This window comes from Nocardia sp. NPDC051030 (assembly GCF_040683015.1).
Lineage (GTDB): Bacteria > Actinomycetota > Actinomycetes > Mycobacteriales > Mycobacteriaceae > Nocardia.
The window spans coordinates 170883-285414 of record NZ_JBFBCD010000009.1 but is presented as its reverse complement, the minus strand read 5'-3'; the positions used below and the strand labels follow the sequence as shown (position 1 = coordinate 285414).

Sequence of the window (114532 nt, the reverse complement as noted above, 5' to 3'; positions counted from 1 at the left end):
CTCCAGTTGTCTGAGGCTGGCCGTGGACGGCGCGAGGGTGCGGTCCACCTGGAGGTGAATCCGCCGGGTGAGCGCGGCCATGGTGCGGACGCCGCCGGGCAGGTCGTAGCGCTCGGCGAAACCCACCAGATCGGTCTGATAGATGGCGACGGTCGGAATATCGAGTTCCCGGGCCACCTTCGCCGCTTGATAGCCGAGGGTGGCCGGGGATGCGATGTGCACGACATCCGGCTGGAACTCCCGGATGACCTTGCGCAGACGGCGTCGCGTCTCCAGGCCGATCCGGAAGTCCCGATAGAACGGCAATCGCGCACCACGCACCACATGCACGCGGAAACCGGCATACTTCGCCGGTCCGGTCGGTGCGACCAACACCGCCTCATGCCCCTTGGCGGCAAGGTGATCCAGCACCCGCCGCACCGAGTTGGTGACGCCATTGACCTGGGGAAGAAAGGACTCGGCGACCACCAGAACCCGTAGTCGGCCGCCGGGAATACCGGGATTCCGAGCCGCGGAACCCCTTGCCTGCTCGCGGATTCGCATCGTTCCCCTCCGGTTCGGTGCTGCTCCTCACGCCACGGTAAGAAGCGGGCCGCAACGCCAGACCCCCTCCGCGTTGACGGCACGTGAACCGTCGCTGTCGATCAAGTCGGCGCGTTCACCGGTGCGTCGCCGACTGGTCGCGAGGGCTTCCGAAGGGGCGGGTTTACCTGCTGGTGGCGGGTTCTGGCACCTGCAATTCGCTCAGGCGGCTGACGGTCCGGTACAGGTCGGGAACCCGCTTCACCTCGGCTCCCAACTCCGCCAAGGGGATGTCGGCGTGGATCGTGACATCCAGGTCGGCGTCATAGAGGACGTCGATCAGGTTCACGAAACGCATCACCCAGTCCGCTTCGACGGTGCCCATGGCGGGGACCGCGCAGATCGTCCAATGCCGGTACCGCTCCGCCAGTTCCAGGAAGTCGGCCGCCGACACCGGGATTCCGCAGATCTCCGCGAAATCGACGACGAGGGTGGCATTCTCCGCGGCGCGGGCGTGCATGCGGCGGTGCGCGATCGGCACCTCGGCGCTGCCGGTGACCTCGCACGGGCCGACCAGGTAGTGCCCGGCCGCGAAACCGGTATCGCGGCCGCTGAGACGGCGGTAGTCCTGCGGGCCGTTTACCGACAGCACGTCCAAGTGCTCCAGGATGCGGTCGATGGTGGGGACGAACATGGCATGCCACAGCGGGTTCGGCATCAAATCCTGCGGGGCGTAGTTCGAGGTCACCACCAGGGTGATGTGGCGGGCGAACAGGGTGTCGAGCAGGCGCGCGACCAGTCGGGCGTCACCGGAGTCGTGGGCGTGGAATTCGTCGAAGCAGAGCAGGTCGACATTGCCGAGCAGGGCGTCGACCGAGGCGTCGATATTGCCGTACTCATGGATACCGGCGTTCAACTGGGCGAAGAAGGCGTGGAAGTGGTAGCGGCGCTTGCGATCCGAGGGCACCGCGGCGAAGAAGCGATTCATCAGCATGGTCTTGCCGCGGCCCGGGCCACCGTGCAGGTAGAGGCCGCGCGGGCGACGCCAGCGCTTGCCGACCCGGGCGGCAATAGCGGTCAGCCGGTCGGCGGCGATCTGCTGGTCACGGTCCAGAACGATGTCTCGGGTTTCCACAACGCCCTCCTTCGTGCTCTACATCCGTAGAGCGTCCTCTATAGTTGTAGAGGATCACGGAGCCACAGAGGAGCGAAAGTGACCACCACCACGCCGGACCGCCGCCTACTCATCGTGGACAGCGCCATCGATCTGATTGCCGCCCAAGGATTCCGGGCACTGACGCATCGCGCGCTCGATACCGCGCTGGAACTCCCCGCCGGTTCGACGTCCTACTACTTCCGCACCAAGCGCGCCCTGGTCGAAGCCATCGTGGATCGCATCGCCACCCGCTCACGCACCGATTTCGCGACGGGAAACTCCAGCGGGGAACTACCGAAGGCGGGCCCCGCATCAGCGGACGCCATCGCACACGGCATCGCCACCTGGCTGGATCGCCTACTGGCGCAACGCCGTAACCACCTGATCGTCCGGCACGCACTCATCGTCGAACTACTGGGCGACACCGAACTCCACGAGAAGCTGATCGGCTGCCTGTTCTCCCAGCAGCACGCCACCGGCCTGTTCAGCGCCCTGGGCGCGACCTCCCCCGAAGCAACGGCGGCCGACTTCATCGCCGTCATCGAGGGCCTGATCTTCGACCGATTCGCCGGAGCCAGAACCGAACTCGCCCCCGGCACCCCCGAGAGCGTCGCCCAGCTCGCCCGCGTCCTGTCGACTCAGCTCAAAGCTGCTGCGTAATCTTCAAATCCGGCCACGGCGGCCGCCGCAATACCGCGAGCGTCGCGAAGGTCGCCGCCAATAGCCCGGTCAGCACGCCGAGGGTCGCGATACGAGTGGCATCCACGGCCGGCTCGAACTTGACCTTGCCACCATGAATGACGAACACCCCGAGCGGCCGCGGCCCGAACCATCCGCCCGCACTGGTGGCCGTAATAATCGTGGACCCATCCGCCGTCTCGTGCGGCGTGCCGTACACAACTCCGCCGATCTCCGGAATCTCCCCGAGCCGTTCCCGCAATGTCATTGCGAACCCCTTCCCTCCTGGGACTGCCCCCAATCTACGCCGCCCCTCCGACATCTCACCCGCTTCGGAATAACCGGACAGCACGTCCAGTTATCCCAAATATGCTCTCCCTGAACGAAATCGGCATAGTCTTCGGCAGCCTCGCCCCACCCGAGAACCTCCCCCACGGCGCGGCTCTCGCCGAACGCCTCGGCTTCGGCAGCCTCTGGTTCTCCGAAGACTGCTTCTACACCGGCGGCCTCTCCGGCCTCACCCAACTCCTGGCAGCCACCCGCGAAATCCCCGCGGGCCTCGGCCTGGCCAGCATCATGACCCGCCACCCCGCCATCCTCGCCATGGAACTGGCGGGCCTGTCCCGCACCTACCCCGGCCGAGTCCGCGCAGGCATAGGCCTCGGCAACACCGGCTGGCTCGACCAAATGGGCCTCCTCCCGGACCGTCCCCTGACCGCCCTCACCGAAACCGCGACAGTCCTGCGAGACCTCTTCTCGGGCGCGACGATCACCCGCACCACCCCCACCCACACCCTCACCGACATCACCCTCGCCTTCCCGCCCGACATCCCCCCACCCCTCTGGATAGGCGCGGTGAACGAACGAGCCCTCCGCATGACAGCCGAAAAAGCCGACGGCATCCTCCTTTCCGTCCTCTCCGGCCCCTCCTACCTGACCTGGGTCCAAGATCTCCTCCCCCACCCGGCACCCCCCATCACCGCCTTCGTCCTGGCCGCCATCGACGAAGACGAACGCAAGGCCCGCAACGCAGTCCGGGACGCAGTGGCCTTCTTCCTGAAAGCCGAATCCCACACCGCCCTGGTAGGAAAGTCCAAGCACGCCACCGAAATCCGAGAACGCCTCGCCGCCCTCCCCTCCAACCAACCCCTCCCGGTAGAAGACGAGTGGCTGGACGAGTTCGCCATAGCCGGAACCCCCACCCAGGTCCGAACCAAACTCCAGACCCTCCTCGAAGCAGGCGCAGACTCCCTAGCCCTCTGGCTCTTCCCACCCGACCACCTGACCGACCAACTCCATCAACTCGCCGCCGCCCTCACCGACTAGCACCCCACCCGTCCACCGAAGCAGGCGCTCCGAATACCTCACAGTATTGCCGAAGAGATATACGGAGACATATCGTGGGACATATGAAAACCATGATCGACCTGAATGACGACGCGCTGGCCTTGGCCGCCAAGGAACTCGGGACGACCACCAAGAAGGACACGGTGAACGCTGCGCTGGAATTCGTCGCCCAGCGCAGACGCCGGATCGAGCAAGTGCTCAACGACCCGTATGGAATCGGTGTCGGGCCCGACATCGGCGATCCGGAGGTCATGAGCCGGGCCCGCCGTTGAGCGAACCCACTCCTCTGCGGTTGCATCTGATCGATACCTCGGCGGCAGCCCGAATCCGATATGAGGCTGTCGCCAATGTGATCACCGGGCTCATCGCCGATCGGGCCGCAGCGACATGTGTCACCGTCGATCTCGAAGCCGGGTATTCGGGTCGCAACCTTGCCGATGTCCAGAACATCACCCAGCGCCGCCGGGCCCTCTACGTGAACCTGCCGATCAACGAATCCATCGCCGAACGCGCTCGCGAGGTGCAGCTACTGATGGCCCGGCAGGGTCTGCACCGAGCCGCCGGCATCGTCGACCTGATGACGGCTGCTGTCGCGGAGTTTCACGGCGCGGTGATCGTGCACTACGACGCCGATTTCGAACACATCGCCTCCATCACCCGTCAGCCACACGTCTGGGTCGCCCCCCACGGCAGCATCGACTGATCACTGACAGTCGATGAAAGCCGGTGGGCCGCCGAAACTTCGACGGCCCACCGGCTTTCATATAACCGAGACGGTAGTCAGTTGGTGGTGAGGACCAGGCCTGACGTGGGGACGCCGGTGCCTGCGGTGACGACTATGTTTTCGAGGGCTTCGACCTGGTTTACCGAGGTGCCGCGGATTTGGCGGACGCCTTCGGCTATGCCGTTCATGCCGTGGATGTAGGCCTCGCCGAGTTGGCCGCCGTGGGTGTTGAGGGGGAGGCGGCCGCCCAGTTCGATGGCACCGTCCTTGATGAAGTCCTTGGCTTCGCCTCGGCCACAGAAGCCGAGTTCCTCGAGCTGCATCAGCACGAAGGGGGTGAAGTGGTCGTAGAGGATCGCCGCTTGCATGTCCTCCGGACGCAATCCGGACTGGGCCCACAGCTGGTCGCCCACGAGACCCATTTCGGGCAGGCCCGTCATGGCGTCGCGGTAGTAGCTGGTCATGACGTACTGGTCCGCACCGGAACCCTGTGCCGCACCGGCGATTACGGCCGGTTTATTGGGAAGGTCCTTGGCACGTTCGGCGCTGGTGACGACGATGGCCACGCCGCCGTCGGTTTCCTGGCAGCAGTCGAGCAGGTGCAGGGGTTCCGCGATGAAGCGGGACGCCTGGTGATCCTCGAGGGTGATCGGCTTGCCGTAAAAGTGGGCGGCCGGATTGACCGCGGCATGCTTGCGGTCAGCCACCGCGATGCGGCCGAAATCCTCACTGCGCGCACCGTATACGTGCATATAGCGGCGGGCGACCATCGCCACCTGAGCGGCGGGAGTGCCCAGACCGTGGGTGTAGGAGAAGGCATTGTCGACGCCCGAGGAGCTCGGATTGCCGGTGGCCAGATGAGTAGCGAACTGGCCGAAGCGGTTTCCGGAACGCTCATTGAAGGCTCGGTAGGCCACAACGACATCCGCTACGCCGGTGGCCACCGCCATGGCGGCCTGCTGGACCGTGGCGGCGGCTGCGCCACCGCCGAAGGGGATATTGCTGAAGAACTTCAGGCTGGGGATGCCCGCCGCCCGGGCCACGGCGGCCTGGGTATTGGTGTCCATGGTGAAGGTCGTCAGGCCGTCCACGTCGGCGGGGGTCAGGCCCGCGTCGGCCAGGGCGGCGGTGACCGCCTCTGCGGCCAAACGCAATTCGCTGCGGCCGGAGTCCTTGGAGAAGTCGGTGGCGCCGATGCCCACAATGGCGGCGCGACGGCTCAAGCCGGTCACGAGTGAGCCTCCTGGAGGGAGATGACGGCCTTGGCCGAGATGTGGTCGCCGAGACTGTCCTTGCCCGTCACCTGGATGGTGATGTCGGTTCCGTCGATGGCGGTGACGGTGCCGGAGAGGGTCAGGGTGTCGCCCGCGTAGAGGGGGACGCCCAGGCGCAGGGCCAGTGACTTGACGATGGCGCGCGGCCCCGCCCAGTCGGTGACGAAGCGTTGCACCAAACCGGTGTCGGTGAGGATATTGACGAAGATGTCCTTGGAGCCGCGCTCGACCGCCTTGTCGCGATCGTGGTGCACGTCCTGGAAGTCGCGGGTGGCGATCGCCGTGGAGATCACGAAGGTCGGATCGGCGTGAATCACCAACTCCGGCAACGTGGTTCCGACCTGAATGGCGGCAGCGGAGGTCATCGGACGGCCTTCCAATAGGGCACGGTGTTGTCGTCGTCGAGCGCCTCGAAGCCCACCTCGACGGCCTGGCCGACCTCGACCTCGGCCGGACCGATGCCGCGCAGCTCACCGAGCATGCGGACACCCTCCTCCAGTTCGACGAGCGCGATCACATACGGCAGTTGCCGTCCCGGCACCTTCGGCGCGTGATGCACGACGAAGCTGAAGACGGTGCCGCGCCCGGAGGCCACGACATAGTCGGTCTGCTCCGACTTGTCCTTCCACAGCGCGGGAACCGGCGGATGCTGCAAACTGCCGTCGGGCCGTTGCTGAATGCGCAGCTCGCCGAGCTTGGTTCCAGCCCAGAAGAATTCGGTATCGAGTGAGACGCTCGGCCGAACCCGCTTGGCGAGATCCTCGGCCGACGGTGTGTCACCGCTGGCCTGTGGAGCCGCCTGCGCACCGGTCCCGGGCGCGAATTTCAGCATGCGGAACAGCATTTCGGTGACGAGCTCATCCCCCACGTACCAATTGGTCCGATAGGTGGTGAACCAGCCCTCGCCGAGCCCGGTCCGCTTGGGCCCGACCAGCTCGTCCACGCTGGACCGCACCGTGACCTGTTCGCCGACCCGCAAGTAGCGGTGGTAGACCTGCTCGCAGTTGGTGGCGACCACCGAGGTGAATCCGGCCGCGTCGAACAGCTCATTGGTGAGCGTCATGGGGTCATCGGCCGCGCGAATCCCGCCCAGCCCCAGCATGGTCCACACCTGCGCCATGGCGGGCGGTGCGACGATCCCGGGATGCCCGGCCGCCTTGGCGGCGTCCTCGTCCACATAGATCGGATTGGCGTCGCCGAGCGCCTCGACCCAGTTATTGATCATGGGCTGATTGACCGGATCCCGGCCCGCGCGCGGCGCGGACTCCCCCGCCGCCTTGATCTTCTCAACGGCCTCACGAATCTCGTCGGCCGTGAAATTCTGTGTCACGGTGAGTGACTCCTATCTCGGAACGCGCGGGAGCCGCAGTCCCATTTGGGCGATCAGCTCGCGCATGACCTCATTGACGCCGCCGCCGAAGGTGACCACCAGGTTCTGCTTGGTGCGCTTGTCCAGCCACACCAGCAGTTCCGCGGTCTTCGGATCGGCCGGATCGCCGAAGCGGCCCACGATCTCCTCGGCGAGGCGGCCCGCCTCCTGGAGCGCCTCGGTGGAGAACACCTTGGTGGCGGAGGCATCGGCGATCACATCGGCCGGGGCCGCGTCGGGGCGTTCCATATTGGAGGCGACCTGCCAGTTCAGCAGCTCATTGAGTCGCACCATGGCGTGCAGGCGGCCCAGCGAGCGCCGCACATCGGTCTCGCCCAGCACGCCTTGGCGCTGCGCCCAATCGCGCGTCCGGTGGTACAGCTGGTCGATCTTGCCGGACGGCCCGAGGCTCACCCGCTCGTGATTGAGCTGGGTGGTGATGAGCTTCCAGCCGCCGTTCTCCTCGCCGACGATCATGTTCGCGGGCACGCGCACATTGTCGAAGTAGGTGGCATTGGTGTGGTGCGCGCCGTCCGCGGTGATGATCGGCGTCCACGAGTAGCCGGGATCCTTGGTGTCCACGATCAGAATGGTGATGCCGCGATGCCGCGATTCCACCGAACCGGTGCGCACGGCCATCCAGATGAAGTCGGCCTCGTGCGCGCCCGTAGTGAAGATCTTCTGCCCGTTGACGATCCAGTCGCCATTGGCGTCCTTCACGGCGCTGGTGCGCAGTGCGGCAAGGTCGGTGCCCGCCTCCGGCTCGGAGTAGCCGATCGCGAAATGCACGTCGCCGGTGAGGATTCCGGGCAGGAACTTCTGCTTCTGTTCGTCGGTGCCGTACGACTGCAGAGCCGGGCCGACGGTCAGCAGCGTCACCAGGGGTACGGGCACATCGGCCCGCACCGCCTCGTTGTAGAAGATCTGCTGTTCAACCGGCCCGAAGCCCTGGCCGCCGTACTCCTTCGGCCAGCCCACGCCGAGCCAGCCGTCCCGGCCCATGCGACGCACCACCGCGCGGTAGGCGTCGCCGTGCCGGTTCACCAGCATCTCGGCCTCCTCCTCGGGAGTGACGAGACCGGTGAAGTACGAACGCAATTCGTCGCGCAGCGTCCGCTGTTCCGGGGTTAGGTCGATGAACATCTGGCTCCCAAACGATCCAGCCGGAACGATTCGCCGCCCAGCCAGCGCGCGATGTCCTTGGCCTGTGAGTAGTAGCGGTGCAGCGGATGGGTCACGTCGACGCCGATGCCGCCGTGCAGGTGATGGCACTTCTGCAGGGCCGCAGGCAATTCCGAGGCGACCGTGTAGGCCAGCACGTCGAGGTCGTCGTCGGTGCGCTCGCGGTGCTCGGCCGAGACCTCGCCCTGAGCCAGCGCCCAGTTCGCCGAGAGGGCCGCCGCGTGCAGCGTGCGCGAGACCACGTAGACGTCGGCGATCTGCTGTGCGACCGCCTGGAATTCGGCCAGCGGGCGGCCGAACTGCTCGCGGGTGCGGACGTGTTCGGCGGTCAGTGCGATCACGCCCTTGAGCAGACCGTCCGCCACCGAACCGATCGAGGCCAGTGCCAGCCGGTGCAGCTCGGCGATCCCACCGGGCAGCAATTGCTCGGCCGGAATCCGCACCTGGTCGAAGGTCAGCGAAAACTCCGGCACCCCATCGGATGTCGGGCTGGCGGTCTTGGTGATGCCCGGCGCGTCGCCGTCCACCACGGCGATGCCGCCGTCGGTGGGCACCAGAATCCAGCGCGCGGTGTCGGCGTAGGGCACCGCCACCTTGCTGCCGGAGATCGTGACGCTCGCGCCGTCGACGACGGCCGCCGTCTCCGGCTTGGTGGTGAACGGCGCGCCGACCTCGTGCAGCGCGGCGGTGAGCACCGCGCCCTCGGCCACGGCCGGGAACACCTTCTCCGCCACGGCATCCGGCACGCCGATGGCCAGCAGCGGCAGCACGCCGAAGCCGAGCGTGCTCAGCGCGGGGATCTGCACGGCGTCGGTGGCCAGCTCGGTGAGCATGGCCGAGACCTCGAGCAGTCCCATATCGTCGCCACCGAAGCGTTCCGGTAGCGGCACGGCCAGCAGCCCGCTCTGCGCGAGAACCGGCCAGAGCGCGATATCACGTGCACTCTCGTGTTCCAGCAAACTTACGACAACCTCGGCGACAGCGTCCTGGCTCTCGTCCCTGGTGAAGTCCAATTTCGTGCTCCCGGTTGAGGTATGGGGCTAGTGGGCTAGCCGTGCGACTCGCGGGGAAGCCCGAGGATCCGTTCACCGGCGACGGTCAACAGAATCTGCTCGGTACCGCCCGCAATCGACAAACAGCGTGTGAGCAGGAATTCTTTCACCACATCGGTATCGAGAGCACCCGCCGCACCGGACAATTCGACCGCAAATTCGGCGACCGCCTGACGGTGGCGCACACCGACAAGTTTGCGAACGCTACTTTGCGCGGCGGGGTCTCCGCCGGACAGTAGTTTCTGCGCGGCGCGAGCTTCCAGCAATGTTCCAGCGACCGATTCGGCAATGAGCCCGCCCAATCGATCCGCCACCACTTCGGCACCCGGTCCCGAGGTCGGCGCGGCGGCGATCAAGGCCTCCAGCTCCGACCCGATCCCCTTGCCGCCCATGGCGACCCGCTCGGCGGTCAGGGTGGAACGGGCGATCTTCCACCCATTGCCCAATTCGCCGACCAAGCATTCGTCCGGCACGAAGACATCGTCGAGGAAGACCTCGTTGAACCGCGCCTCACCGGTGATCTCCACCAGTGGGCGAATGTCCAGGCCCGCACTCTTCATATCCACCAAGAAGTAGCTGATGCCCTTGTGCTTCGGGGCGTCACCATCGGTGCGCGCCAGGCAGATTCCCCACGTCGCCTTGTCGGCGAGGGAGGTCCAGACCTTCTGCCCGTTCAGCTTCCAGCCGCCCTCGACCCGCGTGGCGCTGGTGCGCAACGCGGCCAGATCCGAACCCGCACCGGGCTCGGAGAACAGCTGGCACCAGATCACCTCCCCGGTCAGGGTCGGCAGCGCGTAGCGCTCGATCTGCTCCGGTGTACCCCACTGCAGCAGAGTCGGAATGGCCCAGTTGGCAATGGCCAGTTCGGGGAGATCGATCCCGGCCTGCCGGACCTGATCGTCGAGCCAGGAACGCTGGATCGGATTGGCGGCCCGCCCGTACGGCACCGGCCAATGCGAGGCCAGCAGTCCGGCCTCGGCGAGCGCATTGCGCTGCTCGGCCTCGGGCAGCGCCGCGATCTTGGCGAGATCGGCGGCCAGCACCGCCGCCTCGGCGGCATCCAGACCGACCACATCCCAGAGCGCATCGTCCTCGGCGGCAAGGGATTCCGTGGCATCGGCGGCCAGGCCGACCGCGCTCAGATCCAGTCCGACGGTGCGACGATGCCCCGCCCGGGTCAGTTCGGTGACCCGGGCGCGCCAGTGCGCGCTACCGCCCAGCAGCTGCCGCGTGGCGACGGCCCGGCGTAAATACAGATGCGCGTCGTGTTCCCAGGTGAAACCGATTCCACCCAGGACCTGAATGCAGTCCTTCGCGGTCTCGACCGCGGCATCCAGTGCGACCGTCAGCGAGATGGCCGCGGCCAACTGCAGTTCCGCACTACCAGTGTCGACGGCGGCGGCCGCATCGGCGGCCACCGAGCGAATCTGTTCGGCCCGGCACAGCATCCACGCGCAAATGTGTTTGATCGCTTGGAATTCACCGATCTTGCGGCCGAATTGTTCACGCACCTTGGCGTATTCGGTCGCGGTCTCCAGGCACCAGCCGGCAATGCCCGCGGCCTCGGCGGCGAACAGCACGGCGGCCAGATCGTGCACGTTCTGGGCGGGTTCGAAGATCCGATCCGGCGCCACAGCAACTTCCGTGCACACCACCTTGGCCAGCGGTGTGCTGAGGTCCAGCGGGGTCAGCGGATCGACCCGCAGACCGGTCGTGTCGGCATCGATCAGGCACCACAGCGACCGGTCGCCCTCGCGCACCGGCACCAGCACGGCCGCTCCGGGCGCTGCCCCGAGTACCGAGTCCCACTCACCGGACAAAGTACTTCCGGATTCGGTGATCGATATTGCGATTTCACCCCCGAGCGCGATGCCGCACGGCGTATCCTCGTCGAGCATCTCACCGGCAACGAGTCCCGCCAGCGCCGTCGAGAGCACCGGCCCGCCGACCAGATCGTGCGCTGCCTGCTCGATGAGCACAGCGAGATCACCGACGGAGCCACCAGCTCCACCGGCATCTTCCGAGACCGCGACCCGGAAAATTCCGAGATCGGCCAGGCGCGACCAGTATTCGCGCCAATAATCGTGTGCACCCGTTCGCATTGTTGCAATTGGGCGCACCGCTGTGGCCCATCCGCGCATCGACTCCTGGACGGCTTTATGCTCGTCAGTGGTGGCTATGGTCACAACCCATACCGCCTTTCCGGCGTGACTTCCATCCCTAGAACATGTTCTAATGTTCGAGCCGGGCGGAAGTCAAGCGCCGTCCGGTCGCGGTACGAACTCGTAGCCAGCCGAAGCTGGGTGTGATGACCCCGAACGATTCGTGCAGGAAAGGACTTTCAACCGATGGCCAGTCCCTCCCGATCGCAGGCCGCCGATGGGGTAGCCGCCGCGCGCAATGCGCCAGTGACGACCCTGAGCGAAGAGGACCTGAGCTCGGCGGCGCAGCGCGACCGGCGCAAACGCATCCTCGATGCGACCCTCGCGCTGGCCTCCAAGGGCGGCTACGACGCGGTCCAGATGCGGGCGGTCGCCGAACGCGCCGATGTCGCGGTCGGCACCCTCTACCGGTACTTCCCCTCCAAGGTGCACCTGCTGGTGTCCGCGCTCGCCCGCGAATTCGAGCAGCTGGAAGGTCGCCGCAAGCCCCTGGCGGGCAATGATCCGCGCGAGCGCATGCACCTCATGCTGACCCAGATCACCCGGGCCATGCAGCGCGACCCACTGCTCACCGAGGCCATGACGCGCGCCTTCATGTTCGCCGACGCCTCCGCGGCCGCCGAGGTCGATCGCGTCGGCAAGGTGATGGATCGCTTCTTCGCCCGCGCCCTCGCCGATGACAACCCCACCGAGCGGCAGCTCGCCATCGCCCGCGTCATCAGCGATGTGTGGCTGTCCAATCTCGTTGCCTGGCTGACCCGCCGGGCCTCGGCCACCGATGTGACCGAGCGCCTGGAACTCACCGTCGATCTGCTGATCGGTGACAAGTAGAGAACGCCTCCCGTGCATTCGCATGGATGACAGCACAAGAGGGCCGCCCGCGAACCGCGAGCGGCCCTCTTTCGTATTTCCGGATACACACTGGTCAGAAGCCCGGAAGCCGCTCTCCGCGAGCGGAAATCGGACATAACGTGAACGCCAGGCAAGTGTCTTGTAAACGCTATGTATCACCACCGCAGCAAGTGGGCAATCAACACCCAGTAGCATCACTCGCGCCCTGAAATTCTCCATCTCCTCCGATCATTAGGTTGGATGCGTGAGCGCACAGGATTTGTCACTCGAACTTCGCCGCGCCCTGTCGGCCATCGCCCGCGTGCCTCGGCTGCTGGTCGCTTCGGACTACGACGGAACGATCGCACCGATCGTCTCGGACCCGGCGAAGGCCTATCCCCATCGGGAATCGGTGAATGCGCTGCGCGCGCTCGCCGGACTCACCGGCACCACCGCGGCAGTGATCTCGGGGCGCGCCCTGCGAGATCTCGCGGCGCTGTCCCGGCTCCCGGTCGAGGTGCAGTTGATCGGTAGTCACGGTTCGGAATTCGATGTCGGCTTCGTACACGCCATCGACAACGACGCCAAACAGCTGCTGCAAGAGGTCACCACCACCCTCACGCAGATCGCCCAGGACAATCCGGGCGCATCGGTGGAGATCAAACCGGCCAGCGTGGCCCTGCACGTCCGCAATGCCAGCCCCGAAATCGGCCGCCGCGCACTCGTTGCGGTGCGCCAGGGCCCGGCCAGCTGGGTCGGCGTGCAGACGACCGAGGGCAAAGAGGTGATCGAGCTCGCCGTCGTGGAAACCGACAAGGGCGCGGCCCTCGATATCGTCCGGCATCAGCAGGGCGCCTCGGCGGCACTGTTCATCGGCGACGACGTCACCGATGAGAAGGCCTTCACCCGGCTGTCGGGACCCGATGTCGGCATCAAGGTCGGCGACGGCGAAAGCCTGGCCGAATACCGGGTCGCCAGCACCGAAGAGGTCTCCAAGGCACTCGCCTTCCTACTGGAAGAACGCCGCACCTGGCTTGCGGGCGCCAGCGCCCCCCGAATCGAACGACTGAGCATGCTGGCCAGCCCGCGCTCCAAGTCGCTGGTCACCCCCGACGGGACGATCACCTGGCTGTGCCACCCCGAACCCGATTCGGCCGCGGTCTTCGCGCACCTGCTGGGCGGAGCCGGTGCCGGGCACTTCACCATTCAGCCGGAACGCGCCGGCCTGCCGCTCTCGCAGCGCTACCTCGACGGCACCATGACCGTCGAAACCCGCTGGGCGAGCCTGAAGGTCGTGGACTACCTGCCGCACGACGTGGTGGCCGAGCGCACCGACCTGACCCGCATCATCACCGGCGACACCAAGGCCGTCGTCACCTTCGCACCGCGACCGGAATTCGGTCAGGTACCCGTACGCATCGTGCACGCCACCGGCGGGCTGCGCGTGCAGGGCACCAACGATCCCATCGTGCTGCGCTCCCCCGGCGTCGACTGGGAGATCATCGACGAGGGCAACCACCACACCGCGCGTGCCGTCGTCGACCCCTCCAAGGGCCCGATCGTGCTGGAAATGCGCTGCGGCACCTCCGATCTCGCCCCCTGCATGACCCCCGAGAACGACCGCCGCCGCGAAGCCGAACGGTACTGGGGCGACTGGGCCACCACCCTCGAGCTGCCCCCGCTCAAGCCCGACCTCATGAAACGCTCCGCGCTCACCCTGCGCGGATTGGTGCACGCCCCTTCGGGTTCCATCATGGCCGCCGCCACCACCTCACTGCCCGAGGACATCGGCGGCGTCCGCAACTGGGACTACCGCTACTGCTGGCTGCGCGACGCCTCGCTCACCGCCTCCGCGCTGGTGTCACTCGGCTCCATCGGCGAGGCCGAGGACCTCCTCGCCTGGGTGCACCGGGTGCTGGAAACCCTGCCCGGACCCGAACGCCTGCACCCGCTCTACACCCTCTACGGCGAAACCCTGCCGCCCGAGGCCGTCATCGACCAGCTGCCCGGCTACGCCGGATCGCGACCGGTCCGCGTCGGCAATGCCGCGAACATGCAGGTGCAGCTCGACGTGTTCGGTCCCATCGTGGATCTCATCTCGCAGCTCGCCCACGCCCGCGAACGCAAGGGCATCAACGATCCGAAAAAGGCGCTGCCGGACGCGGATTGGGAGCTCGTGCACGCCATGGTGTCCGCCGTGCAGCGGCGCTGGCGCGAACCCGACCACGGCATCTGGGAGATTCGCGGCAACCCGCGCCACCACGTGTACTCGAAGGTCATGGGCTGGCTCACCATCGACCGGGCGCTCACCCTGGCCAAACAGTTCGACAGGTCCGCCGACGCCGACTGGGAGAAGCTGCGCGACACCATCTCCGACGAGGTCAAGACCGAAGGCTGGAATGAGGAGGTGCAGTCCTACACCGCCGCCTACGAGGGCACCGACCTCGACGCGGCGACCCTGCACATCGGACTCAGCGGCCTGATCGACCCGTCCGACCCGCGCTTCGCGGCCACGGTCGTGGCGACCGAGGCGGAACTGCGCAGCGGTTCCACCGTCTACCGCTACCACCACGACGACGGCCTCCCCGGCGGCGAAGGCGGCTTCCATCTCTGCGCCGCATGGCTCGTCGAGGCGTACCTGCTCATCGGCAAGCGCGAGGACGCCGAGGCCCTGTTCGCCCAACTCGTGGATGTGGCCGGACCCACCGGCCTCCTCTCCGAGGAGTACGACCCGGTCGCCGAACGCTCCCTCGGCAACCACCCGCAGGCCTACAGCCACCTTGGCCTGCTGCGCTGCGCTCAACTGCTGAGCCAGCCGGTGCCTGCGATGACGTAGCCCTACCGGACAAGAACGAATCGGCCCCCGCGAACAAAAGTTCGCGGGGGCCGATTTGTTGGTGGGGGTCGCGGGGTCCGGCCCCACGAATCCGGTTCACGCGGGCCGGTTTTGTCCGCTTCTCGCGTGGTGCGTCTCACACCGACCGGTCGCGATTCGGAACCTCCGGACAGTTGCGCTACATTTTAATGGCAATCGTTTTCGTTTTTGTTAAGCGTGTTTCAGGAGTTCCCAGCGTGACCAGAAGCTTTGCCCGAGGATTCGCCGTAGTCGCCGCGGGGCTCGCCACCGTGGCCGCCCTGACCGCCTGCGGAAACTCGAAGAACGATTCCAGCGGACCCACCGTGGTCGCCTCCACCAATGTCTGGGGCGATATCACCAAGGCCATCGCCGGACCCGATATGAAGGTCGAGTCGATCATCAGCGATCCGGCCGCCGACCCGCACTCGTTCGAGGTCAGCCCCGTCCAGGCCGCCAAGATCAATGATGCGAGCCTGATCGTCTACAACGGCGGCGGCTATGACGCGTTCATCGACAAGGCCATCGAAGGCAAGTCCAAGCGCTCGGTGAACGCGTACCAGCTCGTCACCGGCGAGACCGGCGGCGACGATCACGGCCACGAGGCCGCCAATGAGCATGTCTGGTACAACGTGCCGGGCGTGGACAAGGTCGCCGGGCAGATCGCCACCAGCCTCGGCGAGCTCGACCCCGAGCACAAGCAGGCCTACACCGACCGCGCCGCCGCCTTCCGCGCCCAGCTGGCCGCCATCAATGCCATAACCGCGAAGATCGCCGCCGAGCATCCGAATCAGCCTGTCCTGCAGACCGAGCCGCTCGCCTACTACCTGCTGACCGCCGCCAAGGCCGAGGACCGCACTCCGCATTCCTTCCAGGAGTCCGTCGAGCAGGGCACCGACCCGTCCCCCTCGGACGTCGCCGCCGTGCGAGATCTACTGACCGGCAAGCAAGTTCGTGCCCTCGTCTACAACATCCAGACCGAGGACAAGGTCACCAAGGACCTGTACAACACCGCCAAATCCGCGGGTCTCCCCATCGTCGAGGTGACCGAAACCCTCCCCAAGGGCCTGACTTACATTGACTGGATGACCCGCAACGCCACGGCACTCGCCACGGCCCTCGCCTAGGTCCGCCACCAATGTCAGGGACAGCCACCGCCGCCGAAATCGGGAGCGCCGTCATGAATCCCAAAATCGATCTCGCGACCCCGCTCGCCGCCCCGAAGCAAACCCCGGCGGAGCAAACCACGGCCGCGGCGCACACCCCGGCACGCACCACGCCCCCGGCTGTCCGACTGGCCGGGGCGCGGCTGTCGTTCGGCGACCGGACCCTGTGGCAGGACCTCGATCTCGAGATCCAGCCGGGCGAGTTCGTGGCGGTGCTGGGCCCCAACGGTTCCGGCAAGACCTCACTGCTGCGCATGCTGCTCGGGCAGCTGTCGCTGTCGGCGGGCACGGCCGAGATCTCGGGCACGCCGACCCGGGCCGGTAATCCGGATATCGGCTATGTGCCGCAACAGAAGACGATCGATGGCGGCGCACAACTGCGCGGCGTCGACCTGGTCGGCCTCGGCGTCGACGGCCACCGGTGGGGACTCGGGTTCCGCAACCGCAAGGAGCGCAAACGCAAAGTCGCCCAAGCCATTGCGGATGTCGGGGCGGAGAAGTACGCCCACGCGCCCCTCGACGTGCTCTCCGGCGGCGAACAGCAGCGACTACGAGTCGCGCAAGCCCTCGTGGGCGACCCCAAGGTGCTGCTCTGCGACGAACCGCTACTCTCCCTCGACCTGGCCAATCAGCGACTGGTGTCCGAGCTCATCGACAAGCGGCGGCACACCCACGACACCGCCGTGCTGTTCGTGACCCACGAGATCAATCCGATTCTGCCCCTGGTGGATCGGGTGCTGTACCTGGTCGACGGCAAGTTCCGGATCGGCACGCCCGACGAGGTCATGACCTCCGAGGTGCTCTCCGAGCTGTACCGCACCCAGGTCGACGTGCTGCGGGTGCGCGGACGCCTCGTGGTCGTCGGCACCGGCGACGCCATGGACGCGCTCGGCGCGGACGGCGCGCAACACTGCCACGGCGAGAACGCCCAGCACTGCCACAGCGACGCGGACGAGGTGCGGTCATGATCGACAAACTGTCCCAGGTCTTCTCGCAGATGTTCGACTTCTCCACCACCTCCTACCTGCTCGGCCAGGACTTCGTACAGCAGGCCGTGCTGGCCGCGGCGCTGCTGGGCCTGCTCGCCGGGGCCATCGGCCCGCTCATCATCAGCCGCCAGATGTCGTTCGCGGTGCACGGCACCAGCGAGCTCTCGCTGACCGGTGCGGCCGCCGCGCTGCTGGCGGGCGTCGGTGTGGGATTCGGCGCAATCGCCGGTTCGGTGGTTGCGGCGGTGCTGTTCGGGGTACTGGGATCTCGTGCGCGCGAACGGGATTCGGTCATCGCGGTGGTACTGGCCTTCGGGCTCGGCCTGTCCGTGCTGTTCCTGTGGCTCAGCCCCGAACGGGCGGGCTCCAAATTCTCGCTGCTCACCGGCCAGGTGGTGAGCGTGGGCAATAACGGCCTCGGCCTGCTGGCCACCTGCACCGCGGCGGTCCTGATCGTGCTGGCGGCCATCTACCGGCCGCTGCTGTTCGCCAGCACCGACCCGGAAGTGGCTGTGGCACGCGGGGTTCCGGTGCGCGCACTGGCCATCGTGTTCGCGGTGCTGCTCGGCATCACCGCCGCGTTCGGTGTACAGATCGTGGGTGCCCTGCTGGTGCTGTCGCTGCTCATCACGCCCGCGGCGGCGGCCAGTCAGCTCACCGCCAATCCGGTGCGGGCCACCATCCTGTCGATCGTGTTCGCCGAAATCGCCGCGGTCGGAGGGATTCTGCTGTCGCTGGCCCCCGGCGTGCCGATCTCGACCTTCGTCACCACCATTTCGTTCGCGACCTACCTGATCTGCCGCGTCATCGGATCCCGCACCCGCAATCGCCGCCGCGCACTGGTTCCCGCCTGAGCCGGTCATTGCCCGAAATCCGTTCAACTACCGGCTATTTCGCGCTCACTCGCGCGACCGGTTCGCGATCTACCGTGTGAGGGGCGGCAGGTCGCGCCGCCGCACCGCTCCCGGGGTTACCCCTCGTCCTGCTCCGGGAGTGGTGTGGGCGGCTAACCCTCGCCCGCCAAGGCGAACAGGCCGTCGGAAGTCTGCTCGATGAGACCGTCGATGAGCAGCGAATCGAGCGCCCGGTCGCGCTGGCCCGGATCGCGAGTCCAGGCCAGATCCAGGCGGATTCGTTCCACCGGACCCGTGGCACCGCGCAGCACGTCGAGCAGTCGGCCGCGCGCCTGCCGGTCGGTGCCCTCGTACTTCTGCACCCGGCGGACCACCTCGGAGGCGGGCCGCCCGGCCGAGACCCAGGCGCAGCTGGGCAGCGGGCACTTGCCGCAATCGGGATTGCGCGCCGTGCAGACCGTCGCACCGAGCTCCATCAGGGCGGCGGAAAAGACCGCGGCCCGTTCCACATTCGCGGGCAGCAGTGCTTCGGTCTCACCGAGATCGCGGGCTGCGGGATTGCCCGCCTCCGCCCGCCCCTGCACCGCACGCGCCACCACCCGCCGAACATTGGTGTCCACCACCGGAACCCGCTGCCCGTAGGCGAAGCAGGCCACCGCGCGAGCCGTGTACGCACCGATCCCCGGCAGACCCAGCAGCACCTCCACATCGGCGGGCACCACATCGCCGTGCTCACGCGCCAGCACCTGTGCGCACTCGTGCAGCCGCAGCGCGCGCCGCGGATAGCCGAGCTTGCCCCAGGCGCGCAGCACCTCACCCTGCGGGGCGGCGGCCATGGCCGAGGGCACCGGCCAGCGCGCCACCCACTCCCGCCAGATGGGTTCCACCCGCACCACGGGCGTCTGCTGGAGCATGATCTCGCTCATCAGGATCTGCCAGGCGCTCACCCCCGGCCGCCGCCACGGCAGGTCCCGGGCGGTCTCCCGGTACCATTCGATCAGCACGTCGCTGTCCACCTCGACCTCTTCCCTCACTGTCCGCGCCGGACCGCCGCCAGAGCGTCTTTGCCGGACCGTAACTTTATGGACTCGCCAGTAACCGAAGGGCTATGGAAAATGGGATCTATGCCGCATTCCAACCCGATCAGTGCCTGGAAAGCCCTGCGTGAGGGCAACGAGCGCTTCGTCAATGGCACGTTGCAGCATCCTAGCCAGGGTGCCGCCGACCGGGCGAAGCTCGTCGGTGGGCAGCAGCCCCACGCAATCCTGTTCGGCTGCGGCGACTCCCGCGTGGCCGCCGAAATCATCTTCGACCAGGGCCTCGGCGAGATGTTCGTGGTCCGCACCGCAGGCCATGTCGTCGACAGCTCGGTGCTCGGTTCCATCGAGTACGGCGTACACGTCCTGGATGTCCCGCTCATCGTGGTGCTCGGCCACGACTCCTGCGGTGCGGTCGGGGCCACCATCGACGCCCTCGACAATGGCAATGTGCCCGGCGGCTTCATCCGCAGTGTCGTCGAACGCGTCACCCCGTCCATTCTGCTCGGCCGCCGCGAGGGCCTCAGCTCGGTCGACGAACTCGAAGCCCGGCACGTGGAGGAGACCGCGCGCCTGCTCATGCAGCGTTCCATGATGATTTCCCAGCGCGTGGCGACGGGCGAATGCGCCATCGCCTGCGTCACCTACAACCTGGCCGAAGGCCAGATCAAGCTGCACCGCGTGATCGGAAATATCGGCGAAGTCGCCTGATATACCTGTCCCATATGCCGTTTCACCTCCGACACGCCGAGACCCTACGGGCGATGCGTGAGACGGTGCCCTTACCGTTGGTGCCGTGCTGGAACCGAATGGACCGCTGCCGCCGGAAATCTACTGGCGCCGTCGCCTGGTCGCGATCGGCGCAACCGCCCTCGCCCTCGCGATAGTCGTCTGGGTGGGCTTCGCGCTGCTCCGAGGCAGTGGCGACGGGGACCAGAAGACCGACGCCAAGGCCACCACCTCGGCCGCCGGCTCGACCAATAAGCCCGCCGGAAGCTCCACCGGCGCACCGGAGTCGAGCCAGGCCAAACCGTCCGGCAGCGTCACCGGCACCGCCGCGCCGGTCGGGCAGGGCCAATGCCCGGACCAATCCCTGGCCGTGAAGGTGAATGTCGGGCAGCCCACCTACAAGAACGGTGAGCAGCCGGTGTTCGGCATCGTCATCACCAATATCTCCAGCGCCACCTGCGAACGCGATATGGGTTCGGGGCTACAGCTGGTCTCGGTGCAGTCCCTGGACGGGCAGCGCAAGCTGTGGTCCAGCACCGACTGCTACCCGGACGGCACCCCGGACGTGCGCTCGCTGAATCCCGGTCAGCAGGCGGCCTTCACGGTGACCTGGTCCGGCGCCACCTCGCAGCCCGCCTGCGCGGGTGACCGGGTGCCGGTCTCCCCGGGGCCGTACACCGTTGTCGCCCAGATCGGTTCGGTGCGCAGCTCCCCGGAGCCGTTCAATATCGCCTGATCACGCGTACCCGTGCTCGCCCAGCCGCGCCAAGCCCTCGCGAATGCGCCGCGCCAGTTGGGCGTTCACGCCGTCCACCGCCTCCAGATCGGCCTGGGTGGCCCCCAGCAGCGCCCGTAGCGTGCCGAAAACATCCACCAGGGGTTCGACCCTGCGGAACGGCACGCGCGGGATCTGCGCCAGCAAGCGGTAGCCGCGCGGGCCGACCGCGGTGTCCAAGGCTTCCAGGGTGGCCGGACAGCCCAGTGCGGGAGCCAGATTCGCCAGCTCCAGCAGATCATTGTCGGTCAGCCCGTCCAATCGGGTGAGCGCGCGATCCACCTGCGCCTCCCCCACCGCCTCGCCGACCACGTAGTCGCGCACCAGCAGGCGGCGCAGATTCTCGGTGTCCACCACCAGTTCGGTCAGCTGCAGCGCGAGCTGGCGGCCGTCCACGCCGAGTTCCAGTACGTCCTGCTCGATCTCGCCCGCGGTGCGGCGCATGAGCTCCAGGCAGTGCACCACGGTCAGCACGTCGCGCAGGGTCGCGAAGTCCTCGATCTCCAGCGCGGACAGGCGGCGGGTCAGCTCGTCGAGCCGGACCCGGTAGCGCTGCAAGGTCGCCATGGCCTGATTGGCGCGGGACAGGATGGTCGCGGAGTCCTGCACGAGATGCCTTGCGCCATGGACATAAATCGTCACCAGTCCGGTGGACGCGCTCACCGACACCACCGGATAACCGGTTTGCGCGGCGGTGCGTTCGGCCGCCTTGTGCCGGGTGCCGGATTCCACCGTCGGCAATGCCGGATCGGGCACCAGATGCACATTGGCGCGCACGATTCGGGAACCATCGGTGGAAAGGACCACGGCCCCATCCATTTTCGATAATTCCCGCAACCGGGTCGGCGCGAATTCGGCGGTCAATTCGAATCCGCCGTCGCAGAGTCGTTCCACTCGTTCGTCATATCCGAGCACCACGAGTCCGCCACTGCCCGCACGCAATATGCGATCGATTCCATCCCGCAATTGCGTTCCGGGCACCAATCGCGCGATCACATCACGCACCGCATCGCTCGAATTATCCGCCGCCCCGCCGATTTCGGAATCGCGCATCGGCGCGAGACCCGAACGGCCCAGCAGGCCCCTCCACGTTTTGATCGGTGCCGCCATCAATCGTCGCCTTCCCCCCGCTCACGCGATCGCCGCTGCCGCAGCCCGCTCATCGCCAGTGCCGCACGCAGATCCGTCACCTCGTGCAGCTTCATGGTGCGACCGGCGCGCTCCACACCCTGCGGGACCAGCGCCTCGGTGAATCCGAGCCGCTCCGCTTCGGCGAGGCGCCTGGTCAGCCCCGTCACCTGCCGCACCTCCCCGGCCAGGCCGACCTCGCCGAGCACGATCATGCCGCTGGGCAGCGCCCGATCCTGACTCGCGCTCGCGATGGCAAGGGCCACAGCCAGATCCGCGGCCGGTTCGGTGAGCCGCATACCGCCGACCGTGGCCGCGTACACGTCCTGCTTGCCCACATAGACCCCGCCGCGGCTCTGCAGGACCGCCAGGACCATGGAAACGCGGTTGTAGTCCAGACCGCTCACCGCGCGGCGCGGCGCGGGCGCCTGGGTGTCCACCGTCAGCCCCTGCACCTCGCCCAGCATGGGCCGCTTACCGTCCATGGCCACCGTGACCGCGGTGCCGGGCACCGCGTCGTCCCGATGATGCAGGAACAGCCCGGACGGATCGTCCACGCAGACGATGCCCGCCTCGCGCATCTCGAAGCAGCCCACCTCGTCGGTGCTGCCGAAACGGTTCTTGACGCCGCGCACCATGCGCAGCGCGGAATGCTTATCGCCCTCGAACTGCAGGACCACGTCCACCAGATGTTCCAGGGTGCGCGGACCGGCCACCGCGCCGTCCTTGGTGACGTGCCCGACCAGCAGCACCGCGATCCCGCTGGCCTTGGCCAGCGAGGTGAGCGCGGCCGTCACCGACCGCACCTGAGTGACGCCGCCGATCACGCCGTCCACATCACCGGCCAGCATGGTCTGCACCGAGTCGACCACCAGCAACGTCGGGCGCACCTGCTCGACATGCCCGAGAATCGTGGCCAGATCGGATTCGGCCGCCAGATAGACCTTCTCGTGCACCGCGCCGGTCCGATCGGCGCGCAACCGCACCTGACCCGCCGATTCCTCCGCGGTCACGTACAGCGCGATCTCACCGCGCGAGCGCGCCCAGCGATGCGCCACCTCGAGCAACAGCGTGGACTTGCCGACCCCGGGCTCCCCGGACAGCAGCACCACCGAACCGGGAATGATGCCCCCGCCCAGCACCCGATCGAGCTCGGAGACGCCGGTCGACCGGGACTGCGTCGCGTTCGCGTCGATCTGCGAGATCGGCGTCGCGGCCGTACTCGGCAACATCGCCCGCCGCCCGCTCGACACCGTGACCGAGGCCGACGCCGAGGCCATGGCGGTCTCCGCGATCGTCCCCCAGCCCCCGCACGAGGGGCAGCGGCCCACCCACTTGGCGACCTCATGCGCACAGTCGGCGCAGCGGTACAGCGATTTCACCTTGGCCACGCGGGCAGCCTAGTCAGCGATGCCGACAGGATCGGGCAGCGCCACCACACCCCCGCAGACGACCGCACCCGCTTCGGAATTCCGAAGCGGGTGCGGTCGAAGGAAATTCGAGGGGCCGGGCTCAGTGCTCCGACTTCTTCTCATCGGCCTTGGCCGGTTCCTGCCGCGGGTTGCCCGGCCCGGCGTCGACCGGCACATTGACCACGACGGTGCCCGCGTCCTTGAAGTTGAAGGTGACGGGGTAGGTCAGACCGGGGGTGACATCCTTGCTCAGCCCGTCGATCTCGATCAGCAGCGGGTTGGCGTCCGGATCGGCGGCCTTCTCGGTGGCCGGTTCGGCGGACGCGCCGTGCTGGTCATGTCCGGCGGCGGCCTCGGGCTTGGCCTCGCCCTTCTTGGCGTACCCGGCGACCAGGGTGGTCTGCGGCTTGATCTCGGCCTTGCCGTCGATCTTCACCGAGCCCAGGTCACTGGTGATGCTGACCAGTTCGTCGCTCTTGGCCTCGCCGAGGTTGATGGCGCTGAAGGCGAGCACGGCCTTGCCGCCCTTGGCGTTGTTGTACTCCTCGGACTGCGGCAGCAGGAAGCGCACGTCGCGCAGTGCGACCTTGCCGACGTTCGCGCTATTGCCATTGACGGCCGCGACCTGGGTCGCGGTCTGCGAGATCTGACCGGCGCCGCAACCCGACAGCGCCAGCATCGCACCCGCGGCGAGAGCAGCAACTGTCACGGCACGCCGCCGCGCCTTGGACGCTGTGGTGGCTTTCAGGGCAGTCACGGGGTCCTCCATGTCGACCGGTTCACTCCACTATGGAGAGTAGTAGTCAAAGAGAGTAATGCGTGCCGCGCCGCGCCCCACACGCGGGCACGGTCGTACGGGCGAGTGTCGGCGACACAGAACCGCCGAGTTGTTCTCATTGCCGCATTGCCGTTAATGCGAGGGTGCGCAGTCGCGTATGCGACTTGCGAGTCGGCATATGCGTTCGGACAGTACTGCGCGGTATCCCGTTATGCCACAACAAGATGCACACGATTCGAGTTCTGTCAACCCCCGCCGCCGCCTCGTTGTGGCCCTGACCTGCGCCGTTGATCGCGCCGTTACCGAGTCGCATGTTAAACTGTGAACATCGAAAGGGGCACGGGACACATGATTTTTAAGGTCGGAGACACCGTCGTTTACCCCCACCACGGAGCGGCGCTGATCGAAGCTATCGAAACCCGCACCATCAAGGGTGTGCAAAAGGAGTATCTGGTCCTCAAGGTCGCACAAGGCGACCTGACCGTTCGGGTTCCCGCAGAGAATGCAGAGTATGTCGGCGTCCGCGACGTCGTCGGCCAGGAGGGCTTGGACAAAGTCTTCCAGGTGCTGCGCGCTCCTCATACCGAAGAACCGACCAACTGGTCACGTCGCTACAAGGCCAACCTCGAGAAGCTCGCCTCCGGCGATGTGAACAAGGTTGCCGAGGTCGTCCGCGACCTGTGGCGTCGGGAGCAGGACCGCGGCCTGTCCGCCGGTGAGAAGCGGATGCTGGCCAAGGCGCGCCAGATCCTCGTCGGTGAGCTCGCGCTCGCCGAGGGCACCGACGATGTCCGGGCAGACACCCTGCTCGACGAGGTCCTCGCCGCGGCTTCCTGACCGTGAACGAACTGCACGGCGAGAGCCGTGTCGTAGCGCTGGTGCCTGCCGCCGGCCAGGGCGTACGCCTAGGTGAATCGAAACCCAAGGCGTTCGTCCCGGTCGGCGGCAGTCCCATGCTCGCACTGGCAGTAGATGGGCTGATCGCTTCCGGGTCCGTCGACGAGGTTGTGGTGATGGTGCCCGCCGACCTCATCGACGAGACGCGCGCTCTGCTGCCCGAATCAGCCATACCCGTCCATGTGGTGCCCGGCGGAGCCGAGCGCACCGATTCGGTCCGCGCCGGTCTGGACGCCGCCCCGGACGCCACTTTCGTCCTCGTGCACGACGCGGCCCGGGCCCTCACACCGCCGTCGCTGATCTCCCGCGTCGTGGCCGAGCTGCGCGCCGGCGCGCCCGCCGTGGTGCCCGCATTGCCGGTGACCGACACCATCAAATCCGTGGATGCCGCGGGTGCGGTGACCGGGACGCCGGATCGATCCGGGCTGCGCGCCATTCAGACTCCGCAGGGCTTCGATGCGCGATTACTGCGCGCGGCCTATGCGACCGATACCCAGGCCACCGATGACGCCGGGTTGGTCGAATTACTCGGCACCACCGTGTTGACGGTGCTCGGCGATCCGCTGGCTTTCAAGATCACTACGCCACTCGACCTAGTGCTTGCCAATACACTGGTGGCACAGCGCAATACCCCTATCGCGGCACGGGAGGCGGTGACTACGCCGTGATCGATCCGACGAGCATGCGCGTGGGCATCGGCAGCGATGTGCACCCGATCGAACCCGGCCGTCCCTGCTGGATGGCGGGCCTGCTCTTCGACGGTGACAGCGGCTGCGAAGGCCACTCCGACGGCGATGTCGCAGCCCACGCCCTGTGCGATGCCCTGCTGTCCGCCGCCGGTCTCGGCGATGTCGGCGCGATCTTCGGCACCGGGCGACCGGAATGGGAAGGCGTGTCCGGGGCGGCCATGCTGAAGGAAGTTCGCCGGCTTTTGGACGAGGCCGACTTCACGATTGTCAATGCGGCTGTACAAGTAATTGGCAATCGTCCCAAGATCGGCCCGCGTCGCGCCGAAGCCCAGCAGGTGCTCGGCGAAATTCTCGGCGCGCCGATTTCGGTATCGGGAACCACCACCGACGGACTGGGTCTCACCGGCCGCGGCGAAGGTATTGCGGCGATGGCCACGGCCCTGCTGTGTTGTCGATCCTGACCTGACGATCGATTACCTTTCACGCGGCCGGACGCAAGGCCGCATCCGCCCGTAATCCGCCACATACCAACAGCTAGGATGGCTGGTCGTGACTCTGCGCCTTTTCGACACCGAGACGCGGACCCTGCGTGACTTCACTCCGCTGGTCCCCGGCCACGCGTCGGTGTACCTGTGCGGCGCCACGGTGCAGGGCGAACCGCACATCGGACACGTGCGCAGTGGCGTCGCCTTCGACGTGCTGCGACGCTGGCTCGGCGCCAATGATTTCGATGTCGCCTTCATTCGCAATGTCACCGATATCGACGACAAGATTCTGAACAAGGCCGCCGAACACGGGCGGCCGTGGTGGGAATGGGCCGCCACCCACGAGCGGTCCTTCGACCGCGCCTACGACACCCTCGGCGTGCTGCCGCCCTCGGCCGAACCGCGGGCCACCGGGCACATCACCCAGATGGTGCAGATGATGCAGCGGCTCATCGACCGCGGGCACGCCTACGCGTCCGAGGGCAATGTCTACTTCGACGTGCTGAGCTTCCCCGGCTACGGCAAGCTGTCCGGGCATCGGCTCGACGATGTGCACCAGGGCGAGAGCGCCGGCACGGGCAAGAAGGACCAGCGCGACTTCACCATGTGGAAGGCCGCCAAACCGGGCGAGCCGAGCTGGCCGTCGCCGTGGGGTCCGGGCCGGCCGGGCTGGCATCTGGAATGCTCCGCCATGGCCGAGTTCTATCTCGGCGGCGAATTCGATATTCACTGCGGTGGAATGGATTTGGTTTTCCCGCACCACGAAAACGAGATCGCGCAATCCAATGCGGCCGGGGACGCGTTCGCGCGCTACTGGCTGCACAATGGCTGGGTCACCATGGCCGGCGAGAAGATGTCCAAATCGCTCGGCAATGTGCTGTCCATTTCCAATGTGCTGGAACGGGTCGGGGTGCGCGCCGTCGAGCTGCGCTACTACCTGGGCAGCGCGCACTACCGCTCGATGCTGGAGTACTCCGATCAGGCGCTCACCGAATCCGCCGCGTCCTACCAGCGGATCGAAGGATTCGTGCAGCGCGTGGTGGAGCGGGCCGGGGATGTTCCGGTCGGCACCTGGACCGAGGGCTTCGCGGCCGCACTGAACGATGACCTCGCGGTGCCCAAGGCCCTCGCGGAGATTCACCGGCTCGTGCACGAGGGCAATAAGGCCGTCGAATCCGGGAAACTGGACGACGCGCGGGTCATGGCCGGACAGGTGCGGGCCATGCTGGGGATTCTCGGCGTGGATCCCCTCGATGCGCACTGGGCCGCGCCCGCTGATTCCTCCTCCGCGCTGGAAGCACTCGATGTGCTCATCAATGCGGAACTGCAACGCCGCCAAGAGGCCCGGGCCGCCAAGGACTGGGCCGGGGCCGATGCGGTGCGCGACCGGCTCAAGGCGGCCGGCGTGGAAGTGACCGATACTCCGAATGGACCGGAATGGTCGCTCACCAAGGAAAAACGGTGAGCGACCCTACAAGAGCTAGGGGCAATGCAGGCGCAGCCATCAGCTGCGCCGACCGGATGCGGGTATTCCGCATGATCGACCGGTCGCGGGACAACCGCGCGGCCGGCCGGGTGCTGGGTTCCCACATGACACGGAAGGCGAAGTGATGGCAGGCAATTCACAGCGACGCGGCGCGACGCGCAAGACGGGCAGCAAGAAGGGGCAGACCGTCGGGTCCGGTGGCGTGCGCCGCCGCGGGCTCGAGGCCCGCGGCGCGACGCCGAAGGCCGAGGAGCGCACCTATCATCCGGCCGCCAAGCGCGCGAAGGCCAAGGCCAAGGCGGAGAACGCCACCGCCAATGCCCGCAGCCGCAATGCCGGACGGCCGATCGCGGGCCGCAAGGACAATGAGGGCCCGGAGCTGGTGCTCGGCCGCAACCCGGTGGTGGAGTGCCTGCGCGCCGGGGTTCCGGCCACCGCGCTGTACGTCGCCGTGGGCACCGAGAACGACGACCGGCTCACCGAATCGGTGAAGATCGCCGCCGATCTCGGCATCTCGATCCTGGAACTGCCGCGCACCGACCTGGACAAGATGAGCAGCAATGGCATGCACCAGGGCTTGGCCCTGCAGGTGCCGCCGTACCGCTACGCGCATCCGGACGATCTGGTCGAGAAGGTCCGCAGCTCCGCCGAACCCGCGCTGCTGGTCGCGCTGGACAACATCACCGATCCGCGCAACCTGGGTGCGGTCATTCGCTCGGTGTCCGCGTTCGGCGGGCACGGCGTGGTGATTCCGCAGCGCCGCAGCGCCAGCGTGACCGCCGTCGCATGGCGCACCAGCGCCGGTGCCGCGGCGCGGCTTCCCGTCGCGCGGGCCACCAATCTCACTCGTACGCTGAAGGATTGGGCCAATAAGGGCTTCCAGATCGTCGGACTGGACGCGGGCGGCGACACCACCCTCGACCAATTCGACGGCAGCGCACCGACGGTCATCGTGGTCGGCTCCGAGGGCAAGGGGCTATCGCGCCTGGTCCGGGAGAACTGCGATGCCATCCTGAGCATTCCGATGGCCGGTCCGGTCGAATCGCTGAACGCCTCCGTCGCCGCCGGTGTGGTGCTCGCCGAGGTCGCTCGCCAGCGTCGCGGCTGAGTTCGCTCGAGGTCCCGTTCGCCGCAATCCGGTACTGGCGCAGGCAAAGTCCGCGCGTCAGCCTGCCGGGTGGCGGCATCCGACCGTAAACTCGGGCGGTGGTCATCCCTGAGCAGCCCATCGGCTCCCCCGTCGAGCACGAGCATGCGACGGCGGTACTGCTACTCGGGGCGCTGAGCGTGTTCTGCTGTGGCGCGCTGGGGCCGGTGGCTTGGGTGCTCGGGCGGCGCGCGCTCAATGAGATCGACGCGTCCGGCGGGGCCTTCGGCGGCCGGGTCCAGGCGATGGTCGGCTACATCCTCGGGATCGTCGGCACCATCCTCATGATCTGCATGGCGATCCTCTTCGTCCTGATCGCGATCGGCGGGCGAGCCTGACTCGCAGAGCTCTCAGGGAGAAAACCGCTGACGCGGAGTCTCGGGGGCTTCGCCCCGGAACCCCCAAGGACTAGTCGAGTCCTGCTCGGCGCTCACCCTCGGTGACGGCGTCCCAGGCGGGCCATTCGCCGCTGACGCTGCCGGTCCACTTGGGTGGGCGGCGGTCCTTGAGGGCGGCTACGCCCTCGCCACCGTCGGCGCTCTTGGCTACGAAGTCATTGAGTTCGGTTTCCAAGCGGCCCACGGTTTCCGGGGTCATGGTGGGGGCTTCCCAGAGGAGGCGCTTCGACAGGGCCACCGGGAGGGGGGCCGCGCCGTGGGCTATGTCGTGGGCTATTTCGAGGGCGGTGGGGAGGACTTCGCCCGCGTGCAGGCAGGCATTGGCTACGCCGAGGGCGCGGGCCTCGTCGCCGTCGAAGGTGCGGCCGGTGAGGAGGAGGTCGGCGGCATTGGCGCTGCCGATCAGGCGGGGCAGGGTCCAGTGGGCGTAGCCGCCCGCGATTGCGCCGCGGCGGACCTGATTCAGGCCATACACGGCATCGCGGGCGAAATAGCGCAGATCGCATTGGAGGGCGAGTTCCAGGCCTACGCCGACGGCGTGCCCGTTCACCGCGGCGATGACCGGTTTGCGGATCTTGAACGGCGGCGGGTCGATACAGCCGTTCACCTCACCGATTTTTAGCGACAGGTCCGCGCCCGCACAGAAGGCGGGCGGCGTACCGGTCAGCACGATCGCCCCGATGGCGTCATCGGTATCGCAGCGGCGTAGTGCCGCACCGAGTTCCGAAGCCATCGCGGGGGTGAGCGCATTCTGCTGCGCGGGCCGGTTAAGCGTGAGCACGGCGACTCCGCCTGAGACATCGACGTGCAATTCCGAACTCATGGCCCCGAATCCTAGCTACCCCGGCGGCTCGATGCCCCACTGTCTGCGGCTTCGCTCCCGAACCGCCGGGAAATAGAGGGTTATCCGCGAAGGATCTTGCGGCCGATAGCGTACTTGTGGACCTCGGTGGGGCCGTCGTAGAGGCGGAAGGCGCGCATGTCGCGGAAGATCATTTCGACGACGGTTTCGTCGCTGATGCCGATTCCGCCGAGGACCTGGACGCAGCGGTCGGCGACCTTGAACAGTTCCTCGGAGACGTAGGACTTGGCGATGGAGCTCTCGTGGCGGGCCTTCTCGCCCTGATCCATGAGCCAGCAGGCGTGCCAGATGGTGAGGCGGCACTGATGCAGGGCGATTTCATTGTCCGCCAACATGAATGAGACGCCCTGGTGCTCGCCGATCGGCTTGCCGAAGGCGGTGCGGGTCTTGGCGTAATCGATCGCGATGGACTGGGCGCGCTCGGCCGCGCCGAGCCAGCGCATGCAGTGGGTGAGGCGGGCCGGGGCCAGCCGGAGCTGGGCGTAGCGCAGGGCCTGGCCGGTCTCGCCGAGCACGGAGTCCTTGGGCAGCACCAGATTGTCAAAGTTCACCACCGCGTGGCCGCCGACGTAATTGCGGTCCATCGTGTTCATGATGCGTTCGATGACAATGCCGGGCTGGTCCCCGTCGCAGAGGAACAGCGTCGGGCCCGCGGGCAGGTGCGGGTTGTCGGCCAGCTTGGCCATGATGATCCACACCTTCGCGCCGTCCGCGCCGGTGATGAGCCATTTGCGGCCATTGATGGTGAAGTTCTCGCCGTCGAAGGTGGCCTCGGTGGCCAGCTGGTTCGGGTCGGAGCCCGCACCGCCCGGCTCAGTCATGGCGAAGACCGAACGGTGGTGGCCGTCGATGACCGGTTGCAGGAAGCGCTCGGTCTGCTCCGGATTCGCGACCTTGGAGAGCAGGAACATATTGCCCTCATCGGGGGCGGCGCAGTTCATGGCGACCGGGCCGAGGGTGGACCATCCCGCGGCCTCGTACAGCACGGCCTGCTCGACGTGGGTCAGGCCGCGTCCACCCAGTTCCACGGGGGCCTGGATGGTCAGCAGCTTCTCCGCGCGCGCCAATTCGACCAGTTCCTGGCGCAATTCGTCGTTCGGGCCGTGCGCGGTCAGCCGCGGATCACGCTCGTAGGGGACGATCTTGTCGGCGACGAAGGCGCGAACCCGATCGCGCTCGGCGGCGAGTTCGGCAGGAATCGTGAAGTCGATCATCGTTGGTCACCATTCATTCCGGAGTGCGTGCGAGCCGAGCATACGACGCCACACAGAAGGGACTGAAGGCACCCGCCATCAAACGAGGACGCGGTGCAGGAACGCCTCGACTTCGGCCCGGTAGGCGGCCGGTTGATCGTCGTGTACGAGGTGACCCGCCTCGGGGATGACCACATGCCGCGCGTCGGGATGCACCCGCGCCATCTCCCGCATCTGCCCGGCCGGGGTGATGGTGTGCTCGCCCTCGAGCAGCAGCGCCGGAACGGTGAGGGACTTCCACTGCGTCCAGAAATCCCGGGTCCCCCACTCCTCGGAAATATCCCGGAAGGTCGGAACCTCGCCGTGCAGGCGGTACCCGTCCGGTCCGCGCAGGAACGAGTCGAGAAAGTAGCGACCGGCGACCGGCCCGAAGAACTCCAGCACCGCCGCCTCGTCCGGAAACGGTTGCGGCCAAGCCCCGATCACGGCCGCCCAATTCTCGGCCGTACGCCCCTGGAAGTCCGGAGCCATATCCTCGACCACGAGCGCCCGCACCCGCTCCGGATGCGCGGCGGTGAACATCCACCCGTGCAGCCCGCCCATCGAATGCCCGATCACCACCATCGGTTCGGTGATTCCCGACGTGGCCGCGGCGAGATCGGCGACAAAGGCTTCGGTGGTCAGCTCCTGCGGCGCGGGACGTCCGTGCCCCGCCGCGTCGAAGGTGTGGACATGTCCGAATTCGCGCAGCCAGTCCAGTTGCGCCCGCCAGGTGCGGGCGCTGCCCATCAGTCCGTGCAGCAGCAGAATCGGCGTGCCGCTGCCGCCTTCGTCGTACAACACGCCCCCAATCTAGCGAGGTAGCCTCGACACCATGGCAGTCGTCAAGATCAACGCAATCGAGGTTCCCGAGGGCTCCGGCCCCGAGCTGGAGAAGCGCTTCGCGGCGCGTGCGCACGCGGTCGAGAACTCCCCCGGTTTTCTCGGCTTCCAGCTGCTCCGCCCGGTGTCCGGCGACACTCGGTATTTCGTTGTCACCCAGTGGGATTCCGAGGGGTCCTTCGAGGCCTGGCGCGACGGCCCGGCCCGCGAAGCGCACTCCGGCGAGGCCCGCAAGCCCGTGTCCACGGGCGCGTCACTGCTGGAGTTCGAGGTCGTCCTGGACGTTCAGGGTAAGAACGCCTGATCAGGCCATGTGTTGACGCAGGGCCAATGGACCTGTCACAGTTCGAGTTGCAAGTAGCGACGGTGACGCGGTAACCCGGTGAAAGTCCGGGGCGGTCGCGCCACTGTTTCCAAGCACTGACCTCATGGGTGGGTGCCGGGAGAGCCAGACACCGGCACCGTCGCAACCGTTTCGACGGGGACGCGAAATCCCTGAAGGAGGCTCGAATGGCCATCGTCCACAATCCCAGCCGGAGTGATGACGCGCTGAAGGCGCTGCTGATTTCCGCCGGAGTCGTTCTTCTCGCACTGCTCACGCTGTACCTGGTCGGCTTCGATCAGGGCGCGATCTCGCGCAGCGGCATGTACATGCACGAGCTCATGCACGACGGACGTCACCTGCTGGGTGTTCCGTGCCACTGAACGAATCCCCAGGTTTGACGGGTTCGCTCAAGACGCTGCTGCTGCGCGGCCTGCTGGCCGGCCTCATCGCCGGTCTGCTGGCCGCGACAGTGGGTTTCACCATCGGTGAATCCAAGATCAATGCGGCGATCGCCATCGAGGAATCCCAGTCCCAGGCTCACGAGCACGCCGAATCCGCTGCGGCGGGCGGACATTCGCACGGCGATGAGGAAGAACCCCTGGTCAGCCGGACCGGTCAGAAGGCCGGTCAATTCCTGGCGCTCGGCCTGTTCGGTCTCGCCATCGGCGCCGTGCTCGGCATGGTCGCCCATTGGGCGCGCCGCTACACCACGCTCTCCGGTCCCAAGCTCGCTCTCGGGCTGGCCGCCGGTGGCTGGCTGGCGATCGTCGCGGTGCCGTTCTTCAAGTACCCGGCCAACCCGCCCGCGGTGGGCGATCCGGACACCATCAATCAGCGCACCTGGCTGTGGCTCGCGGTGGTGCTGCTCGGCTTCGCGGCCGTCGGCACCGGCGTCTACGTCTTCAAGCTGTTGCGCACCCAACTGAGCACCGTGCGCCTGATCGGCGCGGTGGCGGCCTTCCTCCTCGTGACCGCCGCCGGATACATCCTGCTGCCGGGCATCAATGAGGTGAAGTCCGACTTCCCGGCCACCCTGCTGTGGCAGTTCCGGGCGGCGTCGCTGGCCGAAACCGCCACGCTATGGCTGGTTCTCGGCCTCGCCTATGCCGCGCTGACGGAATTCGCTAGCCGCGATCGGGTACCAGCCGTCGCGTAATGCCGCCGGTGACCCTGTGCAGCAGCCACTCCGCCGGACCGCGGCGGAATACGCTGCGCCACAGGGTCGCCAGGGTCAGCGAGCCGAAGACCAGGAGCGCCAGTAGCCACCAGGAAGGCCCGTGTATCCCGCCGGGCAATGAGGTCGCGTCCGGATCCGGCATCGGCACCAGCACGCCGAGCGCCACCACCTGCCCGATGTAGAGGGTCAGTGCGCAGGAACCGGCGGAGATCAAGGATCGCAAGGGGATCACCGCGCGCGGGGTGATGGCCAGCAGGACGCCGATCACCAGGAATGCCACCCCCGTCGAGCCGATCACTTCGAACGGGGTGCCGCTGTGCGGAGAGTCGACGGTCAGCCACCACCAGTTGCCGGTAGGCACCGCACCGAAACCGACCGAGTCGACGATCTCCCCCAGATTGACTTGGCGCAGAACGTCATCGGGGTCACCCGATTCGGTCAAAGTCTGTCGCAATTGTGCGATCAATTGCGCTCGTCCACCGAACGGATTCTGCATCAGCCATGATCCGCCGTAGCCGAGAACGGTGAGGAGAGCGCCCGCACCGGCCACCTGAACCCACCAGAGTGAGCGGATGTCGAGCCGCCCCAAGGCCATTCCGGCGAGCACGAACGGCATCCACGTCAGCACCGGATAGGTGCCGGTGATCACCAGCATCTCGGCCAGCTCCCCCAGGCCCGACAGCGAGGTGAACATGCCGAAGTTCGGATTCCCGCCGAAACTGTTCTGCTCCATATGACTTCGGATCACGAAGGACAGGATCGGCCCGGCGACGGCCCACACCGCAGCGAGCAGGGCAAGGGATCGGGCGCTCAGCCGCAGCAATGGCAGCGCGAGCAGGAAGTACAGACCGTAGAAGGTCAGAATGATCAGGATTCCGATTCCTGAATGGACCTGTGCCAGGCCCAGACCCACCAGCGCGATGAGCACCGCGCGCACCGCGATCCGGACCAGGTCGCGCCTGCCGTCGAGACCGCGATCCGGTGTCGCGCCACCGGACATCAATGCCAGCGAGACACCCGCCAGCACCGCGAACAGTGCCGAGGAACGACCTTCGAAGGGTCGCAGCAACTCCGCGCCCTGCATGCCCCGCTGCGGTCCGGCGTGCACCGCGAACATGCCCAGGACGGCGATGCCGCGAGCGGCGTCGAGTGCCAGCACCCGGGGGAGGGAATTCCCGCCGTGCCCTCGCGACACATCCTCGGGAGTGACTGGGGATTCCATGCCACCGAGGCTAGCTAATTTCTAGCATCTAGGAGATTTCGGGCATGCCACGTGGCTCCGGAAGCCCGGAACCACGTGCACCCGAAGGATCAGGACTCGAAGGTGGCGTCCAGTTCGATGTCCTGGACGCCCGCGAGCGCCTTGGAGATCGGGCAGCCCGCCTTGGCGGCGGCAGCGGCCTCGGCGAAACCGGCGGCGTCGATGCCGGTGGCGCGGCCTACGACGGTCAGCTTGATCTTGGAGAGGTGAAAGCCGCCGGCCGGGTCCGGGCCCAGGGTCACGTCGGCGGTCACGTCCAGGCTCTGCGGGGTGCCGCCGGCGCGGGCGATCTCACCGGACAGGGCCATGGAGTAGCAGGAGGAGTGCGCGGCGGCGATCAGCTCTTCGGGGCTGGTGGTGCCGTCGGCGGTGTCGGCGGTGCGCTTCGGGAACGAGACGTCGTACTTGCCGACGCCGGAGCTTACGAGCTCGACCTGGCCGGAGCCGTCCTGCAGACCACCGGTCCAGGCGGTACGCGCGGAGCGTGTAGGCATCATCAGTCCTTTCGAGGGATTCGAAGTCTTTTCGCCAACGAACCTACCCCGCGCTACACGGACGTGGAGGCACGCTGGTCGAGTTGCTCGAGGACCGTGGGCCAAGACTTTTCGTGGCGGTCGCGGGCGGCGGCATTCGGGAATCCGGCATGGGTCAACAGCAGCGCGGTGCCCGCGCCATGTTGCGTGAGTTCCACGGTGAGAACGGTTTCCGCCCCCTCGGTGCCACCCGCACCGGTGACCCAGGCGAGCTCCACCAACTGGTCGGGAATCAGGCGCAGGAACCGCCCGTAATGCGGATGCCCGCCGCCCGCCGTGAAGAAGAACGGCTCATTCACCGCGGGCCGGGAGAGCACCGAACCCGGGTCGGCGAACCAGAGGCTGAGTTGTGTCGTGCACATGCGGTAGAGCTCGGCGGGCGAGGCCGCCATGATTCGCTCCACCGCGAGGAAGAACGGCCGGGTCGAAAGGTCGGGAGGCCGGATCGGCGCAACGTCCATGCGCGAGCACGATACCGGCCGACCCCGCGATCACTCCGGATTGGTGACCCGTGCCAGCACGATGCCACCCACGATGAGTGCGAGTGACAGCGCCCGGCCCGCGCTGAGCGGATCCTTCTGAATCACGATGCCCATACCGATCGCCCCGACCGCACCGATGCCCGTGAACACCGCATAGGCGGTGCCGACCGGCAGGGTCTGCATGGCGAAGGACAAGAGATACACCGCGACCGCCGCCAGCACGAAGCAGATCAGAGTGGCCAGCGGCTTGGTGAAATTCTCGGTCGGCTTGATGGACTGCGACCACGCGATCTCCACCACACCCGCCAAACCCAGTATCAGCCAGTTCATTTCAGTACTCCTTTCCGAGTCGGCGAGCGGCCGCGAGGGCGGCGGCGTAGGACGCGTCGTGCTTGTCTCGCAGATGGGCGAGGGCCGGGTCCTGACGGGAGTTCGCCAGTTCCGCATTGACGAAAACCGAGTCCTGCACGGCGAAGTGGCCCGCGAAGAAGTCGCGCAGGTAGCGCTCCTGATAGTCGTAGATCGCCTTGGGTGCGCCCGGGGAGTAGGCCCCGCCGCGAGCAGTGGTGACCAAGAATCGCCTGGGGGCCAGGGACATTCGCGGGAAGGTGATCTGATCCAGCCAGGCCTTGAGGCTGGCGGGGATCGAGTAGTTGTACATCGGGGTGCCGATCAGGATCACGTCGGCGGCGCGAACCTCGGCCAGGAGCGGTTCGACGATCGCCCAGGCCTGTTCCTGCGCGGGTGAGTTCACCAGGTCGGCCAGGTGGTCGAGATCGGTGGTGCCGTGAGCCAATACGCGATCGCACAGGTCGGTCCAGCCCTCGCCGATGAACGGGATGGGATCGGCCGCGAGGTCGCGGTACACATAGCCGCCGCCGGGGTGTTCGGAGCGCCAGGCGTCGGCGAAGGCGGCGCTCAGTTCGCGGCTGAGGGAGGTGCGGCGGGCACTGGCGTCGAGGTGAAGCAGGACGGTCATGAGTGAATCTCCCATCAAGTGGACATTTCGTCCGGTTGCATCGAACACTAATTCATAACCGGACATATTGTCCACTTATTCCTGGACGGCTACAGTGAGCTGCATGGATCCCGTCGGCTTGCCACTTCTCAATGACTCGGCCATGCCCGCCGCACCGGTCGAACGAGCGGATGCGGCGCGCAATAGGGCCAAAGTCCTTGCGGCGGCGGCGGAATTGTTCGCCACCCGCGACCCCCGGGCCATCACCATGGATGACGTCGCCAAGGCGGCCGGAGTCGGACGCGGGACGCTGTATCGCCGGTACCCGGATGTCGTCTCCATCGCGGTCGCCCTGCTCGACGAGCACGAACGGCTGTTGCAGGAAAAACTGCTGCGCGGCGAGCCACCGCTCGGCCCGGGTGCGCCTCCCGCGCAACGACTGGCCGCCTTCTACGCGGCCATGATCGAACTCCTCGACACACACGCCAATCTCGTACTGGGCGCCGAGACGGGGGGCGCGCGCTTTCGCACCGGGGCATACCAGTTCTGGGTCGTGCACGTCCGGGCACTGCTGACGGAGGCCGGTGTGCCGGAACCGAACTCACTGGCGGACGCACTCCTCGCACCACTGGCCGCCGAGGTCTACCAGCATCAGCGGGAGCGGGGACTGACCTCGGAGCAGATCATCGCCGGGCTCACCCAGTTGGCACACCGCGTCCTCGGCTGACCCGGGACACGGAAAGGCCACCGTCGACGGTTCGTCGACGGCGGCCTTCGTATTCGATTGCGGCTCAGACCATGTCGCGGCGACGGATCAGCCACACCGTGCCCGCCGCGAAGAGTGCGACGTAACCGGCGAGGACGATCAGTGACTCACCGCGGGTGAGGATATCCAGCACACCCGGGGTGGCCGGACCACTCACCGTGCGCATGGAACCCGCGAGGGATCCGGCGGCCGTGCCCGGGAGGTGATCGGTGATCGCCTTGATCGGCGAGAAGATTCCGGCCACCCCGCGCAGCAGGTTCTCCACCACCAGCACCCACACCAGGCCGAGACCGACGGCGAGCGCCGGACCGCGAGCGATCGCGCCGAGCAGCCCGCCCAGCAGCGTCCACATGCCCAGAATCACTGTGCCCGAGACGATTCCGATCAATGATCGGCTCACCGAGGGCAGCGCCAGCGACTGCCCCTGGGTCGAGGCGATCAGCGCCGCCACTCCGGTGTCGACCACAAAGGCGACCAGCACCAGCGAGACCACGGTCAGCGCCAGGCTCAGCACCACCGCGCCGATCGCCGAGACCCGCGAAGGGCCCTGTGTCAGAACGGTTTTCCAGCTGCCCCAGCCGTACCCGCTGCCCACCGCGAGCGCACCGAGCACCAGCATGAGCGCCCCACCGAACATGGCCATGCCCTGGGTGAAGACCTCGGGGACCGCGGAGGGCAGCATCTGCTGCATGAGCGCGTCACGCGGCAGGCCATTGGACATTCGGGAGCTGCTGCCGGTCGAATAGGCCAGGTAGTTGAACAGGTAGGCGAACGTGAGATTCAACAGGATCCACGTCCCGAGCACGATCCAGAACGCGGGCCATTTGCGCAGGCGCAGCAGTTCGGCCCGGGTGCTGTACAGCAGGTCTGTCATTTCGCTTGCTCCGTCATCTCGAAAAAGACTTCTTCCAGGGACTTTTCATCGCTGCGCAGTTCCAGCAGGTCGGCTCCGGATTCGATCACCGCGCGCGCCACCGCAGGCGCCTTTGCCACACCGGCATCGACTCTGATGCCCGTGGCGGTCAGCAGCGCGGACCGATCACCGACCGCCCGGCGCACCGCCGGGAAGGCCAGTTCGAGGGGTTCGGCGCGCACCAGAAGCGATGCCGCGCCGCGCAATTCACGCACCGTGGACTCGGTGAGGAGCGTCCCGCCCGAAATCACGCCGACGCGATCACAGATCTCCTGCACTTCACTGAGCAGGTGACTGGACAGCACGACGGTGTGCCCGTCGGCGGCGAGTCCGGTGATGAGCTCCCGCATCTCGGCCATTCCGGCCGGATCGAGACCATTGGTGGGTTCATCGAGAATCAGCAGGTCGGGGTGACCGAGCAGGGCCGCGGCGACACCGAGGCGCTGCTTCATGCCGAGGGAGTAGGTGCGGAACTTGTCATTGCCGCGGGCGGTCAGGACCACTCGGTCGAGGACCTGCTCGACCTCGTCATTGCCGACGCCGCGGTAGCGGGCCAGGACCCGCAGATTGTCGCGGCCGGAGAGGTAGGGGTAGAAACCCGGGCCCTCGATGAGAACACCGATGCGGCGCAAGGCCTTCGGATCACCGGGGTGCATCCCGAGCACGGTCGCGGTGCCGTCGGAGGGGCGGATGAGACCGACCAGCATGCGGAGGGTCGTGGTCTTCCCGGCCCCATTCGGGCCGAGGAAGCCGTAGATCTCGCCGCGGTGGACGCTCATGCTCACGGCGTCCACTGCGGTGTGGGAGCCGTAGCGTTTCGTCAACCGGTCGGTGGTGACGACCGCGGCGGTCGCGTCAAGCCCGGAGGCGGCAGCCTGCGTAACCACGGAGGGCTCGCGATCGTCGCCATCAAATGCTGCTTCGTTCATGTATTCAAGAATCCGCTTCAACCTGCGGGGAAACATCCGCCGCACAGCGCGATCCGACATACGTATCTGGACGTATTTAGGGGCGACACGGTGCCGCTCGACCGCGTACGGCGCTACCGTGCAGCTATGGAGACGAGTCCGGCACGGCGGTGGGATGTGCTGCTCGCAGTGGTGGTGGCCGCGATCCAGCTCGGCATGGGGACCCTGGCCAACCAGCACCAGACCACGGTGCGCGGCCTCGACCTGCTCGGATACCTGCTACTCGCGGCGGGGCCGGTGGCCTTGCTGGTCCGGCGGCGGTACCCGCACGCGGTGTTCTACGTGACGCTGGCCGCCGCGGCCGCCTACCTGCTCATCGGATACGGCTACGGGCCGATCTTCGTCTCGCTCATCTTCGGTTTCATCGGTTCGGCGATCCACGGATCCCGTTGGTACAGCTATCCTTTCGTGGCCGCGGGCTATCTGCTCATGGTTTGGCCGGTACCGGGCTGGCGCGGCTACGACCACAGCGCCTGGCAGGAATTCGGGCTGCTGGCCTGGCTCATCGTGCTGTGCGCCGGAGCCGAGGGCATCCGGCAGCGGCGCGCGGCCATTCTGGCGCGGCGGCAGAAGGAGGAGGCGGCCCGGCGCAATGCGGAGACCGAACGGGAACGGGAGGAGGCCGAACGGGCCCGTGAACTCGCCGAACGGGAGCAGCGGGCCAGCGAGGAGCGGCTCGCCATCGCCCGCGAGCTGCACGATGTGCTCGCACACAGCCTGTCGCTGATCAATGTGCAGTCCTCGGTGGCCCTGGAACTCATCGACCGCAAGCCCGAACAGGCGGCGACCGCACTGGCGGCCATCAAATCCGCCAGCAAGGACGCCCTCGGCGAGGTGCACGCACTGCTGCGGTCCATTCGCGCCGGGTCGTCGACCGTGGCCGCACCCACCGCGCCGACCATCGGCATCAGCGATCTCGAGGGCCTCACCGCACCCGCCCGCGCGGCCGGGCTGGTCGTGCACACCACGGTGACCGGCGCGCGGCAGCGACTGCCCGCGGTCGTGGACGTGGCGGCGGCCCGCATCGTGCAGGAATCGCTCACCAATGTGGTGCGGCACGCGCCCGGCGCGAGTGTGCTTGTCACCCTGCATTATTCGGCGGACCGGCTGCAGCTCACCATCGACAACACCCGGCCCGTGCGCACCCCCGCGGCCTCGTCGACCGGCGGCCACGGCATTACCGGTATGACCGAGCGAGCCAATGCCCTCGGCGGGCATCTGTCCGCGGAACCCAAGCCCGACGGCGGATTCCGCGTCGCCGCCCGGCTACCCACCCACCTGGCGCGGCCGGAACCGGCTGCGTAGGTTCGAGATTCGACGACCGGAACCATCGAGAATACGGAGGAGGTCTCGTGACCATTCGGGTAGTGATCGCCGACGATCAGGCGCTGGTGCGGGCGGGGTTCGTGGCCTTGCTGGACGCGCAGGACGATATCGACGTGGTCGGCGAGGCTGACAATGGCGAGGAAGCCGTACGCAAGGCCCGCGAGCTCACCCCCGACGTGGTGCTCATGGATATCCGCATGCCCGTCCTCGACGGTCTCGCCGCCACCCGTGCGATCGCCGCCGATGCGGCCCTGTCCGCCGTGAAGGTGGTCGTGCTGACCACCTTCGAACTCGACGAATACGTCTTCGAGGCAATGCGTTCCGGCGCCACCGGCTTCCTCGTCAAACACACCGAACCCGCCGACCTGGTCAAGGCGGTCCGGGTGGTGGCGGGCGGTGACGCCCTGCTCTCCCCCAGCGTCACCAAGCGCCTGGTGGCCGAATTCGCCACCCACGCCAAACCCGCCGCCCCCGACGCCACGTTCACCGAGCTCACCGACCGCGAACGCGAGGTGATGACCCTCGTCGCCGAGGGCCTCACCAATGCCGAAATCGCCGAACGCCTCTTCATGAGCCCGGCCACCGCGCGCACCCACGTCAGCCGGATCCTGCTCAAGCTCGACGCCCGGGACCGCACCCAACTCGTGGTCATGGCCTACGAATCCGGTCTGGTCCGGCCCGGCTGGCAGTAAGGGATCAGCTCCCCGGGTTGGACTTGCGGCGCTCCTCGTCGGTGAAACCGTCCACGAAGACCGAACCGGGGGCGGGCGGCGGAGCTTGCAGGCGACGCGAATACGCGGAGGCCGCCTCGAAAGCGCCCGAGACACCTGCGGAATCGGTGGAGTAGGTCATGGATTGGCGTGGGGAGAAACCCATTTCGGTGCCGATGGCCACCGCATCCATGTTCGCGCCCAGGAACAGGAAGTTCCATTTATAGGCGTCCTGCTGCTGGGTGATCAGTGACTTCACCGCGTCGTGCGACCACTCCCGGCTGGAGTTCTCATGACCGTCGGTGAGCACCACGACGATCACGGTGCCGGGGCGCGCATGCTCGGGGCGGCCCGCCAGTTCGGTGCCGACATCGGTGATCAGGCGACCGACCGCGTCGTACAGGGCGGTCATGCCGCGCGGGTGCAGGACCAGCGGCGGCACCGAATCCAGCGGACGGTTCGCGTACAGCAGCTCGTATTCGGTATCGAACTGCGCCAGCGTCACCTCGATCCGCTTGGGCACGTCCCGCTGCTGGTCGAGATAGGCGGCCAGACCGCCCTCGGTATCGGACTTGATCGACTGCATGGAACCCGATCGGTCCAGCAGTATCGCTATGAGTGTGAGATCTGGATTCGTCATGGAAACCCCCGCATCGATTCTTTCGAACCTCATTAACCGTACCCCCGTAAATAGTCATTTTCCTGCGTTCGAGCCCGCCACCAGACCTTCCCGAATCGCGAGCTCGACAGGTGAGTACGCACCGTCCGCGCGCTCCAGCGCGAAGGGCTCGCGCGGTAGGAGCGGGGGCTGGGCGAGGAAGCGGGGGGTGCGGCCGTGATGGGGCTGGGCGGCGTGCACCAGGAAGGGATGGCAGAGGTAGACGTCCCCGGCCCGGCCGGTGGCCAGGGCCTGCGGAAGATCCTCGGTGGATCCGAAGAAGCCGATCAGCTCGGCCAGTTCGGCACCCGAATCCCCCAGGGGCTCCAGCACTTTCGGCAGGCGCAGATGCGAGCCCACCCGAATTCGGGTCGGGGCGTCCTCGGGCCCGATATCCGAGAAGAGGAACAGCATCAGCAGGGCGCGGCCCTTGGAGGACACATTCACCCGCCAGCGGAAGTAGTCGTCGGGGTACTCGCCCTCGAAACTCGCGTCGATATGCCAGCCGTCGTCGCCCGGAGAGGCAGGGCTGGGGAAACGAATCGGGAAGGTTCCCAAACTGTTCCGGGGCAACCAGCGACCGGGACCGACCAGCTGGTCGTAAGCCTCCAGGAGGGCGGGAGCGTTCACCGCCCGATCGAAAGGTTCCGCTGCACTACCGGGGTATCGGATCACCGGCTGCGTCCACGTCGACGGATCGTCCGGATCGCAGTCGATCTCGCGCCACAGGATTTCGCGACCGGCCTCGGCCACCTCGCGCGGGAACGCCCCCTCGACCCTCACGAATCCATCGGTGATGAACGAGTCGATCTGCGCATCGGTGAGCATGCGGTCCTTCCGTCGTCGGCGTCACCGAGAATGGTCGAAACCCACCCCCGCGCGCCACCGATTTTCCGGGCAGGCTGGGCGCGGGCAATCGGGCTACGCTGCGCGAATGTCTCTGAATCCGGTCATGCTCGGGGTGCGATTCCTGCTCGAGCTCACCGCAATCGCCTCCTTCGGAATCCTCGGCTGGCGCGCGGTCGACGCGCCGTGGCGATTCCTCTTGGTCCTCATCCTGCCCATAGCCGTTGCCGCACTGTGGGGGACGTTCGCGGTACCGAATGATCCGAGTCGGAATGGGGAGGCGACCGTGGCGGTCGCGGGCGCGGTGCGATTGCTGCTGGAGATCGGGGTGCTCGGTGGCGGTGTGGCGGCCCTGTATTTCGCCGGATGGCATCGGGCAGCACTCATTTCGGGCATCGTCCTGGTGGTGTATCAGGCCCTGGCCTACGACCGGATCGGCTGGCTGCTGAAGCGCTGAGCCGGAATGCGCTGAGCCGGAATGCCGAAAGCCCCTCTCACGCAATGGTGAGAGGGGCTTTCGTTGTCCTGCTGAGCTTTTACTCGCCCGAGGCCGCGGCAGGCGCGTCACCCGCGAGGGCGACGACCGGCTTCTCCTCTTCGGAGTCCTTCTTGGTCAGCTTGGTCCTGGACGTGAAGGTGAACTTCGCCTTGTCGCCCTGGCCTTCGCCGTCCCAGCCCTCGACGTCCACCGTGACGGTCTGACCGGCACCGAGCTCGCCGAAGAGGATCTTCTCCGACAGCTGGTCCTCGATCTCGCGCTGGATGGTGCGACGCAGTGGGCGGGCACCGAGCACCGGATCGAAGCCGCGCTTGGCGAGAAGGCTCTTGGCCTGCTCGGACATTTCGATTTCCATGTCCTTGTTCTTCAGCTGCTTGGCGACGCGGTTGATCATCAGGTCCACCATCTGGATGATCTGGTCCTGAGTCAGCTGGTGGAAGACGATGACGTCGTCGATGCGGTTGAGGAACTCGGGGCGGAAGTGCTTCTTCAGCTCGTCGTTGACCTTGAGCTTCATCCGCTCGTAGTTCGAGCCCTCGGCATTGCTCTGGGCGAAGCCGAGGCCGACCGCCTTGGAGATGTCCGAGGTGCCGAGGTTCGAGGTGAAGATCAGCACGGTGTTCTTGAAGTCGACCGTGCGACCCTGACCGTCGGTGAGACGGCCATCCTCGAGGACCTGCAACAGGGTGTTGTAGATCTCCTGGTGGGCCTTCTCGATCTCGTCGAACAGCACCACCGAGAACGGCTTGCGGCGCACCTTCTCGGTGAGCTGGCCGCCCTCTTCGTAGCCGACGTAGCCCGGAGGGGCACCGAAGAGCCGCGAGGCGGTGAAGCGGTCGTGGAACTCGCCCATATCGATCTGGATGAGCGCGTCGTCGTCGCCGAACAGGAAGTTCGCCAGCGCCTTCGAGAGCTCGGTCTTACCGACACCGGACGGACCGGCGAAGATGAACGAGCCCGACGGACGCTTCGGATCCTTCAGGCCGGCACGGGTACGGCGGATCGCCTTGGAGACGGCCTTGACGGCATCCTCCTGGCCGATGATCCGCTTGTGGATCTCGTCCTCCATACGGAGCAGACGGGTGGTCTCCTCCTCGGTGAGCTTGAAGACGGGGATGCCGGTCCAGTTGGCCAGCACCTCCGCGATCTGCTCATCGTCGACCTCGGCCACGACATCCAGATCGCCCGAACGCCACTGCTTTTCACGCTCGCCGCGCTTGGCGACCAGCTGCTTCTCCTTGTCCCGGAGACGCGCGGCCTTCTCGAAGTCCTGCGCGTCGATCGCGCTTTCCTTCTCGCGACGGGCATCGGCGATCTTGTCGTCGAATTCGCGCAGGTCCGGCGGTGCGGTCATCCGGCGGATGCGCATGCGCGCACCGGCCTCGTCGATGAGGTCGATCGCCTTGTCCGGCAGGAACCGGTCATTGATGTAGCGGTCGGCCAGCGTCGCCGCGGCCACCAGCGCCGAATCGGTGATCGAGACGCGGTGATGCGCCTCGTACCGGTCGCGCAGGCCCTTGAGGATATTGATGGTGTGCTCGACGGTCGGCTCGCCGACCTGCACCGGCTGGAAGCGGCGTTCCAGAGCGGCATCCTTCTCGATGTACTTGCGGTACTCGTCGAGGGTGGTCGCACCGATGGTCTGGAGTTCACCGCGGGCCAGCTTGGGCTTGAGGATGGAGGCCGCGTCGATAGCGCCCTCGGCCGCGCCCGCACCCACCAGGGTGTGCAGCTCGTCGATGAACAGGATGATGTCGCCGCGGGTATTGATCTCCTTGAGCACCTTCTTCAGGCGCTCTTCGAAATCACCGCGGTAACGGCTGCCCGCGACCAGGGAACCCAGGTCGAGGGTGTAGAGCTGCTTGTCCTTCAGCGTCTCCGGCACTTCGCCATTGACGATGGCCTGGGCGAGACCCTCCACGACGGCGGTCTTACCGACGCCGGGCTCACCGATCAGGACCGGGTTGTTCTTGGTGCGGCGAGACAGCACCTGCATGACCCGCTCGATTTCCTTCGAGCGGCCGATGACCGGGTCCAGCTTGCCCTCGAGGGCGGCCTGGGTCAGGTTGCGGCCGAACTGGTCCAGCACCAGCGAAGTGGACGGAGTACCCGCCTCACCGCGGGTGCCGGATTCGACCGGCTCCTTGCCCTGGTAACCCGACAGCAGCTGGATGACCTGCTGACGCACGCGGTTGAGGTCGGCGCCGAGCTTGACCAGCACCTGGGCCGCGACGCCCTCACCCTCACGAATCAGACCGAGCAGAATGTGCTCGGTGCCGATGTAGTTGTGGCCGAGCTGCAGCGCCTCGCGCAGCGACAGCTCCAAGACCTTCTTCGCACGCGGGGTGAAGGGAATGTGACCGGACGGAGCCTGCTGGCCCTGCCCGATGATCTCCTCGACCTGCGAACGCACACCCTCCAGCGAAATCCCCAGGGACTCAAGCGACTTCGCCGCGACGCCCTCGCCCTCATGGATCAGACCCAGCAGGATGTGCTCGGTTCCGATGTAGTTGTGGTTGAGCATCCTGGCCTCTTCTTGGGCCAGGACAACGACCCGCCGCGCACGGTCGGTGAACCTCTCGAACATCGCTCCCTCACTTCCTGCTCCGCCATCAAAGGCATCCGGCGCTTCAGACCCTGTGCTGCCCTTCTGGTCGCCAGCCTGCCATGAAGCCCTGGGGTTGCATCCCCCGCCTCCACTCTAGTTGGCGGGGGTGTCGCACGTCGCCCGTCCACCCTATTGCGAACCGGCGACAACACGACTCATTCCCTCATAACGGGGGCATAGCCGGGAACGTTTCCACTTTGGCTACGCCCACAGCGAACACGCGCGTTATGCCCCGGTGAAGGGCGGGATGAACCCGCACGGCACCGCGCGCTGATGCTCCGGATCGAGCGCGTTCAGCGCGACGGTCGCGGCCCGCGAACTACCGGCGATGGCCATATGGTCGGAGAAATCGGTCGGGCAATCGGCCTGCATCAGCACATTGACCGCGTTCGGGGCGGGCACCAGCGCGACCGACGGCCACACGCCCTCGTCGTAGTTCGACGCCAGATTGGTGTAGCTGACGGTGGGGTCGTACACGCCGTCGGCATTCAGGGCGTTGATGAACTCGGAGCCACCGAGCATCTGCGGGCAGGCTTGGCAGATCACCCCCATGGTGACCAGGCTGTCCGCCGTATTCGGCGTGATGCCGAGCTGACCGGCGAACGCGCGGATGGTGTTCATGCTGTCGCCGAACAAGCCCAGCCACGGCGGTGCGATGGCCACGAACTTATCCACCTTGCCCGAGCCGCCGAGCCGCTTGATGTAGTAGTTGCCGACCGTATTGCCCTGCGAGTGCGCGATGAAATCGACCTTCGCCGCACCCGTCGCGGCCAGCACCCGATCCACGAAAGCGCCCAGCTGCGCGGCACTTGCGGGAATCGGCTTCATGCCGCCCAGGGCCGAGAGCGGCCACGGCAGGTCCAGGCTGCCGTAGGTGAGGGCGTAGACGCAGTAGCCCTCATTGGCCAGCAGCGGCGCGTACGCGCCCCAGTTGGTCTGTGCACCCCCGGCGGTGCCGTGGATCAGTACCACGGGATCAGGGTGCGCCGCAGTGGGTTTGCAGGACCAGTCATTGGCTCCGGGCAGGGAGCCGCCCGGATTGGTGAGCTCGTAGGGGATACCGGCGAAGAAGTTGTAGGTCACCGGATAGTCGGCCCGGGCGGTGCCGGTCATGCCGATCGACAGCACGGCCAGGACGGCCAGAACGAGCAGTGATCCGGGCGATCGGCGCAGCAGCACACGACGCATGGTCCCTCCCAAAGTAGAACGCGTTTCGACAACGTAATCCGAAAACAAGCGCGGAAGATGGCATACCGGCGAGTAGGTTCCTGCAACCTGTTCTCGTGGCCGAAACACGCCATCACGCACAGAAAAAAGACGGAGGCCGGAACCCGCAGGCGGCTTGCGTTGCCGCGCCGCGGGTTCCGGCCTCCGCCGGACTCACCAGGGAGAACTACTGCAGTCCGGGAGCGAAACGCTGCTGCGGGGCGTAGGACACCGGCGCCGCGTAGGCGATCGGGGCCGAGAAGCCCTGCGGGGCCGGGCGACCGGGCTGGCCGAAATGCGTCGGCTGCGCGCCGGTGACCATGCCGCCCGCCGGACCCGCCGGCAGCGCCGCGGCGTTCGCCTTGGCATGCTGCACGCCGGCCTGGAACAGTGCGCCGGTCAGGACCAGGAAGGCCAGGGTGTGCAGGACGGCGCGGACGATATTCCAAGCCACCCAAGTGTTTTCGAACTGCGAGCGGACCGCGGCCGGATCGGCGATCTGACTCACGTCACCGGCATTCGCGATCTGGTTGTTGAGCGGGACGTTCAAGCCCGACGTCACCGCGAAGGCGATCACATTGAGCACCGTCGCCACCGCGATCCAGATCAGGACGGTGCGGTAGTCCTTGCCCAGGTGCAGCGCCGCCGCCAGCACCGAGAACCCGACCGTGCCCACGAAGCCGATCATGAACCACGGGTTGATGATGACCACATTGATGCGCTGCATCACGTCGATGAAGGTCTTGTCGTCGGTCTGGTTCAGGGCCGGCATCACCGAGGTGGCGTATGCGTAGAACACTCCGGCGATGAGACCGGAAGCCAGCGTCGCGGCCACCAGAGCCGCCATGCGAAGTGCGAACATCGTTCTCTCCTGACTGGATGTGCCACCCGCGTAATCCCCGGGTGATCAACGACTTCCAGTCAACCGTCCACGGGCGCGAGCATCCATCGCTCAGAAGCTCACACACATCACCCGCCGTCTCACCGGCGCCGAGGATCTCTTCCCACTTGTGAGCCCGAGTCCAATACGGTTGGTCGACGAGCCGGGTCAGAGGTCGCGTTCGGAGATGACGCCGCTCTGCATGGCCAGATTGGCCAGCCGGACCCGCTTCTGGTTCTGCGGCAGGTCCTCGACACCGAACTTCGCGAAGAGGGCGCGCAGATGCGTCTTGATGGCATCCACGCTCAGGAACAGCTCCGCGGCGATCTGCTGATTCGAGGCGGGCGAGGCGAAGCCGTCATTGCCGCGCAGCGGGCGGCACAGCGCGATCAGGACCGAGCGCTGAGTCTCGGTGAGCGAGCGCAGCGTAGGCAGGCCACCGGAGGCGGTCTGCGTGACTTCGCCCGCGGCACCGCTGAAATCGTGGAAGGTGACCCGCGAGGTGCCCATCCGGATGACATCACCGGGCTGCAGCCGATGCCGACCGACCAGGCGATCCCCATTGACGAAAGTGCCGTTGCGGGAAAGGCCGTCGTCGACGATGGTCCAGTGCGCGCCCAGGTACTCGGCGGTCGCGTGCAGACGGGATACCTCGACATCCCAGAACAGGGACAGATCGGCTTGCGGGGACCGGCCGATGGTGATGCGGGGCAGGTCAGGGGTGAGCATCAGCTCGTGCTGACGTCCCTCTTGATCCTTGACCCGGAGGAATGAGCCGTGGAATGCGGTCACTGCGCCGATACCTCTTCTCTACACCCAGCCAGTGACATGGTTCGCACAGATTCAATGGTGCCTGGCCACTGGGGCGCGAGCAAGATCGCATCTTACAGATGGGTATCGGTCACCCATATGAGTTATACGCAAAGCGTATGAATAAACCACTGCCGCCCGGGTTCGCACGAAACCCCGAGCGGCAGTCGCAAACGGCAACTAGTTCTTAGCAGCAGCCTTGTTGTAAGCCTCGGTGATGTCCGCGGAGATACGTCCGCGCGCCGACACCTTGTGCCCATTTCGGCGTGCCCATTCACGAATGGCCGCGCTCTGCTCGCGATCGATCGGAACCCGGTTCTTCGGGCCCGCGGTCGCCGTGGCGGCGACCTTGGTCCGACGGCGTCCGCTCACCCGGCGAGCGGAGGCGACCCAAGTCTCCAAACCGTCCCGAAGCTTGGCCGCATTTGCCGTCGACAGGTCGATCTCGTACGAGACGCCATCGATAGCGAACTCGATGGTCTCGTCCGCGATGGACTCACCGTCGACATCGTCGATCAAGCTAACGGTGACCTTCTTTGCCATGAGATGAACGTCCTCTCGAAATCGTGCGACCTACATAGTCAGGCCGATTACCCGACGCCAGAATACCGCTAATTCCGATAGTCCCAGAACGGGCACCGGAAATGCAATCCGGAGAACTCTATCGAGCAGCCGGACGCACAATTGGAAAGAGTATCGTTTCCCGGATTCCCAAGCCAGTCAGGGCCATCAGCAACCGGTCGATTCCCATACCCGTTCCGGTCGTAGGCGGCATACCGTGCTCCATCGCGGCGAGAAAGTCCTCGTCAAGACGCATCGCCTCGTCATCACCGGCCGCGGCCAAACGCGCTTGATCCACGAACCGTTCCCGCTGGATCACCGGATCCACGAGTTCCGAATAGCCCGTGGCCAGTTCGAAGCCGCGCACGTACAGGTCCCACTTCTCGGTAACCCCGGGCTTGCTCCGATGCTGACGCGTCAGCGGGGAGGTCTCCACCGGGAAGTCGCGCACAAAAGTCGGCGCGTACAGCTTGTCACCGTAGACGTGCTCCCAGAGTTCCTCGACCAGTTTGCCGTGGCCATAGCCCTTGTCCTGCGGAATTTCCAGACCCACGCGTTCAGCGAGTGCCAGCAATTCCTCGACCGAAGTTTCCGGCGTGACCTCCACACCGATGTGCTCGGACAGCGATGGGTACATCTCGACGGATGTCCACTCACCGGACAGATCGTATTCGGTGCCATCGGCAAGGGTGACCACGAGCGTGCCGTAGACCTCCTGCGCGACTTCCTGGATCAATTCCCGCATCATCTTCGCGGAATCGTCGTAGGTGCCGTACGCCTCGTAGGTTTCCAGCATTGCGAACTCGGGCGAATGCGTGGAGTCCGCGCCCTCGTTGCGGAAGTTCCGGTTGATCTCGAAGACCTTCTCGATACCACCGACCACGCAACGCTTCAGGAACAGCTCCGGCGCGATGCGCAGGAACAGCTCCAGATCGAGCGCATTGGAGTGCGTCACGAACGGGCGCGCGGCCGCGCCACCGTGGATGGTTTGCAGCATCGGGGTCTCGACCTCGAGGAAACCCCTGCGCTCCAACGCATTCCGCAGCGCGCGCACGGCGGCCACGCGGGTACGGGCGTTCTCGCGCGCCTCGGGGCGGATGATCAGGTCCACGTACCGCTGACGGACGCGGGACTCCTCGTTCATCTCCTTGTGCGCCACCGGCAGGGGGCGCAGCGACTTCGCCGCCATCTCCCATGCGTCGGCCATCACACTCAATTCGCCCGTCCGCGAGGAGATCACCTCACCGTGCACGAAAACGAAGTCGCCGAGGTCCACATCGGACTTCCAGGCGGCCAGGGAATCGGCGCCCACACCGTTCAGGCTGATCATCGCCTGCAACTTGGTGCCGTCGCCCTCCTGGAGGGTGGCGAAACACAGCTTGCCGGAATTACGCACGAAAATGACCCGGCCCGTGACACCGGCCTGCTGGCCGGTCTGGGAATCGGGCTCCAGATCCGGGAAGGCGGCCCGAATTTCGGCGAGGGTATGGGTTCGCGGCACCACGACCGGATAGGCCTCGCGGCCCGACTCCAGCAACCGCTCGCGCTTCTCCCGGCGAATCCGCATCTGCTCGGGGACATCGTGCTCGACAGCGGAGGCCGCGGCACGCGTTTGCCCTGCGGAAACCGTAGCGCCGGCGGGAGAAGAGGGGTTGTTGGTGCTCACGGGGCTCTAGCCTATCTTGCGGCGGAAATCGATTTATCCGCCGCCCGGCAAACGAGAGCTATAGCCAAGCGAGGGTGGCGACCTCACGCTCGAAGTGCGCGGCGGTGGCCGCGACCGTGAGCAGACCGGCCGCTTTCAAAGCCTGATATCCACCCTCCAGATCGGTGGCGCGACGCAGGCCCAACTGCTGCAGCGAGGCCGCCGCGAGGCTCGAGGTGTAACCCTCGGAGCAGACCACGATCCATTCCACGTCGTGATCCGTGGCCAGCGCCAGGCGCGCCGAACTGGTCGGGTCCAAACGCCATTCCAGGACATTTCGCTCGATCACCAGCGCACCCGGCAGGGTGCCCTCGCGCATCCGCTGCGCCTGCGGGCGAATATCCACCAGAATGGCGCCGCGCGCGATCGCCTGCGGCAATTCGATCGGCAGGTACCGTCGCAGCCGTTCCCGCGCCTGGGCCAGCATGCCGTCGATGGTCATGTAGGTCATTCGAGTTCGCCTTCGGGCTGGTCGGTGAGGACGGAACGAGTGCGCCGCAGGGTGCCGTGACCGGTGACCTCGTAATAGGACATGGCCGTCAACGGCGGCGAATAGGCATGCACGCTCAAAGTGGGATCCAGCGGGCCGGAAACACCGGCTTCGGCCTCCGGGGCACGCACCACGTCATGCACCCAGCCGAGCGGAAAAGACGCCTGATCACCCGCGGAAAGGGTGCGGCGGCGCAGTTCCGTGCCGTTCCAGCGGAATTCCGAAAGCGCACCCGAAAGCACGGTCAGCGCGCCCAGCGAACCGGCGTGATCATGCAGTTCGGTGGATTGATCCGCGACCCAGCTGATCAGCCACAGATCCACCTCGTCATCGGAGAGAAGCCGTGCGGCCCAACGCTTTTCGGTCGGCCACAGGCCACTGGAGGGGAGCAGGTGATCATAACGGCCCGTCAGCACGTCTTCTGCGCCCTCATCGGTCAAACGCAGCAGATCAGCGGGCCGGAGCCGAGTGGGAAGGGCGGAAGCCGTCGCCCGCTCGGTTACTTCCGGCAAAAGGCGCGAAGCGGCCGGAGTGCGGGTCGGAGCACCGACAGGTAGGGAAAGTAAAGAGGACCGCATGAGCGAAACTCCAAGAAGTGTGTTTGTGGTCGAGGGCGTTATGAGGCCTCGACAAACAGCCGAGGCAAATTAGCCTCGACAACACTCCTGGGTGGTCACGCGGATAGACACGGGAGCGAGTCTAACAGCGGGTCCAGCATGAGCAAATACCCGACCACGTCACATTCCGACCGATCAGCTTGTTTTCGGCTTTCAGGGCCGCCGACGCTGCTGATTCCGCTCATAGACCAGGCGCAGACCGTCCAAGGTCAGGTGTGGCTCATGATGCTCGATGGTCTCCGACTCCGGCACGATCAGCGGGGCCGTGGCACCGGTCGCCACGATGGCCACATCGTCACCCGAGAAGGCGTCGAATTCGTCGCGAATCCGATCGATCAGGCCGTCCACCATCCCGGCGAAACCGAACACCGCACCCGACTGCATGCACTCCATGCTGTTCTTGCCCACCACCGACCGCGGGCGAGCCAGCTCGGCGCGACGCAGCGCACTGCGCTCCACCAGCGCCTCGGTGGAGATCTCCACACCCGGGGCGATGATGCCGCCCACGAACTCCCCCTTGGCCGACACCAGATCCACACAGATCGCGGTGCCGAAATCCACCACGATCGACGGCTTCTGATAGCGGTGATAGGCCGCCAGGCAATTCACGATGCGGTCCGCGCCCACCTCCTTGGGATTGTCCACCAGCAGCGGAATACCGGTGCGCACACCGGGTTCCACCACCACGTGCGGCACATGGCCCCAATAGCGGGTCAGCATCTCGCGGAGTTCGCGCAGGACCGGCGGCACCGTGGACAGCGCCGAAACGCCCACCACCTGTTCGGCCTCCGCGCCGATCAGGCCGCGCACCTGCATGGCGAACTCGTCCGCGGTGAGCAGCGGATTGGTGTGGGTCCGCCACTGGCGCACCAGCTTCGCGTGCTCACCGCTACCGGAGAACAGGCCCAGCTCGATACTGGTATTGCGGACATCGATGGTCAGCAGCATGGCTGTGTACTTCTTTCGCCTGATCGGAGCCCTACGTGGTTACGCTTCGCTGCCGCCTCCGGGCCTGACCGATCAGGCGAGGCCCGCTCCTGTCTGCTCTAGTGGGCGAAGGTCAGCGAACGCGGCGAGATGAGGTCCGAACCCTCCGGCGCATGCGCCGGATCCGAACCCAGCTCCACCTGACGGTTGCGATCGTCCACGAAGACCACGCGCGGGGCGTACTCCTTCAGCTCGGCCTCATCCATCATGGCGTAGGCGATCAGGATGACCAGATCGCCCGGGTTCACCAGATGCGCTGCCGCGCCATTGATTCCGATCACGCCGGAACCACGCTCACCGGCGATGACGTAGGTCTCCAGGCGAGCGCCATTGGTGATGTCCACAATGCAGACCTGCTCACCTTCCAGCAGATCGGCGGCGTCCAGGAGATCCTGGTCGACGGTCACCGAACCCACATAGTGCAGATCGGCGTGAGTCACCGTGGCACGGTGGATCTTCGACTTCATCATGGTGCGCAACATCGTCGTCGCCTTCCTAGAAAGTTGCCTTGGTCGGCCGGTCGGGAGAAGTGGGGTGGCCGTCGATCGGGACGCCGATATTGACGGGCATATTGTCGATGAGGCGGGTGCTGCCCACGCGGGCCGCGACCAGCAGGCGGGCATTGCCGCTCGCCTGCACCTCACCCAGATCGGAGCCGCGCAGCTCCAGATAGTCGAGTTCGATATCGGGCGCGGTATCCAGCACCGCGCGCGCCGCGTTCAGCACCGCGTCCGGGCCGAGACCCGAGGAATGGCGACCGGTGATCAGCGCCGCCGACAGCGTGACGGCCAGCTCGCGCTGCGCCGGGTCCAGGAAACGGTTCCGGGAGGACAGGGCCAGGCCGTCCTGCTCGCGCACGGTCGGCACCGCGACGACCTTCAGATCGAAGTTCAGGTCCCGCACCATCTGGCGGATCAGCGTCAGCTGCTGGTAGTCCTTCTCACCGAAGAACGCCTCGTGCGGGCGGCAGATCTGGAACAGCTTCGCCACCACGGTCAGCACACCCGCGAAATGGCCGGGCCGCGTGGCGCCTTCGAGCACATCGCCGATCGGGCCGGGATGCACCGTGGTGCGCGGGCCCTCCGGGTACATATCGTTCGCGCTGGGTGCGAACACCAGCTCCACGCCCTCGCCGCGCAGCAGCTCCACATCGGCGTCCAGGGTGCGGGGGTACTTGTCCAGATCCTCGCCCGCGCCGAACTGCAACGGGTTCACGAAGATCGACACCATGACGACCTGATTGGTGCGCTTGGCCTGGCGCACCAGCTCCAGGTGACCCTCGTGCAACGCGCCCATGGTCGGCACCAGCGCGACCTTGCGGCCAACCGACCGCAAAGCATGAGCAACCTTCTGCACGGTCGCCGGATCGTGCAGCACCGTCAGTTCTCCGCGGCGATAGGTGCCACGCAGTTTCGGGTCCATCAGCGTCCTTCCAGCAGATCGATCAACGCGGGATTGCTACGGGCACGCTCGGCCGAACGCAATGACTGTGCGCGATAACCGGCGGCCAGCTTGGGGTCCAGGGCTTCCAGCGCATCCAGGTGCGCGGCCACCGCGGCCACATCACCGCGCGCCACCGGACCGGTCAATGCGGCCGGGCCGCGGCGCAGCGCATTGTCCAGGGCCGCCGACGCGAGCGGGGCCAGCATGCGCTCGGCCAGGCCATTGGGCTGATCGTCGACCACCTGCTGACCGAGCAGGCCCGGACCGGACAAGGCGGCCCGCAAGGCCTCCACCGCATCCACGATCAAGGTCACCAGGTGATTGCTGCCGTGCGCGAGCGCCGCGTGATAGAGCGTGCGGTTCTCCTCGGTCACCCGGACCGGCTCGCCGCCCATCTCGATGACGAGGGACTGCGCGATGGCGTAACCGATGTCATCGGCGGCGGTGATGCCGAAGCAGGCATTGCCCAGGCGGACCAGGTCCTCGTCATGCCCGGTGAACGTCATGGCCGGGTGAATGGCCAGTGGCAGCGCGCCCGATTCGGTCAGCGGCGCGAGAATGCCGACGCCGTTCGCACCCGAGGTGTGCACCACGATGGTGCCCGGGCGCACCGCGCCCGCGGCCGCCAAACCCGAAACCAGACCGGCCAATTCGCTGTCCGGCACCGCGAGAATCAGCAGCTCACTGCGGGCCGCCACCTCCTCCGCGGGCAGCACCCGGGAATCCGGCAGACGTGTTTCGGCCCGCCGCAACGACGCATCCGAAATCGCGGAGACACTGAAAACAACATGACCGGCACGCTCCAGTGCCGCACCCAAAGCGGATCCGACGCGTCCCGCCGAGACGATTCCCACCGTCAACCGTGCAGGCGCAGGATCGGTCCCGCAGACATCCTTGTCCGAGGTCACCCTTGTCCTCTCGAAAGTCGTTCCAGTCCCGCCATGCGGGTACCGGACGTTCGACCCGAGAATAATGCCGCCGATAAGGCAGAGCCATCAACTGTGGGATAAACAACTCTGGCTGTCCCGCCGCTGTCCCGCCTCCCCGCAAACTCAGCGCCCGGCTCGAGAGCCGTGTCCGATCGTGCACGCGTGGTGCGGCTGGGTGCCGCCATCGATTTTGGGCGTACCCCAGGAGTTACCCGGATCTCACGAAATCAGTTGTCACCCGCCCATGTAGTCGGCTGGGCCCTTCGCGGCCTCTTGTCAGTGCTCGCTTTCGGATTTCAGGTTGGCCATGATCTCGGCGACCGAGAGGCGGGGGGCATTGCCCGCGTCCTCGTCGGAGCGACGGCGGCGGCGGGCGCTGGCGGTGCCCATGGGGGCATTGCCGTTGGACTTGCTCACGTTGCCGGTGGCCTTGTCCGCGCTGCCCTTGGCCTCGCCGAGGTTGGTGAGGGTGGAGGCGGCGGGTGCGGGGACGTTTCCGGCTGCGGCCAGGTCGGTTTCGAACCACGGGACCTGTTCGAGCTTTTCGCGGTCGATACCGATCGGCTCGGTGCGTTTGGTGTCGGTGGTCTTGGCGGCGGGAGCCGCGGCGGACGGAGTCGGCTTGGGGGCTTCGGACTTCGGGTTGCGGCCTTGCGCCTTGAGGGCTTCGGCGCGTTCGTAGTCCAGGCGCATGGTCTCGGTGACCACGGAAGTCTCGGCGGTGACCGGATCGTCGAAGGGGGTGGCGAAGGCCGGGGGTTCGGGGTGATCGGGTTCGAAGACGGGGGTGATGCGGCTGCGGGCATCGGGCTCGTCGTCGAGGGCGTCGGGGGTGGACCACGGGTCCCAGGGTTCGGCGTCGTCCCAGTTACTGTTCGCCGGTTCTGGATTGGATGCGGGGGCACGACTCGGGAGTTCCTGGACTCGAACGGCATCGGCACGCAGGGCCGGACGCTCGAAGGGCAGGTCGCCGTCGAAAAGCCGCTGGAGGCTCTCGCGGAGAACGGTGAGTTCGGTGCGCAGGGCGGCCATCTCCTCGGCGTCGGCGCCGACCTCGCTGCGGACCCGGGCTTCGACCCCGAGTTCATATTCGCGGCGGGCAGCAACCTCGCGTTCCAACTGGAGGTGGTAGACCTTCTGAAGGTCCCCCACTTTCGCCTTGTCCACGGCCGCCTCCCTGCGGAAACGTGTCGCCGCGAGGGCTCCGATGGCGGCCGCCCAGAGCGCCGCGACCAGGCCTACCCGGATCATGTGCACGTTGTCGCTGAAGACCAGGAAAATGCTGGCTACCAGACCGAGAAGAAGTAGAACGCCGGTGAAGAATCGTCCCGCGTCGCCCCGCTGTCGACGGGAAGCACTGCTACGGGAGGGTGAAACCATGTCAGCCAGCGTAGCTTGATCTTCCGAGTACGGCTCCTACCTCGGCAATGATCAAACCCAATCTGTTAGCTATGAGGTAGCTGCTTCATCGGGAGGGTCGATCGGGGCCCGGCAGCAATACTCCAGCCACAATGCCGCCGCCACCAAGGCCACCCCCGCCACCAGCCCGACCACCGCGCCCGGCGTATCCGAGGACGCCGCACGCAATCCCGACCCCTGCGTCTGCAGCCAGATCAAGAACCCCAGCCAGATGCCGCCGACGAGCGATCCCACCTGAGCCGACGCCTTGGCCAGGGCCACCGCCCGCGCCGCCGTGATCGGATGCAACTGCCCCGAGGTGTCCCCGATCCCCTGGTTCTCCACCCGCTGCCGAATCACGAAGGCCAGCACCGCCTCCAGGGCCGCCACCGGAAACAGCGACGCCCCGGAGAACACCGAGATGGGCGGAAAACTCGAGTACGCGAGATTGGTCGCCACCCACGCGACGACCGCGGCCAGCAGCACATTGGCGCACAGATCGAGAATGCGAGTCGGCTTCACGACACCGACCATCCCAGCGACAGCTCGGTGCGGCGCACACCGTCCACATCGGTGGTGTCCAAGGCGGACAACCACTCCCGCAGGGTGCGCTGGGCACCGGCCGCCTCCAGCACCGCGCCCGGCTCCACCTCCAGCCAGGGCACCAGCACGAAGGCGCGATTGTGCGCTTGCGGATGCGGCAGGGTCAGCGTCGGATCGGCGCTCCGCACCACCACCTGGGCGTCACGCCGCCGCTGCGCCGCCCACACCACATCCACATCGAGAGTGCGTGCGCCCCAGCGCACCTCGCGCACCCGCTCGGCCGCCTGCTCCAGCTCCTGGCCGAGCCGTAGCCAATCGGAGGGTTCCAGCTCGGGATCCTCGGCGACCAGAACGGCATTCAGGTAATCCTGCTGCGGCACCCCGCCCCAGGGCGGGGTCGAGTACACCGAGGACACGGCCAGCAGGCGCGGACCCAGCGCATCCACCACACTGCGCAGGTGCGCGAGCCGATCGCCGAGATTGGATCCGATCGACAGGACTACCCGGCTCACCGCTATTCCCCCTCCACGCCTTGCAGAATTCCCGTGCGACGACGAGACGTGACCACCCGAACGTCCTCGAAGGTATGCGGAATCGGCGCGGAAGGCTTGTGCAGCACCACTTCCACCGCATTGATCCGCGGATCGAACGCCAGCACCTGGTCGGCGACCTCCGACACCACGGTCTCGATGAGATCGCGCGATTCACCCGACACGATGCCGACCACATGATCGGCCAGCTCGCCGTAGTGGATGGTGTCGGTGATGTCGTCGGACTTGGCGGCCGCGCTGAAATCCGTCCACACGGTCAGGTCGACCACGAACTCCTGGCCGTCCCGCTTCTCGAAATCGAAGACGCCGTGATGGCCGAAGACGCGCAGGCCGCGCAATTCGATGCGGTCGGTGCTCACCGGTTCTTCCTCTCATGAGCGGCCGCCCGCCCGAACCCATCGGCGGCCCGCCGCCAGGCATCGGTCACGGCAATGGCATCGAGCGAGGAGCGCACATCGTGCACCCGCACACCCCACGCGCCATGCTCGGCGGCCAGTGCGGAAATGGTGGCGGTGGCGACCTCGCGGCCATCGGGCGGGCGCGGCGTCTCACCGTCGGCGAGCAGCGCGCCCAGGAAACGCTTGCGGGAGGCCCCGATCAGGATGGGCAGGCCGCTGCCGACGAATTCGTCTATGCCGCCCAGCAATTCCCAGTTGTGCCCGGCGTTCTTGGCGAAGCCGAGGCCGGGATCGAGGATGAGGTTCTCGAAGTCGACGCCGCCCGCGACGGCCAGATCGACCTGGGCGCGCAGCTCGCGCCACACCTCGGCGACCACATCCTCGTAATGGTCGGCCGCGCCGGTGTGCCGGTAGTCGGCCTCGGCCCGCCAGTGCATGAGAATCCACGGCACCCGCGCCGCGGCAACGACTTTCACCATATCGGTGTCGGCGCGACCGCCGGAGACATCGTTCACGACCGAGACGCCCGCCTCGATGGCGGCCTCGGCGACACTGGCGCGCATGGTGTCCACGCTGGTCGGCACGCCCGCGGCGACGAGTTCCCGGATCACCGGAACCACCCGTGCCGCTTCGGTTTCCGGATCGATGCGCACCGCGCCGGGGCGGGTGGATTCACCGCCGACATCGACGATGTCCGCGCCCATCTCGTACAACTCGAGACCGTGCGCCACCGCCAGACCGGGGTCGAGGTAGCGGCCGCCGTCGGAGAAGGAGTCGCTGGTGACGTTCACTACACCCATCACGACGCAGGAGCGGCCGCCGCGAGGAACAACCAAGCCGGGCAAGCGCGGGGAGGCGGAGCGCCGCGTGCCGCTTTCGGTCATGGTCGGTGCGCTCACTTTCGCAGAATGAGGTCCAGGGCCTCGGAGCGCGAGGCGGCATTGGACTGCAGCAGACCGCGCACCGCCGACGTCGTGGTGGACGCGCCGGGCTTGCGAATGCCGCGCATCGCCATGCACAGATGCTCGGCCTCGATCACCACGATCGCCCCGCGCGGATCCAGCTTCTTCATGACCGCGTCGGCGATCTGGCTGGTCAGGCGCTCCTGAACCTGCGGGCGCTTGGCGTACAGGTCCACCAGGCGGGCCAGCTTGGACAGGCCGGTCACCCGGCCGTGCGGGCCCGGGATGTAGCCGACGTGCGCCACCCCGTGGAAGGCCACCAGGTGGTGTTCACAGGTGGAGTACATGGGGATATCGCGGACCAGCACCAGTTCCTGATGCCCCTCGTCGAAGGTGGTGTTGAGCACCTCCGCCGGATCGGTGAAGAGTCCCGCGAACATTTCGCGATAGGCCCGGGCGACCCGGCCCGGGGTATCGGCGAGCCCGGGACGATCCGGATTCTCGCCGACCGCGATCAGCAGTTCACGGACGGCAGCCTCCGCGCGCGCCTGATCGAACGGCCGACCGGTGTCGAGCGCGATCGGGCCGGAGACGACACGGTTGTTGGCCGACAATCGACACCTCCTTGTTGAAAATGCCGATCCCGTGAGGGACGGCGTGTTCGTGACGGCAAGACGGCTCGGGCTGCCCGCCGTGGGGCAAGAACCCTCTGGTCGAGCAGACCCGAGCCGGGCCACGAACCTCTAGAGCGTATCCGGGCCCCGGTCAGCGACGACCGTTCGGTCCGTCCCAACCATTCCGCTCGTCCTCGTCATTCCCGGGGGCATCCGGAGCTTGCGGAGCGTCATAGTCCGGCTGCGGCGCGGGCGGCTGCTGGTAGCGCGAGCCACCGGCCGGAGCCCAGCCGCCATACGCCTGCCGCGGCGGCTGCTGCGGCTCGTCCTCCTGCGGCGGCCAGCCCGGTGCGGACCAACCGGCCGGAGCGCCGTAATCCGGACGCGAACCGTGCGTGCCGCTACCGCCGTGACGCGGGTACGCGGGCTGTTGCACGGGATAACCGGCCGGTGCGGGTTCCGGGTAACCGCCGTACTGCGGTTGCGGCGCACCGTAACCCGGCTCCGGCGCGTACCCGCCATTGGGGACGGCGGCCGGAACAATCGGGCGCACCGGCTCCTCGGGCCACGGCTCACCACGTTCGGTGGCCAGCTCGCGCGGCGTCTTCACCGGCGGGCGGTCCGACGGCGTGCGGCCGCCGAAATCATTGAAAGCCGTGATGCGCGGCCGCTTTTCGACGGTCGGGAGCAGGCCTTCGAGATCCTTGCGGTGCAGCGTCTCGCGTTCCAGCAGTGCGGTGGCAAGGGCGTCGAGTTCGTCGCGGTAGTCATTGAGCACCGCCCACGCCTCGGTGTGCGCGGCCTCGATGAGATTGCGCACCTCCTCGTCGATTTCGCGAGCCACCTCGTGCGAGTAGTCCGGCGCGGTGCCCATGGACCGGCCCAGGAACGGGTCGCCCTGCTCCTGCCCGTAGCGGACCGCGCCCAGGCGGGCGCTCATGCCGTACTCGGTGACCATGGCGCGCGCGATCTTGGTGGCCTGGTCGATATCCGAGGAGGCACCGGTGGTCGGCTCGTGGAACACCAGTTCCTCGGCCGCGCGACCACCCATGGCCATGACCAGGCGGGCGATCATCTCCGAACGCGTCATCAAGCCCTTGTCGTCCTCGGGCACCGTCATGGCATGGCCGCCGGTGCGGCCGCGGGCCAGGATGGTGACCTTGTAGACCGGCTCGATATCCGGCATCGCCCACGCGGCGAGAGTGTGACCGGCCTCGTGGTAGGCCGTGATCTTCTTCTCTTCCTCGCTGATGATGCGGGACTTGCGGCGCGGGCCGCCGATCACGCGATCGACCGATTCCTCCAGGGAGGCGCCGGTGATGACCGTGCCGTGCTCACGCGCGGTGAGCAGGGCGGCCTCATTGATGACGTTCGCCAGATCCGCGCCCGACATGCCGACGGTGCGCTTGGCCAGACCATCGAGGTCCGCGTCCGGAGCGATCGGCTTGCCCGCCGAATGCACCCGCAGGATCGAACGACGGCCCGCCAGATCGGGATTGGAGACCGGGATCTGCCGGTCGAAACGACCGGGGCGCAGCAGCGCCGGATCCAGGATGTCGGGCCGGTTGGTGGCGGCGATGATGATGACGCCGGTGCGCTCACCGAAGCCGTCCATCTCCACCAGCAGCTGGTTCAGCGTCTGCTCACGCTCGTCGTGACCACCGCCGAGGCCGGCGCCGCGCTGGCGGCCGACCGCGTCGATCTCGTCGACGAAGATGATGCAGGGGCTGTTCTGCTTGGCCTGATCGAACAGGTCGCGCACGCGGGACGCACCGACACCGACGAACATCTCCACGAAGTCCGAACCGGAAATCGTGAAGAAAGGCACATTGGCCTCACCCGCGACCGCGCGGGCGAGCAGCGTCTTACCGGTGCCGGGCGGGCCGTAGAGCAGCACGCCCTTCGGGATCTTCGCGCCCAGCGCCTGATAGCGAGCCGGGTTCTGGAGGAAGTCCTTGATCTCGTACAGCTCTTCGACGGCCTCGTCGGCGCCCGCGACGTCCACGAAGGTCGTCTTGGGCATGTCCTTGGTCAGCTGTTTGGCCTTCGATTTGCCGAAGCCCATCATGCCGCCGCGGCCACCGCCCTGCATGCGGGACATCACGAAGATGAACAAGCCCAGCAGAATCACCATGGGCAGCATGAAGAGCAGGATCTGACTCAGCCAGGAGTCCTGTTTGACCGACGTGTCGACCTTCGCGCCGGACGCCTGCGCGGCCTGGAAGACCTGCTGCGAGACCTCACCGCCGCCCGGGTACTTGGCGATGATCTTCTTTTGACCGTCGGTGGCATCATTGCCGTTCTTCAGCGTGATGCGTAGCTGCTGCTCTTTATCGTCGATCTGTACGTTGTCGACGTTGCCTTTGTCTTGAAGCTGAGAGAGCGCCACCGACGTGTCGACGCTCTTCCAGCCGCGCGTGTCGTTGCTGAAGTAGCTGACCAGGTAGATCACGAGCAAAAAGCCCGCGACTATGGCCAGGTTGCGGAACACAGTCTTGCGGTTCATAGAGCGTCGGCCGGCGGCCAGTCCTTTCCGGGGGGTGTATCCGGTTTGCCTGCGATGCCTTGTCTTTACCGTTCGGGTCGTTACCAGTTCGGTGGACGGGGCGCGCCCGTTCCGGCGAACGGATGCGGACATGCCACGTTACCGCGTACGGTCTAGTCGTTACATCGCGCAGTTCGGCAGGTAGTGCAGTTCAACAGGTAAACGGCTGGACAACGCCGGTGGTTCCCCGACCATCTGCGGCAACACGTACGGACGGTCACCTCCTGGTGTCGGACCGGGTGGTCACAATCATGGCATGGTCGTCATATCGTGAGTGACGACACAACAGAGCGCAGGGGGTATGGACATAGTCGAGCTACGGACACCCACAGCGATTGTGCGTCACGGCAACGGGCGTTTGACAGTGCTACGGCCTGGGACGGACGGCGAGCGCGTGCTCGACGTGCCGGTCGCCGAACTCCTCAAGGTGCGGTTGAACCGGCGCGCGGATGACGCCGTCGTCATCGAGATCTATCTCCGCTACCCCACCCCCGTGCTCACCGGCGTACCCGCCGACCGGACCCCGCTGCCGGTGCTCATCGCCGAACACGATGTCCCCGCCGCGACGGTCATCGTCGAGCGGATCAACAATCAGATTCTCGGCACCCAGCGCCTGGATGTGGCCGCCCCGGACCTGACCCCGCCCACCCCGTCCTGGGGTCGCACCGGGCCCGCGCGCGCCGATGTGGACCGTGCCGTGCGGCGGATGTCGCCCAAGCGCGATGCCAAGACCGCCGTCGCCGCCCTGCACCGCTACGTCACCCCCGACGAGTTCGTGCTGGAGAGCGCCCTGGTCACCGCGCAGCCGCCCGCCGCCAAGGGCAGTGGTCTGCTCGCCGTCACCACCACCCGGCTGATCTTCGTCTCGCTGGGCGCGACCAAGCGTTTCGCGCACGAGCTACCCATTGCCGCCCTGCTGTGGGCGCGCACCACCGATGATTCCGCGGCCGCGCCGGGCGAATTCGGCGTCGAGGTCAATGATGGCAATCAGACCTGGTATTTCACCGGCACCGATCGCGCCGATACCGAAAGGGTCTCCGGCGCACTGAATTTCGCGATTCAGCGGGAGGTCGCCGACGGCGCGGCCGGGCCCGCCGATCCGGGTGTGCAGAAACTGTATTCCGAATGGGAATTACTGGTCGAGCGGCATTCGCTCGGCATGGTCGACGACGCGCAATTCCAGCGCTACGGGCGCGGGATTCTGCGGTCCCTGCCGGATTGACGGGGACCACGCGGGGTTATTCACACGCGAGGTTATTCACTCGGCTGGCTCGGCACCCGATGGCTCGGTGAGCGCGGGACCGGCCTCTTCCGGCTGTAATTCGATGCGCCGCCACGGGCTGGTGGGGCGCATCCACAGGCGCAGCAATTCCATCCGGCGGTCCACCCCACCGGATTTGAGTTCGGCCAGGTCTTCACAGGCCTGCCAATAGGTCCAGCCCGCCAGGTACGCATCGCCGAATTGCCGCCAATTGCGGTATTTGCGCTGCGCCAGCGGCAGGGCGCGCATGAGGTAATCCCAGGCGACGTCCGCGTCGAGATATCCCGCCGTGTACGCCATGCGGGCCACCGCCACCACGCGGGCCAGATCCCAGGCCTGGATATCGGTGGGCAGCGGGCGCACCAGATGATCGGTGAGGCCCAGCTTGATGGCCTGCGACCAGATGTCGTAATCCCGAACCAGGGCCTCCGGATTCTCCATGCCGCGGAAGGATCCGACCTGCCGCAGGAAGGCGCGATGGCGGTCCGCGCGCTCGCCGAAGCGATCCCGTTCCGGAGAATTGATGCCCGCCATGACCAGTGGGTGGACCAGTGCGTAGAGGGGTGCGTGCATGCCCTCCAGGAGCTGTTCCATGGAGGCCATGGCCTCGGTGCCGTCGGTGATGCCCCAGGCTCCGGTGAGGGTGTCGATGGCGAGTTCGCGGCGGTCGCCGAGCGGATGCTCGCGTTCGGGTCCGAGCAGCAGGGCGTCATGGAAGGCGTCCCAGCGGGCGGAGTAGAAACCGCCCAGCGCCAGGGCGCGCAGCTCGTCGTCGGAGACTTGCGCACCGGACCAGTGGTCGTCCTCGCGCTGATCGAGCTCCGGGTACGGGAAGGTCGTCAGCGTGGGCACGTCGCGGGCGGGCATACCCCCGATTGTGTCTCATCGATCTTGGGGTGGCCGACTATTCGCCGATCGCGTGTGGCGGCGCTCCTGAGTAAATGTCTGATTCTTGCCCTGTCACACAATGAAATCGGGCACTAGCCTCTGGGGTCATGAGTAGGAATATCACCCTCCTGCGGGGCTTGGAGCCACCGGCCACGGATCAGGAAATCTATGCGGCCGCGCAGGAGTTCGTGCGCACGGTCGCCGGCGTATCGGGCTTGACGACAACCACCAAATCGGCCGTCGACAAGGCGGTGGCGACCATCGCGGCGGCAACCACGCAGCTGCTGGCGGAATTGCCGGATCGCCGGTCGGCCGCGGAATCGGTGCTCGACAAGGACGCGAGCTGAGGTTGCGCCGGATTCAGACGCCGTAGACGGCCACGCAGTCGAGCGCGATCTCGAGTCGCGGCCCGCGCTGGTCGATGGAGTGACCGAGTAGATCCTCTATGCGCTGGATCCGGTAGCGCACCGTGTTCTTGTGCACGCCGAGCATTTTCGCGGCCGCGTCCGGGCTGCGCCGGGCGCGCAGATAGGCGTGCAGGGTGTCGCGCAGTCGCGCGGATTGCGCGTCGGGCGCGGCGAGCGCGCCCAGTTCCCGTTCGACGAGGGCCCGCATGGCCGGCTCGTCGAGTCCGGCCAGATAGGCCACCTCCACCTCCGGATAGTGCACGACACGCGCCCGGCCCGGCCGGGCGCGTTCGGCGACCTGCCGGGCCGCCACCGCTTCCCGATGCCCGCCGACGAATCCGGCGACCTGCGCGGCGGGTATCCCCACCGCCACCCGGACGGGTGTTTCGACGGCCCAGGCGGCCTCGGACGGCTCCGGGAGGGTGTCGTCCACACCGATCCACGCCCACAGCGCCGAGGCTCCTGACGGCATGGTGAGCACGCTGCCATTGCCGAGCGCGGCGGCATAGCGCCCGGCGACGCGTTCGAGCAGCGCCGCGGCATCGCCATTGCCGTCCGGGCCGACCACGGCCGCGTCCTCGTCGGTCCACAGCACCAGGGCCAGATGTCGCTGCGCCAGGCGATAACCGAGCCGGGCGGAGGCCTGCTCGATATCGAGTTCGGCCCCGCCGAGCAGACCGCGCACGATCTCGGCGCGCTGGGTGAGGGCCGCGCGAAGTCCGCGTTCGCGTTCCTCGGTGTAGGTGTCGGTGAGCGTCTCCACCGAGGTGCTGACCCAGCGGGTGGTGCGGTCGAAAAGCCGCAGCAGGACGGACCTTTCGATATCGGGCGGCAGTTGCCGGTCCTCCAGGATGTCGGCCATGTAGTCGATGACCGCCTCCTGTCCGAGGTGGTAGACCCGCAGCAGCAGGCGGACATCGTGCCCGCGGCGGGCGATGGTGCGGGCGAAGGCGTGCGCCTCCTCCGGCACCGCGTATTCGTAGCGGTCCTGGGTGAGCCCGCTGAGCACCTCGAGGGCGTGGGCGCGGCTGCTGGCGGCGAGGTCGCGGCGCATATCCCGATCGCGCAGTTCCGGGATGCGGGCGATGATCGCATTGTCGAGCCGGGTCACCACCTGTTCCAGGGTTTCGGTGTGCAGGGTTTCCGCGACGAAGTCGGCGATCCACTGCCGGATCTCCGCGCTGGGTGCGGTCGTCGCCACGAGCAGGCCTCCAAATTTGTGTTCATGGCACAAAACCGGACGGAAGAATTGACCCGATGTGCCAAGAATGTGCGGTCGAAATTGTGTCACGATCATAGTTCAGTGAGCTGGCACACAGCTTGCCGTTTCCGCAATGCCATGCACCGAAGGCAATGAGGCCGCGCACGTGGGAGAGCACATCGTGACAAATACCGAACCCGCCACGGGCACTGCCCGGAAATCCGGGACGCGCAAATCGCCGGGGACCAAGGCAGCCCCGCAACCCACCGAACTCGAGATCCACAATCCCGCGACGGGTGAACTCGCGGGCACGGTTCCCCTCGAATCCGCCGACGAGGTGGCGGCCAAGGTCCGCGAACTGCGTGCGCATCAGCCGGAGTGGGAGGCCATCGGCCCGGACGGCCGCAAGGAATGGCTGCTGAAACTCCAGGACTGGCTGGTGGACAATACCGATCGGCTCGCCGATGTCCTGCAGTCCGAAACCGGGAAGGCGCGCGTGGACGCGCTCATCGACCCGGCCTTCTCCATCGACCTCACCGGCTACTACGCGCGCCGCGCCGCGAAATTCCTTGCCGACGAACACCCTTCACCGCATAGCCCGCTCGCCCGGGTCAAGGCGCTGACCACGGTGTTCCGTCCGTACCCGGTGGTCGGTGTGATCACGCCGTGGAACTTCCCCCTGGCCATGCCGGTGATCGACGTGATCCCGGCGCTCGCCGCGGGCGCGGCCGTCATCCTGAAACCCTCCGAGGTGACACCGCTTTCGGCCCTGGAACTGGCGCGCGGCTGGCGCGAGATCGGCGCACCGCCGGTATTCGCGGTGGTCACGGGCGCGGGTGCGACGGGTGCGGCGGTGGTGGGCACCGCCGACTACATCCAGTTCACCGGCTCCACCGCCACCGGCCGCAAGATCGCCGCGGCCGCCACCGAGCGGATGATCCCGTTCAGTCTCGAACTGGGCGGCAAGGATCCGGCCATCGTGCTCGCCGACGCCGACCTGGATCGGGCCGCGCACGGCATTGCCTTCGGCGGTCTGTTCAATGCCGGGCAGGTGTGTATCTCGGTCGAGCGGGTGTACGTCGAAGCCCCGGTCTACGACGAATTCCTGGTGAAGCTGACCGCCGCCGTCAAGGAGGTCCGCCAGGGCGTGGACGGCCGGGAACCCAAGTACGACATGGGCGCTCTGGCCAATGAGAACCAGGTGCGGATCGTGGCGCGGCATGTGGACGAGGCCGTCAAGGCGGGTGCGCGGGTGCTCACCGGCGGTGAGCGCACCGGTGTCGGCACGCTCTTCCAGCCGACCGTGATCGCCGACGTCGACCACTCCATGTCGTGTATGACCGAGGAGACGTTCGGCCCGACCCTGCCGGTCATGAAGGTGGCCGATGAGGCGGAAGCTGTTCGGCTGGCCAATGATTCGATCTACGGACTGTCCGCCTCGGTGTGGAGCGGTGACAAGGATCGCGCGGAACGCATTGCGCGCCAGTTGAATGCGGGCGCGGTCAATATCAATGATGTCTTCGCGAACATGTTCAGCTTCGCGCTGCCCATGGGCGGCTGGGGCCTGTCCGGCACCGGTGCGCGGTGGGGCGGCGCGAACGGGGTGCGCAAATACTGCAAGCAGCAGGCCATCACCCGGCCGATCCTGCCCACCCAGACCAAGGAACCGCTGTGGTTCCCGTATTCGCCCGCCAAATTGTCCTTCGCCATGGCCGCCATGCGGGCGGCGGGGACGCGCGGGCTGCGGCGGCTGAATGTGCCGGCCGTCATCAAAACTGTGAGGGGTAAGTAGATGACCGACTTCGGATCGATCACCGGCAAGGTGGTTGTGATCACCGGTGGCGCACGCGGTATCGGCCTGGCCACCGCGACGGCCTTGCAGGCGCTGGGGGCCAAGATCGCCATCGGTGATGTCGACGAGGTGACCGTCAAGGAGTCCGGAGCCACCCGGGGTTTCGAGGTCTACGGCAAGCTGGACGTCACCGATCACCAGTCCTTCGAAGCGTTCCTGGACGATGTGGAGAAGCAGCTCGGCCCGATCGACGTGCTGGTCAACAATGCCGGGATCATGCCCACCGGGCGTGTGGTGGACGAGACCGATCAGATCACCCGCCGCATTCTCGACATCAATGTGTACGGCGTGATCCTGGGCTCCAAGCTCGCGCTGGCGCGCATGCTGCCGCGCGGGCGCGGGCATGTCATCAATATCGCCTCGCTGGCGGGTGAGACCCATATTCCCGGCCTGGCGACCTACAACGCGTCCAAGCACGCGGTGCTCGGCTTCACCGACACCCTGCGCGAGGAGTACCGGGGCACCGGCCTGAGCTTCTCCTCGGTGCTGCCGACGCTCACCAAAACCGAACTGGGATCGGGTGTCACGGCTCCCAAGCTGCTGCGCCCGGCCGAGCCGGAGGAGATCGCCGACGCGGTCGTCAGGCTGATCGTGGCGCCCAAGCCGAAGGTCCGGGTGACCGCCGTGGCGGGCATCATCGCCCAGGTCGTGGGGATCCTGCCGCAGTCCGTCGGCGATGCCATCGGCCGGGCGCTGGGCGCGCAGAACGCCTTCCTGGACGATGTGGATTCCGACGCCCGCAAGGCCTACGAATCGCGCGTGCGCGAATAACCTCGCGCCGCTTGTAGGGTCGGCGGCATGGAAGCAGCGGATCGGGGTGCGGTTTTCGTCGGACTCTCGACGCTCGATCTCTCCTATGCCGTCGACCGGTATCCGGCCGAGGACACCAAGACTCAGGCCGACGAGCTGTTTCTCGGTGCGGGCGGACCGGCCGCGAATGCCGCGGTGACGTACGCGTTCCTGTCGGGCCGGGCGACCGGTCTGGTCACCGCGCTCGGCAAACACCCACTGACCGAACCGATTCGGGGCGATCTCGAGCAGTACGGGGTGACTGCGGTGGATCTGACGCCGGATGGGGATCGGCAGCCGCCGGTGTCCTCGATCATCGTCGCCACCGGCGCGGCCACCCGAACCATCGTGTCGCTGGACGGTTCTCGCATGCGGGTGCCGTTCGAGGGCTCGGCCGACGGGTATCTCGACGACGCGGCGATCGTGCTCGTGGACGCCCACTACTCCGCGCCCGCTCTGCGCCTGGCCGAGGCGGCGCGGGCGGCGGGCATACCGGTACTGCTCGATGCGGGCCGCTGGCGGGATGTGCACGCCGAACTGCTGCCGCTGGTCGATATCGCCATCTGTTCCGCGGCGTTCACTCCGCCTGGCGTGCAAGCGGATTCGATCGATGCGATCTTCGACTTCCTGCATGCGGCGGGTCCGCGCCTGGCGGCGATCACCCGGGGTGCGGACCCGATCGCCTACTCGATGCCCGGCGAACGCGGCGAGGTGTCGATCGGCGGCGGTGCGGCCGTGGACACGCTCGGCGCGGGCGACATCCTGCACGGCGCGTTCTGCCACTTCCATTCTCGGGGTGAGGCGTTCCCGCTCGCCCTGGAACATGCGGCCGAGGTCGCCACACTGTCCTGCCGGTACGTCGGCACCCGGGAGTGGATGCGGCACTACGAATCTCAGCCGAAGGGATCTCAGTCGATCCGGTAGGCGCGACCGGATTTGCGCAGGGTCAGGTCGGCGCGCGGCCGGGTGTTCTCGACCAGGCGGGCATTGAGCAGATCGCTTTCGATCACTTTGGTTTTCGCGGCCTCCAGGGTGCGCCCGCCGCGCATATGTCGTCGGACCAGGCGTTTCTCGATAATGGGCCGGGGCACGTCCAGGTACCAGGTTTCGTCGAGCAGTGCGCGCACGCCGGACCAGTCGGGGTGGGCCGGATCGTCGAGGAGCAGGTAATTGCCTTCGGTGACGACAATGGTCTGGCGGTCGAAAACGGCTCCTCCGCTGACTGGTTCGTGGAGTTCGCGCGAATATGTGGGCCAGGGAACGGGTTCGCCGAGCGGGGCGTCGCGGAGTGTGCGGAGCAGGGCGACATAGCCCGCGGCGTCGAAGGTGTCGGGTTCGCCCTTGTGCGCCAATTGTCCGAGGGCGCGTAATTGCGCATTGGTGAAGTGGAAGCCGTCCATGGGTGCGACTTCGGCTATTCGGTATCCGGCGGCGATATTCAGTTCATCGCGGACGCCGCGGGCGAGGGTGGATTTTCCCGCGCCCGGCGGTCCCGCTATTCCGAGCACGAACCGACCGGACTGTCCGTCCGCACGTCGCCGGATTCGCGCCGCCAGCTCCGCGAGGGAGGTTTCGACACTGCCGCGGGTCACGGCCCAACCCTACGGAATCGGCCCGAAATTCATTGCGGGCTCGCCCGAAAGAATCAGCGCGTACCCCTCGGAATGGCACGCACCAGCGCTTGCAGATCGGCCTCCAGCAGCCGGAACAACCAGTAGGTCAGGACGAATGCCGCAATCCCGCCCACACTCAGCCAGCGCACCGGCACGATCACCAATTCCAGATCCGGTGTGGAAACGAATGTCGCCGTGGCCACTCCGAGCAGCGGCACCGACGCGGCCGCGGCCAGATAGAAATTGCTGCGCTGCGCCAGGGCCCACAATTGCCGCCGGTCTTCGGTCCCGACCGCGCCACGCGCCAGCAACTGCGGATACAGCGTCCGCACCGCGAACACCATGATCAGGAAGAACGGATACGCCAGCGCGATCGCCGCGCACACCACCTGCGCCGCGAAGAAATGCGCGAAAGCATTGGGCGGCAATCGAGCTCCCGCGCCCTGCAATGCCAATGGCCACGCCACCCCCGCGAGAATCCACATGCCGAACGGAATCCACACCGCCCGCTCCCCCATCAACAGCGTGTCCGCCCGCGCCCGCGCCAATTCCCCGGCCGAATACGCGTGCCCGCGCGCCAGCCGATGCGACACCGTCAAGGGCCGCCGCGCCAGCCACAACAACAGCAAGGCCGCCAGCGGGAACGCGATGGCATTGTTCACCAGCGCGACCGTCGCGAACCGCCCCTGATCGGAGACGGTCAGCCGATCCACGATGAGACTCTGATTCAGCCGGATGTTGTACACACTCGCCAGCGCGTTCGGCAGCCCCACACACAGCGCCGCGATCGGCACCGGCCAGGCTCGCAATCGCGCCCGCAGACTCTTAGGCGGCGGATCCACCAGATCCCGCGCCCGCGCGTCCAGGCACAAATCCAATTGCCCGGCCAGCTCCGCCCCGCTCTGCCAGCGGTGCGCGGGCTCAGGTTCCAGGCATTCCAGCAGCACCCGGCGCAGTGCGGCGGGCGTGTCGGGCGGCAGTGCGGCGATCGCGGTGGCGGACACGCCCGCCCGCCGCTGCGCCACCATGGCCTGCACCACCCCGGGCCCCGACCGTGCGCACCCACCGGGCTCGGCGATCGACGGCTCACGCCCGGAATCGGCACTGCCCGCGCCGGCAACGGTGGCGGGCGCGTCTTCGAAGGGCATTGTGCCGGTGAGCATTTCCCACAGCAGCAGGCCGAGCGCGTAGATATCGCTGCACTTCCCGGGCGCGGGTGCGGTCGGGTCGAGCATGGCGGCCAAGGCCTCCGGCGACCGGTAGCGCAGCACCCCCGCCTCCTCCCCCTCAGTCCCGCGACCCCGGAGCCAGCCGTTCCAATACACCGGCCCCAGTGCGAAATCCGCCAGTTTCGGGACACCCTCCGCCGTGAAAATCACGTTCGCGGGCCGAATATCGTGGTGCAGCACCCCATGCCGCTCCGCGTAGTCGAGCGCCTCCGCCAGCCGCCGCCCCACCCAGGCGACCGTCTCCGGCCAGCTCAGCTCGGCTATCTCCGCCCGCACCCGCGAATCCGCCGGCCGGATCTCACCTTTCGCCTCCATCGCCGCGTCCACCGCCCGCAACAGCAACTCGCCCCCGATCACCGACTCGGCGGCCCCGGCGATATCGGTCCGGCCGCCCGCGGCACGGCCGCCACCGAATCCGATCCGGGCTGCGGCGGTCCGGCCCTCGGGGCGAGCAGTCGTCGAAGCGTCGGACGGATCCGGCGCGGGGATGGCTTCGCGCGCGACCGCTGCTCTAGCGCGGAGTCGGGTCAGGAGGTCTTCGGCGGTTCCGCCGGGGAGGTATTGCATGTAGAGCAGACGCAGGGGCTTTCCGGTGCTGCCGTCGGAGATCAGGCGCTGGTCGAAGACTCGGACTATGTGATGGTGGTCGAGCTGGGCGACGGTGGGGGTGTCGCTGTCGGCCCCGGCTTCGACGCGGACGGCGACCAGGCGTTGCATGGAGCGCTGGCGCGCCAGGAACATGCGGCTGTGCGCGCTGCCGCCGAGATCGGTGAGCAGGTCGAAATCGTCCAGGCGACGGCCGATTTCGATGCCTTCGGGCAGCGGGGGCGGTGGTTCGTGCTGCTGACCGGTGCTGAAGCGACGGCGGATCTCGCCCGCCACTTCGGGGTATTCGACCACGAAGGTGTCCACGTCGAGGGGCCGGAAGCGGCTGCGGACCAGGTATTCCTCGCACACCAGGTCGGCGAACCGGGGGCTCTCGGCGACCTCGGGAAATTCCTTGCGGTACTCGGTGATTCGCTTTTCCAGTCCGGCGCGTCGCCAGCGCTGGCTCATATCCACGCGGACCAGTTCGGCGAGCACCGACAACCGAGCCTGCCGACCGTCCGGTACGTAGCGGGACAGCGGCGGCGGCTCGTCATTGTCGCCCCGCAAGGTGGATTCCCAGTCGGCGGCAAACCGAGCGACCGCCTGCGCCGGATGATCGCTCACGTTTGCGTACCGGCGGCTTCCCCGGTGTCGTGCACGGGACGTCCGGGAGATACGACGCGTTCGAGGGCCATCAGATCCGCTTCCAGCGCACGGAACATCACATACACGGCCACGAAGGCGAGGATGCCACCCACGCTGAGCACGCGCACCGCCACGATCACCAAGGGAATGTCCGACGGCGGCAGGAAGGTCACCCCGGCCACCGCCAGCAGCGGCACCGATGCCGCCACCGCCAGATAGGTGGTGCAGCGGCGGGACAACCGGTGCAGCCAGATCGCGTCCTCGGCGCTGATGTCCCCGTGCCGCAGGAACATCGGATAGATGCAGCGCACCAGGTAGAAGGCTACGAGGAAGAACGGGTAAGCCACCGCGATGGCCCCGCACACCACGATCGAGACCACGAAATGCACCATGCCCCGCAAGGGGATATCCCCCGCGGCCAGCCACAGCGCGATCGGGAAGGTGATGCCCGAGATCGCCCACAGTGAGAACACCACCATCGAAATGCGTTCTCCGGCCAGCAATACGTCGGCTCGCGCCCGGCGTAACGTCTCCGCGTCGAAGTCCCGCCCCTTGCGCAGGCCGCGCGGTACCACGATCACTCTCCGGCACAGATAGAAGATGAGCGCGATGCCGATCGGGAAGAACAGCCCGTTCACCGCCGCCGTGATGAGAGTGAAGGCGTGCATGGCCCCGGCGGACAGGCGGCTCACGATCAGGGTGTTGTTATGCGCGATGTTGTACACCGAGGCAAGCACGTTCGGCACCCCGACCGCCAGCACGACGAGCGGAATCAGCCACTTGCGCAAGCGTATCCGCCAGCTGTGCGGCGGCGGGTCCACCAGATCCCGGGCGCGTTCGTCCAGGCACATCTCCAGCTGCCGGGCCAGGATGACGCCGCTGCTCCAGCGTTCGTCCCGGTCGGGGGCGAGGCACATGAGCAGGACGCGGCGCAGGGCGGCCGGGCAATCGGACGGCACCCGCCCGAGGGCGGTGGTGTCGGGGCCGCCGCGGCGGCGGTCCAGCATGGCTTCCAGAGTGGTCTGATCACCGTGACCACCCGGACCAGCGGTGCTGTCGTCGAACGGTTTTGCGCCGGTGAGCAATTCCCACAGCACCACCCCGAGGGAGAAGATATCGGCGCGCGTGTCCAGGTCCGCCGCGGTGCCGGAACGCTCGGGGTGACACGCCTCCAGCTGTTCCGGCGACATATACGACAGTGACCCGCCGAAGTAGGAGACCGGACTGTCATTGTCGAGATTGCGGCTGAAGCTGATATTGAAGTCGGCCAGTTTCGGCACGGCCTCGGAGGTGAGCAGGATGTTCGCGGGCTTCACATCGCGATGCAGCACCCCGCGCCCGTCCGCGTAATCGAGGGCTTCGGCGACCCTGCGGCCCAGCCACGCAACGGTTTCCGGCCAGCTCAGGTCGGCGAGCTCGGCGCGCACGCTGGAGTCGGTGGGCCGGATCTCGCCCTTCTCCTCCATGGCGGCGTCCACGGCATCGAGCAGCAGTTGCCCGCTGCGTTCGGCGGCCGGTGTGGCGCGCACCCAACGCAGCACGCCCAGCAGCGTCCCGCCGGGCAGAAACTGCATATAGAGCAGTCGCAGCCGCCGCCCGCTCTCGGTGCGGACGCCGGACATGAGCCGCTGGTCGAAGACGCGCACGATGTAGTCGTGGTCGAGCTGGGCCAGGGTCTGCGGTTCGGTGCCGTGATCGGCGGAGATCTTCACCGCGACCAGGCGTTGCAGGGACCGCTGCCGGGCCAGGAAGACGCGCGCGAACGCGCCGCTGCCGAGGCTGGTGAGCAGGTCGAAATCGTCTATGCGCTGCCCGATTTCGATGCGGTCCAGGAGTTCGCTGGTCTCGGGGGCGCTGACGCCCCCCGCGGTGGCGCGGGTCGAGTCGACGGCCTTGCCGGTGAGCTCGCCCGCATCGGGCCTGCGGGTGAGCTCACCGGAATCGGGGACCCGGGTGCTGTCGCCGTCGAGGGGAGCGCGGGTGGAGTCGTCGAGGGAGAAGTCGCCGCGCGTGGATTCCTCGAGGGAGTATCCGGCCCGCGTGGATTCCTCCAGCAGGAATCCGGCGCGCGTGGAATCCTCCTCCGGGATCCGGGCCCGGGTGGAATCCTCGAACGCCGATCGCCGGGTGCTCTGATCCTCGTCGTCGGCATTGAGCAGTTCCCGCAGCTCCACCGCCTGATGCGGGTACTCGCGCAGGCAGTCGCGGGGGTCGACGCGTTCGCCGCTGTGCCGTCGGATGACGAACTCCTCGTACACCAGTCCGGGCGGCAGATCGCCCGGGGTGAGTTCGGGGAATTCGGAACAGTATTCGCTGAGGCGTTTGGGCATCCGGTGCGGTCGTTCGGCGGGGCGGCGCAGCCAGCGATGCCGCATATCCACCCGGATGAGCTCGATCAGCGCGGTACGGCGCAGGGTGCCCGCATCGGGCAGGAAATCGGCGATGCTGGGCGGTGCGGAGCCCGCGTCCCAGGCCGCCGCGAAGGCGGCGACCGCACCGAATTCCGTTCCGGCGGAATAGCGCCCGGAACGGTGGTCGGATCCAGAAGTCATGCCGCACCCACCTGGCTCAGCACGGATGCTGGTGAATCCGCACTGGTGTCGATCGGATGGGGCGGATGCTGATCCTGTCGAAGAAAATCCGCCACACCCGACACCATCATCCCCGAGCGATTGACCGAATGATAACTTGCGGCTCAACAGCGGATCACCCGATTTCGACTCGAGGCGACGGGGGAACACCAGCATGTACGACGAGGGCACCGCGCTAGCGGACGGCTCCACCCGCCGGGACGGCCCGATTCCGTCCGGCGTAACCACCGAGGAGGTCACGGTGGCGAGCACCGCAGCCGATTCCACCAATCCGCCCGAATCGCAGCCGCCCACCGATACCAGCACCGCGATCGGCACGGCCGCGGCCGTGCAGTGCGGGGCGCTCACCCCAGAACAGGCCCTCGACGCCGCCCTCGAACGGATCCGCGCCCGCGATCGGAAAGTGAACGCCTTCAGCCTGGTTCGCGAGGAGGCCGCCCGCGCCGAGGCCCGCGCGGTGGCCGAACGCCCCGATCTGGATGTGCTGCCGCTGGCCGGGGTGCCGGTCGCGGTGAAGAACAATATCGATGTCGCGGGCGAGGTCACCCGCGCCGGATCGCGGGCCGGATCGGACGACCCGGCTGCCTCGGATCATCCCGTGGTGCACCGACTACGTTCGGCCGGCGCGGTCATCGTCGGCCTGACCACGGTTCCCGAAGGCGGCCTGTGGGGCGTCACCGATTCCCCCGAGCGCATTACGCGCAGTCCCTGGAATCCGCGTTTCAGTTCAGGGGGCTCCTCGGGCGGCTCCGGCGCGGCGGTCGGCGCGGGCATGGTCCCGATCGCGCACGGCAATGACGGACTGGGTTCGGTCCGGATTCCGGCCGCCTGCTGCGGCGTGGTCGGCGTCAAGCCGGGTCGCGGGCTGGTGCCCGCCGAGGTCGGTGTGGACTCGTGGGGCGGCATGACCGAAAACGGCGTGCTGGCAACGACTGTCGCGGATGCCGCGCTCATGCTCTCGGTGCTGTCCAACCGCCCCGACCTGGCCGACCTGAAAACACCCCCCGCCCTGCGGATCGGGCTGGCCACCGCCCCGCCCACTCCCCTGGCCCGGGTGGATCGCGCCTGGACGGCCGCCGCCGACAAGGCCGCCTCCGCCGCCGTGGCCGCCGGGCACACCGTCGGCGTCTCCGAATTGCCTTATCAGGGGGCCACTTTCGCGCTGGCGCTGCGCTGGGTCGCCAATGCGGCGCGCGAGGCCGCGGCGGTCCCGCATCCCGAGCGCCTGCAACGCCGCACCCGCACCCACGTGGCGCTGGGCAAGCTGGTGCTGAAGTCGGGGCTCTTGCGTCCGTCCCAGGTGGATCGCATCGAGGCCCGCCTGCAGGAGTACTTCGAGCGCTACGACGTGGTGATCACCCCGACCCTGGCCGCGCCCGCCCCGCGCGCGGGCCGCTGGCATGCGCGCCCCTGGCTCGCGAATGTGATTGCGAACGTGCGCTACTCGCCGTTCACGCCGTTGTGGAATCTGGTCGGCTGGCCCGCCATCTCGGTGCCGATGGGCATCCACCCGCGCACCGGAACCCCGCTCGCGGCGCAGCTGATCGGCCCGCCCGGCAGCGAATCCACCTTGCTGCGGCTGGCCGCGCAACTCGAGGCCGCGCATCCGTGGGAGCGCATCGCGCCCTGACGGTCACGCCCTGGAACGACGAAAGAGCCGTCCCGCCAATGGCGGGACGGCTCTTTCGTCAGATCTCTGTCACCGGTCGCGGCGGCACTGCCTCCGACCCATTGCCGCCACGTCCGGTCACTGCGCGACCACGCGCCGGTCCGGCGCGTGTAAAGCGTTGTCGCGCTACTGCGCCGGTGCGACCGCGATCGGTTCGCGGTTCGCGAAGCCGCCCTCGAGCACGCGCGCGGCGAATTCGAGGATGGTCGGCCGGTCGTCATCGGCACGCCAGGCGACGGCGAGTTCGCACGGGGCGAGGCCGGTCACGGGGCGGGCGGTGAGACCGGGCCAGCGGTACATGGGCACATTGTTCTCGGCCAGCAGGCACACACCCAGTCCGAGGCTGACGGCCTCGAGGCGCTCTTCGGCGGTGGCCGCTTCCGCGCCGATCTTGGCCTGGCGGCCGCCACGGGCGTCGGCGCCGAGCCAGAAGTCGCGGGCCGCACCGGCTTCGGCGGGCATCGCGATGAAGGGCTCGTCGATCAGGTCGGCGAAGTCGATGCTGTCCTGTCCGGCGAGCGCGTGGTTCTCCGGGAGCAGCACCCAGCGCGGCTCGGTACGCAACACCTGCCACCGGTAGCGGCTGGAGTCGGGTACGGGCAGCCACATGAGCGCCAGGTCCGCCTGTCGCCCGGCCAGGCCGCTGGACGGGTCGGTCCAGGACGCGGAGTGCAGGGCGAGCCGGTGGCCGCTGGCGCTCTCCAGGTCGGTGATCAGCCCGCGCCCGATGGAGGACTGGATGCCGACGCGCAGCACCTCGCCCGCCTCCTGGAGGGCCACATTGGTGACCTCCCAGAGTTCCAGGATCTTGCGGGCACCCTCGAGCAGTTCCTTACCGGCGACGGTCAGGGCCACGCTGCGCTGATTGCGGTCGAACAGGACCACGTCGAGCTGACGCTCCAGCTGACGAATCTGCCGTGAGAGGGTGGGTTGAGCGATGTGCAGCCGTTGGGCTGCGTTGGTGAAGTGAAGTTCCTCAGCGACGGCGACGAAATACCGCAGGTCGCGCAAATGCGGGTCCATAGCCCCTTGCTATCAGAATCGGTCTTGAATTACCAGCCGTATCCGACCCGAAAGTTTGTAACGAAGTCAGAAAACAGCCGTCAGGTTTGTTACAGACAGCATAGGACCAGCCCGAAACATTCCGGTAACCGGCATCGCGAACTTCTGGCCATTCGGCCGCCCACCGCCCCCGGAGACTGATACGGACACGTGACCAGCAGTAACACGCACCACGTTCCATCCCTGCTCCGACCGGCGCGAGCGCCCGGCCGCCTCCCAGCAAAGACCCCTGGCAACGCTCTTCACAATCGCCAAGCGGCGTGAGTGAGTTTGGTCACAGAAAGGATTGAAGCCGCCCACCGGAACCCGGCCGACGGCTTCAAGGGAACGTTGTGGAGAGGTTTCAGCCTCCGTAGACCTTCGGGTCCAGAGTGCCGATGTAGGGCAGGTCCCGGTAGCGCTCGGCGTAATCCAGGCCGTAGCCGACGACGAACTCGTTCGGAATGTCGAAACCGACCGCCATCACGTCCACCTGGGTGCGCAGCGCGTCGGGCTTGCGCAGCAGCGTCACCACTTCCAGGGAGGCGGGGTTGCGGCTGGAGAGGTTGCGCAGCAACCACGACAGCGTGAGACCGGAGTCGATGATGTCCTCGACGATCAGCACATTGCGGCCCGCGATGTCCTTGTCGAGATCCTTCATGATCCGCACCACGCCCGACGACGAGGTCGAGGACCCGTACGACGAGACGGCCATGAACTCCATCTGAGTCGGCACGGTGAGGCGCTTGGCCAGATCGGTCATGAAGAAGATGGCGCCCTTGAGCACGCCCACCAGCAGCAGATCGCCCTCGGGCGAATCGGCCGGATAACGCTTGGCGACCAGGTCCGCGAGCTCCTGGACCTTGTCCGCGATCTCGTCCTCGCTGATCAGCACCGACGCGATGTCATCCCCGTACACGTGCGCTGGTTTCCCTTCACCGATGATGTCGAGCCCGGTCGAGTTCGACTTGGTCCGAGCCAAGTATGAGAGTGCCATGTTCACGCACGGCAACCAACCTGGTCCCATCGGCCGAACCGCCCACCGCGACGCCGCCCTGCCCACGCCATGCTGTGACCAGCATCTCCACCGCGCGTAAATTGCTGTCCGTCAATGATTTTGCGCCACGCCCGAGCAACCAGGCGCGAATGACGCGGCGGCGCAGCGCGGGAGCGGCAGTGGCGAGCGTCTCGATCGACAGTCCGTCACCATCACGGCTGCTCTCCAGCAACTTCTCGGCGAGCCCGTCCAGCACGGCCGCGTCCTCCCGCAACTGCGCCGCGGTACGCGCCAGCGCGGCGGCGGCCCCTCCCCCGAGCACCTCCTCCAGCAGCGGCAAGACCTCCGTGCGCAGCCGCACCCGGGTGAACTCCGGGGAGCTGTTGTGCGGATCCTCGTGCGGCGTGAGGCCCAGATCCGCACACAACTGCCGGGTCACCGCCCGCCGCACCCCAAGCAGCGGCCGCCCCCAGGGCGCACTGAATTCGGCCATGCCGTGAATCGACCGCCCGCCCGAACCGCGCGCCAAGCCGAGCAACACGGTCTCGGCCTGATCATCGAGGGTGTGCCCGAGCAGCACCGGCAATCCATCCCGCGCTCGCTCCAGAGCCGCGTACCGGGCTCGTCGCGCCGCCGCCTCCAACCCGCCCCCGGACCCGACTTCGACGGTGAGCACCCGAGCCGACCGGCACCCCAGCCGCAGTGCGGTCGCCGCGGCCTCGGCTGCCACGAGCGCGGAACCGTCCTGCAATCCGTGATCCACGATCAGCGCATCGACCACCTCGGCTTCGACCACGGCGGCGGCCGTCAGGGCCAGCGAATCCGCGCCCCCGGACAGGGCAACCGCCACGACGCCTTCGGGCGCGTACGCGGTGAGCCAATCCCGAACGGCGTGGCGCATTTCCAGCGCGGCACGCGTCTCGGGGAGGTGGGGCCGATCCGTCACGTCCCCGATGGTTTCATGCCCGTCAGCCGAGGACGCGGGTCACCCAGCGCTGCGGGTCGCTGATCTCGTCCGTGCGCGGCAGGGTTTCGGCATCGGTCCACACGGTGTTGAAACGGTTCATGCCGACGGTGTTCACCACCTCGTCCACGAAGGCCTTGCCCCGAACGTATTGGGCCACCTTGGCATCCATGCCAAGCAGGGCGCGCAGCAGTCGCTGGATGGGATTGGCCGGGCGCTTGCGCCGCTGATCGAAGGCGGCGCGAATGCGGGCCACCGAGGGCACCACGGCGGGTCCGACGGCATCCATGACGTGATCGGCGTGGCCCTCCAGAAGCGTGCCGAGCATGAGCAGCCGGTCGAGGGCGTCGCGCTGCGGTTCGGCCTGGGTGGCGCGGAGCAGGCCGATGACGCCGCCCGCCGGATCCTCGATGCCGCGGCGGCGATCCTTCGCCGCTTCCAGGAGCCGGGCCAGCATGTCGGCCATGGGCTCGTCGCCGCCCTCACCGAGGGTCTCTACATTGGCGCGCATGTAATCCGCCAGCCAGGGGGCCGAGGAGAACTGCACGCGGTGGGTGACCTCGTGCAGGCACACCCAGAGCCGGAAGTCGCTGGGCGGCACGCCGAGTGCGCGCTCCACCGACATGATGTTGGGCGCGACCAGCAGCAACGTGCCGTTCGGACCGGTGAACGGGTCGTACTGGCCGAGGATGGCCGTGGACAGGAAGGCCAGCATGGCCCCGGCCTGCACACCGGCGGGCTTGCCCACGAACTTGCTCTTCTCGCCGGGCCCGACGCCGGTGCCGGTGAGCTGGGCCATGGATTCGGCGGCGGCGGAGATCCAGCCGGGCCGGTCCACCACCAGGGCTTCGGGCACGACGGAACCGTCGACGAGGCCGCTCACCTCGCGCACGGGCGCTTCGGATCGCCGTGCGGCCTCGGCCAATTCGGCGACCGTCTGCTCCGCGGAATACCGGCTGGTCCGCGGCCCCGCCGGGACCAGGGCCGCGCCGGTGCGGGCGGCCACATTCCAGTCGACGGAGCCGGTGAGGCCATTGACGCGGGGTTTGCGGGTCAGCTCACCGGTTTCGGGATTCACCAGCACCTGTTCACGGGCATGGTGATCGCCGGTTCCCTTGGCGTCCGAATGATTTTCGGGTCCGGTCATGTTCATCCACCCGTCAGGAGCATCCACAATTGCGCAGTGCGGCCGCGACGGCGTCCAGCGCGGGACGGCTCGCCTCGGGCGGCCGTTCGTTCGACATGAGCGCGAAGGTCAGTACGCGCCCGTCCCGGTCCAGCACATATCCGACCAACGCGCTTGCCACGGAAAGAGTTCCGGTCTTGGCCCGCACCCAGCCCGCGCCGTCGTGGTCGCGGATGGTGTAGCGGGTGGCCAGCGAACCGGTGGCACCCGCCACCGGCAGGTAGTCCAGCATGGCGGTGAGCGGCGAGCCGGGGGTCTCGGCCGCGCTCGAATCGCCTTGCGAGGCGGACGTGTTCGGTAGCGCGGCGACGGTGAGAATGCGGTTGAGCAGGCGCGGCGGAATCCGGTCGTCGGTGGAGAGTCCGCTGTTGTCCTGCATGGTGAGCCCGGTCAGGTCGAATCCGGCGGCCTTCAGCACGGTTTCGACGGCGGTGACCGCGCCGGTGAAGGACTGTTCGAAACCGGTGGCGGCGGCCAGCTCCCGGCCCACAGCCTCGGCGAGGAGATTGTCCGAGTGCAGCATCATGTCCATGAGGCGGGTGCGCAGCGGCGCGGACTGCACGGACGCGATCTGCGTCGCACCGGCGATCGCGTTTCCGGTCCGCACGCGCGCCTGATCCAGTCCGAGCGCACCGGCCAGGGCCTTCCCGGCATCGAGGGCCGGGGTGCCGCTGCGCGGCGAGTAATCCCACAGGGTCCCGAGACGCCCGCCGTCGATCATGACGGACTCCATGGGCGCGATGGACCCGTCGCCGATATCGGCCGGATCCCAGCCGGGGGCCATGGTCGGACCGGCATAGGCGGAGGTGTCCACCACGACGGTGTCGAACTTCTGTCCCGACGCCTTGATCTGGGTCACCAGATCCGACAGCTTCGCACTGTCGGTGTAGTAGCCCTTGCCGTCCGGCTGCGCGGTCAGGGTGGGGTCGCCGCCGCCGATCAGCACGAGTTCGCCGGGCGCGGAACCCATCACCACGCGGGTGGTGAGCCGGTGGTCGGCGGGCAAGCCCAGCAGTGCGGCCGACGTGACCAGCACCTTGGCGGTCGAGGACGGAATCATCGGCTTATCGGGATCCATGCCCCACAGCACATTCCCGGTATCGCCATCGGAGACCGAGGCGGAGAACACGCCCAGATCGGGGCTCGCGGCCACCGGCGCGAGCGCGGCGGCGAGACCACCGGCACTGGGTGCGGGCGCGGTGGTCGGCGCGGGCGCGACCTGCGGCAGCGCCTTCACGGGCGAGGGCGGGGCGGCGATCGTCAATCCCCCGTGCCGGAATTCCTCGGTCCACGGCTTCAGCGTGAGTACCACCGCCGCGGCCGCCACGACCACTACGACCAGCGCCGATGACACCACGATCCAGGTTCTGCGCCGCCGCCGGGCCTCCAGGCCACCGATGTTCTGCTTGTTCCGACCTGCCACGTGCCGCTGTCTCCTGATACCTGTGGTGGGGCTGTGCCTGTAGTGGGGGATAGGCCCCGGGCGTCCCTGCCCAACCCACGTGCCCGGGTTCCACACTATCCTCGTTGCGCAGTCGTTCCCCCGAACGAGCTGGCGAGTCGGCAGCCATACCGCCCACCCAAGAAGGAGATGACGTGGAGTTCGACGTCACCATCGAGATCCCCCGGGGTCAGCGCAACAAGTACGAGGTAGACCACAAGACCGGACGCGTGCGGCTGGACCGCTACCTGTACACCCCGATGATGTACCCGGCCGACTACGGCTACATCGAGGACACCCTGGGCGGCGACGGCGATCCCCTCGATTGCATGGTGCTGCTGCCCGAGCCCGTGTACCCGGGTGTGCTGGTCGAGGCCCGTCCGGTCGGCGTGCTCATCATGAGCGATGAGGCCGGCACCGACGAGAAGCTCGTCGCGGTCCCCAACAAGGACAAGCGCTGGGATCACATCCAGGATGTCGAGGACATCCCGGAGTTCCAGCGCAAGGAGATCGCGCACTTCTTCGAGCGCTACAAGGACCTGGAGCCCGGCAAGTGGGTCAAGGTCGACGGCTGGGAAGGCCGCGAGAAGGCCGAGCAGCTGGTCGTCGAGGCCTACCAGCGCCTGAAGGACCAGGGCGAGCACTGATTTCAGCCTGAACACGCGAAAAGCGGGTGGTGCGGTTTTCCGCACTACCCGCTTTTTGGTGTCTCAGTCGACGATCGGGGTCTCCGGTCGCGTGCCCGCGGTGGTGCGCAGCGGCACTTCCTTCCAGAACAGCACCAGCACCATCGCGAGCAAGGCCACGGCGGAGGTGGTCAGGAATACCGTGGACAGGGATTCCGCGAACCCGACCTGGAAAGGCTTGGCCAGCACCGGATTCAGCTTCTGAATGACGGAGCTGTCCCCGAGCACACTCTTGGCGGCGGAGGTGTCACCGCTCAGCACACCGCGCGAGAACGCCATATCGGCCGGATTGCCATCATTGGCTCCCGCCACCAGGGCCTGCTGGAATCCCTTGTCCTGCATGGCCGAGACGAGCTCCGAGCGAATATTCGGCGCGAGCCTGGTGAACAGGACAGACAGGAATACCGCCGCACCCAGCGTGCCGCCGATCTGCCGGAAGAAGGTCGCCGCGGCCGTGGAGACACCCATATCCTTGGGCGGCAAGGCATTCTGCAAGGCGATGATGAGCGGCTGCATGAGATTGCCGAGCCCGAAGCCGACGCACAGCATGAACAGCACCACGATCCAGAAGGCGGTATCGGCCTTCAGGTAATGCAGCAGGAACAGGCCCAGCGTGATCATGAACGCGCCGAGGATCGTGTACGCCCGGTAGTGCCCGGTGCGCGAGATCAGCTGCCCCGACAGGATCGAGCCGATCATCATGCCCAGCACCATGGGCATCATCTCCAGGCCGCCGATCATCGGGCTCGCGCCCCGCACGGCCTGCAAATACTGCGGCAGCAGCAGGATTCCACCGAACATGCCCGCGCCCACCACGAACGAGATGACCACGCCCAGCGCGAAGGTCCGGTTGGCGAAGATGCGCAGCGGGATCAGCGCGGCATCGCCGAGCGCCTTCTCCACCGCGACGAACCCGAGCACCGCGACCGTGCCCACCACGTAGCAGAGCACCGATCTGGTACTCCCCCAACCCCATTCACGGCCCTGTTCGGCCACGATGAGCAGCGGGGTGATGCCGATGGCCAGCACCGCCGCACCCCAATAGTCCACGCGGTCACGGGATTTCTCCCGTGCGGGCAGATGCAGCACCCGGGTCACCACGGCCAGGGTGAACATTCCGATGGGCACGTTGACCAGGAACACCCACCGCCAGCCGGAGATGCCGAGAATGGAGTCCTGCCCCGCGAAGAGCCCGCCAAGCACCGGCCCGATCACACTGGAAGTCCCGAAGACGGCCAGGAAATACCCCTGGTAGCGGGCCCTTTCCCGCGGGCTCACGATATCGCCGACAATCGTCAGCGCCAGCGACATCAGCCCGCCCGCACCCAGCCCCTGCACGGCGCGGAACACCGCCAGCTCGTACATGGATTGCGCGAACGAGCACGCCAGCGAGCCGACCAGGAAAATCGTGATGGCGGCAAGATAGAACGGCTTGCGCCCGTACATGTCCGAGAGTTTCCCGTACAACGGCGTCGCCAGCGTGGCGGTGATCAGATACGCGGTGGTCGCCCACACTTGTAGCGCATACCCGTCGAGATCATCCGCGATCGTGCGAATGGCCGTCGACACAATGGTCTGATCGAGCGCCGCCAGCAGAATCCCGAGCAGCAGCCCACTCAGAATCACCAGGATCTGCCGATGCGTGAACCCGCCCGCACCGGTCTCTTCGCTCACCTCGGATGTAGCCATGGCCAACCTCCCAAGCCCTCCCGCCCACGATAGGCCCACAACCGGAGGTCCACATTCCTTTTTAGGCGATGCGAATCAGCCCGCGATTGCCCCCGAATAAGCGTCGAGACCGCCTGCTGAGCAAGCGGTCTCGGACGTGAGTGACGAGAGTTGTTACTTCCCCTGGAAGCGCGGCGGGCGCTTCTCGAAGACGGCCTGGATCGCCTCGGTCAGATCCTGCGAGGGCAGGAAGGCCGCATTCCACGCCGATACGTACCGCAGCCCGTCCGCGACCTTGCCCGCCTTCGGCTGGTCCAGCACATCCTTGATGCCCTGCACCACGAGCGGCGGGTTCTCCGCGATCCCGCGAGCCAGCGCGTGCGCCGCGTCCACGACCGCGTCCTGATCCGCGTACACGTCGTTGATCAGGCCGATCTTCTCCGCACGCGCGGCGTCGATGTCCTTGCCGGTGTACGCGAGTTCGCGCAGATGCCCCTCGCCGATGATCCCCGGCAGCCGGTGCAGCGACCCGATATCGGCGACGATGGCGACCTTCGCCTCGCGCAGGCTGAATTTGGCGTCCTCGCTGGCCAGCCGGATATCGGCGGCGGCGATCAGGTCGAGCCCGCCGCCGATGCACCAGCCGGAGACCGCGGCGATGACCGGCTTGCGGCAGTCCGCGACCGCGGTGACCGCGGCCTGCATGCCGCGGACCTCGTGCAGGAAGTCGGTGCGCGGCGCGGCCTGGGCCTTGTCGGCGAGCAGCGGACCGAAGGTGCCCGCCATGGCGGGCAGGTCCAGGCCGTAGGAGAAGTGCTTCCCGGACCCGGTGAGCACGATGGCCCGCACCTCGGGATCGCGGTCGAGTTCGCCGAAGATGAGCGGCAGCTCACGCCAGAAATCCGGGCCCATGGCATTGCCCTTTCCGGGGCCGGTGAGGGTCACCTGGGCGACGTGGTCCTTGCTCTCGACTGTGAAAGCCTTCCATTCAGTCATTCGTCCAGCGTATCGGGGGTGCGGACGATCCGGGAGAGCGGTGTAAATCCTGTGCTAATTCTGCTGCGCCGCACTGGTTTCCAGGCACTTCGGGAAGGGACGATGACAACGTCCCACTGGCTCACACTCGTGCGCGGAGGTCTGAGATGTTGATGCATCACGGAATCGGCCTCGATCGCTTCAATCACCTCTCCCGGCAGCGGGCCGTGCACGCGCTCTTCGAGTGCTGTTGCAGCGTCACCTGGGCGGAGAAAATCGCGGACGGCCGCCCCTACCCGGGCCATGCCGCACTGCACACCGCGGCCGATGCCGAACTGCACGCCCTGTCCGCCGCCGGTCTGGAGCGGGTCTTCGATTCCTGTGTGCACGAAACCATTTCGGAGCGCACCGTCGAGGAGCTGACGCGGATCACGCGGGCGCGCATCACCGGCATGCTCGGCCCGGAGGAGGGCTATCCCGATTACTGATCTCGGGCACATCCACCGCAATCGCTCTACCCTGGTTGCCATGCGCAGGTCCCTGCCGCCGGTCGCGTCCAAAGTCTCCGACACTCTGATCGCGCGCGGACATCACGGAGTCATCCTCACCCAGGCCAATCCGACCCACACCGCCGCCGAAGCGGCCGAAGCCCTGGGCGTTGCCGTCGGGGCCATCACCAAGTCACTCGTCTTCCTACTCGACGACGATCCGGTCCTGCTGCTGGTCTCCGGCGCACACCAGGTGAACCTGGACAGCACCGGCCGCCGCCTGGACGGCACCCTCACCCGCGCCCCCGCCGCCATGGTGCGGCAGGTGACCGGGCAGCCGGTCGGCGGCGTCGCCCCGCTCGGGCATCCCACCAACCTGCCCACCTTCATCGACAATGCGCTGTCCCAGCATCAGGAGTTGTGGGCGGCGGGCGGCCATCCGAACACGATCTTCCGCACCACCTTCGGCGAGCTGGTGCGGATCACGGCCGGACTGGCCATCGATGTGGACTGAGAGCGAGATTCTGCACAGCGGGGAATAACCGGGCGCTCGACCACGTAGGTTCGGAACGTGACCGATTCTCCGACGCCCGGTGCCGAGCTAGACGTGCCCGACGATTTGAGCGGTATCACCGCCCAGCAATATCGCGCCGCCATGCGGCACTATCCCGCGGGCGTCACCGTGGTCACGCTCGATTCGGAGCAGGGCCCGGTCGGATTCACCGCCACGTCCTTCGCCTCGCTCTCGGCACAGCCACCGCTGATCTCGTTCAATATCGCCGAGACCTCGTCCAGCATCGCGGGCCTGCTGAAGGCCGAATCCCTGGTCGTGCATTTCCTGGGCGAACATCAGAAGCATCTGGCCCAACGGTTCAGCCGGTCCGCCGAGGAGCGTTTCAGCGATCGCTCGCTGTGGACCACGATCGAAACCGGCGAACCAGTGCTGCACGGCACCCCGATCTGGGTACGCGCGAGCGTGCACCAGCTGATTCCGGTCGGTGATCACACCCTGGTCATCGGCCTGGTGACGCGCGTGTACGACAACACCGACGAGGCACCCGCGGCCGGACCGCTGGTCTATTACAACGGCGCGTATCACCGCGCCGAGATCGCCGACTGACGCCTTTCAGGCCGCCGAGGCGGCCGTCCCGATCCCCAGCGCCGCGAGAATGGCCGCGCTCGCCTGTTCCAGGCGGGCCCGCATGCGGGGATTGCGCAGCAGCGCCACCGCGCGCGAGGCCGCCAATGCCACCAGCACCATTTCGCTTGCGGCAATGGTGGATTCGATCGCGCCGAGGGTCAGCGTGTTCGCGAACGTCACATGCGTCAGGAATTGCGGCAGCACCGCGAGGTAGAACAACCCCACCTTCGGGTTGAAAATGCAGGACAGCAATCCAGCAGCGAATGCAGAGCGAACCGATGATTCATGCGCTCGCGTGATCTCGGAATCGAGGGAGGATTCACTCTCGCGCCGGGACTTGCGATGCGCGAGCAGCGCACGAATCCCCAGGTACACCAGGTAGATTCCGCCGATCACCTTCAGCGTGCGGTACGCCGTGGCCGACTGCTCCAGCAGCGCCGCCACACCCGCCGCGACCACCACCGCCCACACCAGCCCGCCGAGCGAGGACCCGAATGCCGCCGCAATGGCGGGACGTCGCCCGGCCACCGCGAACTTCAACACCAGAAATGTATCCGGACCAGGTGTGACGGACAGCAGCACGCACAACCCGATAAAGCTCAGCAGCAGCGAAATACTCACTCAACCATGGCAACCCACGGGGAGCCCGGAGCGCAACCGCCCGGTGCCTATTTCGCCCGGTGCCTATTTCGCCCGGTGCCTATTTCGCGAAAAGCCGTCGGCCCTCCCCTGACGACTGTGTCCGATGAACACCGAAGGGCCGACGGCTTTCCTGGGCTTACAGACCGAGATTCAGTTCCGCGCGCTGAATTCCGAGCCCAGTTCACGGAACACCTCGGTGTTCATCGTGAACGCGAGCCGCGCCTCGTCGAGCACTCGATCGACCTCCGGACCTTCAATGGGAAGCTGGTCCAGGCTCTCTCGGTACTCGCGCTTGAACGCGGCCGGATTGGTGATGCCGTCGAAGACGTAGAAGCGGACGCCGTCGCCCTTCTTGGGCAGGTCCCACAGCTTCTCGGCGGTGCCGCGAATGACCTGGCCGCCGGAGAGATCGCCCAGGTAGCGGGTGTAGTGGTGCACGACGTAACCGGCGGGCCAGTCCTGCGCGACCTCGTCGATGCGGGCGGCGTAGGCGGCGGTGGACGGCAGCGCGGTCAGTTCGTCGCGCCAGTTCTCGCCGCCGAGGTAGGCGAGGTCGGCCTCGAGCGCGGCCAGGCGGTCCAGTTCCGGGCGCACGAACGGCCCGGCGACCGGGTCGGAATCGAGTGCGGCGGAATGCTTTTCGAGGGCGTCGTAGACGAACCAGAGCTGCGCGGTGTAGCGGTAGAAGGCTTTGACGCCGAGTTGCCCGGTGAGCAGGTCGCGCATGAAGGTGGAGTGTTCGGCCTCGTTGTGCTGCTGCTCCGTCGCGGTGCGAATGAGCGTCGAGAACGGCGTGCTGGTCTCCAACATGGGTGCAACCTCGTTTCAACTCCCGGGGGCACCACTATGGCTACCCTAACCTCCTCTAAACCGTACGCTCCAGCAACGATCTCGCGATTCGAACTTTGCGGTCCACCCGATCCAACTTTCGGATGATTTTCGGGGCCAGGTTGACAACCCCCGGACGAATCTGCCAGTCTCGGAAACGGTCATGAGTACCAGCGTCAAGCCCCGGCTCGCTGGTCGGCAACCCTCCTCCGCGGTGGGGTGCTCCGGGTGACGACCAGGCCGCATGCCCAAACCGGGCGCGGCAAGCGCGGACTCTCGATCACCATTTCTGATCGCGTGTCCCAATAGCCGACGGGATTTCGTGATGACTGCTTTCGCCGACCAGACCTGTGCCGCTCTCGCCAAGGTTTCCGGATGTGATCTCCAGGTGCCCCTCGTCCAGGGCGGCACCACCACCTACGCCAACTTCGACTACGCCGCCAGCGCCCCCGCATTGCAGCAGGTCACCGACCGGGTCGCCGAGCTGCTGCCGTTCTACGCCAGCGTGCACCGCGGCGCGGGCTACGCCTCCCGGGTCTCCACCGACTGCTACGAATCCGCGCGCGGTTCGGTCTCCCGCTTCCTGAATGCGGCCGATGACCAGGTCGTCGTCTTCACCCGCAACACCACCGACTCGCTGAACCTGCTCGCCTCCTGCGTGCCCGGCGACACCGTGGTGCTGGACGTGGAGCATCACGCCAACTTCCTGCCGTGGACCCGCAATGGCCGCCGCGTGGTGCCGATCGCCGACACCATCGAGGAGACCATCCAGCGCGTCGTCGCCGAACTGTGCACCAAACCCGCTGCGCTGCTCGCGGTTACCGGCGCCTCGAATGTGACCGGCGAACTGCTCCCGCTGGAGCGCCTGGCCTGGATCGCGCACCAGTGCGGCACCCGCATCCTGGTCGACGCCGCCCAGCTGGCCCCGCACCGCCGCATCGATCTGCAGACCGCCGGCATCGACTACCTGGCCTTCTCCGGCCACAAGGCGTACGCGCCGTTCGGTGCGGGCGTACTGGTCGGCCGTCGGGACTGGCTGGACAAGGCCGAGCCGTACCTGGCCGGTGGCGGCGCGGTCCGCTCGGTCACCGCGGACGGTGTCGAGTGGGCCTCGGCCCCGCAGCGCCACGAGGCCGGATCCCCGAACGTCCTCGGCGTGGCCGCCCTCGCCGCCGCCTGTGACGCCCTCGCCGGATTCGACCAGACGACAGTGCTCGAGCACGAGCAGTACCTCACCCACCGCCTGCGCTACGGCCTGAAAACCGTTCCGGGCGTGAACTTCCTGCGCATCTTCCGGGACAGCACCGACGCCGTCGGCATCGTCGCCTTCACCGTGGACGGCTTCGAGCCCGCCCAGGTAGCCGCCTACCTCTCGGCCGAACACGGCATCGGCGTACGCGACGGCCGCTTCTGTGCGCACCCCTTGCTCGCCCGCCTGGGCGTCGACTCCGCCCTGCGCGCCAGCATCGGCCTGGGCAGCACCGCCGCCGACGTGGACCGCCTCATCGACGCCATCTCGACGCTGGTCGAGAACGGCCCGACCTGGAATTACGCCCGCACCGAAGGCCACTGGAACCCGGTCCCCGAGACCCGCCCGTTCAACAGCGGCGACTCGGGTGCGGCACCCTGCGGCTTCTAAAACACCAAGTAGCGGGCCGCCAGTTCCTCGACGAACGGGTCATCGTCCGCGACAGCGTTCAGCAGATCGAGATCGTCCTGCACCGAAACCTGCCGCGTATCTTCCTGTTCCGGGTCCGGCGGCCCGTCCTCGGCCAGCTGACGCAGCAGCTTCGCGCGCACGCGGTCCTTCAGCGAATCGCTCATATTTCAGAGCATGCCACTTGATCACACCGGCGCGAGCCAACTCCCCCACGCCGTATTGCGGAACACCGTGAATACAAGGAGAAAGGCGAGGGTGACCCACAGCGCCGACCGCGGCAGCACCTTCGGTAGTCGCGGAATCGGCCCGCCCCGCCAGCCCTGCACCACCCAGTTGCCCCACCAGGCAAGGAAACCCAGCAGCAGCGGCACCAGCAGAATATTGCTGTGCACGGCGTCGAGGATCCGCCCGTCGGTGAGATTGTGCAGGCCGCGCAGGCCGCCACAGCCGGGGCACCAGTATCCGGTCATCTCATAGAACGGGCACACGCCCCAGGATCCCGACTCGTGCGGATCCCGAATGTGCAGCAGCACCAGGCCTCCGGCCACCACGCCGCCCGCGAGCAGCGGCAAGCCAGCGCTCAGCCAGCGCGGGCGAGCGGGGGTTTGGATCGGAGGCACTGCCGTGGTGTCCACGAGCATCAACGGTAGCCGGGCCCCGCCCGACCTGCCAGGCACCTCATTCATCGAACCGGAGCATTCATCGAACCGGTGCGCGCTCGACGACGGGCGCGGTGAGCATTCCCGCGAGCATGTCGATGATCTCGACCCAGGCCGACACATCCCCGGCACTCACGCGTCCCGCTTCCACCGCCCGTTCATGATCGGCTAGCAGAGCGAACAGCGCGGTGGTCAGCGCCCGCAGCCGCCGCACGCGCAGTCGCGGTGGCAGTTCGGTGAGCTCGCGGTCGAGTCGCTGCATGATCACCCGGACCGAGGTGCGGCGTTCGCTGTCGAGATTGGCGGCGTCGGTGACCGACGGATGGGTGTGGATCTGTTCGAGAAACCGTGCGTAATGGTTGATTCCGTGCCGCTCGCTCAGCTCGAACATGGGGATGACCAGGGCCTCCAGGAGCCCGTGCACCTCCTCGTTCTCCCCCGAACCCGCCTGTTCGGCAAGCAGTTCCAGCCGCCGCACCTCGAGGGTCGCCATCCGATGCTCGACCACGGCCTCGATCAGCCCGTCCCGCGAGCCGAAGTGGTATTGGATCGCGGAGTTGTTCCGCTGTCCCGCGGCCGCCGCGATATCGCGCAGCGGCACGGCCTGACCACGCTCGGCGATCAACTGTTCCGCCGCGAGGATGATTCGCTCCCGCGCCTCCGTCACTCCCACAGCAAGAACTGTAGCCGCTCACCTGGGGTTAAAGAACAAGTCCTTGACAGTTAAGAGCCATATCTTAAATATGACTTGTGACTGCAATCACCTAGAAGGACTTTTAGCGATGATCCTGGACACCTTCCGACTGGACGGCCGCGTGGCCGTCGTGACCGGCGCGGGCCGCGGCATCGGCGCAGCCACCGCGCTCGCCCTCGCCGAAGCGGGGGCCGATGTCGCCCTGGCCGCCCGCACCCCCGCACAACTCGAGGAGGTCGCTGGAAAAATTCGCGCGCTGGGCCGCCGCGCCGTCACCGTCCCCTGCGATCTGTCGGATCTGTCGGCCGTCACCGCCTTCGCGGAGACCGCGGCCGCCGAACTGGGCCGCATCGATATCGTGGTCAACAATGTCGGCGGCACCATGCCGAACACCTTCCTGACTACCAGCGCCGAATTCCTCGAAGAGGCATTCCGTTTCAATGTGTCCACCGCGCACACCCTCACCCTGGCCGCGGTCCCGCACATGTTGAAGAACGATGGCGGCTCGGTCGTGAACATCTCCTCGATGATGGGCCGCTCCCCCGGCCGCGGCTTCCTCGCCTACGGCACCGCCAAGGCCGCCCTCGCGCATTGGACACGGCTGGCCGCCACCGACTTGTCCCCGCGCATCCGGGTGAACGCCATCGCGGTCGGCTCCGTGCTGACCTCGGCACTGGAAGTCGTTGCGCAGCAACCCGAAATCAAGAGCGCCATGGAGAACGCCACCCCGCTCAAGCGACTCGGCGAGCCGTGGGAGATCGCCGCCGCCATCGTCTACCTCAGCTCCGCGGCGGGCGGCTACCTCACCGGCAAGGTCCTCGAGGTCGACGGCGGCATCGCGGCCCCCAACCTCGACCTTCCCATCCCCGACCTGTAAACCGTTCTGCCACAGGAGCTTTCCATGACCTATCGCGTAGTCCAGTGGAGCACCGGCAATGTCGGGCGCCGCACCCTGCGATCCATCATCGCCCGCCCCGAACTGGAACTCGTCGGCGTCTGGGTGTCCAGCGCCGCGAAGGAAGGTAAGGACGCGGGCGAATTGGCCGGACTCGATATCGACACCGGCGTCACCGCGACCACCGACGCCGCCGCCCTGCTCGCCCTGAAACCGGACTGCATCGTCCACACCGCCATGGCCGACGACCGTCTCGCGGAGGCCGTGGAGGATCTGAAAACCTTCCTCCGCGCGGGCATCAATGTGGTCTCCAGCAGCCCCGTCTTCCTGCAATTCCCCTACGGCACCCTCCCCGACGAGGCCATCGCCCCCATTACCGAGGCCGCCGAAGCGGGCGGAGCCTCCCTCTGGGTGAACGGCATCGACCCCGGCTGGGCCAATGACTGGCTCCCCCTCCTGCTGTCCAGTGGTTCCGAACGCATAGACGCCATCGTCTGCTCGGAGATCATGGACTACTCCACCTACGACAACCCCAAGGTTCTCTTCGACATCATGGGCTTCGGCCGCGACCTCGAAGACCTCCCCCTGCTCCTGCAACCCGGCATCCTCACCCTCGCCTGGGGCAGCGTGATCCGCCAGCTGGCCGCCGCCCTGGACATCCAATTGGATTCCGTCACACAACATTTCGAACGGCTCCCCGCACCGGAACCGATCCAGGTGGGTGCCCACACCATCGCCGAGGGCACCGCCGCGGCCCTCCGATTCCAGGTGCACGGCGTCCGCGACGGCCGCGAAATCCTCACCCTCGAACACGTCACCCGCCTGCACCCCGACCTCGCCCCCGACTGGCCTCAACCGGCCGGAAAGGGTTGCTACCGAGTGGAAATCAAGGGCGAACCCGACTACACCCTCGACCTCCAGCTCTACAGCAACGGCGACCACGCCGAAGCGGGAATCGTGGGGACCGCGGCCCGCCTGGTCAGCGCCGTCCCCGCCGTGGTGCAGGCCCGCAACGGACTGCTCACCGCCATGGACCTGCCGCTCACCACGGGTCGCGGCCTGGTCTCCTAGCTCGTGACCGGTGCCGATCTCACAGTCCGCCGTGCTCTTCCACGGTTCCGGCGGAGAGGCAGCTGGCGTCGACCAGCGCGACGACCCGGCCTTCATGGGTGATCAACACCGGCCCGGAGTGGTCTCCGATCCGCTGAACAGCACCGCGCAGCGGCTCGGTGGTGCCCACGAACGGCAGCGGTGCTGCCAGGTGCGCACTCACCGGGTCGCCGTCGGGCGCGTCCGCCAGAGTGGCCGCGGTGACGGAACCGAGTATCTCGGCCACCACCGACGGCCCCGCCGCCGCACGCTGCAAGGCAACCGGCAGCCCCTCGGTCCCGTGCACGAGCTGCCTGGCTTCCGCGACCGTCAACCCCGACGGCAAGGTCACCGGCGCGGCGAGCTGGTCGACATCGCCCACGAGGTCACCGACCGTCGGCTCGGTGACCGCTGTGGTGAGCGGAAATCCCAAGGCCCCCAACCATGCATCGCTGAAGTACTTGGACAGATAAGCGCGCCCGGAATCCGGCGCGATGACAACCACCACCTCCTCGGGCCCGAGCGCCCGCGCCGTCCGCAGCGCGGCCGCGATCGCCGTCCCCGACGAGCCACCCAACAACAGCCCTTCTTCCCGGGCGATCCGGTGCAGCAGCCGAATCGCCTCGGCATCCGGAATCCGCTCGATCCGATCCACCACATCCACGTGATACGACTCCGGCCACACATCGGCCTCCGTCTCCGGATGCAGGAAATGCCCGACCGCCTCGACGTACCAGATCCGCCCGTCCCCACCCCCATACACAGAGGTCTGCGGATCCGCCCCGATCACCCGCACCACCCCACCCGAGGCTTCCTTCAAATACTCCCCCGCCCCGGTAATCGTGCCGCCGGTCCCGATCCCCGCCACGAAATGCGTTACCCGCCCACCGGTTTGACCCCAAATCTCCGGCCCGGTGGTAGCCCGATGCGCCGCCGGATTAGCCGCATTGTCGTACTGCCCCGCGAACCAGGCCCCCGGAATCTCCTCCACCAGCCGCAAAGCAACACTCCGCAGGTGCTCGGGATGATCAACCGGCCGCAACCCCGGCGTCACATGCACCTCCGCCCCGTGCGCCCGCAACAACGCCTTCTTCTCCTCGCTCACCTTGTCCGGCACCACCACGATGCTCCGATACCCCCGCGCAGCAGCAATCGCGGCCAGCCCGAGCCCGGTATTACCGGATGTCGCCTCCACAACCGTCCCGCCCGGCCGCAATTCCCCCGACGCCTCAGCAGCCAGCAACATCCCGCGAGCAGCCCGATCCTTAACGCTCCCACCAGGATTCAAATACTCGAGCTTCACGTAAACAGTGGCCCGAATATCGTCGACAACCCGATTGAGCCGCACCAGCGGCGTATTCCCCACTGCATCGGTCACCGAATCGAAGACGCCCGCGGCCACCCGACCCACAGCGTGCGAGGGAACAACAGTCATGCGAAAGTCCCGTCTGTCTCACCGACCCCTGTGACCAGACTCGCAAACCCCACCCCGCCCCGCCAGACTTCCCCTCACCCCGAACCCAACCACCCCACGCCCCGAAATCACCCCCGAAACGACGAAAACCCCAGCTGGGCTGGGGTTTTCAGTGGAGCCGCCTGGGGGAATCGAACCCCCGACCTTTTCATTACGAGTGAAGCGCTCTACCGACTGAGCTAAGGCGGCGTGCCATGCGGCGTTGCCGAGTGTATCTTCTCGGGGCCTGAATCCGAAAATCGGCGGTTGGGGTCACGTGGAGCGGGCGGATATGAGGGTGGCGGCCATGGCGGCCACGGCGAAGCGGGGCTTGACGTTGGTGTCGAGGGCCTCGCGGCAGTCGAGGACGGCTTGGATGGAGCGGAGGAGACCTTCGGGGCGGACTTCGGTGGCGAGTTCGCGGATTTGGTCGGCCATATCGGGGTGGGTGAGGGCGACGCCGGACTTGGAGTCGGCCGTGGCCGCGCCGAAGCGGACGGCCAAGGCATCCCGGTATAAGCCCGCTACGTCGATGAGTGCCCGGTCGAGGGCGTCTCGGCCGGTGCGGGTGGCTCGGGACTTCTGGCGTTTTTCCAGGTCCTTCAGTACGCCTGCGGAGCCTCGGGTGGCGGAGGCCGCGCCCTTGCCGGTACCGCCCGCGCCGAGGGCGGTGGCGAGTTCGTCGCGTTCCTTGCCGTCGCGATCGGCGCTGACCTGCTTGGCCTCTTCGTCGGCGGACTTCACCAAGGCGTCGGCGGCGGAGTAGGCGGCCGCGGGGCGCGCGGTGGCCGCGACCAGGGCGAGGGCTCGCTGGCGGCGGGTCCGGGCCTCGTCATCGGTGGCCAGTCGCCGGGCGCGGCCTACGTGGCCGCCGCTGATCGAAGCGGCCCAGGTTGCGGTCTTCGCATCCAGGCCGTCGCGTTCGCGCAGCACCTGGGCGATCGAATCCACCGAGGGCGTCGCCAAATGCACGTGGCGGCAGCGTGAGCGGAGGGTCACCGAAATGTCCTCGGGGTCCACCGAGGGCGCGCACAGCAGGAAGACGGTGCGGGCGGGAGGCTCTTCGACCACTTTGAGCAGTACGTTTCCGGCGGCCTCGGTCAATCGGTCGGCATCCTCGACCACCACGACCTGCCAGCGGCCGGTGCTCGGCCGACGGGAGGCGACCTGCACGATCCCGCGCATCTCCTTGGTGCCGATGCTCAAGCCCTCGGGCACCACGCGGCGCACGTCACCGTGCGTTCCGGCCATGGTGGTGGTGCAGGCATGGCAGCGCCCGCACCCCGGAGATCCCGGATCGGTGCACTGTAGCGCGGCCGCGAAGCACAGCGCCGCCACCGATCGGCCCGATCCGGGCGGGCCGGTGAACAGCCATGAATGCGTCATGGCCGACGACGAAACCACCGCCCCGCCGCGCGCGGCCACGGCGGCAGCGGTCAGTTCGGACTCGACCACACCCTGGCCTACCAGCCGATCGAAGACACCCGCCACGCCGTACACCCTAGCGCCCGCCCCCGACAGGCCCGCCCGATCACCTGATCAGGCGCGCTGATACGTGGTGTTCGCCCCGTCGAGGGACTCCCGGATGATGTCCGCGTGCCCGGAGTGATGGGCGATCTCGCGCAGAATGTGCAGCAGGATGTGCCGCACCGTCAGCCACTCCCGCTCCGGTGCCCATGGCGCGGTCGGGGTGGGCACCGAGTCTTCCAAATTGTCTAGTTCACGAATGAGCTTCGCGGTGTGTTCGGCGACCACATCCCATTCGGCCAGCAGTCCCGCGACCGTTTCGTCCGCGGGCAGTGTGTATTCGGAATCCATTCGGGAGACATCGAATTCGGAATTCGGGTCACGCTCGACGACGATGGTCGTCCAATGCCGCTCCACATTGATCACGTGATGCAGCAGGCCGCCGAGCGTGAGCTCGCTGACCGTGGACCGCTGCCGCGCCTGCTCGTCCCCGATACCGCGCAAGGTGATCCGGAAAATATCGCGCTGACTGGCGAGCATCTTGATCAGTTCTTCACGTTCATGATCGACGGTCATCGAATGTCCTTCCGGCTGGGGCGTATCCGATGCAAACGCTACGGCAGGCTACCGACAAAAACAGCCCTATAACAGCGAAGATCCCCCGCCATCGACGGGGGATCTTCGCTCACAGTGTTATGCGGTTCAGGCCGTGCGGTTCACGCTGTGTGGTTCACGACTTGGTCGCGGTGGCCTTCTTGGCCGGAGCCTTCTTCGCGGCCGCGGCCTTCTTCGTTGTGACGCCGTCGGCCGTCTTGGCCGCCGCCTTCTTAGCGGCCGCCTTCTTGACCACGGTCTTGGCCACGGCCGTCTTCTTGGCCGCCGCCTTCTTCGCCGGAGCCTTCTTGGCCGTCTTCTTCGCGGCCTTCTTCACCGGCCCGCGCGCCCGCCGATCCGCCAGCAGTTCCGAGGCGCGCGCATCGGTGATGGACTCCACCTCGTCGCCCTTGCGCAGGCTGGCATTGGTTTCGCCGTCGGTGACGTACGGGCCGAAACGCCCGTCCTTGATCACCATCGGCTTCTCGGTCGCCGAGTCCAGACCCAGCTCCCGCAACGGCGGCGCACTCGCGGACTGCCCGCCGCGCCGCTTGGGCTCGGCGTAGATCTTGAGCGCATCCTCGAGGGACACCGTGAAGATCTGGTCCTCACCGGCCAGCGACCGCGAATCGGTGCCCTTCTTCAGGTACGGCCCGTAGCGACCGTTCTGCGCGGTGATCTCCTCATTGGAGGTCGGATCGACGCCCACCACGCGCGGCAGCGACAGCAGCAAGAGCGCGTCGTCGAGCGTAATCGACTCCAAATCCATGGATTTGAAGAGCGAACCGGTGCGCGGCTTCGGCTTCTCGGCCTTCTTCGCGCCCTTCTTGGGCTCCGGCTCCTCGGCCGGCTCCGGCAGCACCTCGGTCACGTATGGACCGAAACGCCCTTCCTTGGCGACGATTTCGTGCCCGGACGCCGGATCCACACCGAGTGAGCGACCCTCCTGCGGCGTCGAGAACAGCTTCTCGGCGACCTCCAGAGTCAGCTCGTCCGGCGGCAGCTCGTCGGGCAGGTTCGCCCGCTGCGATACCGGATCCCCTTGCGGGTCATCGGGATTGACGACCATGCGCTCCAGATACGGCCCGAACTTGCCGACCCGGACATTGACGTCGCGGCCCTCGTCATCGCTGAACAGCTTGATGGAGTTGACTTCTCGCGCGTCGATGCCGTCGAGGTTGTCACCCACCATGCGCTTCAGGCCGCCCGAGCGCGCCACCGAACCCTCGGCACCATTCTCGCCGCCGAAGTAGAAGCTGGACAACCAGTTTCCGCGCTGCTCACGACCGCCGGCGATGGCGTCGAGATCGTCCTCCATGGCCGCGGTGAAGTCGAAGTCCACCAGCCGCCCGAAGTGCGCCTCCAGCAGACCGATCACCGCGAACGCCACCCACGACGGCACCAGCGCGCTACCACGCTTGTACACATACCCGCGGTCGAGAATCGTCTTGATGATCGAGGCGTAGGTGGAAGGGCGCCCGATGCCGAGCTCTTCCAGCGTCTTGATCAGCGACGCTTCCGTGAAGCGCGGCGGCGGATTGGTGGTGTGCCCGTCCGGCAAGAGCTCGACCGCGGTCACGGCCTGGCCCTCGGTCAGGGTCGGCAGCCGCGATTCGGCGTCGTCGGAATCGCCGCCCGCCTCCTCGTCGACACTCTCCACATACGCCTTGAGGAACCCCGCGAAGGTGATGGTCCGGCCGGACGTCGAAAAGACGCAGGTCTCACCGGAATTCGCGACACCGGTGACCCGCACGGTCATCGTGGTGCCGCGCGCATCCTGCATCTGCGACGCGACCGTCCGCTGCCAGATCAGCTCGTACAAACGGAATTCGTCGTTATCGACCTTCGAATGCACCTGCCCCGGCGTCATGAACGTGTCGCCGGACGGGCGGATCGCCTCGTGTGCTTCCTGCGCGTTCTTGACCTTGCGGGTGTACTGCCGCGGCGTCGGGCTCACATATTCCGCGCCGTACAACTGCGTGGCCTGCGCCCGCGCCGCCTGAATCGCCGACTCGGACAAAGTCGTCGAGTCGGTACGCATATAGGTGATGTAGCCGTTTTCATACAGCCGCTGCGCGACCCGCATGGTCCGCTCGGAGGTGAAGCGCAGCTTGCGCGCCGCCTCCTGCTGCAAGGTCGAGGTCATGAACGGCGCGTACGGCTTGCGGGTGTACGGCTTGGACTCGACCGAGGTGACCGAAAGATCAACCCCGTGCAGCGATTCCGCCAACCGGCGCGCATAAGCACCATCGAGAACGGTGACACCGGTCGACTTCAACTGCCCGTCGGACCCGAAATCGCGACCACTGGCAACGCGCGAACCATCCACGGTGACCAGGCGCGCGCCGAAGACCCGCGGATTCCCGTCGGCCTGCCCGCCGGCATCCAGCTTGGCGGCGATATCCCAGTACTCGGCGGAGCGGAACGCCATGCGCTCGCGCTCGCGGCGCACGATGACGCGGGTCGCCACCGACTGCACGCGGCCCGCCGACAGGCGCGGCATGACCTTCTTCCACAGCACCGGTGAGACTTCGTAGCCGTAGAGCCGGTCCAGGATGCGCCGCGTCTCCTGCGCGTCGACCAAATCCTTATCGAGCTCGCGCGTGTCGGCGGCCGCCGCGAGGATGGCGGGCTCGGTGATCTCGTGGAACACCATGCGCCGGACCGGCACCTTGGGCTTCAGCGTTTCCAGCAGATGCCAGGCGATGGCCTCGCCCTCGCGGTCGGGGTCGGTGGCGAGGTAGAGCTCGTCGGCGTCGGCGAGCAGGCTCTTCAGCTCGCTGACCTTCTGCTTCTTATCGGGGCTGACCACATAGATGGCCTCGAAGTCATTGTCGACATCGACGCCCAGGCGGGCCCACTGCTGTCCCTTGTATTTGGCGGGCACATCAGCAGCACCGCGCGGCAAATCCCGGATATGACCGACCGATGCCTCGACGGTGTAACCGCGGCCGAGGTAGGGGGCTATCTTCCGGGCCTTCGTCGGAGACTCGACGATCACGAGACGACGCAGGGGACGACCCTGGTCGGAGCCTGAGTTCGGTGCTGCACCGCGGTCTCGTGTTGCCACCGGCGAACACACCTTTCCTGTCGATCCGCGCGGCGCTGGTGCGCGCGATTTCGCGGCTGGGGCATGCGGCTGCGCCTACTGATATCGCTGCCAGCAACGTTTATACCCTGTTCAATGGCCGCGGCTCGGTCACAGCGTCGATGTGCCCCCGGGTCGTGATCGAGTGTAGTGGGTCCGGATATGGGTCGTCCCCCACCGCCTGTGGCGATGGGGGACGGATACCTTGGTTGGCTCGCTCAGCCGAGCGCGCGAACACCGGTGGCCTGCGGGCCCTTGGTGCCCTGGCCTACCTCGAATTCGACCTTCTGGTTCTCCTCGAGGGTGCGGAAGCCCGACCCCTGGATCTCGGAGTAGTGGACGAAGACGTCAGCGGAGCCGTCCTCGGGCGCGATGAAGCCGAACCCCTTCTCCGCGTTGAACCACTTCACAGTTCCCTGTGCCATTCTGTTCCTTCTCTTTCCATACCGGAACGGTAGACAAGTAGGTTCATCCACCGGGTCCGTTGAGACCGCTGTACTCTGTTCCCCCTGCAGGAAAGCTATCAGTACACCGTTCGCAACATCGATCCTGCTGATGGTTTGGACTTTAGATCCACCCTCGAACACAGAAGCTTGCGACCAGGAACCAGTGAACCATGTCTGCGAGCAATTCAACAGCTGAGCTACCCACAATTTGCAAAAAAGTTGATCTTGCGAATGTGCAGGTGAGGGGCATAATGCCCAAATCCGTACTTGAAGTAGGTTTGCTTCCTGATAACAGAGCGAGCATCCGGCAAACCGGGTGTGAGGCGGGCCGCTACTCTGTAGTGAAATGGCAGGTAGGCACGCGGACCAACACACCTTTCGCAGCGCCGGCGCGAGCCGCAGCAACACCGCGATGAATCCGACGGACTCAGCGCCCTCGTCCGGCCCGGACGCAGACGGCAGCTATGGGCGATCGTTGCTGAATCGTGTCCTAAGAGGCCAGGAGAGCGGTGACCCCCGCCTCACCCATGTCACGGAGCTACCGTCTCGTGCCGCTCACGTCACGAAATGGCCCGAATGGACATCTCCCGACGTGGTCGCGGCCGTGCGCGCGGGTGGCGTCGAAGCGCCCTGGAGTCATCAGACCCAGGCCGCCGACCTGGCCGCGAGCGGCCGCCACGTCATCGTTTCCACCGGCACGGCCTCCGGGAAATCCCTGGCCTACCAATTGCCCGTGCTCACGGCACTGCAAGAGGACCCGCGCGCGACCGCCCTCTATCTCTCTCCCACAAAAGCTCTCGGGGCCGATCAGCTGCGCATGGTCAATGAGCTGACCAGCGAAGATCCCCTGCGCGGCATTCATCCCGCCCCTTATGACGGGGATACGCCCGCCGAGATCCGGCAGTGGGTGCGGGCCAATGCGCGCTGGGTCTTCACCAATCCGGACATGCTGCACGTCGGCATGCTGCGCTCACATCAGCGCTGGGCACGGCTGCTACGGCAGCTGCGCTATGTCGTCATCGACGAATCCCATACCTACCGGGGTGTTTTCGGATCGCATGTGGCACTGGTGCTGCGCCGACTGCGGCGAATCGCCGCGCGGTACGGGGCGGATCCGGTATTCGTGCTGTGCTCGGCCACCACCGCGGACCCGGCCGCGACCGCCTCCCGGCTGATCGGCGCGCCGTGTGTCGCGGTCACCGAGGACGGGTCGCCGCAGGGGTCGCGGACCGTCGCACTGTGGGAACCGCCGCTGCTGGGTGCGGGCGTGACCGGGGAAAACGGTGCGGCCGTACGCCGCTCGGCCGGGTCCGAGGCCGCGAAGGTCATGGCGGACCTGGTGGCCGAGGGCGCGCGCACGCTGACCTTCGTGCGCTCCCGGGTCGGCGCGGAAGCGATCGCCATGGACACCCGGCGACTGCTCGCCGCCGTGGACGCCGACCTGCCCGGACGGGTCGCGGCCTACCGGGCCGGGTACCTCGCCGAGGATCGGCGGGCCCTGGAAACGGCGCTGTCCGAGGGGAAACTGCTGGGTGCGGCCACCACCAATGCCCTGGAACTGGGCGTGGACATCGCCGGACTGGATGCCGTCGTGGTGGCGGGTTATCCGGGCACGGTGGCCTCGTTCTGGCAGCAGGCCGGGCGGGCGGGACGCCGGACGCAGGGGTCATTGGTGCTGCTCATCGCCCGTGACGACCCGCTCGACACCTACCTCGTGCATCATCCGGAAGCGCTGCTGGGGCGGCCGCTCGAGGCCACCATCACCGACCCGCACAATCCCTATGTATTAGGGCCGCATCTGCTCTGCGCGGCGATGGAACAACCGCTCACCGACGCTGAAGTGCACGAATACCAGGCCTGGGAACTGCTTTCCGGCCTGGCCGGGCAGGGGTTGATCCGGCGGCGGCCGGGATCCGGGCGCGATGGCACGGCCCGTTGGTTCGTCACCGGTGACTCGCACCCGCACGACGGCGTGGACGTGCGCGGCGGGATCGGCGCGGCGGTGGCCATCGTGGACTGCGAGACCGGGCGCATGCTGGGCACCACCGATGCCGGGCGGGCCCCGGCCACGCTGCATCCCGGTGCCGTTCACCTGCATCAAGGCGAGAGTTTCGTGGTCGATGAGCTGGATCTGGAGGAGGGCGTCGCGCTGGTGCACGCCGAGACTCCCGGCTGGAGTACGAGCGCCCGGGCGGTGACCTCGCTGGAGGTCGAGGAACTGACCGAGCATCGGGTGCACGGCTCGGTGACAACGGCTTTGGCGCGCGTGCTGGTGACCCGTCAGGTCGTGGGCTACCTGCGGAAACTGCCCAGCGGCGAGGTCCTGGACATGATCGCGCTGGACCTGCCGCCGCAGACGCTGCCGACCCGGGCCGTCCTCTATACCGTCACGCCGGAGCTGCTGGCGCGCGCCGGGATCGACCCGCGGCACGCACCGGGCGCGCTGCACGCCGCCGAACACGCCGCGATCGGCATGCTGCCGCTCGTCGCGACCTGCGATCGCTGGGATATCGGCGGCGTGTCGACAGCCGAACACGCCGACACCGGACTGCCCACCGTCTTCGTCTACGACGGGCATCCCGGCGGCGCGGGTTTCGCCGAACGCGGCTTCCACCGGCTACGACGGTGGCTTTCGGCCACCCTCGCGGCCATCGAATCCTGCGGCTGCCACGGCGGCTGCCCGTCCTGCGTGCAGTCGCCGAAGTGCGGAAACGGCAATAACCCGCTGGACAAGGCCGGTGCGGCGCGGCTGCTCACCGCGGTGCTGGCCGAGCTCGGCGAAGGTGACGGGGACCACCTCGAACCGTGACATGTCCGAGGCTCGAGCGACATCGGAGCTACACCCGACCAGCCGGTTGGCATCCGTGAGCTGGGAAGTATCGGGCGGCGTGTCGAGCAACCCGATCCGAGTCGTGCACCGCGCAGCCGATACCCGAATAAAGAGGGATGTGATCCTGTTAACTGGAGGGTTGCTCCGTTCGATAATGTCGCTATCGCATTTACCTGTGCATTCTTTGAAAACCCGACTTCCGGAACGAATAGGAAGGCGTTCGGTATCCAAACAATTCGCCTATCGGATTCATCGAACTTCGGTATTGATCGACTCCCGATGTGGCCTGCGCCATCGCATTTCTAACCAACCGCTCGGTACGAGATTTAAGGGCCCGCTCTTGCCTCCGCTCGAACTAGTCGGGTGCCCAGCAGACCGAGCGACATTCGATCTTGCAAGGCGACCGTCACATCCCAATCGACAACCGCGCAGCGGACTACGCGCGCTCCCATTCGGGACGCGATCTCTTCCGCCCGGGCACAAGCCGCAGCAGTTCCGCCATCCAATCCACCGGCCGCCGCCAATGCCGCCAGGTCCGCCGCCGACTGCACCCGATGCCTCCCCGCGACGGCCACTCCGATCTGTGCCACCAGCACGGTCACCGCGAGCAGGGCGATCAATGCCAGGCAGGCCGCCACCGTCACCCCGCCGCGGTCGTCGTGGTGGCTCACTTCACACTCTCTCCGGGTTCCCGAGCGGCCACCGCGATCGCGTTCAGGGTCAGAGGCAGGAGCGGAGAACGGGCGCTGACCTCCGCCACCACCAGGTCGCCATCGGTCCGCACCGTGACGACCGCGCGTGGCGGGGCCACCCGACGAGCCAGCGCCACCGCCCGCGATTCCTCGCCCCGCGCGGCCAGCCGGGCCGCCTCGCGGGCCGCATCGACACAGCGAACCTGCGCCGATGCCGCCAGCAGAGCCCCGACACACAGCACCAGCACCGCGACCAGTGCCGCCAGCGCAATGGCGGCCTCGACGGTCGCCATCCCCTGATCGCCGCCGCGCCGTGGTGTCCCGCATCTCAGCCGACCGAGGTCTTCAAGGCCTTGTCGATGATCTTGGTGAGGGCGTTCACAATGCTGTCCCCGGTCACCACCCCGTAGAGCACGGCCCCGAAGGCGGCCGCGGCGATGGTCCCGATGGCGTATTCGGCCGTGCTCATGCCGGACTCGCCCACCGCGGCCAGCAGCAGCCGGGTCCTGATCTCCCACGCGAGATTTCGTGTCGATCCCACAGTCACTCCTTCTCTCCAGCCGGTGCGGACGTTCCGCACCGGTACGGTTCGCGCGTGTCACACCGCTACGGTCCAGGCGTGTCACAGCGGTACGGTCCGGGCGTGTCACAGCAGCCCCTCTCCCAGTACGTGACCCGCCAGCCCGATCACGACCGGCACGATCCCCAGGCATAAAAACGCAGGCAGAAAACACAATCCGAGCGGTCCGCCGAGCAGTACCCCCGCCCGCTCGGCCCGCGCCGCGGCCGCATCCTCCACCGCGCCGCGCCGCTGCTCCGCCAATTCCGTCACCGCCGTGGCCAATCCGGCCCCCGACCGAGCCGACCGCCGCGCCATGCGCGCCAGCGCCCCCACCGCCTCGTCCCCACACCCCGCCGCCGCCTGCTCCCACACCTCCACGGAATCCGCCCCCAGCGCCAGCAATTCCGCCGCCCGCAACAGAACCGACCCCAGCGGCTCCGGAGCACCCGCCCCCACCGCCCCCACCGCCCCCACCGCAGCAGCCGTAGGCAGCCCCGCCCGCAGACAGGCCGCCAACAAGTCGAGGGTCCCCGCCACCGCGAGCGGATCCCGTCCACCACGAGACCGCCTGCGCCGCAGACCAGCCGGGGGCCTACCGCCGAGGCCGCGAAGCCGACGCGCAGCACCGCCCCGCCCCGGCAGCACACACAACGCGAGCGCGGTCAACAACGCCGACCACGAAAGCACATTCACCGCAGCACCTTTCCGTATGGCGATCAGCTGTACTCGAGACCAAGCCACGCCCGAACCGCTCGATTCAGCGCAGCACCTTCGCGGTAATGGCATCCGTCCACTCAGCGCAGCACCTTCGCCGTGATGGCATCCGTCCACAGCAGCCCCGTACAGGCGAGGCCCGCCCCCAGCGGGAGCAGGACGGTGCCTATGCCCGGGGTGAAGAGGACTCGCAGCGGTGCCGCGCCCATCAGCTGGCCCAACCCGATGCCCAGCAGCGGCAGCATGGCCAGCACCGTGGCCGTCGCATGCGCGCCCGCCAGGGCCGCGCGGGTGCGGTCCCGGAACCGCTTGCGGCCCAGCAGGTCCAGACGGGCCGCCGACAGAAGTTCCGCAAGAGCCAATCCGTGGTGCTCCGCAACCCGCCAGGCCTCGGCGATCCAGGTCAGCTCCGTCGCCACGACCGATTCCGGCCGCCGCAGTCCCTCCGCGCCGGAACCGCCCAAGCGGCTACGTGCGGCGCTGACGGCGAAGGCGCGCCCCGCCTCACCGCCGACTTCCTGAGCCGCGATCTCCGCCGCCGCGCTGGGATGCGCCCCGATCCGAAGTTCTCCGATCACCGCTTCCAGGCCCTCCAGGAGTCGTCCACACTCGGTGGCCCACGCGCGCTCCCGAATCGTCCGGCGCCGCCGAATCACTGCCGTCCCCGAAACCAGCACCGCCGCAATGAGCGGACCCACACCGACAATGAGCAGCATCGGCAGAGCCAGCACCGGCACCGCGCGCGTGACCCAGGCGAGCCGAGACCGTGGCACCCGCCCACGCTGGAATAGCGATGCCCACCGCCGACGCGCAGCCGGACCGGGCAGCGCGACCAGCGCGAAGGCGACGCAGCCCAGCATCGAACCCCAGTGCCCCACACCCGGAATCACTTGCCACCCCCGTCTTCCGGCAGTGATGGACTCCCCCGCCACTGCCGGAACAACAGCGCAAGACGTCGACGCCCGGCAGGCCGAGGCAATGCAGGCAGCGCGAGCGCGACACATCCGAGCACCGAACTCCAGTGCCCCGCAGTCGGAATCATCCGTCGACTCCGGCGTCCGGCAGCGGAGGAATTCGCCGTCGGGGGGCGCACCCGCTCCGCCATCCGGTTCGTAGACCCGGTGGCTGGGCACAGCGCCAGCGGAATGGCTTGTCGAAGCGTTGATCTCGGATTGGGCAGCAGACGTCGGTGCAGGCGTGCGGGGGCTCGGGGGTTGAGGGGGTCATTGGGGGGTCCTTTCGTTGAGGAGGGTGGTCAGGGTCGGGGCGGCGGGGGTCGGGCGGGGGTCGGCGGTCCAGGCCGGGGTTACTTCGAGGTGGGTGGGAGTGCGGGTGATCAGGCCGATTTCGCGTAGGGAACGGGTTCCGTCGAGGTGGCGGTGGACGTGGAGGATCACTTGGATGGCGGCGGCCAGTTGGCTGTGGAGGGCGTCGCGGGTCATGCCGCCCAGGGCGGCTAGGGCTTCCAGGCGGGCGGGGACCTCGCGTGGGGAGTTGGCGTGGACAGTTCCGGCTCCGCCGTCGTGGCCGGTGTTGAGGGCGGTGAGGAGGTCTACCACTTCCGCGCCTCGGACTTCGCCTACGACTATGCGATCGGGGCGCATGCGGAGGGCCTGGCGGACCAGGTCGCGGACCGTGACCTCGCCTGCGCCTTCGACATTGGCGGGGCGGGCCACCAAGCGGACCACGTGCGGGTGGGGTGGGGCCAGTTCGGCGGCGTCTTCGACGCAGATGATGCGTTCGGCGGGATCGACTTCCGCTAGAAGCGCTGACAGCAAGGTTGTTTTTCCGGATCCGGTGCCACCCACTACGAGGAAGGCGAGGCGGGCTCGGATTATGCGCAGGAGGAGGGACTTCGCCTCGGGGGTGACCGCGCCTGCGGCGGCCAGGGCGTCCAGGCCCTGGGAGGCGGGGCGCAGGACGCGCAGGGACAGGCAGGTGCCGCCGTGCGCGATGGGGGCGAGGACCGCGTGCAGGCGGACGCCGAAGGAATTGCCCAGGGCCGGTTCGGATCCGGTGAGGCGGCCATCCACCCACGGCTGGGCATCGTCGAGGCGGCGGCCCGCGGAGAGGGCGAGGCGCTGTGCGAGTCTGCGGACCGCAGCCTCGTCGGGGAAGCGGACCGGGGAGCGGCGCAGGCCGTGCCCGCGATCCACCCACACCGCGTCGGGGGCCGTGACCAGCACGTCGGCCACTTCCGGATCGTGCAGCAGCGGTTCCAGCGCACCAGCGCCGGTCATCTCCGTCTGCAACAGGCGCAGTGCCCGCAGCAGATCGGTATCCCCGAGCACGCCACCCGCCTCGGCCCGGATGGCCGCCGCGACCCGAGCCGGATCCGGGTCTCCGGAACCCTCGGCCAGGCGCTCCCGGACGCGATCGAGCAGTTCCGCCGTCACCAGCCCGCCCATTTCGCCACCCCCGCCCGCGCGCCGATCCGCCTGAGCCACACCGGAACACCGCGCCGCTGCGACTCGATCCGCCACTGCCGGGTGCCCACCACGGAACGCGCTGTATCTGCCGGATGGCACTGCGACGGATTGCAAGGCACTGGATGACACTGCGTCGGAGCCTGCCGCGTCGAGCAGTCTCGGCATCGTCGCGCCCGCCGATTCGGTTGCGCCGCAGTGACGCACAGCTCCCACGACGGCCCGCTCATCGCCGCATCCCGACGAGACCGCTCAGATCCCGGAATTCCGTGCGCCGCAAGGGCAGACGATCCTCTTCGCGGATCACCTCGGGTTCGGCGGCAGGGGCGGTCAATGCCTCGAGGACGGCTTCCGCGGCGCGGCGGAGCGGGCCGCGGCGACGCACGGTCAGACCGGTGCGTTCGAGGCGTTCGACGAGACCCGGCTGCGGCGGAACCGCGGCTATGAAGGGCAGGCCGAGCACCGCGGCCACATCATTGCCCCGCAGGCCGCTCGGGGCCGGACCTCGAATGAGCAAGCGGACGTTGGGGTTTCGATCCGACAGGCGAGCAATCACGGATTCGGCGGCAATAACGGCGTGCATGCGGGCCGGGACCACCAGGACTGTCAGGTCGGCGTTTTCGAGGATCTGATCGGTGTGCGGACCGCGTTCGGCGGACAGGTCACAGACCACCAGATCGCCCGCCGCGCGGCCCGCATCAAGTACCGAGCGGACCGCCGCTGGCGCGAGTTCCTGTGCGGCGACGCCTCTTCCGGATGACAAGACGGCTACACCGCCCGTGCAGGGCAGGGCGTCGTGGAGCGCGGGAGCCGCCACGCGGCCGTCCTCGATTGCGAGGTCGTGCCAGCGCAGACCGGGAGCGCGTTCGAGGCCGAGCAGTAGGTCGAGGCCGCCACCGTACGGGGCCGCATCGACCAGCAGGGTGCGGTCCCGAGAGCGGGTGGCGGCGGTGAGGGCCACGGCCGCGGCCAGGGTCGAGGCCCCCGCGCCGCCGACCGCGCCCGCAATGGCCAGCACCGCGCCACCGCCGCGATCGGGCCGGTCCGAGGCGGCGAACGCGGCGATCAAGGAGGCGGCTTCGGCGGGCAGCGACAGCAGCCGTTCCGCGCCGATCTCGGTCGCGATCTGCCAGTCGAGCAAACCCGGCTCCCCGTCGATCACCAGGACAATTCCGGCACGACGGGGGTGTCCGGCGGCCACACAGCAACGAGCGGATTCGAGGTCGAGGACGACCACCGGAGCGGCGGTCCAGGGATGCCGACCGACAGGCGCGGCGCGTTCATCGAGCGAGCGATCGGCGGCGGCCGCTATGCGGCGCACCTCATCACGCAGGGCCGGATCGGAGATCAGGACGAGAGCCGGATGCGGAGTGGCGGTGTCGGAGTTCATGCAGGTCAGCGTCGTCCGCAAGACACGTGAGAAAAAGGGGCCCTTCGGCGAGTGTGGATAACACGCGACCTGTGGACAACTTTGCCGAATGGCTGGGAGTGCCTGACCTGTCCGGAAATAGAGGACGGCCCCAGCCGGGGGGGGAGGAGGCTGGGGCCGTCGGGTTCAGCCCCGGGGGGTCGGGCTGAACGTGCCTGGACTAGTCCAGGTAACGGCCATACTACACCCAAGCCCCGTCAGGTTTGCAAGTCCACCGGGCGAGTCTTTTTCCCGCGAAAACAGGCCCGCTTCCGGCTGGCTAACCCGGATATAACCACCGCGCCACCCGCCGCCCGCCGGCGAAACATATTCTTGTCAGCGTGACAGCCGAACGCGGACGAGTCGCCGCCTTCTTCGATCTCGACAAAACGGTGATCGCCCGGTCGAGCGCCTTCGTGTTCAGCAAGCCTTTTCTCGATCAAGGCCTGCTCAGCAGGCGTGCCGTGCTCGAAAGCAGTTATGCGCATTTCCTGTTCCTGCTTTCCGGCGCGGACCACGACCAGATGGAACGCATGCGCGAGCACCTCACCAAAATGTGTGCGGGCTGGGATGTGGATCAAGTGCGCTCGATCGTGGCCGAGACCCTGCACGAACTCGTCGACCCGCTGATCTACGCCGAGGCGGCGGATCTCATTGCGGACCACCGCATTCGGGGACATGACGTGATCATCGTGTCGGCCTCCGGCGAGGAAGTGGTCGCGCCGATCGCGGCCGCGCTGGGCGCGGATCATTTCGCGGCCACCCGCATGGTCATCGAAAACAACCGGTACGCAGGCGAAGTCGAGTTCTATTGCTATGGCGCGGGCAAGGTCGAGGCAATGGAAAGGATGGCGGCGCAATACGGATATGACCTGGCGCGCTGCTATGCGTACTCCGATTCGGTGACCGATCTGCCCATGCTGAGCGCGGTCGGACATCCCACCGCGGTGAATCCGGATCGCGCACTGCGCCGGGAGGCGACGGCGCACGAGTGGCCGATTCTCACCTTCTCGAATCCGGTGTCATTGTGGGCGCGGCTACCCCAACCTTCGACCACAACCGTCGCGGCAAGCGTCGCGGTCGGGCTTGGCGCGGTGGCCGCGGGAGCTTTGAGCTACAAGCTCCTGCGTCGCAAGAAGTAGCGGCTTGACCTTCCTCCGCCTTGAAACGCCGAAATGCAAAGATGCGAGACACGCCGGATATTTGAAAGTTTTCCCAGCTCTTGATGTGAGGGCGCTCACAGGGTAACAATGGATGCACGGAAGGACGGAAGGCCAAGACCGGATCGGAAGAGAAGATTCGGTTTCCCATCCCACCCTTCCCGGCACGGACACCAGGCACCCACGCGGAGCACGCCGCGACAAGGGCACGAGTGTTGTGGGCCTGCGTTATCCGAGATTTCGACGGCGATAGCCTCGCATCCGTTGCGGGGATGAACCACCGAAGCCCGGAGAGTCGCCGAGGCTGAGAGTACAACCCGATAAGCACGCTTGGTAACCGGGTAGTCCGTGCTGGCGGGCGGTGAGGTCGCAATTGCGGCTACGCCGCCCGCTCTGATGTTTACCAACTCTCGTGACTCTCAGGGGCTTCGCCCCCGAACCCCCTCTGAACTGCGGGGGCTTCGCCCCCACACCCCCATGAGGGGAAACCGCTGACGCGGAGTCTCAGGGGCTTCGCTCCCGAACCCCCCTCGAGACTGTCGGGGCTTCGCCCCTGAACCCCTAGCCTGCGGCCGAGTCCGCGATCGAACGTGCCTCGCGTGCACCGTCTTCGAGTGCGCCGCACGCAAAAATCACCCAGCCGCCTACGCCGTCGGGTGTTCCCATGCCGAATCCGGCTGCCGCGTCCAGATAGGCCTGGCGTCGGCGCAGTAGGAAAACCTCTGGGACGCCGAGGCTGTGGGGATCAAGACCACTGGACACTGCCACCAGTCTTGACGCGGCGCGGGCGACGATTCCGTCGGCGGTGCCGAAGGGGCGGAGGGAGAGGAGTTCGCCGTGGACGATCGCGGCGATCACGGGGGCGGGGGCTTTGGTGGCCAGGAGCGTCTGTGCGAGGAGATCGAGGCGTTCGGCGACTCCGGGGACGTTTCGGGGGCGGCCGAGCTGCTGGTCGTCTTCCACCATGTCGGCGGCGGCCAGGAGGTGGAGGCGGGCGAGGGCTTGGAGGGGGGCGCGCCGCCAGACCGAGACCAGGGTGGTGAGGGCTTCGCCGTCCAGGGCTTGGCCTACGCGGAGGGCTCCGGCGAGGATCGGGTCCTCGACGCGGCCGTCGGCGGGGAGGTCGATGGTGCCGCCTTCGATGGCGGCGGAGGAGCGGGCCGCGCGGACCGCGGCTTCGGCGGCGGTGGTGGGCCAGCCGCGGCGGTTGGTTTTGTGGCGATGTACTTCGGCGAGCGCGTCACGGGCCTTGTCGGCGGCTTCGCGCACACCGGGCAGGTCGACGAGGGGCTGGAGCGGATCGGTCACGAGGTACGAGGCTACTGCCGCATACCTTGTGACCGATCGCGCACCTGGCCCGCTCAGCCGACGAGTAGATCCCGGCCGGGGATGGCGTCGAGCAGTCGGCGGGTGTACTCGGATTGCGGGTTGTCGAAGACCTCGGTGGTGCTCGCGGCTTCGACCACCTTGCCCTCCTGCATGACGACGACATTGTCGGCGATCTGCCGGACCACGGCGAGGTCGTGGGTGATGAACAGGTACGACAACCCCAGCTCCGCCTGGAGTTCATTGAGCAGCTGGAGAATCTGCGCCTGTACCAGCACGTCGAGCGCCGAAACGGCTTCGTCGCAGACCACCAGTTCCGGGGACAGTGCCAGGGCACGGGCGACCGCCACGCGTTGACGCTGACCGCCGGAGAGCTCGTTCGGATAGCGCCGCATGACCGAGGCGGGCAGCGAGACCTTGTCGAGCAGGTCGCGCACGGTCGCCTCGCGTTCCTTCGGAGTGCCGATGCCGTGGGTGCGCAGCGGCTCTTCGATGGTGCGGTAGATCGAGTACATCGGGTCCAGTGAACCGTAGGGATCCTGGAACACCGGCTGCACGCGCCGACGGAATGCGAAGGCCCCCTTGGGATCCAGGTCGGCAACGACACGCCCGTCGAAGGTGACCCGGCCCGAGGTCGGTTCCAGCAGGCCCAGGACCATTTGCGCCACAGTCGATTTGCCGGAGCCGGACTCTCCGACGATGGCGGTGGTGGTACCCCGGCACAACCGGAACGACACCTTGTCGACAGCGACCAGTTCGGTGGACTTCCACGGCGTGCTGCCGCGGATCTTGAACACCTTGGTGAGGTCCTCGACGACAAGCACTTCATCTGGGGCACTGGCGAATTCGGTATCGGTCTCGGCCAGTTCACCGGCCACCCGGACGGCCTGCGCGCGCACCTCGGCGCGATCGCGGACCGCCGACAGTCGGCTCGACGCCAGCGAGGGCGCGGAGTTGACCAGCTTCTTGGTGTACAGATGCTGCGGTTCGCGCAGGATCTGTAGTGCCGGACCGGATTCCACGACCCGGCCGCGATACATCACCACCAGGTGCTCGGCCCGTTCGGCGGCCAAACCCAGGTCGTGGGTGATGAGCAGGACCGCGGTGCCGAGTTCGGTGGTGAGCGTGTCGAGGTGGTCGAGGATCTGCCGCTGCACGGTGACGTCCAGGGCGGAGGTGGGCTCGTCGGCGATCAGCAGTTTGGGCCGGCAGGAGAGTCCGATGGCGATGAGCGCGCGCTGGCGCATGCCTCCGGAGAACTCGTGCGGATACTGATTGACCCGGCGTTCGGCATCACGCATACCGGCCTCGGCGAGCAGTTCGATGGCCCGCTGCTTGGCGGCATGACCCTTGGCTACGCCATTGGCCTCCAAGGTTTCCCGAATCTGGAACCCGACCTTCCACACCGGGTTGAGATTGGACATGGGGTCCTGTGGCACGAAGCCGATGCCCTCGCCGCGCACCTTGACGATCTCGCGGCTGGAGGCCTTGGCCAGATCGTGGCCGTCGAAGGCGATGGAGCCGGAGGTGATCGTGCCGGTGCCGGGCAGCAGATTGATGATCGCGTGCGCGGTCGTCGATTTGCCCGAGCCGGATTCACCCACGATGGCGACGGTCTGCCCCGGATATACCGACAGGTTGACCCCGCGCACGGCGGGAATCTTCTTGCCCTCCGAGGTGAAGCAGACATTCAGGTCGCGGACTTGCAGGAGTGGTTCAGTCATGGTTCATCACCGCTTCCGGGCCTTGGGATCGAGCGCGTCGCGCACCGCGTCGCCGAGCATGATGAAGCTGAGCACGGTCAGTGCGAGTGCCGTCGCCGGATAGAACAGGATGCCGGAGGTGCGAATCTCCTTCTGGTTTGCGGAGATATCCGAACCCCAGGACACGATCTGGCGGGACAAGCCGACAC

At 67.2% G+C, this 114532-nt stretch carries 115 protein-coding genes, 1 tRNA gene and 2 riboswitches (2 of these 118 only partly in view); of the genes, 39 read left to right on the top strand and 77 right to left on the bottom strand.

The window, feature by feature from the left end:
* Both AB0N05_RS29270 and zapE read right to left on the bottom strand, forming a co-directional pair.
* Nucleotides 1-543 carry the 5' portion of a glycosyltransferase family 1 protein gene (locus AB0N05_RS29270; RefSeq protein WP_364699646.1) on the bottom strand. 666 nt of this gene lie to the left of the window's left edge, so the window shows 543 of its 1209 coding nt (coding positions 1-543); it begins with the start codon at nt 541-543; the stop codon falls past the left edge of the window.
* 163 nt (nt 544-706) lie between these two features.
* Nucleotides 707-1657 (bottom strand): cell division protein ZapE, encoded by a 951-nt coding sequence (zapE, locus tag AB0N05_RS29265; RefSeq protein ID WP_364699644.1) that lies wholly within the window; start codon nt 1655-1657, stop codon nt 707-709.
* Nucleotides 1658-1735: 78 nt separating this feature from the next.
* Between zapE and AB0N05_RS29260 the strand changes: the two genes are divergently transcribed.
* Nucleotides 1736-2338: a TetR family transcriptional regulator gene (locus AB0N05_RS29260; protein ID WP_364699641.1), complete on the top strand. Its 603-nt coding sequence runs from the start codon at nt 1736-1738 to the stop codon at nt 2336-2338.
* Here AB0N05_RS29260 and AB0N05_RS29255 read toward each other — a convergent pair.
* Nucleotides 2322-2624, bottom strand: a complete 303-nt coding sequence (locus tag AB0N05_RS29255) for a hypothetical protein (protein ID WP_364699639.1) — start codon at nt 2622-2624, stop codon at nt 2322-2324. The genes AB0N05_RS29260 and AB0N05_RS29255 overlap by 17 nt on opposite strands.
* A 101-nt stretch (nt 2625-2725) precedes the next feature.
* On the opposite strand from AB0N05_RS29255, the gene AB0N05_RS29250 reads away from it, so the two are divergent.
* From AB0N05_RS29250 to AB0N05_RS29240, 3 genes are all read left to right on the top strand, one after another.
* Entirely contained in the window at nt 2726-3682 is a 957-nt protein-coding gene (locus AB0N05_RS29250) for an LLM class flavin-dependent oxidoreductase (protein ID WP_364699637.1), read from the top strand.
* A gap of 83 nt (nt 3683-3765) precedes the next feature.
* Nucleotides 3766-3975: a type II toxin-antitoxin system VapB family antitoxin gene (locus AB0N05_RS29245; RefSeq protein WP_364699635.1), complete on the top strand. Its 210-nt coding sequence runs from the start codon at nt 3766-3768 to the stop codon at nt 3973-3975.
* Nucleotides 3972-4406 carry a PIN domain-containing protein gene (locus tag AB0N05_RS29240; protein ID WP_364699633.1) on the top strand — a complete coding sequence of 145 codons (435 nt, stop codon included), beginning with the start codon at nt 3972-3974 and terminating at the stop codon, nt 4404-4406. The genes AB0N05_RS29245 and AB0N05_RS29240 overlap by 4 nt, the downstream gene beginning before the upstream one ends.
* A gap of 77 nt (nt 4407-4483) precedes the next feature.
* Here the strand turns inward: AB0N05_RS29240 and AB0N05_RS29235 are convergent, their stop codons facing one another.
* From AB0N05_RS29235 to AB0N05_RS29210, 6 genes are read right to left on the bottom strand one after another with little or no spacing between them, the layout of a single operon-like run.
* Nucleotides 4484-5659, bottom strand: coding sequence for a lipid-transfer protein (locus AB0N05_RS29235; protein ID WP_364699631.1), 1176 nt, complete (start codon nt 5657-5659; stop codon nt 4484-4486).
* A complete protein-coding gene (locus AB0N05_RS29230; RefSeq protein ID WP_364699629.1) occupies nt 5656-6066 on the bottom strand; it encodes a MaoC family dehydratase in 411 nt (136 codons plus the stop codon). Before AB0N05_RS29230 ends, AB0N05_RS29235 begins: the two co-directional genes overlap by 4 nt.
* Nucleotides 6063-7031: an OB-fold domain-containing protein gene (locus AB0N05_RS29225; RefSeq protein WP_364699626.1), complete on the bottom strand. Its 969-nt coding sequence runs from the start codon at nt 7029-7031 to the stop codon at nt 6063-6065. The genes AB0N05_RS29230 and AB0N05_RS29225 overlap by 4 nt, the downstream gene beginning before the upstream one ends.
* A 12-nt stretch (nt 7032-7043) precedes the next feature.
* Nucleotides 7044-8213, bottom strand: coding sequence for an acyl-CoA dehydrogenase family protein (locus AB0N05_RS29220; RefSeq protein WP_364699623.1), 1170 nt, complete (start codon nt 8211-8213; stop codon nt 7044-7046).
* Nucleotides 8198-9265 carry an acyl-CoA dehydrogenase family protein gene (locus AB0N05_RS29215; protein WP_364699620.1) on the bottom strand — a complete coding sequence of 356 codons (1068 nt, stop codon included), beginning with the start codon at nt 9263-9265 and terminating at the stop codon, nt 8198-8200. Before AB0N05_RS29215 ends, AB0N05_RS29220 begins: the two co-directional genes overlap by 16 nt.
* 35 nt (nt 9266-9300) lie before the next feature.
* Nucleotides 9301-11490 carry an acyl-CoA dehydrogenase gene (locus AB0N05_RS29210; RefSeq protein WP_364699618.1) on the bottom strand — a complete coding sequence of 730 codons (2190 nt, stop codon included), beginning with the start codon at nt 11488-11490 and terminating at the stop codon, nt 9301-9303.
* A 162-nt stretch (nt 11491-11652) separates the two neighbouring features.
* Between AB0N05_RS29210 and kstR the strand changes: the two genes are divergently transcribed.
* The 5 genes from kstR (at nt 11653) to AB0N05_RS29185 (ending at nt 18160) form a co-directional block, all read left to right on the top strand.
* Nucleotides 11653-12297, top strand: a complete 645-nt coding sequence (kstR, locus tag AB0N05_RS29205) for a cholesterol catabolism transcriptional regulator KstR (RefSeq protein WP_364699616.1) — start codon at nt 11653-11655, stop codon at nt 12295-12297.
* A 265-nt stretch (nt 12298-12562) separates the two neighbouring features.
* Nucleotides 12563-15133 carry a trehalose-phosphatase gene (otsB, locus tag AB0N05_RS29200; RefSeq protein WP_364699614.1) on the top strand — a complete coding sequence of 857 codons (2571 nt, stop codon included), beginning with the start codon at nt 12563-12565 and terminating at the stop codon, nt 15131-15133.
* Between the two features lie 236 nt (nt 15134-15369).
* A complete protein-coding gene (locus tag AB0N05_RS29195; RefSeq protein WP_364699612.1) occupies nt 15370-16278 on the top strand; it encodes a zinc ABC transporter substrate-binding protein in 909 nt (302 codons plus the stop codon).
* Between the two features lie 53 nt (nt 16279-16331).
* Nucleotides 16332-17285 carry a metal ABC transporter ATP-binding protein gene (locus tag AB0N05_RS29190; RefSeq protein ID WP_364699610.1) on the top strand — a complete coding sequence of 318 codons (954 nt, stop codon included), beginning with the start codon at nt 16332-16334 and terminating at the stop codon, nt 17283-17285.
* Nucleotides 17282-18160 (top strand): metal ABC transporter permease, encoded by an 879-nt coding sequence (locus tag AB0N05_RS29185; protein ID WP_364699609.1) that lies wholly within the window; start codon nt 17282-17284, stop codon nt 18158-18160. Before AB0N05_RS29190 ends, AB0N05_RS29185 begins: the two co-directional genes overlap by 4 nt.
* 152 nt (nt 18161-18312) lie before the next feature.
* On the opposite strand, the gene AB0N05_RS29180 is transcribed toward AB0N05_RS29185, so the two are convergent.
* The gene (locus AB0N05_RS29180) at nt 18313-19176 is read right to left on the bottom strand and encodes an A/G-specific adenine glycosylase (RefSeq protein WP_364699607.1); all 864 of its coding nucleotides are present in this window, start codon (nt 19174-19176) and stop codon (nt 18313-18315) included.
* Nucleotides 19177-19284: 108 nt separating this feature from the next.
* On the opposite strand from AB0N05_RS29180, the gene AB0N05_RS29175 reads away from it, so the two are divergent.
* A complete protein-coding gene (locus AB0N05_RS29175; protein ID WP_364699605.1) occupies nt 19285-19908 on the top strand; it encodes a carbonic anhydrase in 624 nt (207 codons plus the stop codon).
* Nucleotides 19909-19993: 85 nt separating this feature from the next.
* Nucleotides 19994-20662: a hypothetical protein gene (locus tag AB0N05_RS29170; protein WP_364699603.1), complete on the top strand. Its 669-nt coding sequence runs from the start codon at nt 19994-19996 to the stop codon at nt 20660-20662.
* Here AB0N05_RS29170 and disA read toward each other — a convergent pair whose 3' ends face one another.
* The 3 genes from disA to AB0N05_RS29155 all read right to left on the bottom strand — a co-directional run bounded on the left by disA (nt 20663) and on the right by AB0N05_RS29155 (nt 23998).
* Nucleotides 20663-21754: a DNA integrity scanning diadenylate cyclase DisA gene (gene disA, locus AB0N05_RS29165; protein WP_364700110.1), complete on the bottom strand. Its 1092-nt coding sequence runs from the start codon at nt 21752-21754 to the stop codon at nt 20663-20665.
* 56 nt (nt 21755-21810) lie between these two features.
* Nucleotides 21811-23220 carry a DNA repair protein RadA gene (gene radA, locus AB0N05_RS29160; protein WP_364699601.1) on the bottom strand — a complete coding sequence of 470 codons (1410 nt, stop codon included), beginning with the start codon at nt 23218-23220 and terminating at the stop codon, nt 21811-21813.
* A 121-nt stretch (nt 23221-23341) separates the two neighbouring features.
* Nucleotides 23342-23998 carry a hypothetical protein gene (locus AB0N05_RS29155; protein WP_364699598.1) on the bottom strand — a complete coding sequence of 219 codons (657 nt, stop codon included), beginning with the start codon at nt 23996-23998 and terminating at the stop codon, nt 23342-23344.
* A gap of 369 nt (nt 23999-24367) precedes the next feature.
* On the opposite strand from AB0N05_RS29155, the gene carD reads away from it, so the two are divergent.
* The 6 genes from carD (at nt 24368) to AB0N05_RS29125 (ending at nt 29061) form a co-directional block, all read left to right on the top strand.
* A complete protein-coding gene (carD, locus tag AB0N05_RS29150; protein ID WP_364700108.1) occupies nt 24368-24856 on the top strand; it encodes an RNA polymerase-binding transcription factor CarD in 489 nt (162 codons plus the stop codon).
* 2 nt (nt 24857-24858) lie between these two features.
* Entirely contained in the window at nt 24859-25584 is a 726-nt protein-coding gene (ispD, locus tag AB0N05_RS29145; protein WP_364699596.1) for a 2-C-methyl-D-erythritol 4-phosphate cytidylyltransferase, read from the top strand.
* A gap of 14 nt (nt 25585-25598) precedes the next feature.
* Nucleotides 25599-26066: a 2-C-methyl-D-erythritol 2,4-cyclodiphosphate synthase gene (ispF, locus tag AB0N05_RS29140; protein WP_364700106.1), complete on the top strand. Its 468-nt coding sequence runs from the start codon at nt 25599-25601 to the stop codon at nt 26064-26066.
* An 88-nt stretch (nt 26067-26154) separates the two neighbouring features.
* Nucleotides 26155-27555 carry a cysteine--tRNA ligase gene (cysS, locus tag AB0N05_RS29135; RefSeq protein WP_364699594.1) on the top strand — a complete coding sequence of 467 codons (1401 nt, stop codon included), beginning with the start codon at nt 26155-26157 and terminating at the stop codon, nt 27553-27555.
* A gap of 145 nt (nt 27556-27700) precedes the next feature.
* Entirely contained in the window at nt 27701-28684 is a 984-nt protein-coding gene (gene rlmB, locus AB0N05_RS29130; RefSeq protein WP_364699592.1) for a 23S rRNA (guanosine(2251)-2'-O)-methyltransferase RlmB, read from the top strand.
* Nucleotides 28685-28782: 98 nt separating this feature from the next.
* Nucleotides 28783-29061 carry a DUF4190 domain-containing protein gene (locus tag AB0N05_RS29125; protein ID WP_364699590.1) on the top strand — a complete coding sequence of 93 codons (279 nt, stop codon included), beginning with the start codon at nt 28783-28785 and terminating at the stop codon, nt 29059-29061.
* 70 nt (nt 29062-29131) lie between these two features.
* Here AB0N05_RS29125 and AB0N05_RS29120 read toward each other — a convergent pair whose 3' ends face one another.
* The 3 genes from AB0N05_RS29120 to AB0N05_RS29110 all read right to left on the bottom strand — a co-directional run bounded on the left by AB0N05_RS29120 (nt 29132) and on the right by AB0N05_RS29110 (nt 32019).
* A complete protein-coding gene (locus AB0N05_RS29120; RefSeq protein WP_364699588.1) occupies nt 29132-29944 on the bottom strand; it encodes an enoyl-CoA hydratase-related protein in 813 nt (270 codons plus the stop codon).
* 80 nt (nt 29945-30024) lie between these two features.
* Nucleotides 30025-31197, bottom strand: coding sequence for an acyl-CoA dehydrogenase (locus AB0N05_RS29115; RefSeq protein ID WP_364699585.1), 1173 nt, complete (start codon nt 31195-31197; stop codon nt 30025-30027).
* Nucleotides 31198-31275: 78 nt separating this feature from the next.
* Nucleotides 31276-32019: an alpha/beta hydrolase gene (locus AB0N05_RS29110; protein WP_364699583.1), complete on the bottom strand. Its 744-nt coding sequence runs from the start codon at nt 32017-32019 to the stop codon at nt 31276-31278.
* Nucleotides 32020-32050: 31 nt separating this feature from the next.
* Here AB0N05_RS29110 and AB0N05_RS29105 point away from each other — a divergent pair, with 31 nt between their 5' ends.
* The 3 genes from AB0N05_RS29105 (at nt 32051) to AB0N05_RS29095 (ending at nt 33539) form a co-directional block, all read left to right on the top strand.
* Entirely contained in the window at nt 32051-32362 is a 312-nt protein-coding gene (locus AB0N05_RS29105; RefSeq protein ID WP_364699581.1) for an antibiotic biosynthesis monooxygenase, read from the top strand.
* Between the two features lie 21 nt (nt 32363-32383).
* Nucleotides 32384-32537, top strand: a riboswitch (cobalamin riboswitch).
* A 31-nt stretch (nt 32538-32568) separates the two neighbouring features.
* Complete coding sequence (locus AB0N05_RS29100; protein ID WP_364699579.1) at nt 32569-32763, top strand: CbtB-domain containing protein; 195 nt, start codon at nt 32569-32571, stop codon at nt 32761-32763.
* On the top strand, nt 32754-33539 hold the full coding sequence (locus AB0N05_RS29095) for a CbtA family protein (RefSeq protein ID WP_364699577.1): 786 nt from the start codon (nt 32754-32756) through the stop codon (nt 33537-33539). Before AB0N05_RS29100 ends, AB0N05_RS29095 begins: the two co-directional genes overlap by 10 nt.
* Here AB0N05_RS29095 and AB0N05_RS29090 read toward each other — a convergent pair.
* The 5 genes from AB0N05_RS29090 to AB0N05_RS29070 all read right to left on the bottom strand — a co-directional run bounded on the left by AB0N05_RS29090 (nt 33508) and on the right by AB0N05_RS29070 (nt 36815).
* Nucleotides 33508-34782 (bottom strand): DUF418 domain-containing protein, encoded by a 1275-nt coding sequence (locus AB0N05_RS29090; RefSeq protein ID WP_364699575.1) that lies wholly within the window; start codon nt 34780-34782, stop codon nt 33508-33510. The genes AB0N05_RS29095 and AB0N05_RS29090 overlap by 32 nt on opposite strands.
* Nucleotides 34783-34871: 89 nt before the next feature.
* Nucleotides 34872-35315 (bottom strand): OsmC family peroxiredoxin, encoded by a 444-nt coding sequence (locus AB0N05_RS29085; RefSeq protein ID WP_364699572.1) that lies wholly within the window; start codon nt 35313-35315, stop codon nt 34872-34874.
* A 53-nt stretch (nt 35316-35368) separates the two neighbouring features.
* Complete coding sequence (locus AB0N05_RS29080; RefSeq protein WP_364699570.1) at nt 35369-35815, bottom strand: SRPBCC domain-containing protein; 447 nt, start codon at nt 35813-35815, stop codon at nt 35369-35371.
* Nucleotides 35816-35845: 30 nt separating this feature from the next.
* The gene (locus tag AB0N05_RS29075) at nt 35846-36166 is read right to left on the bottom strand and encodes a multidrug efflux SMR transporter (RefSeq protein WP_364699568.1); all 321 of its coding nucleotides are present in this window, start codon (nt 36164-36166) and stop codon (nt 35846-35848) included.
* Between the two features lies 1 nt (nt 36167).
* Nucleotides 36168-36815, bottom strand: coding sequence for an NAD(P)H-dependent oxidoreductase (locus AB0N05_RS29070; RefSeq protein ID WP_364699566.1), 648 nt, complete (start codon nt 36813-36815; stop codon nt 36168-36170).
* Between the two features lie 103 nt (nt 36816-36918).
* On the opposite strand from AB0N05_RS29070, the gene AB0N05_RS29065 reads away from it, so the two are divergent.
* Complete coding sequence (locus AB0N05_RS29065) at nt 36919-37521, top strand: helix-turn-helix domain-containing protein (RefSeq protein WP_364699564.1); 603 nt, start codon at nt 36919-36921, stop codon at nt 37519-37521.
* 64 nt (nt 37522-37585) lie between these two features.
* On the opposite strand, the gene AB0N05_RS29060 is transcribed toward AB0N05_RS29065, so the two are convergent.
* Nucleotides 37586-38434: an ABC transporter permease gene (locus tag AB0N05_RS29060; RefSeq protein ID WP_364699562.1), complete on the bottom strand. Its 849-nt coding sequence runs from the start codon at nt 38432-38434 to the stop codon at nt 37586-37588.
* A complete protein-coding gene (locus AB0N05_RS29055; protein WP_364699560.1) occupies nt 38431-39402 on the bottom strand; it encodes an ABC transporter ATP-binding protein in 972 nt (323 codons plus the stop codon). The genes AB0N05_RS29060 and AB0N05_RS29055 overlap by 4 nt, the downstream gene beginning before the upstream one ends.
* A 126-nt stretch (nt 39403-39528) precedes the next feature.
* On the opposite strand from AB0N05_RS29055, the gene AB0N05_RS29050 reads away from it, so the two are divergent.
* Together AB0N05_RS29050 and AB0N05_RS29045 are read left to right on the top strand one after the other, a co-directional pair.
* Complete coding sequence (locus AB0N05_RS29050) at nt 39529-40746, top strand: sensor histidine kinase (RefSeq protein WP_364699557.1); 1218 nt, start codon at nt 39529-39531, stop codon at nt 40744-40746.
* 47 nt (nt 40747-40793) lie between these two features.
* On the top strand, nt 40794-41459 hold the full coding sequence (locus tag AB0N05_RS29045; protein WP_364699555.1) for a response regulator transcription factor: 666 nt from the start codon (nt 40794-40796) through the stop codon (nt 41457-41459).
* A 4-nt stretch (nt 41460-41463) separates the two neighbouring features.
* Here AB0N05_RS29045 and AB0N05_RS29040 read toward each other — a convergent pair whose 3' ends face one another.
* Both AB0N05_RS29040 and AB0N05_RS29035 read right to left on the bottom strand, forming a co-directional pair.
* A complete protein-coding gene (locus tag AB0N05_RS29040) occupies nt 41464-42117 on the bottom strand; it encodes a vWA domain-containing protein (RefSeq protein ID WP_364699552.1) in 654 nt (217 codons plus the stop codon).
* A gap of 54 nt (nt 42118-42171) precedes the next feature.
* Nucleotides 42172-42963, bottom strand: coding sequence for a phytanoyl-CoA dioxygenase (locus AB0N05_RS29035; RefSeq protein WP_364699550.1), 792 nt, complete (start codon nt 42961-42963; stop codon nt 42172-42174).
* Nucleotides 42964-43069: 106 nt separating this feature from the next.
* Between AB0N05_RS29035 and AB0N05_RS29030 the strand changes: the two genes are divergently transcribed.
* A complete protein-coding gene (locus AB0N05_RS29030; protein WP_364699548.1) occupies nt 43070-43438 on the top strand; it encodes a YrdB family protein in 369 nt (122 codons plus the stop codon).
* Between the two features lie 79 nt (nt 43439-43517).
* Here the strand turns inward: AB0N05_RS29030 and AB0N05_RS29025 are convergent, their stop codons facing one another.
* From AB0N05_RS29025 to ftsH, 19 genes are all read right to left on the bottom strand, one after another.
* A complete protein-coding gene (locus AB0N05_RS29025; protein WP_364699546.1) occupies nt 43518-46067 on the bottom strand; it encodes an ATP-dependent Clp protease ATP-binding subunit in 2550 nt (849 codons plus the stop codon).
* A gap of 246 nt (nt 46068-46313) precedes the next feature.
* Entirely contained in the window at nt 46314-47276 is a 963-nt protein-coding gene (locus AB0N05_RS29020) for an alpha/beta fold hydrolase (RefSeq protein WP_364699542.1), read from the bottom strand.
* Between the two features lie 205 nt (nt 47277-47481).
* Entirely contained in the window at nt 47482-48156 is a 675-nt protein-coding gene (locus AB0N05_RS29015) for an anthrone oxygenase family protein (protein ID WP_364699539.1), read from the bottom strand.
* Nucleotides 48157-48342: 186 nt separating this feature from the next.
* Nucleotides 48343-48903 (bottom strand): FHA domain-containing protein, encoded by a 561-nt coding sequence (locus tag AB0N05_RS29010; RefSeq protein WP_364700104.1) that lies wholly within the window; start codon nt 48901-48903, stop codon nt 48343-48345.
* Between the two features lie 261 nt (nt 48904-49164).
* On the bottom strand, nt 49165-49527 hold the full coding sequence (locus AB0N05_RS29005) for an Lsr2 family protein (protein ID WP_364699537.1): 363 nt from the start codon (nt 49525-49527) through the stop codon (nt 49165-49167).
* Nucleotides 49528-49645: 118 nt separating this feature from the next.
* Nucleotides 49646-51112 carry a lysine--tRNA ligase gene (gene lysS, locus AB0N05_RS29000; RefSeq protein ID WP_364700102.1) on the bottom strand — a complete coding sequence of 489 codons (1467 nt, stop codon included), beginning with the start codon at nt 51110-51112 and terminating at the stop codon, nt 49646-49648.
* Between the two features lie 157 nt (nt 51113-51269).
* A complete protein-coding gene (locus tag AB0N05_RS28995) occupies nt 51270-51692 on the bottom strand; it encodes a rhodanese-like domain-containing protein (protein WP_364700100.1) in 423 nt (140 codons plus the stop codon).
* A 5-nt stretch (nt 51693-51697) separates the two neighbouring features.
* Complete coding sequence (locus AB0N05_RS28990) at nt 51698-52318, bottom strand: cysteine dioxygenase (protein WP_364699534.1); 621 nt, start codon at nt 52316-52318, stop codon at nt 51698-51700.
* Between the two features lie 192 nt (nt 52319-52510).
* On the bottom strand, nt 52511-53305 hold the full coding sequence (locus tag AB0N05_RS28985; RefSeq protein ID WP_364699532.1) for a type III pantothenate kinase: 795 nt from the start codon (nt 53303-53305) through the stop codon (nt 52511-52513).
* 98 nt (nt 53306-53403) lie between these two features.
* Nucleotides 53404-53826 (bottom strand): aspartate 1-decarboxylase, encoded by a 423-nt coding sequence (gene panD, locus AB0N05_RS28980; RefSeq protein WP_364699530.1) that lies wholly within the window; start codon nt 53824-53826, stop codon nt 53404-53406.
* 13 nt (nt 53827-53839) lie between these two features.
* Nucleotides 53840-54766 (bottom strand): pantoate--beta-alanine ligase, encoded by a 927-nt coding sequence (gene panC, locus AB0N05_RS28975; RefSeq protein WP_364699528.1) that lies wholly within the window; start codon nt 54764-54766, stop codon nt 53840-53842.
* The gene (locus AB0N05_RS28970) at nt 54766-55695 is read right to left on the bottom strand and encodes a DUF2520 domain-containing protein (protein ID WP_364699526.1); all 930 of its coding nucleotides are present in this window, start codon (nt 55693-55695) and stop codon (nt 54766-54768) included. Before AB0N05_RS28970 ends, panC begins: the two co-directional genes overlap by 1 nt.
* Before the next feature lie 297 nt (nt 55696-55992).
* Nucleotides 55993-57096, bottom strand: coding sequence for a DUF6779 domain-containing protein (locus AB0N05_RS28965; RefSeq protein ID WP_364699523.1), 1104 nt, complete (start codon nt 57094-57096; stop codon nt 55993-55995).
* Between the two features lie 69 nt (nt 57097-57165).
* Nucleotides 57166-57636 (bottom strand): DUF3180 domain-containing protein, encoded by a 471-nt coding sequence (locus AB0N05_RS28960; protein ID WP_364699521.1) that lies wholly within the window; start codon nt 57634-57636, stop codon nt 57166-57168.
* Complete coding sequence (gene folK / locus AB0N05_RS28955; protein WP_364699518.1) at nt 57633-58169, bottom strand: 2-amino-4-hydroxy-6-hydroxymethyldihydropteridine diphosphokinase; 537 nt, start codon at nt 58167-58169, stop codon at nt 57633-57635. The genes AB0N05_RS28960 and folK overlap by 4 nt, the downstream gene beginning before the upstream one ends.
* Before the next feature lie 2 nt (nt 58170-58171).
* Nucleotides 58172-58567: a dihydroneopterin aldolase gene (gene folB / locus AB0N05_RS28950; RefSeq protein ID WP_364699515.1), complete on the bottom strand. Its 396-nt coding sequence runs from the start codon at nt 58565-58567 to the stop codon at nt 58172-58174.
* Nucleotides 58564-59406 (bottom strand): dihydropteroate synthase, encoded by an 843-nt coding sequence (folP, locus tag AB0N05_RS28945; protein ID WP_364700098.1) that lies wholly within the window; start codon nt 59404-59406, stop codon nt 58564-58566. The genes folB and folP overlap by 4 nt, the downstream gene beginning before the upstream one ends.
* A gap of 95 nt (nt 59407-59501) precedes the next feature.
* A complete protein-coding gene (gene folE / locus AB0N05_RS28940; protein ID WP_364699513.1) occupies nt 59502-60122 on the bottom strand; it encodes a GTP cyclohydrolase I FolE in 621 nt (206 codons plus the stop codon).
* A 151-nt stretch (nt 60123-60273) separates the two neighbouring features.
* Nucleotides 60274-62628: an ATP-dependent zinc metalloprotease FtsH gene (gene ftsH, locus AB0N05_RS28935; protein WP_364699511.1), complete on the bottom strand. Its 2355-nt coding sequence runs from the start codon at nt 62626-62628 to the stop codon at nt 60274-60276.
* Nucleotides 62629-63061: 433 nt separating this feature from the next.
* Between ftsH and AB0N05_RS28930 the strand changes: the two genes are divergently transcribed.
* Nucleotides 63062-63889, top strand: coding sequence for a hypothetical protein (locus tag AB0N05_RS28930; RefSeq protein WP_364699509.1), 828 nt, complete (start codon nt 63062-63064; stop codon nt 63887-63889).
* A 36-nt stretch (nt 63890-63925) separates the two neighbouring features.
* On the opposite strand, the gene AB0N05_RS28925 is transcribed toward AB0N05_RS28930, so the two are convergent.
* Nucleotides 63926-64795 carry a DUF1266 domain-containing protein gene (locus tag AB0N05_RS28925; RefSeq protein ID WP_364699506.1) on the bottom strand — a complete coding sequence of 290 codons (870 nt, stop codon included), beginning with the start codon at nt 64793-64795 and terminating at the stop codon, nt 63926-63928.
* A gap of 128 nt (nt 64796-64923) precedes the next feature.
* On the opposite strand from AB0N05_RS28925, the gene AB0N05_RS28920 reads away from it, so the two are divergent.
* Nucleotides 64924-65163, top strand: a complete 240-nt coding sequence (locus AB0N05_RS28920) for a DUF2277 domain-containing protein (protein WP_364699503.1) — start codon at nt 64924-64926, stop codon at nt 65161-65163.
* A gap of 13 nt (nt 65164-65176) precedes the next feature.
* Here AB0N05_RS28920 and AB0N05_RS28915 read toward each other — a convergent pair whose 3' ends face one another.
* Entirely contained in the window at nt 65177-66424 is a 1248-nt protein-coding gene (locus AB0N05_RS28915; RefSeq protein WP_364699501.1) for a helix-turn-helix domain-containing protein, read from the bottom strand.
* Between the two features lie 181 nt (nt 66425-66605).
* Between AB0N05_RS28915 and AB0N05_RS28910 the strand changes: the two genes are divergently transcribed.
* The 3 genes from AB0N05_RS28910 to AB0N05_RS28900 are packed head-to-tail and all read left to right on the top strand — an operon-like array spanning nt 66606 to nt 69989.
* A complete protein-coding gene (locus AB0N05_RS28910) occupies nt 66606-68216 on the top strand; it encodes an aldehyde dehydrogenase family protein (protein ID WP_364699499.1) in 1611 nt (536 codons plus the stop codon).
* The gene (locus AB0N05_RS28905; protein ID WP_364699497.1) at nt 68217-69047 is read left to right on the top strand and encodes an SDR family oxidoreductase; all 831 of its coding nucleotides are present in this window, start codon (nt 68217-68219) and stop codon (nt 69045-69047) included.
* 27 nt (nt 69048-69074) lie between these two features.
* A complete protein-coding gene (locus AB0N05_RS28900) occupies nt 69075-69989 on the top strand; it encodes a PfkB family carbohydrate kinase (RefSeq protein ID WP_364699495.1) in 915 nt (304 codons plus the stop codon).
* On the opposite strand, the gene AB0N05_RS28895 is transcribed toward AB0N05_RS28900, so the two are convergent.
* From AB0N05_RS28895 to AB0N05_RS28885, 3 genes are read right to left on the bottom strand one after another with little or no spacing between them, the layout of a single operon-like run.
* The gene (locus AB0N05_RS28895; RefSeq protein WP_364699493.1) at nt 69974-70657 is read right to left on the bottom strand and encodes a nucleoside/nucleotide kinase family protein; all 684 of its coding nucleotides are present in this window, start codon (nt 70655-70657) and stop codon (nt 69974-69976) included. The two genes, AB0N05_RS28900 and AB0N05_RS28895, sit on opposite strands and share 16 nt — an antisense overlap.
* Before the next feature lie 53 nt (nt 70658-70710).
* Nucleotides 70711-73119: a protein kinase gene (locus tag AB0N05_RS28890; RefSeq protein ID WP_364699491.1), complete on the bottom strand. Its 2409-nt coding sequence runs from the start codon at nt 73117-73119 to the stop codon at nt 70711-70713.
* The gene (locus AB0N05_RS28885; protein ID WP_364699489.1) at nt 73116-75692 is read right to left on the bottom strand and encodes a serine/threonine-protein kinase; all 2577 of its coding nucleotides are present in this window, start codon (nt 75690-75692) and stop codon (nt 73116-73118) included. Before AB0N05_RS28885 ends, AB0N05_RS28890 begins: the two co-directional genes overlap by 4 nt.
* Nucleotides 75693-75885: 193 nt before the next feature.
* Between AB0N05_RS28885 and AB0N05_RS28880 the strand changes: the two genes are divergently transcribed.
* Nucleotides 75886-77361 (top strand): amidase family protein, encoded by a 1476-nt coding sequence (locus AB0N05_RS28880; protein ID WP_364699487.1) that lies wholly within the window; start codon nt 75886-75888, stop codon nt 77359-77361.
* Between the two features lie 165 nt (nt 77362-77526).
* Here AB0N05_RS28880 and AB0N05_RS28875 read toward each other — a convergent pair whose 3' ends face one another.
* The 5 genes from AB0N05_RS28875 to dacB all read right to left on the bottom strand — a co-directional run bounded on the left by AB0N05_RS28875 (nt 77527) and on the right by dacB (nt 83011).
* Complete coding sequence (locus AB0N05_RS28875) at nt 77527-78423, bottom strand: LysR substrate-binding domain-containing protein (RefSeq protein WP_364699485.1); 897 nt, start codon at nt 78421-78423, stop codon at nt 77527-77529.
* Nucleotides 78424-78805: 382 nt separating this feature from the next.
* Nucleotides 78806-79360, bottom strand: coding sequence for a hypoxanthine phosphoribosyltransferase (hpt, locus tag AB0N05_RS28870; protein WP_364699483.1), 555 nt, complete (start codon nt 79358-79360; stop codon nt 78806-78808).
* Between the two features lie 16 nt (nt 79361-79376).
* Nucleotides 79377-80339: a tRNA lysidine(34) synthetase TilS gene (gene tilS, locus AB0N05_RS28865; RefSeq protein WP_364700096.1), complete on the bottom strand. Its 963-nt coding sequence runs from the start codon at nt 80337-80339 to the stop codon at nt 79377-79379.
* 67 nt (nt 80340-80406) lie between these two features.
* Complete coding sequence (locus AB0N05_RS28860) at nt 80407-81549, bottom strand: zinc-dependent metalloprotease (protein WP_364699481.1); 1143 nt, start codon at nt 81547-81549, stop codon at nt 80407-80409.
* Nucleotides 81550-81562: 13 nt separating this feature from the next.
* Entirely contained in the window at nt 81563-83011 is a 1449-nt protein-coding gene (gene dacB / locus AB0N05_RS28855) for a D-alanyl-D-alanine carboxypeptidase/D-alanyl-D-alanine-endopeptidase (RefSeq protein WP_364699479.1), read from the bottom strand.
* A 173-nt stretch (nt 83012-83184) separates the two neighbouring features.
* Between dacB and ppa the strand changes: the two genes are divergently transcribed.
* Nucleotides 83185-83676, top strand: coding sequence for an inorganic diphosphatase (gene ppa / locus AB0N05_RS28850; protein WP_364699477.1), 492 nt, complete (start codon nt 83185-83187; stop codon nt 83674-83676).
* Between the two features lie 63 nt (nt 83677-83739).
* Here the strand turns inward: ppa and AB0N05_RS28845 are convergent, their stop codons facing one another.
* Nucleotides 83740-85404, bottom strand: a complete 1665-nt coding sequence (locus tag AB0N05_RS28845) for an MDR family MFS transporter (protein WP_364699475.1) — start codon at nt 85402-85404, stop codon at nt 83740-83742.
* 153 nt (nt 85405-85557) lie between these two features.
* Nucleotides 85558-86379, bottom strand: coding sequence for a crotonase/enoyl-CoA hydratase family protein (locus AB0N05_RS28840; protein WP_364699472.1), 822 nt, complete (start codon nt 86377-86379; stop codon nt 85558-85560).
* A gap of 146 nt (nt 86380-86525) precedes the next feature.
* Between AB0N05_RS28840 and AB0N05_RS28835 the strand changes: the two genes are divergently transcribed.
* Genes AB0N05_RS28835 through AB0N05_RS28825 form a run of 3 tightly spaced genes read left to right on the top strand, consistent with a single transcriptional unit; the run spans nt 86526 to nt 87966 of the window.
* On the top strand, nt 86526-86846 hold the full coding sequence (locus tag AB0N05_RS28835) for a 2-oxo-4-hydroxy-4-carboxy-5-ureidoimidazoline decarboxylase (RefSeq protein WP_364699470.1): 321 nt from the start codon (nt 86526-86528) through the stop codon (nt 86844-86846).
* 40 nt (nt 86847-86886) lie between these two features.
* Complete coding sequence (locus tag AB0N05_RS28830) at nt 86887-87360, top strand: YbaK/EbsC family protein (RefSeq protein WP_364699468.1); 474 nt, start codon at nt 86887-86889, stop codon at nt 87358-87360.
* A gap of 57 nt (nt 87361-87417) precedes the next feature.
* A complete protein-coding gene (locus AB0N05_RS28825) occupies nt 87418-87966 on the top strand; it encodes a flavin reductase family protein (protein WP_364699466.1) in 549 nt (182 codons plus the stop codon).
* A 6-nt stretch (nt 87967-87972) separates the two neighbouring features.
* Here the strand turns inward: AB0N05_RS28825 and AB0N05_RS28820 are convergent, their stop codons facing one another.
* Nucleotides 87973-88608: a LysE family translocator gene (locus AB0N05_RS28820; RefSeq protein ID WP_364699463.1), complete on the bottom strand. Its 636-nt coding sequence runs from the start codon at nt 88606-88608 to the stop codon at nt 87973-87975.
* A gap of 171 nt (nt 88609-88779) precedes the next feature.
* Nucleotides 88780-89439 carry a biliverdin-producing heme oxygenase gene (locus tag AB0N05_RS28815; protein WP_364699461.1) on the bottom strand — a complete coding sequence of 220 codons (660 nt, stop codon included), beginning with the start codon at nt 89437-89439 and terminating at the stop codon, nt 88780-88782.
* A 177-nt stretch (nt 89440-89616) separates the two neighbouring features.
* Nucleotides 89617-89732: riboswitch (SAM riboswitch) on the top strand.
* Nucleotides 89733-89782: 50 nt separating this feature from the next.
* On the opposite strand from AB0N05_RS28815, the gene AB0N05_RS28810 reads away from it, so the two are divergent.
* Nucleotides 89783-91096, top strand: coding sequence for an aminotransferase class V-fold PLP-dependent enzyme (locus AB0N05_RS28810; RefSeq protein ID WP_364699459.1), 1314 nt, complete (start codon nt 89783-89785; stop codon nt 91094-91096).
* On the opposite strand, the gene AB0N05_RS28805 is transcribed toward AB0N05_RS28810, so the two are convergent.
* Genes AB0N05_RS28805 through AB0N05_RS28795 form a run of 3 tightly spaced genes read right to left on the bottom strand, consistent with a single transcriptional unit; the run spans nt 91093 to nt 92449 of the window.
* Complete coding sequence (locus tag AB0N05_RS28805) at nt 91093-91281, bottom strand: hypothetical protein (protein WP_364699457.1); 189 nt, start codon at nt 91279-91281, stop codon at nt 91093-91095. The genes AB0N05_RS28810 and AB0N05_RS28805 overlap by 4 nt on opposite strands.
* A gap of 21 nt (nt 91282-91302) precedes the next feature.
* The gene (locus AB0N05_RS28800; RefSeq protein ID WP_364700094.1) at nt 91303-91758 is read right to left on the bottom strand and encodes a DUF2752 domain-containing protein; all 456 of its coding nucleotides are present in this window, start codon (nt 91756-91758) and stop codon (nt 91303-91305) included.
* A 58-nt stretch (nt 91759-91816) separates the two neighbouring features.
* Nucleotides 91817-92449: a TetR family transcriptional regulator gene (locus AB0N05_RS28795; RefSeq protein ID WP_364699455.1), complete on the bottom strand. Its 633-nt coding sequence runs from the start codon at nt 92447-92449 to the stop codon at nt 91817-91819.
* Nucleotides 92450-92558: 109 nt separating this feature from the next.
* On the opposite strand from AB0N05_RS28795, the gene AB0N05_RS28790 reads away from it, so the two are divergent.
* Nucleotides 92559-93347: an SDR family oxidoreductase gene (locus AB0N05_RS28790; protein WP_364699453.1), complete on the top strand. Its 789-nt coding sequence runs from the start codon at nt 92559-92561 to the stop codon at nt 93345-93347.
* Between the two features lie 24 nt (nt 93348-93371).
* Nucleotides 93372-94436, top strand: coding sequence for a diacylglycerol kinase (locus tag AB0N05_RS28785; RefSeq protein WP_364699451.1), 1065 nt, complete (start codon nt 93372-93374; stop codon nt 94434-94436).
* Nucleotides 94437-94455: 19 nt separating this feature from the next.
* On the opposite strand, the gene AB0N05_RS28780 is transcribed toward AB0N05_RS28785, so the two are convergent.
* The 6 genes from AB0N05_RS28780 to AB0N05_RS28755 form a co-directional block, all read right to left on the bottom strand.
* Nucleotides 94456-95889 carry a pyridoxal-phosphate dependent enzyme gene (locus AB0N05_RS28780; protein ID WP_364699449.1) on the bottom strand — a complete coding sequence of 478 codons (1434 nt, stop codon included), beginning with the start codon at nt 95887-95889 and terminating at the stop codon, nt 94456-94458.
* 152 nt (nt 95890-96041) lie between these two features.
* Nucleotides 96042-96117: transfer RNA gene (locus AB0N05_RS28775), tRNA-Thr, on the bottom strand.
* A gap of 63 nt (nt 96118-96180) precedes the next feature.
* Complete coding sequence (locus AB0N05_RS28770; protein ID WP_364699446.1) at nt 96181-97398, bottom strand: DNA polymerase III subunit delta'; 1218 nt, start codon at nt 97396-97398, stop codon at nt 96181-96183.
* A 48-nt stretch (nt 97399-97446) separates the two neighbouring features.
* Nucleotides 97447-97950: a DinB family protein gene (locus AB0N05_RS28765; RefSeq protein WP_364699444.1), complete on the bottom strand. Its 504-nt coding sequence runs from the start codon at nt 97948-97950 to the stop codon at nt 97447-97449.
* A 154-nt stretch (nt 97951-98104) separates the two neighbouring features.
* The gene (topA, locus tag AB0N05_RS28760; protein ID WP_364700092.1) at nt 98105-100969 is read right to left on the bottom strand and encodes a type I DNA topoisomerase; all 2865 of its coding nucleotides are present in this window, start codon (nt 100967-100969) and stop codon (nt 98105-98107) included.
* Nucleotides 100970-101274: 305 nt separating this feature from the next.
* Nucleotides 101275-101481 (bottom strand): cold-shock protein, encoded by a 207-nt coding sequence (locus tag AB0N05_RS28755; protein ID WP_067573509.1) that lies wholly within the window; start codon nt 101479-101481, stop codon nt 101275-101277.
* A 433-nt stretch (nt 101482-101914) separates the two neighbouring features.
* On the opposite strand from AB0N05_RS28755, the gene AB0N05_RS28750 reads away from it, so the two are divergent.
* Nucleotides 101915-104311 carry a DEAD/DEAH box helicase gene (locus AB0N05_RS28750; protein WP_364699440.1) on the top strand — a complete coding sequence of 799 codons (2397 nt, stop codon included), beginning with the start codon at nt 101915-101917 and terminating at the stop codon, nt 104309-104311.
* Nucleotides 104312-104658: 347 nt separating this feature from the next.
* Here the strand turns inward: AB0N05_RS28750 and AB0N05_RS28745 are convergent, their stop codons facing one another.
* From AB0N05_RS28745 to ssd, 7 genes are all read right to left on the bottom strand, one after another.
* Nucleotides 104659-105003 (bottom strand): Rv3654c family TadE-like protein, encoded by a 345-nt coding sequence (locus tag AB0N05_RS28745; protein ID WP_364699437.1) that lies wholly within the window; start codon nt 105001-105003, stop codon nt 104659-104661.
* Complete coding sequence (locus AB0N05_RS28740; protein WP_364699435.1) at nt 105000-105317, bottom strand: TadE family type IV pilus minor pilin; 318 nt, start codon at nt 105315-105317, stop codon at nt 105000-105002. Before AB0N05_RS28740 ends, AB0N05_RS28745 begins: the two co-directional genes overlap by 4 nt.
* Nucleotides 105318-105352: 35 nt before the next feature.
* The gene (locus tag AB0N05_RS28735; protein ID WP_364699432.1) at nt 105353-105565 is read right to left on the bottom strand and encodes a DUF4244 domain-containing protein; all 213 of its coding nucleotides are present in this window, start codon (nt 105563-105565) and stop codon (nt 105353-105355) included.
* A gap of 105 nt (nt 105566-105670) precedes the next feature.
* Nucleotides 105671-106273 (bottom strand): type II secretion system F family protein, encoded by a 603-nt coding sequence (locus AB0N05_RS28730; RefSeq protein ID WP_364700090.1) that lies wholly within the window; start codon nt 106271-106273, stop codon nt 105671-105673.
* A gap of 107 nt (nt 106274-106380) precedes the next feature.
* Nucleotides 106381-107160 (bottom strand): hypothetical protein, encoded by a 780-nt coding sequence (locus AB0N05_RS28725; protein WP_364700088.1) that lies wholly within the window; start codon nt 107158-107160, stop codon nt 106381-106383.
* A 363-nt stretch (nt 107161-107523) separates the two neighbouring features.
* Complete coding sequence (locus AB0N05_RS28720; RefSeq protein WP_364700086.1) at nt 107524-108708, bottom strand: TadA family conjugal transfer-associated ATPase; 1185 nt, start codon at nt 108706-108708, stop codon at nt 107524-107526.
* A 244-nt stretch (nt 108709-108952) separates the two neighbouring features.
* Nucleotides 108953-110116, bottom strand: coding sequence for a septum site-determining protein Ssd (ssd, locus tag AB0N05_RS28715; RefSeq protein ID WP_364699430.1), 1164 nt, complete (start codon nt 110114-110116; stop codon nt 108953-108955).
* Nucleotides 110117-110475: 359 nt separating this feature from the next.
* Between ssd and AB0N05_RS28710 the strand changes: the two genes are divergently transcribed.
* The gene (locus AB0N05_RS28710; protein ID WP_364699428.1) at nt 110476-111276 is read left to right on the top strand and encodes an HAD-IB family hydrolase; all 801 of its coding nucleotides are present in this window, start codon (nt 110476-110478) and stop codon (nt 111274-111276) included.
* Nucleotides 111277-111855: 579 nt separating this feature from the next.
* On the opposite strand, the gene AB0N05_RS28705 is transcribed toward AB0N05_RS28710, so the two are convergent.
* The 3 genes in view from AB0N05_RS28705 to AB0N05_RS28695 are tightly spaced (at most 53 nt apart) and all read right to left on the bottom strand, a layout consistent with a single transcriptional unit that may run on beyond the window.
* Nucleotides 111856-112602 carry an oxidoreductase gene (locus AB0N05_RS28705; RefSeq protein ID WP_364699426.1) on the bottom strand — a complete coding sequence of 249 codons (747 nt, stop codon included), beginning with the start codon at nt 112600-112602 and terminating at the stop codon, nt 111856-111858.
* 53 nt (nt 112603-112655) lie between these two features.
* Complete coding sequence (locus AB0N05_RS28700) at nt 112656-114344, bottom strand: ABC transporter ATP-binding protein (RefSeq protein ID WP_364699424.1); 1689 nt, start codon at nt 114342-114344, stop codon at nt 112656-112658.
* A gap of 6 nt (nt 114345-114350) precedes the next feature.
* A protein-coding gene (locus AB0N05_RS28695) for an ABC transporter permease (protein WP_364699422.1) crosses the window boundary here: on the bottom strand, nt 114351-114532 show its final stretch. The gene runs 775 nt beyond the window's last position; only the last 182 of its 957 coding nucleotides appear in the window; its start codon lies off the right edge, out of view; it ends in the stop codon at nt 114351-114353.

Coding starts and splice junctions, on each gene's coding strand:
- AB0N05_RS28765 (WP_364699444.1), bottom strand. CDS start 97,950: ATGACCGTCGATCATGAACGTGAAGAACTGATCAAGATGCTCGCCAGT.
- AB0N05_RS28875 (WP_364699485.1), bottom strand. CDS start 78,423: ATGGACCCGCATTTGCGCGACCTGCGGTATTTCGTCGCCGTCGCTGAG.
- panC (WP_364699528.1), bottom strand. CDS start 54,766: ATGGACCCGAAACTGCGTGGCACCTATCGCCGCGGAGAACTGACGGTG.
- AB0N05_RS29030 (WP_364699548.1), top strand. CDS start 43,070: ATGTCTCTGAATCCGGTCATGCTCGGGGTGCGATTCCTGCTCGAGCTC.
- AB0N05_RS28725 (WP_364700088.1), bottom strand. CDS start 107,160: ATGCTGGGCTGCGTCGCCTTCGCGCTGGTCGCGCTGCCCGGTCCGGCT.
- AB0N05_RS29100 (WP_364699579.1), top strand. CDS start 32,569: ATGGCCATCGTCCACAATCCCAGCCGGAGTGATGACGCGCTGAAGGCG.
- AB0N05_RS29190 (WP_364699610.1), top strand. CDS start 16,332: ATGAATCCCAAAATCGATCTCGCGACCCCGCTCGCCGCCCCGAAGCAA.
- AB0N05_RS29025 (WP_364699546.1), bottom strand. CDS start 46,067: ATGTTCGAGAGGTTCACCGACCGTGCGCGGCGGGTCGTTGTCCTGGCC.
- AB0N05_RS29115 (WP_364699585.1), bottom strand. CDS start 31,197: ATGATCGACTTCACGATTCCTGCCGAACTCGCCGCCGAGCGCGATCGG.
- AB0N05_RS28880 (WP_364699487.1), top strand. CDS start 75,886: ATGTACGACGAGGGCACCGCGCTAGCGGACGGCTCCACCCGCCGGGAC.
- AB0N05_RS28700 (WP_364699424.1), bottom strand. CDS start 114,344: ATGACTGAACCACTCCTGCAAGTCCGCGACCTGAATGTCTGCTTCACC.
- kstR (WP_364699616.1), top strand. CDS start 11,653: ATGGCCAGTCCCTCCCGATCGCAGGCCGCCGATGGGGTAGCCGCCGCG.
- ispF (WP_364700106.1), top strand. CDS start 25,599: ATGCGCGTGGGCATCGGCAGCGATGTGCACCCGATCGAACCCGGCCGT.
- AB0N05_RS28780 (WP_364699449.1), bottom strand. CDS start 95,889: ATGACTGTTGTTCCCTCGCACGCTGTGGGTCGGGTGGCCGCGGGCGTC.
- AB0N05_RS29060 (WP_364699562.1), bottom strand. CDS start 38,434: ATGACAGACCTGCTGTACAGCACCCGGGCCGAACTGCTGCGCCTGCGC.
- AB0N05_RS29105 (WP_364699581.1), top strand. CDS start 32,051: ATGGCAGTCGTCAAGATCAACGCAATCGAGGTTCCCGAGGGCTCCGGC.
- AB0N05_RS29010 (WP_364700104.1), bottom strand. CDS start 48,903: ATGCTCACCCCTGACCTGCCCCGCATCACCATCGGCCGGTCCCCGCAA.
- AB0N05_RS29255 (WP_364699639.1), bottom strand. CDS start 2,624: ATGACATTGCGGGAACGGCTCGGGGAGATTCCGGAGATCGGCGGAGTT.
- lysS (WP_364700102.1), bottom strand. CDS start 51,112: ATGCGGATTCGCCGGGAGAAGCGCGAGCGGTTGCTGGAGTCGGGCCGC.
- AB0N05_RS29070 (WP_364699566.1), bottom strand. CDS start 36,815: ATGACCGTCCTGCTTCACCTCGACGCCAGTGCCCGCCGCACCTCCCTC.
- AB0N05_RS29005 (WP_364699537.1), bottom strand. CDS start 49,527: ATGGCAAAGAAGGTCACCGTTAGCTTGATCGACGATGTCGACGGTGAG.
- AB0N05_RS28740 (WP_364699435.1), bottom strand. CDS start 105,317: ATGGCGACCGTCGAGGCCGCCATTGCGCTGGCGGCACTGGTCGCGGTG.
- AB0N05_RS29050 (WP_364699557.1), top strand. CDS start 39,529: ATGGAGACGAGTCCGGCACGGCGGTGGGATGTGCTGCTCGCAGTGGTG.
- AB0N05_RS29075 (WP_364699568.1), bottom strand. CDS start 36,166: ATGAACTGGCTGATACTGGGTTTGGCGGGTGTGGTGGAGATCGCGTGG.
- AB0N05_RS28790 (WP_364699453.1), top strand. CDS start 92,559: ATGATCCTGGACACCTTCCGACTGGACGGCCGCGTGGCCGTCGTGACC.
- AB0N05_RS28845 (WP_364699475.1), bottom strand. CDS start 85,404: ATGGCTACATCCGAGGTGAGCGAAGAGACCGGTGCGGGCGGGTTCACG.
- AB0N05_RS28815 (WP_364699461.1), bottom strand. CDS start 89,439: ATGTTGGAGACCAGCACGCCGTTCTCGACGCTCATTCGCACCGCGACG.
- AB0N05_RS28965 (WP_364699523.1), bottom strand. CDS start 57,096: ATGGTTTCACCCTCCCGTAGCAGTGCTTCCCGTCGACAGCGGGGCGAC.
- AB0N05_RS29175 (WP_364699605.1), top strand. CDS start 19,285: ATGCCGCATTCCAACCCGATCAGTGCCTGGAAAGCCCTGCGTGAGGGC.
- AB0N05_RS28800 (WP_364700094.1), bottom strand. CDS start 91,758: ATGCTCGTGGACACCACGGCAGTGCCTCCGATCCAAACCCCCGCTCGC.
- AB0N05_RS28995 (WP_364700100.1), bottom strand. CDS start 51,692: ATGACCATCGACGGCATGCTGGCCCAGGCGCGGGAACGGCTGCGACGG.
- AB0N05_RS28900 (WP_364699495.1), top strand. CDS start 69,075: ATGGAAGCAGCGGATCGGGGTGCGGTTTTCGTCGGACTCTCGACGCTC.
- folP (WP_364700098.1), bottom strand. CDS start 59,406: ATGGGTGTAGTGAACGTCACCAGCGACTCCTTCTCCGACGGCGGCCGC.
- AB0N05_RS28990 (WP_364699534.1), bottom strand. CDS start 52,318: ATGCGGTCCTCTTTACTTTCCCTACCTGTCGGTGCTCCGACCCGCACT.
- AB0N05_RS29080 (WP_364699570.1), bottom strand. CDS start 35,815: ATGGACGTTGCGCCGATCCGGCCTCCCGACCTTTCGACCCGGCCGTTC.
- AB0N05_RS29230 (WP_364699629.1), bottom strand. CDS start 6,066: ATGACCTCCGCTGCCGCCATTCAGGTCGGAACCACGTTGCCGGAGTTG.
- AB0N05_RS29120 (WP_364699588.1), bottom strand. CDS start 29,944: ATGAGTTCGGAATTGCACGTCGATGTCTCAGGCGGAGTCGCCGTGCTC.
- AB0N05_RS29245 (WP_364699635.1), top strand. CDS start 3,766: ATGAAAACCATGATCGACCTGAATGACGACGCGCTGGCCTTGGCCGCC.
- carD (WP_364700108.1), top strand. CDS start 24,368: ATGATTTTTAAGGTCGGAGACACCGTCGTTTACCCCCACCACGGAGCG.
- AB0N05_RS28755 (WP_067573509.1), bottom strand. CDS start 101,481: ATGGCACAGGGAACTGTGAAGTGGTTCAACGCGGAGAAGGGGTTCGGC.
- AB0N05_RS29090 (WP_364699575.1), bottom strand. CDS start 34,782: ATGGAATCCCCAGTCACTCCCGAGGATGTGTCGCGAGGGCACGGCGGG.
- AB0N05_RS28925 (WP_364699506.1), bottom strand. CDS start 64,795: ATGCCCGCCCGCGACGTGCCCACGCTGACGACCTTCCCGTACCCGGAG.
- AB0N05_RS28805 (WP_364699457.1), bottom strand. CDS start 91,281: ATGAGCGATTCGCTGAAGGACCGCGTGCGCGCGAAGCTGCTGCGTCAG.
- AB0N05_RS29085 (WP_364699572.1), bottom strand. CDS start 35,315: ATGCCTACACGCTCCGCGCGTACCGCCTGGACCGGTGGTCTGCAGGAC.
- AB0N05_RS28985 (WP_364699532.1), bottom strand. CDS start 53,305: ATGCTGCTGACCATCGATGTCCGCAATACCAGTATCGAGCTGGGCCTG.
- AB0N05_RS29020 (WP_364699542.1), bottom strand. CDS start 47,276: ATGCGTCGTGTGCTGCTGCGCCGATCGCCCGGATCACTGCTCGTTCTG.
- AB0N05_RS29015 (WP_364699539.1), bottom strand. CDS start 48,156: ATGTTCGCACTTCGCATGGCGGCTCTGGTGGCCGCGACGCTGGCTTCC.
- AB0N05_RS28905 (WP_364699497.1), top strand. CDS start 68,217: ATGACCGACTTCGGATCGATCACCGGCAAGGTGGTTGTGATCACCGGT.
- AB0N05_RS28785 (WP_364699451.1), top strand. CDS start 93,372: ATGACCTATCGCGTAGTCCAGTGGAGCACCGGCAATGTCGGGCGCCGC.
- AB0N05_RS29040 (WP_364699552.1), bottom strand. CDS start 42,117: ATGACGAATCCAGATCTCACACTCATAGCGATACTGCTGGACCGATCG.
- AB0N05_RS29185 (WP_364699609.1), top strand. CDS start 17,282: ATGATCGACAAACTGTCCCAGGTCTTCTCGCAGATGTTCGACTTCTCC.
- panD (WP_364699530.1), bottom strand. CDS start 53,826: ATGTTGCGCACCATGATGAAGTCGAAGATCCACCGTGCCACGGTGACT.
- AB0N05_RS28835 (WP_364699470.1), top strand. CDS start 86,526: ATGTTGATGCATCACGGAATCGGCCTCGATCGCTTCAATCACCTCTCC.
- ssd (WP_364699430.1), bottom strand. CDS start 110,116: ATGAACTCCGACACCGCCACTCCGCATCCGGCTCTCGTCCTGATCTCC.
- AB0N05_RS28920 (WP_364699503.1), top strand. CDS start 64,924: ATGAGTAGGAATATCACCCTCCTGCGGGGCTTGGAGCCACCGGCCACG.
- AB0N05_RS29055 (WP_364699560.1), bottom strand. CDS start 39,402: ATGAACGAAGCAGCATTTGATGGCGACGATCGCGAGCCCTCCGTGGTT.
- disA (WP_364700110.1), bottom strand. CDS start 21,754: ATGCGCGATTCCGAAATCGGCGGGGCGGCGGATAATTCGAGCGATGCG.
- AB0N05_RS29220 (WP_364699623.1), bottom strand. CDS start 8,213: ATGTTCATCGACCTAACCCCGGAACAGCGGACGCTGCGCGACGAATTG.
- tilS (WP_364700096.1), bottom strand. CDS start 80,339: ATGCGCCACGCCGTTCGGGATTGGCTCACCGCGTACGCGCCCGAAGGC.
- AB0N05_RS28840 (WP_364699472.1), bottom strand. CDS start 86,379: ATGACTGAATGGAAGGCTTTCACAGTCGAGAGCAAGGACCACGTCGCC.
- ftsH (WP_364699511.1), bottom strand. CDS start 62,628: ATGAACCGCAAGACTGTGTTCCGCAACCTGGCCATAGTCGCGGGCTTT.
- AB0N05_RS28810 (WP_364699459.1), top strand. CDS start 89,783: ATGACTGCTTTCGCCGACCAGACCTGTGCCGCTCTCGCCAAGGTTTCC.
- AB0N05_RS28860 (WP_364699481.1), bottom strand. CDS start 81,549: ATGACCGGACCCGAAAATCATTCGGACGCCAAGGGAACCGGCGATCAC.
- AB0N05_RS28830 (WP_364699468.1), top strand. CDS start 86,887: ATGCGCAGGTCCCTGCCGCCGGTCGCGTCCAAAGTCTCCGACACTCTG.
- AB0N05_RS29250 (WP_364699637.1), top strand. CDS start 2,726: ATGCTCTCCCTGAACGAAATCGGCATAGTCTTCGGCAGCCTCGCCCCA.
- AB0N05_RS29035 (WP_364699550.1), bottom strand. CDS start 42,963: ATGCTCACCGATGCGCAGATCGACTCGTTCATCACCGATGGATTCGTG.
- AB0N05_RS28885 (WP_364699489.1), bottom strand. CDS start 75,692: ATGACTTCTGGATCCGACCACCGTTCCGGGCGCTATTCCGCCGGAACG.
- AB0N05_RS29065 (WP_364699564.1), top strand. CDS start 36,919: ATGGATCCCGTCGGCTTGCCACTTCTCAATGACTCGGCCATGCCCGCC.
- AB0N05_RS28720 (WP_364700086.1), bottom strand. CDS start 108,708: ATGGGCGGGCTGGTGACGGCGGAACTGCTCGATCGCGTCCGGGAGCGC.
- rlmB (WP_364699592.1), top strand. CDS start 27,701: ATGGCAGGCAATTCACAGCGACGCGGCGCGACGCGCAAGACGGGCAGC.
- AB0N05_RS28750 (WP_364699440.1), top strand. CDS start 101,915: ATGAATCCGACGGACTCAGCGCCCTCGTCCGGCCCGGACGCAGACGGC.